119 protein-coding genes and 1 riboswitch (2 of these 120 cut by a window edge) are annotated in these 110,459 nt (G+C 74.1%); of the genes, 72 read left to right on the top strand and 47 right to left on the bottom strand.

What is annotated here, in order from left to right; translation table 11 throughout:
* Together ACR9E3_RS18805 and ACR9E3_RS18810 are read right to left on the bottom strand one after the other, a co-directional pair.
* Window positions 1-97 carry the 5' end (the start) of a cytochrome P450 gene (locus ACR9E3_RS18805; RefSeq protein WP_460382037.1) on the bottom strand. Its footprint begins 1,079 nt before the window's first position, so the window shows 97 of its 1,176 coding nt (coding positions 1-97); its start codon is at window positions 95-97; its stop codon lies off the left edge, out of view.
* Entirely contained in the window at window positions 97-1,314 is a 1,218-nt protein-coding gene (locus tag ACR9E3_RS18810) for a PucR family transcriptional regulator (protein ID WP_460382038.1), read from the bottom strand. Before ACR9E3_RS18810 ends, ACR9E3_RS18805 begins: the two co-directional genes overlap by 1 nt.
* Window positions 1,315-1,413: 99 nt before the next feature.
* On the opposite strand from ACR9E3_RS18810, the gene ACR9E3_RS18815 reads away from it, so the two are divergent.
* Window positions 1,414-2,751, top strand: a complete 1,338-nt coding sequence (locus ACR9E3_RS18815; protein ID WP_460382039.1) for an MFS transporter — start codon at window positions 1,414-1,416, stop codon at window positions 2,749-2,751.
* Here the strand turns inward: ACR9E3_RS18815 and ACR9E3_RS18820 are convergent.
* On the bottom strand, window positions 2,748-3,062 hold the full coding sequence (locus tag ACR9E3_RS18820; protein WP_460382040.1) for a hypothetical protein: 315 nt from the start codon (window positions 3,060-3,062) through the stop codon (window positions 2,748-2,750). The two genes, ACR9E3_RS18815 and ACR9E3_RS18820, sit on opposite strands and share 4 nt — an antisense overlap.
* A 144-nt stretch (window positions 3,063-3,206) precedes the next feature.
* Between ACR9E3_RS18820 and ACR9E3_RS18825 the strand changes: the two genes are divergently transcribed.
* Window positions 3,207-3,494: a hypothetical protein gene (locus ACR9E3_RS18825; RefSeq protein ID WP_460382041.1), complete on the top strand. Its 288-nt coding sequence runs from the start codon at window positions 3,207-3,209 to the stop codon at window positions 3,492-3,494.
* A 75-nt stretch (window positions 3,495-3,569) separates the two neighbouring features.
* On the opposite strand, the gene ACR9E3_RS18830 is transcribed toward ACR9E3_RS18825, so the two are convergent.
* The 6 genes from ACR9E3_RS18830 to ACR9E3_RS18855 all read right to left on the bottom strand — a co-directional run bounded on the left by ACR9E3_RS18830 (window position 3,570) and on the right by ACR9E3_RS18855 (window position 9,430).
* Complete coding sequence (locus ACR9E3_RS18830; protein WP_460382042.1) at window positions 3,570-4,523, bottom strand: type IV toxin-antitoxin system AbiEi family antitoxin domain-containing protein; 954 nt, start codon at window positions 4,521-4,523, stop codon at window positions 3,570-3,572.
* Window positions 4,524-4,652: 129 nt separating this feature from the next.
* Window positions 4,653-5,714: a uroporphyrinogen decarboxylase family protein gene (locus ACR9E3_RS18835; protein WP_460382043.1), complete on the bottom strand. Its 1,062-nt coding sequence runs from the start codon at window positions 5,712-5,714 to the stop codon at window positions 4,653-4,655.
* Complete coding sequence (locus tag ACR9E3_RS18840; protein ID WP_460382044.1) at window positions 5,711-6,586, bottom strand: dioxygenase family protein; 876 nt, start codon at window positions 6,584-6,586, stop codon at window positions 5,711-5,713. Before ACR9E3_RS18840 ends, ACR9E3_RS18835 begins: the two co-directional genes overlap by 4 nt.
* A gap of 11 nt (window positions 6,587-6,597) precedes the next feature.
* Window positions 6,598-7,398, bottom strand: coding sequence for a citryl-CoA lyase (locus ACR9E3_RS18845; protein ID WP_460382045.1), 801 nt, complete (start codon window positions 7,396-7,398; stop codon window positions 6,598-6,600).
* Window positions 7,391-8,545 carry a CaiB/BaiF CoA transferase family protein gene (locus ACR9E3_RS18850; protein WP_460382046.1) on the bottom strand — a complete coding sequence of 385 codons (1,155 nt, stop codon included), beginning with the start codon at window positions 8,543-8,545 and terminating at the stop codon, window positions 7,391-7,393. The genes ACR9E3_RS18845 and ACR9E3_RS18850 overlap by 8 nt, the downstream gene beginning before the upstream one ends.
* A 78-nt stretch (window positions 8,546-8,623) precedes the next feature.
* The gene (locus tag ACR9E3_RS18855; RefSeq protein WP_460382047.1) at window positions 8,624-9,430 is read right to left on the bottom strand and encodes an IclR family transcriptional regulator domain-containing protein; all 807 of its coding nucleotides are present in this window, start codon (window positions 9,428-9,430) and stop codon (window positions 8,624-8,626) included.
* A 221-nt stretch (window positions 9,431-9,651) separates the two neighbouring features.
* Between ACR9E3_RS18855 and ACR9E3_RS18860 the strand changes: the two genes are divergently transcribed.
* Window positions 9,652-11,079: an amidohydrolase family protein gene (locus ACR9E3_RS18860; protein WP_460382048.1), complete on the top strand. Its 1,428-nt coding sequence runs from the start codon at window positions 9,652-9,654 to the stop codon at window positions 11,077-11,079.
* 104 nt (window positions 11,080-11,183) lie between these two features.
* Here ACR9E3_RS18860 and ACR9E3_RS18865 read toward each other — a convergent pair whose 3' ends face one another.
* Window positions 11,184-12,356, bottom strand: coding sequence for an FAD-dependent monooxygenase (locus ACR9E3_RS18865; RefSeq protein ID WP_460382049.1), 1,173 nt, complete (start codon window positions 12,354-12,356; stop codon window positions 11,184-11,186).
* A 67-nt stretch (window positions 12,357-12,423) separates the two neighbouring features.
* Complete coding sequence (locus ACR9E3_RS18870) at window positions 12,424-13,422, bottom strand: AraC family transcriptional regulator (protein ID WP_460382050.1); 999 nt, start codon at window positions 13,420-13,422, stop codon at window positions 12,424-12,426.
* Between the two features lie 128 nt (window positions 13,423-13,550).
* On the opposite strand from ACR9E3_RS18870, the gene ACR9E3_RS18875 reads away from it, so the two are divergent.
* The 3 genes from ACR9E3_RS18875 (at window position 13,551) to ACR9E3_RS18885 (ending at window position 16,894) form a co-directional block, all read left to right on the top strand.
* The gene (locus ACR9E3_RS18875) at window positions 13,551-14,348 is read left to right on the top strand and encodes an alpha/beta fold hydrolase (RefSeq protein ID WP_460382052.1); all 798 of its coding nucleotides are present in this window, start codon (window positions 13,551-13,553) and stop codon (window positions 14,346-14,348) included.
* Between the two features lie 2 nt (window positions 14,349-14,350).
* Window positions 14,351-15,502 carry an LLM class flavin-dependent oxidoreductase gene (locus tag ACR9E3_RS18880; RefSeq protein ID WP_460382053.1) on the top strand — a complete coding sequence of 384 codons (1,152 nt, stop codon included), beginning with the start codon at window positions 14,351-14,353 and terminating at the stop codon, window positions 15,500-15,502.
* A gap of 99 nt (window positions 15,503-15,601) precedes the next feature.
* A complete protein-coding gene (locus ACR9E3_RS18885; protein WP_460382054.1) occupies window positions 15,602-16,894 on the top strand; it encodes an MSMEG_0569 family flavin-dependent oxidoreductase in 1,293 nt (430 codons plus the stop codon).
* A gap of 3 nt (window positions 16,895-16,897) precedes the next feature.
* Here ACR9E3_RS18885 and ACR9E3_RS18890 read toward each other — a convergent pair whose 3' ends face one another.
* Complete coding sequence (locus ACR9E3_RS18890) at window positions 16,898-17,296, bottom strand: VOC family protein (protein WP_460382055.1); 399 nt, start codon at window positions 17,294-17,296, stop codon at window positions 16,898-16,900.
* Between the two features lie 87 nt (window positions 17,297-17,383).
* Between ACR9E3_RS18890 and ACR9E3_RS18895 the strand changes: the two genes are divergently transcribed.
* Entirely contained in the window at window positions 17,384-18,088 is a 705-nt protein-coding gene (locus ACR9E3_RS18895) for a TetR/AcrR family transcriptional regulator (RefSeq protein WP_460382056.1), read from the top strand.
* A 79-nt stretch (window positions 18,089-18,167) separates the two neighbouring features.
* Here ACR9E3_RS18895 and ACR9E3_RS18900 read toward each other — a convergent pair whose 3' ends face one another.
* Window positions 18,168-19,403 carry a fatty acid desaturase family protein gene (locus tag ACR9E3_RS18900; RefSeq protein WP_460382057.1) on the bottom strand — a complete coding sequence of 412 codons (1,236 nt, stop codon included), beginning with the start codon at window positions 19,401-19,403 and terminating at the stop codon, window positions 18,168-18,170.
* A gap of 45 nt (window positions 19,404-19,448) precedes the next feature.
* The gene (locus ACR9E3_RS18905) at window positions 19,449-20,573 is read right to left on the bottom strand and encodes a ferredoxin reductase (protein ID WP_460382058.1); all 1,125 of its coding nucleotides are present in this window, start codon (window positions 20,571-20,573) and stop codon (window positions 19,449-19,451) included.
* A 169-nt stretch (window positions 20,574-20,742) separates the two neighbouring features.
* On the opposite strand from ACR9E3_RS18905, the gene ACR9E3_RS18910 reads away from it, so the two are divergent.
* The 4 genes from ACR9E3_RS18910 to ACR9E3_RS18925 all read left to right on the top strand — a co-directional run bounded on the left by ACR9E3_RS18910 (window position 20,743) and on the right by ACR9E3_RS18925 (window position 24,876).
* Window positions 20,743-21,519 (top strand): MerR family transcriptional regulator, encoded by a 777-nt coding sequence (locus tag ACR9E3_RS18910; RefSeq protein ID WP_460382059.1) that lies wholly within the window; start codon window positions 20,743-20,745, stop codon window positions 21,517-21,519.
* Entirely contained in the window at window positions 21,516-22,532 is a 1,017-nt protein-coding gene (locus ACR9E3_RS18915; RefSeq protein ID WP_460382060.1) for a sigma-70 family RNA polymerase sigma factor, read from the top strand. Before ACR9E3_RS18910 ends, ACR9E3_RS18915 begins: the two co-directional genes overlap by 4 nt.
* Window positions 22,529-23,350 (top strand): class I SAM-dependent methyltransferase, encoded by an 822-nt coding sequence (locus ACR9E3_RS18920; RefSeq protein ID WP_460382061.1) that lies wholly within the window; start codon window positions 22,529-22,531, stop codon window positions 23,348-23,350. The genes ACR9E3_RS18915 and ACR9E3_RS18920 overlap by 4 nt, the downstream gene beginning before the upstream one ends.
* A gap of 110 nt (window positions 23,351-23,460) precedes the next feature.
* Window positions 23,461-24,876, top strand: a complete 1,416-nt coding sequence (locus ACR9E3_RS18925) for a selenium-binding protein SBP56-related protein (protein ID WP_460382062.1) — start codon at window positions 23,461-23,463, stop codon at window positions 24,874-24,876.
* A gap of 1 nt (window position 24,877) precedes the next feature.
* Here the strand turns inward: ACR9E3_RS18925 and ACR9E3_RS18930 are convergent, their stop codons facing one another.
* Both ACR9E3_RS18930 and ACR9E3_RS18935 read right to left on the bottom strand, forming a co-directional pair.
* A complete protein-coding gene (locus ACR9E3_RS18930; RefSeq protein WP_460382063.1) occupies window positions 24,878-25,582 on the bottom strand; it encodes a mycothiol-dependent nitroreductase Rv2466c family protein in 705 nt (234 codons plus the stop codon).
* Window positions 25,583-25,590: 8 nt separating this feature from the next.
* On the bottom strand, window positions 25,591-25,878 hold the full coding sequence (locus ACR9E3_RS18935; RefSeq protein WP_460382064.1) for a hypothetical protein: 288 nt from the start codon (window positions 25,876-25,878) through the stop codon (window positions 25,591-25,593).
* A gap of 278 nt (window positions 25,879-26,156) precedes the next feature.
* On the opposite strand from ACR9E3_RS18935, the gene ACR9E3_RS18940 reads away from it, so the two are divergent.
* From ACR9E3_RS18940 to ACR9E3_RS18960, 5 genes are all read left to right on the top strand, one after another.
* Window positions 26,157-26,954: an N-acyl homoserine lactonase family protein gene (locus ACR9E3_RS18940; protein WP_460382065.1), complete on the top strand. Its 798-nt coding sequence runs from the start codon at window positions 26,157-26,159 to the stop codon at window positions 26,952-26,954.
* Between the two features lie 217 nt (window positions 26,955-27,171).
* A complete protein-coding gene (locus ACR9E3_RS18945) occupies window positions 27,172-28,080 on the top strand; it encodes a VOC family protein (RefSeq protein WP_460382066.1) in 909 nt (302 codons plus the stop codon).
* Window positions 28,077-28,541 (top strand): SRPBCC family protein, encoded by a 465-nt coding sequence (locus ACR9E3_RS18950; protein WP_460382067.1) that lies wholly within the window; start codon window positions 28,077-28,079, stop codon window positions 28,539-28,541. Before ACR9E3_RS18945 ends, ACR9E3_RS18950 begins: the two co-directional genes overlap by 4 nt.
* Before the next feature lie 19 nt (window positions 28,542-28,560).
* Window positions 28,561-28,974: a nuclear transport factor 2 family protein gene (locus tag ACR9E3_RS18955; RefSeq protein WP_460382068.1), complete on the top strand. Its 414-nt coding sequence runs from the start codon at window positions 28,561-28,563 to the stop codon at window positions 28,972-28,974.
* A gap of 52 nt (window positions 28,975-29,026) precedes the next feature.
* Window positions 29,027-29,764, top strand: coding sequence for a GntR family transcriptional regulator (locus ACR9E3_RS18960; RefSeq protein WP_460382069.1), 738 nt, complete (start codon window positions 29,027-29,029; stop codon window positions 29,762-29,764).
* A 3-nt stretch (window positions 29,765-29,767) separates the two neighbouring features.
* Here the strand turns inward: ACR9E3_RS18960 and ACR9E3_RS18965 are convergent, their stop codons facing one another.
* From ACR9E3_RS18965 to ACR9E3_RS18975, 3 genes are read right to left on the bottom strand one after another with little or no spacing between them, the layout of a single operon-like run.
* Window positions 29,768-30,658, bottom strand: a complete 891-nt coding sequence (locus ACR9E3_RS18965; RefSeq protein ID WP_460382070.1) for a VOC family protein — start codon at window positions 30,656-30,658, stop codon at window positions 29,768-29,770.
* Window positions 30,655-31,563, bottom strand: coding sequence for a fumarylacetoacetate hydrolase family protein (locus ACR9E3_RS18970; RefSeq protein WP_460382071.1), 909 nt, complete (start codon window positions 31,561-31,563; stop codon window positions 30,655-30,657). The genes ACR9E3_RS18965 and ACR9E3_RS18970 overlap by 4 nt, the downstream gene beginning before the upstream one ends.
* A 13-nt stretch (window positions 31,564-31,576) precedes the next feature.
* Complete coding sequence (locus ACR9E3_RS18975; RefSeq protein WP_460382072.1) at window positions 31,577-33,367, bottom strand: alcohol dehydrogenase catalytic domain-containing protein; 1,791 nt, start codon at window positions 33,365-33,367, stop codon at window positions 31,577-31,579.
* Window positions 33,368-33,518: 151 nt separating this feature from the next.
* Here ACR9E3_RS18975 and ACR9E3_RS18980 point away from each other — a divergent pair, with 151 nt between their 5' ends.
* Both ACR9E3_RS18980 and ACR9E3_RS18985 read left to right on the top strand, forming a co-directional pair.
* On the top strand, window positions 33,519-34,730 hold the full coding sequence (locus ACR9E3_RS18980) for a pyridoxal phosphate-dependent aminotransferase (protein WP_460382073.1): 1,212 nt from the start codon (window positions 33,519-33,521) through the stop codon (window positions 34,728-34,730).
* A gap of 93 nt (window positions 34,731-34,823) precedes the next feature.
* Window positions 34,824-35,408 carry a GNAT family N-acetyltransferase gene (locus ACR9E3_RS18985; RefSeq protein WP_460382074.1) on the top strand — a complete coding sequence of 195 codons (585 nt, stop codon included), beginning with the start codon at window positions 34,824-34,826 and terminating at the stop codon, window positions 35,406-35,408.
* A 295-nt stretch (window positions 35,409-35,703) separates the two neighbouring features.
* Here ACR9E3_RS18985 and ACR9E3_RS18990 read toward each other — a convergent pair whose 3' ends face one another.
* Together ACR9E3_RS18990 and ACR9E3_RS18995 are read right to left on the bottom strand one after the other, a co-directional pair.
* Window positions 35,704-36,477: an ABC transporter permease gene (locus tag ACR9E3_RS18990; RefSeq protein ID WP_460382075.1), complete on the bottom strand. Its 774-nt coding sequence runs from the start codon at window positions 36,475-36,477 to the stop codon at window positions 35,704-35,706.
* Entirely contained in the window at window positions 36,474-37,136 is a 663-nt protein-coding gene (locus ACR9E3_RS18995) for an ATP-binding cassette domain-containing protein (RefSeq protein ID WP_460382076.1), read from the bottom strand. The genes ACR9E3_RS18990 and ACR9E3_RS18995 overlap by 4 nt, the downstream gene beginning before the upstream one ends.
* A 117-nt stretch (window positions 37,137-37,253) precedes the next feature.
* Here ACR9E3_RS18995 and ACR9E3_RS19000 point away from each other — a divergent pair, with 117 nt between their 5' ends.
* The 11 genes from ACR9E3_RS19000 to ACR9E3_RS19050 all read left to right on the top strand — a co-directional run bounded on the left by ACR9E3_RS19000 (window position 37,254) and on the right by ACR9E3_RS19050 (window position 46,460).
* Window positions 37,254-37,697 (top strand): DUF6325 family protein, encoded by a 444-nt coding sequence (locus ACR9E3_RS19000; RefSeq protein WP_460382077.1) that lies wholly within the window; start codon window positions 37,254-37,256, stop codon window positions 37,695-37,697.
* Between the two features lie 12 nt (window positions 37,698-37,709).
* A complete protein-coding gene (locus ACR9E3_RS19005; protein ID WP_460382078.1) occupies window positions 37,710-38,006 on the top strand; it encodes an SHOCT domain-containing protein in 297 nt (98 codons plus the stop codon).
* 60 nt (window positions 38,007-38,066) lie between these two features.
* Window positions 38,067-38,240 carry a hypothetical protein gene (locus ACR9E3_RS19010; protein ID WP_285650320.1) on the top strand — a complete coding sequence of 58 codons (174 nt, stop codon included), beginning with the start codon at window positions 38,067-38,069 and terminating at the stop codon, window positions 38,238-38,240.
* 19 nt (window positions 38,241-38,259) lie between these two features.
* Window positions 38,260-38,910 (top strand): hypothetical protein, encoded by a 651-nt coding sequence (locus ACR9E3_RS19015; RefSeq protein ID WP_460382079.1) that lies wholly within the window; start codon window positions 38,260-38,262, stop codon window positions 38,908-38,910.
* 32 nt (window positions 38,911-38,942) lie between these two features.
* Window positions 38,943-39,380 carry a hypothetical protein gene (locus tag ACR9E3_RS19020; protein ID WP_460382080.1) on the top strand — a complete coding sequence of 146 codons (438 nt, stop codon included), beginning with the start codon at window positions 38,943-38,945 and terminating at the stop codon, window positions 39,378-39,380.
* A gap of 105 nt (window positions 39,381-39,485) precedes the next feature.
* Window positions 39,486-40,148, top strand: a complete 663-nt coding sequence (locus tag ACR9E3_RS19025) for an HAD-IA family hydrolase (RefSeq protein WP_460382081.1) — start codon at window positions 39,486-39,488, stop codon at window positions 40,146-40,148.
* 129 nt (window positions 40,149-40,277) lie between these two features.
* Window positions 40,278-41,477 carry a sedoheptulose 7-phosphate cyclase gene (locus ACR9E3_RS19030; protein WP_460382082.1) on the top strand — a complete coding sequence of 400 codons (1,200 nt, stop codon included), beginning with the start codon at window positions 40,278-40,280 and terminating at the stop codon, window positions 41,475-41,477.
* Window positions 41,474-42,289: an O-methyltransferase gene (locus ACR9E3_RS19035; protein WP_460382083.1), complete on the top strand. Its 816-nt coding sequence runs from the start codon at window positions 41,474-41,476 to the stop codon at window positions 42,287-42,289. The genes ACR9E3_RS19030 and ACR9E3_RS19035 overlap by 4 nt, the downstream gene beginning before the upstream one ends.
* Window positions 42,279-43,616: an ATP-grasp domain-containing protein gene (locus tag ACR9E3_RS19040; protein WP_460382084.1), complete on the top strand. Its 1,338-nt coding sequence runs from the start codon at window positions 42,279-42,281 to the stop codon at window positions 43,614-43,616. Before ACR9E3_RS19035 ends, ACR9E3_RS19040 begins: the two co-directional genes overlap by 11 nt.
* Window position 43,617: 1 nt before the next feature.
* Window positions 43,618-44,640, top strand: coding sequence for a D-alanine--D-alanine ligase family protein (locus ACR9E3_RS19045; RefSeq protein WP_460382085.1), 1,023 nt, complete (start codon window positions 43,618-43,620; stop codon window positions 44,638-44,640).
* A 41-nt stretch (window positions 44,641-44,681) separates the two neighbouring features.
* Window positions 44,682-46,460: a chorismate-binding protein gene (locus tag ACR9E3_RS19050; protein WP_460382086.1), complete on the top strand. Its 1,779-nt coding sequence runs from the start codon at window positions 44,682-44,684 to the stop codon at window positions 46,458-46,460.
* A 2-nt stretch (window positions 46,461-46,462) separates the two neighbouring features.
* Here ACR9E3_RS19050 and ACR9E3_RS19055 read toward each other — a convergent pair whose 3' ends face one another.
* Window positions 46,463-46,828, bottom strand: coding sequence for a hypothetical protein (locus ACR9E3_RS19055; protein ID WP_460382087.1), 366 nt, complete (start codon window positions 46,826-46,828; stop codon window positions 46,463-46,465).
* A gap of 108 nt (window positions 46,829-46,936) precedes the next feature.
* Between ACR9E3_RS19055 and ACR9E3_RS19060 the strand changes: the two genes are divergently transcribed.
* The gene (locus ACR9E3_RS19060) at window positions 46,937-47,551 is read left to right on the top strand and encodes a superoxide dismutase (RefSeq protein ID WP_460382088.1); all 615 of its coding nucleotides are present in this window, start codon (window positions 46,937-46,939) and stop codon (window positions 47,549-47,551) included.
* Window positions 47,552-47,692: 141 nt separating this feature from the next.
* Here ACR9E3_RS19060 and ACR9E3_RS19065 read toward each other — a convergent pair whose 3' ends face one another.
* The gene (locus ACR9E3_RS19065) at window positions 47,693-48,718 is read right to left on the bottom strand and encodes an acyl-CoA dehydrogenase family protein (protein WP_460382089.1); all 1,026 of its coding nucleotides are present in this window, start codon (window positions 48,716-48,718) and stop codon (window positions 47,693-47,695) included.
* 131 nt (window positions 48,719-48,849) lie between these two features.
* Between ACR9E3_RS19065 and ACR9E3_RS19070 the strand changes: the two genes are divergently transcribed.
* From ACR9E3_RS19070 to ACR9E3_RS19085, 4 genes are all read left to right on the top strand, one after another.
* Window positions 48,850-49,569: a metal-dependent transcriptional regulator gene (locus ACR9E3_RS19070; RefSeq protein ID WP_460382090.1), complete on the top strand. Its 720-nt coding sequence runs from the start codon at window positions 48,850-48,852 to the stop codon at window positions 49,567-49,569.
* A 71-nt stretch (window positions 49,570-49,640) separates the two neighbouring features.
* Entirely contained in the window at window positions 49,641-49,871 is a 231-nt protein-coding gene (locus tag ACR9E3_RS19075; protein ID WP_285650355.1) for a FeoA family protein, read from the top strand.
* A gap of 3 nt (window positions 49,872-49,874) precedes the next feature.
* Complete coding sequence (locus ACR9E3_RS19080; protein ID WP_460382091.1) at window positions 49,875-50,726, top strand: FeoB small GTPase domain-containing protein; 852 nt, start codon at window positions 49,875-49,877, stop codon at window positions 50,724-50,726.
* Window positions 50,723-52,129 (top strand): nucleoside recognition domain-containing protein, encoded by a 1,407-nt coding sequence (locus ACR9E3_RS19085; protein WP_460382092.1) that lies wholly within the window; start codon window positions 50,723-50,725, stop codon window positions 52,127-52,129. Before ACR9E3_RS19080 ends, ACR9E3_RS19085 begins: the two co-directional genes overlap by 4 nt.
* Window positions 52,130-52,184: 55 nt before the next feature.
* Here the strand turns inward: ACR9E3_RS19085 and ACR9E3_RS19090 are convergent, their stop codons facing one another.
* The gene (locus tag ACR9E3_RS19090) at window positions 52,185-53,042 is read right to left on the bottom strand and encodes a CbtA family protein (protein ID WP_460382093.1); all 858 of its coding nucleotides are present in this window, start codon (window positions 53,040-53,042) and stop codon (window positions 52,185-52,187) included.
* The gene (locus ACR9E3_RS19095; RefSeq protein WP_285650365.1) at window positions 53,042-53,254 is read right to left on the bottom strand and encodes a CbtB domain-containing protein; all 213 of its coding nucleotides are present in this window, start codon (window positions 53,252-53,254) and stop codon (window positions 53,042-53,044) included. The genes ACR9E3_RS19090 and ACR9E3_RS19095 overlap by 1 nt, the downstream gene beginning before the upstream one ends.
* A gap of 175 nt (window positions 53,255-53,429) precedes the next feature.
* On the opposite strand from ACR9E3_RS19095, the gene ACR9E3_RS19100 reads away from it, so the two are divergent.
* Entirely contained in the window at window positions 53,430-53,999 is a 570-nt protein-coding gene (locus tag ACR9E3_RS19100) for a histidine phosphatase family protein (protein ID WP_460382094.1), read from the top strand.
* Here the strand turns inward: ACR9E3_RS19100 and ACR9E3_RS19105 are convergent.
* From ACR9E3_RS19105 to cobF, 3 genes are read right to left on the bottom strand one after another with little or no spacing between them, the layout of a single operon-like run.
* Window positions 53,984-54,559, bottom strand: a complete 576-nt coding sequence (locus ACR9E3_RS19105; protein WP_460382095.1) for a TetR/AcrR family transcriptional regulator — start codon at window positions 54,557-54,559, stop codon at window positions 53,984-53,986. The two genes, ACR9E3_RS19100 and ACR9E3_RS19105, sit on opposite strands and share 16 nt — an antisense overlap.
* A gap of 53 nt (window positions 54,560-54,612) precedes the next feature.
* Window positions 54,613-54,996, bottom strand: a complete 384-nt coding sequence (locus ACR9E3_RS19110) for an ester cyclase (RefSeq protein WP_460382096.1) — start codon at window positions 54,994-54,996, stop codon at window positions 54,613-54,615.
* On the bottom strand, window positions 54,993-55,751 hold the full coding sequence (gene cobF, locus ACR9E3_RS19115; protein WP_460382097.1) for a precorrin-6A synthase (deacetylating): 759 nt from the start codon (window positions 55,749-55,751) through the stop codon (window positions 54,993-54,995). The genes ACR9E3_RS19110 and cobF overlap by 4 nt, the downstream gene beginning before the upstream one ends.
* A 111-nt stretch (window positions 55,752-55,862) precedes the next feature.
* On the opposite strand from cobF, the gene ACR9E3_RS19120 reads away from it, so the two are divergent.
* Complete coding sequence (locus tag ACR9E3_RS19120) at window positions 55,863-56,705, top strand: amidohydrolase family protein (protein ID WP_460382098.1); 843 nt, start codon at window positions 55,863-55,865, stop codon at window positions 56,703-56,705.
* Between the two features lie 3 nt (window positions 56,706-56,708).
* Here the strand turns inward: ACR9E3_RS19120 and ACR9E3_RS19125 are convergent, their stop codons facing one another.
* Window positions 56,709-58,157 carry a hypothetical protein gene (locus ACR9E3_RS19125; protein ID WP_460382099.1) on the bottom strand — a complete coding sequence of 483 codons (1,449 nt, stop codon included), beginning with the start codon at window positions 58,155-58,157 and terminating at the stop codon, window positions 56,709-56,711.
* Between the two features lie 176 nt (window positions 58,158-58,333).
* Here ACR9E3_RS19125 and ACR9E3_RS19130 point away from each other — a divergent pair, with 176 nt between their 5' ends.
* The 6 genes from ACR9E3_RS19130 to ACR9E3_RS19155 all read left to right on the top strand — a co-directional run bounded on the left by ACR9E3_RS19130 (window position 58,334) and on the right by ACR9E3_RS19155 (window position 63,621).
* Window positions 58,334-58,966 (top strand): hypothetical protein, encoded by a 633-nt coding sequence (locus ACR9E3_RS19130; protein WP_460382100.1) that lies wholly within the window; start codon window positions 58,334-58,336, stop codon window positions 58,964-58,966.
* Window positions 58,963-59,892, top strand: a complete 930-nt coding sequence (locus ACR9E3_RS19135) for an HTTM domain-containing protein (RefSeq protein WP_460382101.1) — start codon at window positions 58,963-58,965, stop codon at window positions 59,890-59,892. Before ACR9E3_RS19130 ends, ACR9E3_RS19135 begins: the two co-directional genes overlap by 4 nt.
* Entirely contained in the window at window positions 59,889-61,613 is a 1,725-nt protein-coding gene (locus ACR9E3_RS19140) for a hypothetical protein (RefSeq protein WP_460382102.1), read from the top strand. The genes ACR9E3_RS19135 and ACR9E3_RS19140 overlap by 4 nt, the downstream gene beginning before the upstream one ends.
* 186 nt (window positions 61,614-61,799) lie before the next feature.
* A complete protein-coding gene (locus ACR9E3_RS19145) occupies window positions 61,800-62,555 on the top strand; it encodes a hypothetical protein (RefSeq protein WP_460382103.1) in 756 nt (251 codons plus the stop codon).
* 2 nt (window positions 62,556-62,557) lie between these two features.
* Window positions 62,558-63,190 (top strand): class F sortase, encoded by a 633-nt coding sequence (locus ACR9E3_RS19150; protein ID WP_460382104.1) that lies wholly within the window; start codon window positions 62,558-62,560, stop codon window positions 63,188-63,190.
* A 74-nt stretch (window positions 63,191-63,264) separates the two neighbouring features.
* Window positions 63,265-63,621: a hypothetical protein gene (locus tag ACR9E3_RS19155; RefSeq protein WP_460382105.1), complete on the top strand. Its 357-nt coding sequence runs from the start codon at window positions 63,265-63,267 to the stop codon at window positions 63,619-63,621.
* Between the two features lie 64 nt (window positions 63,622-63,685).
* Here ACR9E3_RS19155 and metE read toward each other — a convergent pair whose 3' ends face one another.
* On the bottom strand, window positions 63,686-65,962 hold the full coding sequence (gene metE / locus ACR9E3_RS19160; RefSeq protein WP_460382212.1) for a 5-methyltetrahydropteroyltriglutamate--homocysteine S-methyltransferase: 2,277 nt from the start codon (window positions 65,960-65,962) through the stop codon (window positions 63,686-63,688).
* Window positions 65,963-66,105: 143 nt separating this feature from the next.
* A riboswitch (cobalamin riboswitch) is annotated at window positions 66,106-66,322 on the bottom strand.
* Window positions 66,323-66,382: 60 nt separating this feature from the next.
* Here metE and ACR9E3_RS19165 point away from each other — a divergent pair.
* Window positions 66,383-66,808 carry an ACT domain-containing protein gene (locus ACR9E3_RS19165; protein ID WP_460382106.1) on the top strand — a complete coding sequence of 142 codons (426 nt, stop codon included), beginning with the start codon at window positions 66,383-66,385 and terminating at the stop codon, window positions 66,806-66,808.
* Here ACR9E3_RS19165 and ACR9E3_RS19170 read toward each other — a convergent pair.
* A complete protein-coding gene (locus ACR9E3_RS19170; protein WP_460382107.1) occupies window positions 66,763-67,365 on the bottom strand; it encodes a DJ-1/PfpI family protein in 603 nt (200 codons plus the stop codon). The genes ACR9E3_RS19165 and ACR9E3_RS19170 overlap by 46 nt on opposite strands.
* Window positions 67,366-67,603: 238 nt before the next feature.
* Here ACR9E3_RS19170 and kdpF point away from each other — a divergent pair, with 238 nt between their 5' ends.
* From kdpF to ACR9E3_RS19200, 6 genes are read left to right on the top strand one after another with little or no spacing between them, the layout of a single operon-like run.
* Entirely contained in the window at window positions 67,604-67,702 is a 99-nt protein-coding gene (gene kdpF / locus ACR9E3_RS19175) for a K(+)-transporting ATPase subunit F (protein ID WP_460382108.1), read from the top strand.
* Window positions 67,702-69,339 (top strand): potassium-transporting ATPase subunit KdpA, encoded by a 1,638-nt coding sequence (gene kdpA / locus ACR9E3_RS19180; RefSeq protein ID WP_460382109.1) that lies wholly within the window; start codon window positions 67,702-67,704, stop codon window positions 69,337-69,339. Before kdpF ends, kdpA begins: the two co-directional genes overlap by 1 nt.
* Complete coding sequence (gene kdpB, locus ACR9E3_RS19185; protein WP_460382110.1) at window positions 69,336-71,423, top strand: potassium-transporting ATPase subunit KdpB; 2,088 nt, start codon at window positions 69,336-69,338, stop codon at window positions 71,421-71,423. Before kdpA ends, kdpB begins: the two co-directional genes overlap by 4 nt.
* 2 nt (window positions 71,424-71,425) lie before the next feature.
* The gene (locus tag ACR9E3_RS19190) at window positions 71,426-72,097 is read left to right on the top strand and encodes a potassium-transporting ATPase subunit C (protein WP_460382111.1); all 672 of its coding nucleotides are present in this window, start codon (window positions 71,426-71,428) and stop codon (window positions 72,095-72,097) included.
* A gap of 24 nt (window positions 72,098-72,121) precedes the next feature.
* Window positions 72,122-74,701 (top strand): sensor histidine kinase, encoded by a 2,580-nt coding sequence (locus tag ACR9E3_RS19195; RefSeq protein ID WP_460382112.1) that lies wholly within the window; start codon window positions 72,122-72,124, stop codon window positions 74,699-74,701.
* 4 nt (window positions 74,702-74,705) lie between these two features.
* Window positions 74,706-75,389, top strand: a complete 684-nt coding sequence (locus tag ACR9E3_RS19200) for a response regulator (RefSeq protein WP_460382113.1) — start codon at window positions 74,706-74,708, stop codon at window positions 75,387-75,389.
* A gap of 26 nt (window positions 75,390-75,415) precedes the next feature.
* Here the strand turns inward: ACR9E3_RS19200 and ACR9E3_RS19205 are convergent, their stop codons facing one another.
* Window positions 75,416-76,552, bottom strand: a complete 1,137-nt coding sequence (locus ACR9E3_RS19205) for an MFS transporter (protein ID WP_460382114.1) — start codon at window positions 76,550-76,552, stop codon at window positions 75,416-75,418.
* A 76-nt stretch (window positions 76,553-76,628) separates the two neighbouring features.
* Here ACR9E3_RS19205 and ACR9E3_RS19210 point away from each other — a divergent pair, with 76 nt between their 5' ends.
* From ACR9E3_RS19210 to ACR9E3_RS19220, 3 genes are all read left to right on the top strand, one after another.
* A complete protein-coding gene (locus ACR9E3_RS19210; RefSeq protein ID WP_460382116.1) occupies window positions 76,629-76,967 on the top strand; it encodes a hypothetical protein in 339 nt (112 codons plus the stop codon).
* Between the two features lie 256 nt (window positions 76,968-77,223).
* Window positions 77,224-78,537, top strand: coding sequence for a hemolysin family protein (locus tag ACR9E3_RS19215; RefSeq protein ID WP_460382117.1), 1,314 nt, complete (start codon window positions 77,224-77,226; stop codon window positions 78,535-78,537).
* A complete protein-coding gene (locus tag ACR9E3_RS19220) occupies window positions 78,534-79,547 on the top strand; it encodes a hemolysin family protein (RefSeq protein ID WP_460382118.1) in 1,014 nt (337 codons plus the stop codon). Before ACR9E3_RS19215 ends, ACR9E3_RS19220 begins: the two co-directional genes overlap by 4 nt.
* Here the strand turns inward: ACR9E3_RS19220 and ACR9E3_RS19225 are convergent.
* Window positions 79,544-79,888, bottom strand: coding sequence for a universal stress protein (locus tag ACR9E3_RS19225; protein WP_460382119.1), 345 nt, complete (start codon window positions 79,886-79,888; stop codon window positions 79,544-79,546). The genes ACR9E3_RS19220 and ACR9E3_RS19225 overlap by 4 nt on opposite strands.
* 195 nt (window positions 79,889-80,083) lie before the next feature.
* On the opposite strand from ACR9E3_RS19225, the gene ACR9E3_RS19230 reads away from it, so the two are divergent.
* Together ACR9E3_RS19230 and ACR9E3_RS19235 are read left to right on the top strand one after the other, a co-directional pair.
* On the top strand, window positions 80,084-81,391 hold the full coding sequence (locus tag ACR9E3_RS19230; RefSeq protein WP_460382120.1) for an MFS transporter: 1,308 nt from the start codon (window positions 80,084-80,086) through the stop codon (window positions 81,389-81,391).
* A gap of 79 nt (window positions 81,392-81,470) precedes the next feature.
* Window positions 81,471-82,172: a Crp/Fnr family transcriptional regulator gene (locus tag ACR9E3_RS19235; RefSeq protein WP_460382121.1), complete on the top strand. Its 702-nt coding sequence runs from the start codon at window positions 81,471-81,473 to the stop codon at window positions 82,170-82,172.
* Between the two features lie 15 nt (window positions 82,173-82,187).
* On the opposite strand, the gene ACR9E3_RS19240 is transcribed toward ACR9E3_RS19235, so the two are convergent.
* Window positions 82,188-82,532, bottom strand: coding sequence for a DUF3040 domain-containing protein (locus tag ACR9E3_RS19240; protein ID WP_460382122.1), 345 nt, complete (start codon window positions 82,530-82,532; stop codon window positions 82,188-82,190).
* Between the two features lie 155 nt (window positions 82,533-82,687).
* On the bottom strand, window positions 82,688-83,224 hold the full coding sequence (locus ACR9E3_RS19245) for a TetR/AcrR family transcriptional regulator (protein ID WP_460382123.1): 537 nt from the start codon (window positions 83,222-83,224) through the stop codon (window positions 82,688-82,690).
* Window positions 83,225-83,305: 81 nt separating this feature from the next.
* Between ACR9E3_RS19245 and ACR9E3_RS19250 the strand changes: the two genes are divergently transcribed.
* Window positions 83,306-84,769, top strand: a complete 1,464-nt coding sequence (locus tag ACR9E3_RS19250) for an MFS transporter (RefSeq protein ID WP_460382124.1) — start codon at window positions 83,306-83,308, stop codon at window positions 84,767-84,769.
* A 111-nt stretch (window positions 84,770-84,880) separates the two neighbouring features.
* Here ACR9E3_RS19250 and ACR9E3_RS19255 read toward each other — a convergent pair whose 3' ends face one another.
* Entirely contained in the window at window positions 84,881-85,204 is a 324-nt protein-coding gene (locus tag ACR9E3_RS19255; RefSeq protein WP_460382125.1) for a putative quinol monooxygenase, read from the bottom strand.
* A 92-nt stretch (window positions 85,205-85,296) separates the two neighbouring features.
* Between ACR9E3_RS19255 and ACR9E3_RS19260 the strand changes: the two genes are divergently transcribed.
* The 3 genes from ACR9E3_RS19260 to ACR9E3_RS19270 all read left to right on the top strand — a co-directional run bounded on the left by ACR9E3_RS19260 (window position 85,297) and on the right by ACR9E3_RS19270 (window position 87,392).
* Window positions 85,297-86,154 (top strand): AraC family transcriptional regulator, encoded by an 858-nt coding sequence (locus ACR9E3_RS19260; protein ID WP_460382126.1) that lies wholly within the window; start codon window positions 85,297-85,299, stop codon window positions 86,152-86,154.
* A 5-nt stretch (window positions 86,155-86,159) separates the two neighbouring features.
* Window positions 86,160-86,585: a VOC family protein gene (locus ACR9E3_RS19265; protein WP_460382127.1), complete on the top strand. Its 426-nt coding sequence runs from the start codon at window positions 86,160-86,162 to the stop codon at window positions 86,583-86,585.
* A gap of 87 nt (window positions 86,586-86,672) precedes the next feature.
* The gene (locus tag ACR9E3_RS19270) at window positions 86,673-87,392 is read left to right on the top strand and encodes an L-2-amino-thiazoline-4-carboxylic acid hydrolase (RefSeq protein WP_460382128.1); all 720 of its coding nucleotides are present in this window, start codon (window positions 86,673-86,675) and stop codon (window positions 87,390-87,392) included.
* On the opposite strand, the gene ACR9E3_RS19275 is transcribed toward ACR9E3_RS19270, so the two are convergent.
* From ACR9E3_RS19275 to ACR9E3_RS19285, 3 genes are all read right to left on the bottom strand, one after another.
* The gene (locus tag ACR9E3_RS19275) at window positions 87,359-88,153 is read right to left on the bottom strand and encodes a YybH family protein (RefSeq protein WP_460382129.1); all 795 of its coding nucleotides are present in this window, start codon (window positions 88,151-88,153) and stop codon (window positions 87,359-87,361) included. The two genes, ACR9E3_RS19270 and ACR9E3_RS19275, sit on opposite strands and share 34 nt — an antisense overlap.
* A 57-nt stretch (window positions 88,154-88,210) precedes the next feature.
* Window positions 88,211-88,810 (bottom strand): isopentenyl-diphosphate Delta-isomerase, encoded by a 600-nt coding sequence (gene idi, locus ACR9E3_RS19280; protein WP_460382213.1) that lies wholly within the window; start codon window positions 88,808-88,810, stop codon window positions 88,211-88,213.
* Between the two features lie 346 nt (window positions 88,811-89,156).
* Window positions 89,157-89,669, bottom strand: a complete 513-nt coding sequence (locus ACR9E3_RS19285; RefSeq protein WP_460382130.1) for a DUF1707 SHOCT-like domain-containing protein — start codon at window positions 89,667-89,669, stop codon at window positions 89,157-89,159.
* 199 nt (window positions 89,670-89,868) lie between these two features.
* On the opposite strand from ACR9E3_RS19285, the gene ACR9E3_RS19290 reads away from it, so the two are divergent.
* Window positions 89,869-90,609, top strand: a complete 741-nt coding sequence (locus tag ACR9E3_RS19290; protein WP_460382131.1) for a VIT1/CCC1 transporter family protein — start codon at window positions 89,869-89,871, stop codon at window positions 90,607-90,609.
* Here ACR9E3_RS19290 and ACR9E3_RS19295 read toward each other — a convergent pair.
* Complete coding sequence (locus ACR9E3_RS19295; protein ID WP_460382132.1) at window positions 90,570-91,580, bottom strand: helix-turn-helix transcriptional regulator; 1,011 nt, start codon at window positions 91,578-91,580, stop codon at window positions 90,570-90,572. The two genes, ACR9E3_RS19290 and ACR9E3_RS19295, sit on opposite strands and share 40 nt — an antisense overlap.
* 55 nt (window positions 91,581-91,635) lie before the next feature.
* Window positions 91,636-92,412 (bottom strand): HpcH/HpaI aldolase family protein, encoded by a 777-nt coding sequence (locus ACR9E3_RS19300; RefSeq protein WP_460382133.1) that lies wholly within the window; start codon window positions 92,410-92,412, stop codon window positions 91,636-91,638.
* Between the two features lie 107 nt (window positions 92,413-92,519).
* Between ACR9E3_RS19300 and ACR9E3_RS19305 the strand changes: the two genes are divergently transcribed.
* The gene (locus tag ACR9E3_RS19305; protein WP_460382134.1) at window positions 92,520-92,747 is read left to right on the top strand and encodes a hypothetical protein; all 228 of its coding nucleotides are present in this window, start codon (window positions 92,520-92,522) and stop codon (window positions 92,745-92,747) included.
* Between the two features lie 140 nt (window positions 92,748-92,887).
* On the opposite strand, the gene ACR9E3_RS19310 is transcribed toward ACR9E3_RS19305, so the two are convergent.
* Window positions 92,888-93,496 (bottom strand): response regulator transcription factor, encoded by a 609-nt coding sequence (locus ACR9E3_RS19310; protein ID WP_460382135.1) that lies wholly within the window; start codon window positions 93,494-93,496, stop codon window positions 92,888-92,890.
* A 121-nt stretch (window positions 93,497-93,617) separates the two neighbouring features.
* Here ACR9E3_RS19310 and aroQ point away from each other — a divergent pair, with 121 nt between their 5' ends.
* Complete coding sequence (gene aroQ / locus ACR9E3_RS19315) at window positions 93,618-94,079, top strand: type II 3-dehydroquinate dehydratase (protein WP_460382136.1); 462 nt, start codon at window positions 93,618-93,620, stop codon at window positions 94,077-94,079.
* 4 nt (window positions 94,080-94,083) lie between these two features.
* Here aroQ and ACR9E3_RS19320 read toward each other — a convergent pair whose 3' ends face one another.
* Together ACR9E3_RS19320 and ACR9E3_RS19325 are read right to left on the bottom strand one after the other, a co-directional pair.
* Entirely contained in the window at window positions 94,084-95,028 is a 945-nt protein-coding gene (locus ACR9E3_RS19320) for an alpha/beta fold hydrolase (RefSeq protein WP_460382137.1), read from the bottom strand.
* A 17-nt stretch (window positions 95,029-95,045) separates the two neighbouring features.
* Window positions 95,046-96,413, bottom strand: coding sequence for an NAD(P)/FAD-dependent oxidoreductase (locus tag ACR9E3_RS19325; RefSeq protein ID WP_460382138.1), 1,368 nt, complete (start codon window positions 96,411-96,413; stop codon window positions 95,046-95,048).
* Between the two features lie 185 nt (window positions 96,414-96,598).
* On the opposite strand from ACR9E3_RS19325, the gene ACR9E3_RS19330 reads away from it, so the two are divergent.
* From ACR9E3_RS19330 to ACR9E3_RS19340, 3 genes are read left to right on the top strand one after another with little or no spacing between them, the layout of a single operon-like run.
* Entirely contained in the window at window positions 96,599-97,696 is a 1,098-nt protein-coding gene (locus ACR9E3_RS19330) for an SDR family oxidoreductase (protein ID WP_460382139.1), read from the top strand.
* A gap of 52 nt (window positions 97,697-97,748) precedes the next feature.
* Entirely contained in the window at window positions 97,749-98,594 is an 846-nt protein-coding gene (locus ACR9E3_RS19335; RefSeq protein ID WP_460382140.1) for a glutamate racemase, read from the top strand.
* A gap of 26 nt (window positions 98,595-98,620) precedes the next feature.
* Window positions 98,621-98,983 carry a PRC-barrel domain-containing protein gene (locus tag ACR9E3_RS19340; protein ID WP_460382141.1) on the top strand — a complete coding sequence of 121 codons (363 nt, stop codon included), beginning with the start codon at window positions 98,621-98,623 and terminating at the stop codon, window positions 98,981-98,983.
* A 117-nt stretch (window positions 98,984-99,100) separates the two neighbouring features.
* Here the strand turns inward: ACR9E3_RS19340 and ACR9E3_RS19345 are convergent, their stop codons facing one another.
* A complete protein-coding gene (locus ACR9E3_RS19345; RefSeq protein WP_460382142.1) occupies window positions 99,101-99,847 on the bottom strand; it encodes a lytic transglycosylase domain-containing protein in 747 nt (248 codons plus the stop codon).
* 330 nt (window positions 99,848-100,177) lie between these two features.
* On the opposite strand from ACR9E3_RS19345, the gene ACR9E3_RS19350 reads away from it, so the two are divergent.
* The gene (locus tag ACR9E3_RS19350; RefSeq protein ID WP_460382143.1) at window positions 100,178-101,125 is read left to right on the top strand and encodes an alpha/beta hydrolase; all 948 of its coding nucleotides are present in this window, start codon (window positions 100,178-100,180) and stop codon (window positions 101,123-101,125) included.
* Between the two features lie 9 nt (window positions 101,126-101,134).
* Here ACR9E3_RS19350 and ACR9E3_RS19355 read toward each other — a convergent pair whose 3' ends face one another.
* On the bottom strand, window positions 101,135-101,869 hold the full coding sequence (locus tag ACR9E3_RS19355; RefSeq protein ID WP_460382144.1) for a beta-ketoacyl-ACP reductase: 735 nt from the start codon (window positions 101,867-101,869) through the stop codon (window positions 101,135-101,137).
* A gap of 241 nt (window positions 101,870-102,110) precedes the next feature.
* On the opposite strand from ACR9E3_RS19355, the gene ACR9E3_RS19360 reads away from it, so the two are divergent.
* From ACR9E3_RS19360 to ACR9E3_RS19380, 5 genes are all read left to right on the top strand, one after another.
* Window positions 102,111-103,337, top strand: a complete 1,227-nt coding sequence (locus ACR9E3_RS19360) for an alpha/beta fold hydrolase (RefSeq protein ID WP_460382145.1) — start codon at window positions 102,111-102,113, stop codon at window positions 103,335-103,337.
* A gap of 183 nt (window positions 103,338-103,520) precedes the next feature.
* Complete coding sequence (locus ACR9E3_RS19365) at window positions 103,521-104,699, top strand: acetyl-CoA C-acetyltransferase (RefSeq protein WP_460382146.1); 1,179 nt, start codon at window positions 103,521-103,523, stop codon at window positions 104,697-104,699.
* Between the two features lie 363 nt (window positions 104,700-105,062).
* Window positions 105,063-106,151: an S-(hydroxymethyl)mycothiol dehydrogenase gene (locus ACR9E3_RS19370; RefSeq protein WP_460382147.1), complete on the top strand. Its 1,089-nt coding sequence runs from the start codon at window positions 105,063-105,065 to the stop codon at window positions 106,149-106,151.
* On the top strand, window positions 106,148-106,792 hold the full coding sequence (locus ACR9E3_RS19375) for an MBL fold metallo-hydrolase (RefSeq protein ID WP_460382148.1): 645 nt from the start codon (window positions 106,148-106,150) through the stop codon (window positions 106,790-106,792). Before ACR9E3_RS19370 ends, ACR9E3_RS19375 begins: the two co-directional genes overlap by 4 nt.
* 104 nt (window positions 106,793-106,896) lie before the next feature.
* On the top strand, window positions 106,897-107,880 hold the full coding sequence (locus ACR9E3_RS19380; protein WP_460382149.1) for a gamma-glutamylcyclotransferase: 984 nt from the start codon (window positions 106,897-106,899) through the stop codon (window positions 107,878-107,880).
* On the opposite strand, the gene ACR9E3_RS19385 is transcribed toward ACR9E3_RS19380, so the two are convergent.
* Window positions 107,877-108,191, bottom strand: coding sequence for a hypothetical protein (locus ACR9E3_RS19385; RefSeq protein ID WP_460382150.1), 315 nt, complete (start codon window positions 108,189-108,191; stop codon window positions 107,877-107,879). The genes ACR9E3_RS19380 and ACR9E3_RS19385 overlap by 4 nt on opposite strands.
* Window positions 108,192-108,385: 194 nt before the next feature.
* Here ACR9E3_RS19385 and ACR9E3_RS19390 point away from each other — a divergent pair, with 194 nt between their 5' ends.
* Together ACR9E3_RS19390 and ACR9E3_RS19395 are read left to right on the top strand one after the other, a co-directional pair.
* Window positions 108,386-109,300: an ABC transporter ATP-binding protein gene (locus ACR9E3_RS19390; RefSeq protein ID WP_460382151.1), complete on the top strand. Its 915-nt coding sequence runs from the start codon at window positions 108,386-108,388 to the stop codon at window positions 109,298-109,300.
* A protein-coding gene (locus ACR9E3_RS19395) for an ABC transporter permease (protein ID WP_460382152.1) crosses the window boundary here: on the top strand, window positions 109,297-110,459 show its 5' portion. It continues 31 nt past the right edge of the window; the window shows 1,163 of its 1,194 coding nt (coding positions 1-1,163); the start codon lies at window positions 109,297-109,299; its stop codon lies beyond the right edge, outside the window. Before ACR9E3_RS19390 ends, ACR9E3_RS19395 begins: the two co-directional genes overlap by 4 nt.

Raw genomic sequence — 110,459 nt, forward strand, 5'->3', positions numbered from 1 at the left:
GCAGCCACACGACCGGCGCGGCCTCACGGATCGCCGTGTCGGTCGGCACCGGGTCGGCGAGGACGTCGAGGGCGAACGGGTCCACGTCGAGCTCCACTACTCCTCCTCGTCCTCCGGGGCCACGAGGGCGAGGGCCAGGAGCAGGCGGTCGCGGGCGTCGGACAGGCAGCGGCCGGTGAGCGACTCGAGACGCGCGAGGCGGTACATCACGGTGTTGCGGTGGCAGTAGAGGACGCCGGCCGCGCGGGAGGGCGAGCCGTCGGCGTCGAGGACCGCGCGCAGGGTGCCGAGCAGGGTGTGGCGCTCGCGGGGCGGGAGGTCGAGCAGGCCGCCGAGCGCGGCGCGGCGCAGCCGGGGCGCGAGGTCCGGCGACTCGGCGAGGAGCGCCTCGGGCAGGCGGTCGTCGAGGCTCACCGCGGCGCCCGTCCCCGCCGGCAGCGTGCGGGCCGCGAGCCGCGCCCAGCGGTGGGCGAGGTCGAGCCGGCCCAGGCCGCGCACCGGGGGTGAGACGCCGACCGGCCCCGCCGCCCGCCGGGCCAGCGCGTCGACCACCGCGGGCAGCGCGGCGAGCGCGTCGTCGGTGGGCAGGACGATGCCGACGACCTCCGCGGAGCGCGCGTGCCAGAGCGACGTCGCGACGCCGGCGAGGGCCTCGGCGGGCGCCGGGAGCGGGTCGTCGTCCCCGTCCGCTCCGTCGGGGGTCGGGGCGACCACGCACAGCACCTCGGCGTCCTCGGGCACGTCGAGCAGGCGGGCGGCGTCGCGGGCCACCGCGGGCTCGCGGCCCCGCCCGGCGAGCAGCCCCTCGAGCACCGCCCAGCGCCGACCGAGCTCGAGCCCGCGCAGCCGGGACTCCTCGCGGCGGTAGGCGTCGACGAGCCGGTCGGAGCTCGCGTCGAGGATCCGCCACACGTCGTCGGCGACCACCAGCAGCTCGGCGTCGTGGGCCCCGGCGAACCGGGTGCGCGAGACCGCGCGCATCCGCTCCCACACCAGCCGCCCGCACTGCCGGTAGGCGCGCAGCACCACCTCGAGCGGCACGCCCTGGCGCGCACGGCGTCGCCCGGTGTCGACGGTCAAGGCGCCGGCGTCGACGTCGGGCGGCAGGTCGCCGGCGAGCTGGGTGAGCAGCCGCTCGAGGCTGGCCCGGCACGTCGCCCGCAGGTCGTCGCGGACCGGCACGCCGAGGGCGCCGTAGACGTCCTCCCGCTCGAGGATCCGGGCCGTCAGGCGGTCGGCGAGGTCGTCGACCTCCTCCAGCAGCGCCCGGCAGAGCACCGTGAGGGTGCTGCCGGTGGTGAGGGGGACGGCCACCGCAGCAGCATGCCGTGCCACGCGCTGTGCGGTCCATGTCACATCTTGTGCTCGGCGCCCATAGGAGATCCGGGGATCGCACGACGAAGCTTCCGGGTCATGACGGCCACGGGAGCAGGCGCGCCGGTCGACAGGAGCGCGGTGCGCAAGACCTCGCTGGTGAGCCTGCTCGGCTCGACCATCGAGTGGTACGACTTCTTCATCTACGGGACCGCCGCGGCGCTGGTCCTCAACACCGCCTTCTTCCCGAGCGTCGACCCGTTCATCGGCACGCTCGCCGCCTTCAGCTCGTTCGCCGTCGGGTTCATCGCCCGCCCGGTGGGCGGCATCATCTGGGGCCACTTCGGCGACCGGATCGGGCGGAAGAAGGCGCTGGTGTCGGCGCTGTTCCTCATGGGGGCGTCGACGACGCTCGTGGGCCTGCTGCCGAGCTACGCGACGATCGGTGTCGCGGCGCCGATCCTGCTGTTCGTGCTGCGCATCCTGCAGGGCCTCGCCGTCGGCGGGCAGTGGGGCGGCGCGGTGCTCATCGCCACCGAGTACGCCCCGCCGGACCGGCGCGGGTACTACGGCAGCTTCCCCCAGCTCGGCGTCCCGATCGCGGTCATCGTCTCGAACGGCCTGTTCCTCGCCCTCGAGGCGGGGCTCGGCGAAGAGGCCTTCGAGTCCTGGGGCTGGCGGGTGCCGTTCCTGCTCTCGGTGCTGCTCATCGGCGTCGCCCTCTACGCGCAGCTGCGCCTGGAGGACACGCCGGCCTTCAAGGAGATCCAGGCGCAGGACGCCGGGAAGAAGCGCTCGCCGATCATCGAGGTGCTGCGCTCGCACCCGAAGCAGGTGTTCCTCGCGGCGGGCTCGTTCATCGCGGTCAACGGCGGCTTCTACGTCTTCATCGTCTACGCGCTCTCGTACGGCACGAAGGTGCTCAAGCTGCCCGAGACGACGATGCTCGTCGGGATCCTGGGCTCGAGCGCGGTGAACCTCGCGCTCATCCCGCTGTTCGCGCTGCTCTCCGACCGCATCGGCCGGCGCCCGGTGTACCTCGCCGGCGCGATCGGCACGGTGCTCGCCGCGTTCCCCGTGTTCTGGCTGATCGACACGCGCTCGACGTTCCTGATCTTCCTCGGACTGCTGATCGGCGGGATCGCGAACTCGGCGATGTACGGGCCGCAGGCCGCGCTGTTCGCGGAGCTGTTCAGCGCCGAGGTGCGCTACTCGGGCGCGTCGCTGGGCTACCAGATCGGCGCGGTCCTCGGCGGCGGGCTCGCCCCGCTGATCGCCGCCTCGCTGTACGAGGCGACGGGCACCTCGGCGTCGGTCTCGGCGTACCTGCTGGTCATGGGCGTGATCACGGCCGTCTGCGCGTACCTGCTGCACGAGACGCACAAGCCCCGCGACCGGGCCGCCGTCCACGAGCGTTCGGCGACCGCCGGCGACTAGCGCTTCGGGGGCTTGCCGCGCCAGGCGAGCGACCGCGCGTCGAGCTCCCGCAGCAGCGTGTCGCCCTCGGCCAGGAGCCGCTCCCCCCGCGCCACGGCGTGGGCGAGGCGGTCGTCGTCGAGCCGGCGGTACGCCGCACCCCGGCCGCGCCCGAGGACGTCGTACCAGCATCCGCCGACGGCATCGTCGAGGAGCACCCGGCCGAAGCAGTGGTCGAGGCGCAGGCTCCACCGCTCCCGCGCGGCCGTGGCCGGGAGTTCTTCGTCGACGAGCTCGCGGTAGCGCGCGAGCAGCGCGTCGCGGTCGGCCATGGTCACGGGCTACCCCGGCGTGGACCGGGTTACTGGCTGGTATCTCTCGCCGAGCGAGCGATACCAGCCAGTAACACCTCGACACAAACCCCGGCCGGGGCACGGCGCACGGGTCGAGCGACGTCGCAACGGGCACGCTCGGAGATGACCGCGACGACGACGGTGCCCGCCCTCCCTCCCCCTGAGCCCTCGCCGGACCCGGAGCGCGTGCGGCAGAGCGGGCCGGACGGCGTCACGCTGCCGATCCCGTGGCTCGGCACCATCGAGATCTCGAAGCCCGAGCTGGCCTACGTCGGCGGCATCGCCGGCCTCGCCGCGCTCGGCGTCCTCGAGTGGCCCATCGCGCTCGTCATCGCGGGCGGGCACGTGCTCGCCGCCGACCGCTCCAGCAAGACCGTGCGGGACCTCGGCGACGCGATGACGGCGGCGTGACGAGGCTACTGGCTGGTATCCCTCGCCAGCTGAGGGATACCAGCCAGTAGGCCGAGATCGTCGCCGGTCGCAGGCTCACGCAGCCGTGACGGCGTCGGCGGCGAGCATGCGGCGCACCACGTTCACCAGGTAGTCGGGCGTCTCCTGCAGGTCGTACCAGGACACGCGGATCACCCGCCAACCCCCGATGACGACCTCGTTCTGGCGCAGCCCGTCGCGCCGGAAGCGGTCGACGTCGCGGTGGAAGGCCCAGCCGTCGATCTCGATCGCGACGCGGTGCTCCGGGAACGCGATGTCGAGGACGACGCGACCGAAGCCCGGGAGGACCACCGGGAGGTTCGCCGTCCACCCGGTGACGCGGGCCCGGGTCAGGCGGCGGGCGGCATCGCGTTCCGCCTCCGACCGTGCCTCACCCTCGGCGAGCGCGACCAGCCGGCGCGCGAGCACGACGCCGTGCCGCCGGCCCATCTCCTCGAGCGCCTTGCGCAGCGCCTCCACCGCCACGCGATCCTGCTGGAGGGCCCGGTCGAGCAGACGGGCGCCTTCGACCAGCCCGAGCGACGTCGCCGCTTCGAGCGCGGCGGCGGCGCGGTGCGCGACCCACACGCCGTCGACCCTGACCCGGCCCGAGAGACCGATCGCCCGGCGCACCGCGCGGATCCCGGGAGGCGGGCAGTGCCCTCCGGCCGGGCCCACCGCGATCGCGATCGTCTCCACCGGGCGGTCAGTGAGGTTCCACCAGACGGCCGCGGCATGGCCGATGAGGGTGGCCGCGTCGCCGGCCCAGAGCGCGGCGGCACGCAGGGTGGCGCGAGGGGTCAGGACGTGCGTGGCGGTGAGGTAGACGCGGGGACGGACGGCGAGCCACTCCCCGGACGCGACCCGCCTGTCGATGGCGGCGGGTGACATGCCGAGGTCGCGGGCCTGGTCGTGACGGATCAAGCCGTCCTGGGTGCGAACGAGGTCGAGGAGCTCCATACCGGGTTCGACGCAGCAGTCCGGCCCGGGCTCCATCGAACGCGCGAGCACCGTGCCGGTCCGTCGTTACTGGCTGGTATCCCTCTCCTGGCGAGGGATACCAGCCAGTAACCGCACCACGCCGGCCGCGGCACGCGTCGCGAGCCGTCACACCGCGGTCGGGTTGCCCTCGTGAACCCCTCACGCCGGCGTCGGGACGCCCTCGCCACCCGAGCGGAGCTCCGCCCGCAGGCGCTTCGCCGCGTCCGCCAGGGACCGCATCTTCCCGTACGCCGACTCCCGCGGCAGGTACTTCAGGCCGCAGTCGGGGGCGAGGACGAGGTTCTCGGGCGCCATGACGTCGAGCGCCCGCCGCGCCCGGGACGCGACGACGCCCGGGCTCTCGACGGCCGGGTCCGAGAGGTCGAGCACGCCCAGGATGATCGTCTTGTCGGTGAGGTCGCTCAGCACGCCGAGGTCGAGGCCGGACTGCGCGGTCTCGATGGAGATCTGCTTGACCGGGGTGCCGGCGAGCTCGGGCAGGAACGAGTAGCCCTCGGGCCGCTCGTGGATGATCGCGGCGTAGCCGAAGCAGATGTGCACCGCGGTGGTGCCCGTGATGCCGTCGAGCGCGGCGTTCAGCGCCTCGAGTCCGTACGCGCGGGCGGCGTCGGGGCGGGCCTGCATGTACGGCTCGTCGATCTGCACGACGTCGGCGCCCGCGGCGAACAGGTCGCGCACCTCGGCGTTGACCGCCGCGGCGTAGGCCATCGCCGCCGCGCCCGGGTCGCCGTAGTGGTCGTCCTGGGCCTGCTGGGACATCGTGAACGGCCCCGGCACGGTCATCTTGATCGTGCGGTCGGTCGCCGAGCGCAGGAAGTGCAGGTCGTCGAGCTGGATCGGCACGGACCGCTCGATCGGCCCGGTGATCCGCGGGACCGGGTTGGGGTGCCCGCTGCGGTCGAGGGCGGTGCCCGGGTTGTCGACGTCGACGCCGCCGAGGGCCGTCGCGAAGTGGTTCGAGTAGCTCTCGCGCCGGATCTCGCCGTCGGTGACGATGTCGAGCCCCGCGCGCTCCTGCGCCCGGATCGCGAGCACGGTCGCGTCGTCCTGGGCCTGCTCGAGGAACTCCGGCGCCGGGCGCCACAGCTCCTTCGCGCGCACCCGCGGCGGGAACCGGTCGGCGAGCCGGGCCCGGTCGATGAGCCAGTCGGGCTGGGCGTAGCTGCCGACGAGCGAGGTCGGCAGGATCTCCGCGGTCATGCGGGCTGCAGCACGAAGTCGTAGGCGGCCTCGCACCACGGGACGTCGCTGTGACCCCCGTCGGGTGTGGGGCCCGGATCCCGCTCGACGAAGGACACGACGAGCTCGCGCTTCACGCCGAACACGACGTCGCTGTCGAGGTACTGCGCGCCCTCCCGGAACAGGTGGGTGATCAGCGGCTCGAAGCCGGGCACGTTGAGCAGGAAGTGCACGTGCGCGGGCCGGTAGTGGCTGATGTCGGTCTGGTGGATGAGGTTCCCGACCGGCCCGTCCATGGGGATCGCGTAGCCGAGCGGGGCGATCGTGCGCACGCAGTACGTGCCGTCCTCGCGCGAGGTGTACTTGGCGCGCAGGCGCGCCTCGTCGACCGGGAGCTGCGACTCGTACGCGCCGTCGTCGTCGGCCTGCCACACGTCGAGCACCGCGCCGGGCACGGACGTGCCGTCGAGCGAGCGCACGGTGCCGTGGACGTAGAGCGGCGTGCCGCTGATGCCCTCGGACATGTCGGCGCCGTACCCCAGCTCCGGCGAGCCCTCGATGTGGAACGGTCCGAGCACCGTCGCGGGCGTCGCGCCCTCGGCGAAGCGGTGGTTCTGCTGCACGACGAGCATGGAGAGCCCCAGCACGTCGGAGGCGAGGATGAACTCCTCGCGCTTGTCGTCGCTGATCTGGCCGGTGTCGGTGAGCCAGCGGATGGCCGCCATCCACTCGGCCTCGGTCAGCTGCGTCTCGCGCGCGAACGCGTGCAGGTGGCGGACGAGCGCGCTCATCAGCTCGGCGACCCGCGGGTCGTGCGCCGTGGCCCATCGTTCGGCCGCGACGTCGGTGATCGTGTCCTCGGTGACGACGGTGGGGGTGACCGGGTGCGCCATCGCGCCCTCCTCTAGAGGCTTTCCGGGACGTACGGATCAGGATCGACCGGCCGGTTGTTCAGGTCCACCGACAGGAAGATGTCGTTCGCGACGGGGTGGCGCAGCTCCTCGGCGAGCTGGCCGATGAGCCCGGCGGTGCGGGCGAGCAGGGCGAACGCCCGCAGCAGCTCGAGCGGCAGCCCGAGATCGGCGAGCGCCGCCCCGCACACCCCGGCGCCGTTGAGCGGCAGGGTCTTCCCGAGCACCTCCGGGTGCACCCGCCCGATCGCGGCGAACAGCGCCAGGTGCGGGCCGGTGACCCCCTCCTCGGCGGCGATCGCCATGAGCCGCGGCGTGCGGGGGTCGCCGTCCTTGTGGACGTGGTGCCCGAGGCCGGGGACGAACTTCTTGGCCTCGCGCTGCGTACGGACCGTCTCGAGCGCGAGCGCGTCCCACCCGGCGTCGTCGGTCGGCAGCGTCTCCTGGGCCGTCAGCACGTCGTGCAGGAACCGCCCGCAGTCCTCGGTGACGCCGAGGAACCGCGAGCCGCCGGCGAGCAGGCCCGCGGCGAGCGCGCCCTGCACCGAGTCGGGCGCGGACAGGTGGGCGAGGCGGCTGATGATCGCGGTGGGCGTGTAGCCGTGGTCGGCCAGCGCCGCGAGCACGGCCTCGAACACGCGGGTCTCGCCGGGCGACGGACGCCGCTGCGTGGCCAGCCAGAACGCCAGCTCGCCGAACCCGACCTCGCCCATGACGTCGTTCGCGAGGTCGTGCCCGAGCAGGGTGATCGCGTCCTTGGACGAGGCGCCGAGCGCGGTGGGGTACTCAGTCATGGCTGCTCAGCCACTTCCGCAGCTCGGCGCCGTGCTCGTCGAGCTCCGGCGGCGGCAGCTCGTAGGTCACCGGGGTGGCCGAGAAGCGGATCGGGTGGCGCGTCGTCGGCACCGCGCGGTCGCCCTCGCCCACCTCCACCACCGGCTCGAGCCCGAAGCGCTCGGCGATGGCGAAGCCGCCCGCGACGGAGTTGATCGGCCCGCACGGCACCCCGGCCGCGACGAGGAGGTCGAACCATTCCTCGGCGCCCTTGGCCGACAGGGCCTCGACGAGGATCGGCTTGAGCTCCTCGCGGTGCTCGGTGCGGTCGGCGTTGCGCACGAAGCGCGGGTCGTCGGCGAGCTCGGGACGACCCAGCACCTGCACGAGCTTGCGGAACAGCCCGTCGTTGGCGGCCGCGATGACCATGGGGTTGTCCGCGGTGGGCAGCGGCTCGTAGGGCACCACGCTGGGGTGCGCGTTGCCCATGCGCGTCGGGACGACGCCGCCGGCGGCGTAGGCCGAGCTCTGGTTGACCATCCCCGACATCGCCGAGGCGAGCAGGGAGAGCTCGACGTGCTGCCCCCGGCCGGTCGCGTCGCGGTGGCGCAGCGCGGCGAGGATGCCGATCAGCGCGTCCTTGCCCGCCATCACGTCGAAGATCGAGATGCCGGCGCGGTAGGGCGGGCCGTCGGCGTCGCCGGTGAGGCTCATCAGGCCGGAGACGGCCTGGACCATGAGGTCGTAGCCCGGGACGTGCGCGCCCTTGGTCGAGCCGAAGCCGGAGATCGAGGCGTAGACGAGGCCGGGGTTGTCGGCGGCGACCGAGGCGTAGTCGAGGCCGTACTTCGCCATCCCGCCCGGACGGAGGTTCTCGATGAGGACGTCGGCCCGGCGCGCGAGCTCCCTGGCCACGGCGACGTCGTCCTCGTCGCGCAGGTCGAGCGCGATCGAGCGCTTCCCGCGGTTGATCCCGAGGTAGTAGGTCGACGTCTCGTCGCGGGTCGGCGGCATCCACGTGCGGGTCTCGTCGCCCTGCGGCGACTCGACCTTCACGACCTCGGCGCCCAGGTCCGCCAGCAGCATCGTCGCGTACGGCCCCGCGAGGACCCGCGAGAAGTCGGCGACCAGCAACCCGGTCAGCGGCCCGCCTCCGGCCTCGGCCATGCACCCTCCTGTTCCGTCATGCGGACGACTGTCCGTCATCCGATCGAAGCCCTCCGTGCCCGCGGGTGTCAACCCGGGTCACGAGGCGGGCACGGTGACCTTCGGCAGCGTCGCTCGCCGGGCGAAGTCGGCGCTGATGTCCCCCGCCGCCTGGAGCAGCAGGGGCAGGTGGTGCTCGAGGAGGTAGCCGACGGACGTCTCGGCGGCGTGGCAGTTGACGTTCACGCCGGCGATCACCCGGCCCTCGCCGTCGCGCAGCGGCGCGGCGACCGACCGGATGCCCGGCGCGAGCTGCTCGTCGGTGAGCGCCCAGCCGCGGGCGCGGACCTCGCGCAGGGCGGCGTCACGCTCGTCGCGGGCGGGCTGCCAGCGCGGCGTCAGCCCGGAACGCGTCGGCTCGGCGAGGACGCGCTCGAGCTCGTCGGGCGGCAGCGCCGCGAGCTGGACCTTGCCGAGCGACGTGGGCAGCGCCGGGAACCGCGTCCCGATCTGCACGGTCAGCGCGACGATCTTCGGCACGGCGACGCGGGCGACGTAGACGATGTCGGAGCCGTCGAGCTGGGCGACCGAGCACGACTCCCCCGTGCGGGCCACGAGCCGCTCGAGGTGCGGGCGCGCGATCTCCCACAGGCCGAGCGCGTCGACGTACGCCACGCCGAGCTCGAGCACGCGGGGCGTCAGCGTGAAGCCCCGCTCGCCGGCGCGGACGTAGCCGAGCTCGGTGAGCGTGAGCAGGATGCGCCGCGCGGTCGGGCGGGCGAGCCCGGTCGCCGCGGCGACCTCGGCCAGGGCCATCTCGGGACGGGTGGCGCCGAAGGCGGTGATGACGTCCAGGCCGCGGGCCAGGGACTCGATGAAGTCCGGTCCCGCACCGTCGCGCGGCATCGGCCACCACCCTCCTGCACCCGCCCGGCATCGACAGCGTCCGGATCGCCGGGAGCGTAACCGCCGTGACCGCCTGGCGGACAGCTCCGTTCCCACCCGGTCGGGCGGACGGCACCGAGGGTTTCGTTGACAGCTACACCATCGCTGCACGACAGTGACCGGCATCATCTGACCGTCAGCCGGACGGTCGTCCGTTCTCTGCGAGGACGAGGAGCGTCTCCATGAGCCAGTCCCCGGGCCCCGTCGTCCTGCGCGGCGGCACCGTGCTCACCGTCGACGGCGACCACTCCCTGCTCGAGGGCCACGACGTCCTGGTCGTCGACGGGCGGATCGCCGCCGTCGGCGTCGGCCTCGAGGTCCCGGAGGGCACCGAGGAGATCGACGCCACGGGTGGCGTCGTCATGCCCGGCATGATCGACACCCACCGCCACATGTGGCAGACCGCGCTGCGCGGCTACGGCGCCGACTGGACGCTGACCCAGTACTTCGTCTGGAACTACCTCGAGCACGGGCGGAAGTTCCGGCCCGAGGACATCCACGCCGGCGACCTGCTCGCGGCCCTCGAGGCGGTCGAGGCGGGCGTGACCACCTGCGTCGACTGGTCCCACAACCTGCAGACCGCCGACCACGCGAACGCGGCGATCGACGCCCTCGCCGCCGTGCCCGGGCGTTTCGTGCTGGCCTACGGCAACATCCAGGACGCGCCCGCGAACTGGACCGCCGACCGGGGGTTCCGCGACGTCCTCGAGCGGCGCCGCGGCGACGTCGACGGGTTCCAGCTCGCGTTCGACGTCACCGGTGACCCGACGTTCCCGGAGAAGCCGGCCTTCGAGGTGGCCCGCGAGCTCGGCCTGCCCGTGACCACCCACGCCGGCGTGTGGGGCGCGACCAACGACGACGGCATCCGCCTCATGCACGAGCACGGGTTCATGGGCCCGGAGACGGTCTACGTCCACGCCGCGACGCTGTCCGCCGACTCCTACCACCGGATGGCGGCCACCGGCGGCTCGGTGTCGGTGTCGACCGAGAGCGAGCAGAGCGCGGGCCAGGGCTACCCGCCCTCCTGGGTGCTGCGCACCCACGCCATCCCGATGTCCCTGTCGATGGACACCTCGATGTGGTGGAGCGGTGACCTCTTCTCCGCCATGCGCTCCACCCTGTCCGCCGACCGCTCCCGCGAGCACCTCGAGGCCCACGCCAAGGGCGAGACCGTCACCCACCACGCCCTGCGCGCCGAGCACGTCGTCGACATGGCCACGATGGGCGGCGCCCGCGCGCTGGGCCGCGAGGCCGACCTCGGCAGCATCGAGGTGGGCAAGCAGGCCGACCTGGTGCTGATCCGCAACGAGCACTCGCCCGTCGGGTTCCCGATCCTCAACCCGTACGGCCACGTCGTGTTCCAGGCCCAGCGCGGCGACGTCGAGGCCGTGCTGGTGGGCGGCCGCGTCGTCAAGCGCGACCACCGCCTGGTCGACGTCGACCTCGCCGCCGCCCGCCGGGCCGTCGAGCAGACCGTCGAGCACCTGCGCGGCGAGCTCGGCGAGGAGGCCTGGCAGCAGGGCATGAACCCCGACGTCCCCGAGACCAAGGTCCTCGACAACCCGTACACCTACACCGACTACCGCTCCGCCACGACGCACGGCGCCTGACCCCCCCTCGGGGCGCCGTGGCCCCGGAGCGGGGGTCACCCTCGCTGCGTCGGACGCAGCGGAGGTGACCCTCGCTCCCTCGGGGCACCCGGCCGGTGCGCGTCTCAGTCCGGGTCGACGCCGGCGTAGGCGTGCGCGAACCAGCGCCGCAGCAGCGGGTCGCGCTGCAGCGACGACACCCAGCCCTCACGCAGGCCGAGACCGAAGCCGTCGCGCTCGTCGCCGGCGCCCGGGGGTGCGGAGATGACGCGCAGGAACCAGTCCGAGAACGCCTCGGTCCGCCAGATCACCGGCAGGCGGGTCGCGCTGTACGCCGCGGCGCGCGTCCCGTCGCCGCGGTGGCGCTCGATCAGTCCGTGGGCGAGCTCGACGGCGTCGCCGATCGCGAGGTTCATGCCCTTCCCGCCGGCCGGGGTGATCAGGTGCGCGGCGTCGCCGACGAGGAAGACGCGCCCGTGCTGCATCGGCGTCGTCACCCGCACGCGGAGATCCAGCGCGTCGACCTCGGGCAGCTCGACGTCCTCGAGGGCATCGCCGACCCCGAGCCGGAGTCCCAGCTCCTCGCGCAGGCGCGGCACCGGCCAGTCGGCGGGCGACTGGTCGCCCGGCACCTCGAGGTAGAGCCGCGTGACGTCGGGCAGGCGGCGCATGTGGGCCGCGTAGCCGCGGGGGTGGGCGGCGTAGATCGTGTGGTCGACCAGCGGCGGCGTCGCGGCGCTGATGACGAGCCAGCGCATCGGGTGCCGCCGGTCGTGCCGGGTGACGTGCCCGGTCAGGGACCGCGCGACCGCGCTGCCGGCACCGTCGCTGCCGACGACCACCTCGGCGTCGATCTCCTGCTCGCCGTCGGGCCCCGTCGTGATCACGCGCGCGCCGGACGCATCCTGGTCGATCTTCTCGACGCGCTGGGAGAACAGCACCGTCCCCCCGCGCTCGAGGAACGACCCGGCCGCCCGGGCCACGAGGTCGTGCTGGGGGAAGACCCGGTGCGGGCGGTCGCCGGTGATCTCGGCGTAGTCGACGAGCACGGACTCCTCGGCGGTGCGGAACTCGCAGCGCCGGTTGACGTCGGAGAACGCGAGCACCTCCGGCGCCAGCCCCTCGGCGGTGAGCAGCTCGACCGTGCGGTGCTCCACGATCCCGGCCTTCGGCTGCTTCCCCAGCTGGTCCGGCGGCTGCTGCTCGACCACGACCGTGTCGATCCCGGCCCGCTGCAGCAACCACGCCAGCACCAGCCCCGCCGGCCCCGCGCCCACCACGACGATCTCCGTCCGCACGGCACCAGCTTCACCCGGCGCGGGTCGGGCGCGCAGCGCGGCTCCCGGTCGTCGGGAGACCGCTCGGCTACCGGCGCAGCGTCGCCGACGGCGCCTCGAAGAACCGCTCCCGGTAGGCGGCGGCGAAGCGCCCGAGGTGCGAGAACCCGTGCCGCATGGCGATCGCCGCGACGCCGTCGCCCGGGGCGGCGGCGAGCAGGTCCTCGCGGGCGGCCTCGAGGCGCCGGTCCCGCAGGTAGGCCATGGGCGTCGTCCCGAGCTCGCGGCGGAACGCGGCGTGCAGGGCGCGCTCGCTCGTGCCGGCGCACGCCGCCAGGTCCGCCACGGTGAGCGTCCGGTCGTGGGCCGACGCCACGAGGTCGAGCACCCGGCGCAGCACCCGCCGCGGGGCGGGGGCGGACTGCCGGAAGATCCGGTCGCGGTGGTTGTGGCGCGTGCCGAGCAGCAGCGCGGTCACCACGGCGTGCTCCACCTCGGCGGTCAGCACCGCCGGGACCTGGTCCGACGCGTGCGCGAGCAGCTGGCGCAGGCTCGCCACGGCCCCGACGACGGCGCGCCCCGTGCCGTCGACCTCCAGGCCCGGCTCGAACACCAGGGGCGCGTCGGGCGCGTCGTCGACGAGGGCCCGCAGCCCGCGTTCGAGCCGGTCGCGGTCGATCGCGACCATGAACTGCTCGGTGCCCGCCGCCCAGCGCATGTCGACGCGCCCGGCGTAGTCGAGGACGACGGCGCGGCCGCGGTCGCCGGTGGTGCTCCGTCCCCCGGTGGCGAAGGAGACCGCGCCACGCGGGACGAAGCTGATCGTCACCCACGGGATCGGCGGGGTGCAGGTGACCGTTACGGGCGAGCGGTAGCGGGAGCGCAGCACCCCGACCCCGCCGACGCGCCGCCACGAGACGGCGGCGTCGAAGTCCTCCGGGTCGTCGTCGACGGTCATCGCGTGGCCGCAGCCGAGGAACTCGATCGTCCGCGAGCGGGCCAGGGCGGGGTGCGAGGTGCGGATGTCGACGGTGTCCGCGTCACCGAGCTCGGGGCGCGCCAGGTCCTCGGTGAAGGCGAGCGACATCTCCTGTCCTCCTCCCGGACCCCGGGGCGGGAGCCCCTGCAGGAAGCGGCCGAGGGCGGCGGTCAGCGGATCGTGCCCGGCCCGGCGCGCTTCGTAGTGTCCGCTGTCACATCCTGACAGGAGGACCCATGACCGTCACCGACGTCGACCCCTCCACCCCGGCGGTCCGGCAGTGGGACGCGGGCGACGGCGCGATCGCCTACCGGCGCGCCGGGCAGGGCCGGCCGGTGCTCCTGCTGCACTCGGCGGGCGGCGCGAACGAGTGGGGCCCGCTGCAGCTCGGGCTCGCCGGCGTCGGCGACCTGGTCGCGCCCGACCACCCCGGCTTCGGCCTGTCCGACGACCTGCCGGAGCTGCGCACGGTCGACGACCTCGTCTACCACTACCTCGACCTGCTCGACGCCCTCGGACTGGACCAGGTCGACGTCGTGGGCATGTCCTTCGGCGGCTGGGTGGCCGCGGAGCTGGCCGTGCACTCGCCGGAGAAGGTGCGGCGTCTCGTGCTCGGCGCGGCGGCCGGGCTGCGGATCCCCGAGGACCCGATCGCCGACCTGTTCCTCATGAACCCGCCGCAGCTGCTGCGCGCGCTGTTCCACGACGACTCGCTGGTGGACGCGGCGCTGTCGGTGACGCCCACGACCGACCAGATCCTCGCGACCTACCGCGACCTCGGCGCGACGGCCCGCTTCGCCTGGCACCCGTTCATGAACAACCCGAAGCTCGAGCGCCGGTTGCACCGCATCACCGCGCCGACCCGCGTCATCGCCGCCGGCGAGGACCGCCTGGTCCCGATGGCCCACGCGCGCCGCTACGCCGAGCGGATCCCGGACGCCGAGCTGGTCGTCGTCGAGGACTGCGGCCACGCCCTGCACGGCGAGAGACCGACCGAGGTCACCGCCGCCGTCGTCACGCACCTGGGGAGCTGAGAATGAAGGTCAACTTCTTCCACCTGATGCCCTACCCGTACCTGCCCGACGACTTCGACGACGTCGAGAAGTACCCGTCGCCGTCCCTGACCTTCTCGAACGCCCACTTCGACCCGGCGATCGGCGTCGACCTCTACCACCGCTACCTCGACGAGCTCGAGTACGCGGAGACGGTCGGGTTCGACGGCGTCGTCGTCAACGAGCACCACCAGTCGGCCTACGGGACGATGCCCTCGCCCAACATCATGGCCGCGGCGCTGGCGCGACGCACGAGCCGCGCGACGATCATGGTGCTGGGCAACGCGATCCCGCTGCGTGGCAACCCGCTGCGGGTGGCCGAGGAGATCGCGATGCTCGACCACCTCACGAAGGGCCGGCTGCTCTCGGGCTTCGTGCGCGGGATCGGCTGGGAGCACTTCGGGCACAGCGTCAACCCCGCCGACTCGCGGACCCGCTTCAACGAGGCCCACGACCTGATCAAGAAGGCGTGGACGGAGCCCGGGCCGTTCAGCTGGTACGGCGAGCACTACGAGTACCGCTACGTCAACATCTGGCCCCGTCCGCTGCAGCAGCCGCACCCGCCGATCGCGGTGCCCGGCGCCGGGAGCCCGGAGACGATGCGGTGGGTCGCCGAGAACCACTACACCTACGTCTCGGTGTACGCCCCGACCCGCGTCGTGAAGACGTGGTTCGACGGCTACCGCGGCGCGGCCGCGGACCTCGGCTACGTCCCGGAGCCCGAGAAGATCGGGATGGCGCTGCCGATCTTCGTCGGGGAGGACGACGCGTCGGCGCACCGCGAAGCCCGCCCGTACGTCGAGTGGCTGTTCCACCGCGGGCTGCGCCAGGGCCTCGAGATCGTCTTCCCGCCCGGTTACATGAGCCCGGCGGCGATGAAGGGGCTGCTCAAGGCAGGCCTCAAGCCCTATCCGGAGCTCTCCTACGAGGAGCTCCTGGAGCACGGGTACGTCGTCGTCGGCGGGCCGGAGCAGGTGCGCAACAAGCTCGGCGAGCTGCGCGACGAGCTCGGTTTCGGCCAGCTCATGGCCATGCTGACCATCGGAGCGATGCCCGCCGAGATGGTCCGGCGCAACACCGAGATCTTCGCGCGGGAGGTGATCCCGGAACTGACGAAGGTCCCCGTCACGTCCTGAGGAGTTACACGCGGCAACCGGCGCGCAGTCCGGAGGCAATCACCCCGCAACGCACCCCGCCCATCGTGGGATCACAGCCGAGCGACGCGGGGAGCGATCATGGAGTTGTCGGGCGGGCACTGGCCGGTCGTCGTCGTGGGCGGCGGTCAGGCGGGGCTGTCGATGAGCCGGTGTCTGGGCCGACGCGGGATCGAGCACGTCGTCCTGGAACGCTCCGAGGTCGCGCACTCGTGGAAGACCTACCGGTGGGACACCTTCTGCCTGGTCACGCCCAACTGGCAGTGCCAGCTGCCGGACTTCCCCTACGCCGGCGACGACCCGCACGGGTTCATGGTCCGCGACCAGATCGTCGACTACCTCGAGGCGTACCGGGCGTTCGTCGACCCGCCGATCGTCGAGGGCGTCGAGGTCACCCGGCTCACGCGCGACGACCGCGGCACCTACCACCTGCAGACGAGCGCCGGTGACCTCACCGCCGACCAGGTCGTCGTCGCGACCGGCGGGTACCACACGCCGATCACGCCCCCGATGTCCGAGCCGCTGCCCGGCGGGATCACGCAGGTGCAGTCGCAGGACTACAAGTCCGGCGCGCAGCTGCCGCCCGGCGAGGTGCTCGTGGTCGGGTCGGGGCAGTCCGGCGCCCAGATCGCCGAGGACCTGCACCTCGAGGGCCGCCGGGTCCACCTCGTCGTCGGCGACGCGCCCCGCGTGGCCCGGTTCTACCGGGGGCGCGACGTCACCGACTGGCTCGCCGAGATGGGCTACTACGACATGCCCGTCACCGAGCACCCGCGTCGCGAGGCGGTCCGCGCCCAGGCCAACCACTACGTCACCGGCCGCGACGGCGGGCGTGACATCGACCTCCGGAAGCACGCCGCCGACGGGATGGCGCTCTACGGCCTCATGACCGACCACCGCGACGGCGTGCTGTCGTTCGAGCCCGACCTCACCGAGCGGCTCGACCACGCCGACGAGGTGTCGGAGTCGATCAAGGACACGATCGACAAGTACATCGCCCGAGAGCAGGTCGACGCGCCGGTCGAGGAGCGCTACACGCCCGTGTGGACCCCCGGCGAGGAGACCACCGAACTGCGCCTGGCCGACACGGGCATCACCTCGGTGGTCTGGTGCATCGGGTTCCGGCAGGACTTCCGCTGGGTCGAGGTCCCGGTGTTCACCGGGCGCGGCGCCCCGACCCACGCCCGCGGCGTCACCAGCGCGCCGGGCCTCTACTTCCTCGGCCTGCCGTGGCTGTGGACCTGGGGCTCCGGGCGCTTCTCCGGGGTCGGCCGCGACGCGGAGTACCTCGCCGAGCGCATCCGATCCCAGCGCGGCCTGACGGGCACCGGCCCGCGCGGCGACGTCTGCAACGTCCTGGCGCTGGGGTCGTAGGGGTCAGCCCATCGCCGACGGGTCCATCCAGACGACCTCCCAGACGTGGCCGTCCGGGTCGGCGAAGCTGCCGCCGTACATGAAGCCGTGGTCCTGGGCGGGCTTCCACTCGCGCCCGCCGTTCGACAGCGCCGTCGACACCATCTGGTCGACCTCCTCGCGGCTGTCGGCCGAGAGCGCGAGCAGCACCTCGGTGGTCTTCTGCGCGTCGGCGACGTCGCCGACGACGAACTCCGCGAAGTGGTCGGGCGTCGCCAGTAGGACGGAGACGTTGTCGGCGATCGTCACCGCGAGGCTCTGCTCCCCGCTGAACGCCTCGTTGAACGAGAAGCCGAGCTTGCCGAAGAAGTCGCGGGAGACGGCGACGTCGGCGACCTGCAGGTTCACGAACAGACTGCGCATGGCGGGGTTCCCCTCTGGAGTGGCGCTTTCTGCGTCCGACGGATACTGTTTACAGCAGACACAGTAAAGCGGACAAGAGGAAAAGTGATGACCCAGGACGGCACCGCCGGCGTCCTCCTCTGGCACCCGGCGCCGCCTCCCGCGCGCGGTCCGCGGCGGGGCGTCAGCCTCGCCGACATCGCGCGGGCGGCGATGGAGGTCGCCGACGCCGAGGGCTTCGACGCGGTGTCGATGCAGCGGGTCGCGTCGCGGCTGCACCTCACCAAGATGGCGCTCTACCGGTACGTGTCGGGCAAGCCCGAGCTCACCGCGGTGATGCTCGACGAGGCGGTCGAGGAGCCGCCGGTGCTCACGGGCCCCTGGCGGGCCAGGGCCGAGGAGTTCGCCCGGCTGCTGTCGGCCGTGTGGACCCGTCATCCCTGGATCCCGCAGAACACCGTCGGCGACCGGCTGATGGGGCCGCGGGAGGTGGGCTGGGTCGAGGCGGCCGTCGACATCTTCACCGGCACGGGCCTCGAGCCCGCCGAGCGTCTCGACGCCGCCTCGATGCTGTTCGGGCAGATGCGCGTCGTGCACTCCGCCGCCGCGTCCGGCACGCGGCCCTGGACCGTCGACGACGAGCACGACCCCTTGATGCGGCGCCTGCTCGGCGAGCGGGCCGACCGCTACCCCGCGATGCTCGCCGCGATGGAGGCGACACCCGGCCGCCCCACGGGTGACGTGACGACGACCTTCGGCCTGACCTGCCTGCTCGACGGCCTGGAACGCGTCATCGACGCCCGCGCGGGGTGACCACGTGCGTGTGTCAGCGAAGTGCCGTTACGGACACTCAGCGTCTGTGACGGCACTTCGCTGACACACCGGGGAGCCTCTAGGCCGACGGTGCGCCGGACGGATCCGGGTGGCCCGGGGTGTTCGCCGGCGCCGGCGGGGTCTGGGGCGTCTGCGGCGTCTGGTCGCCCGTCGACGGCACGGCGCCGCGGTGGCGCGGGAGCCCGAGCGACTGGCGCCTCTGCGAGGCCTCGCGCATCTTCTTGGCGGGCAGCGAGAGCCGCCAGATCGAGCGCGTGGCCTGCCAGAACTGCCGCGGGAACGAGCCCGTGGTGTAGGGCAGCTCGTACTTCTCGCACAGCGCGCGGACGCGCTCCTGGATCTCCGGGTACCGGTTCGCCGGCAGGTCCGGGTACAGGTGGTGCTCGATCTGGTAGCCCAGGCTGCCGGACATCACGTGCATGAGCCGGTTGCCGGTGAAGTTCGCCGAGCCGAGCAGCTGGCGCAGGTACCACTCGCCCTGCGTCTCGTTTTCCAGCTCCTCCTCGGTGAACACCTCGGCGCCGTCCGGGAAGTGCCCGCAGAAGATGATCGCGTACGACCACACGTTGCGGATGAGGTTCGCGGTGAGGTTCGCGGTGGCCGTCGGCGCGAAGTTCTTGCCGGTCAGTGCCGGGAAGAGGATGTAGTCCTTGCCGACCTGGCGGGCCTGCTTGACCAGGATCCCCCGGAACTTCCGCTTGAACTCCTCCGGGTCCTCGAGCTGCCACTTGACGAGGCCGTCGATGTCGAGGTCGTGGAGCGAGACGCCGTACTCGAACGCCAGCATGAGCATGGCGTTCACGACCGGCTGGGTCAGGTAGTACGGGTGCCACGGCTGGTCGGACCGGACGCGCAGGATCTCGTACCCGACGTCCTTGTCCTTGCCGATCACGTTCGTATACGTGTGGTGCAGGTAGTTGTGGGAGTGCTTCCACTGGTCGGCGGGGCAGACGTTGTCCCACTCCCACGTGGCCGAGTGGACCTCCGGATCGTTCATCCAGTCCCACTGGCCGTGCATGACGTTGTGGCCGATCTCCATGTTCTCGAGGATCTTGGCCACGGAGAGCGTCAGGGCGCCGGCCCACCACAGCTCGCGCCGGTGGCTGCCGAACAGCATCGCCCGGGCGGCCACGTTCAGCCGTCGCTGGATGGTGATGAGGCGCCGGATGTAGGCGGCGTCCTCGTCACCGAGCTTCTCCTCGAAGTCGGCGCGGATCTGGTCGAACTCGCGTCCGAGGGCCTCCACGTCGGCTTCGCTGAGGTGGGCGAACTCCTTGACGTCCGCGATGGCCATGGGCGTTCCTCCGTTGTCGGATCCGGGTCGGGAGCTGGACGTCGGCTAGATGTCGAGGACGACGTCGCCGGCGGCGGCGCCGATGCATGTCTGGATCTTGATGGCGTCCCAGTCGGCGCCACCGCTGCCGTCGGCCTTGTGCTCGGTGCCGTCGCGCAGGTCGCGCACGACGCCCTCGCGCAGCGGGACGACGCAGGTGTGGCAGATGCCCATCCGGCAGCCGAACGGGAGCTGCAGGCCGGCCTGCTCGCCGGCCTCCAGCAGCGTGGTCGCGCCGTCGATCTCGACCTCGACGTCGGACTGCGCGAAGCGGACCGTGCCGCCCTCGGTCTCGCCGCCGGCCAGGTCGACCGAGAAGCGCTCCAGGTGCAGCTGCTCCTCGAGACCGGCGTCGGTCCAGACGCGCTCGGCCTCGTCGAGCAGGGTGTTCGGCCCGCACACCCAGGCCTGGCGCTCGCGCCAGTCGGGGCAGAGGTCGGTGAGGTTGTCGAGGTCGAGGTGACCGTCGCTGCGGGTGTACTGCTTGTGCAGCCGCAGGTTCTCGTGCTTCTCCGCGAGCTGGTCGAGCTCCTCGCGGAAGATCAGGCTCTCCTCGTCGGGGGCCGAGTGCGCGACGAGGACGTCGGGCATCGTGCCGCGGCGGTCGAGCGTGCGCAGCATCGCCATGATGGGCGTGACGCCGCTGCCGCCCGTGAGGAAAAGGATCTTCTTGGGGGGCGGGTCGGGCAGGACGAACTCGCCGCGGGGCGGGGCCAGCCGGACGATGGTTCCGGGCTCGAGGCCCTCGACGAGGTGCTTCGACAGGAAGCCCTCGGGCATCGCCTTGACCGTCACCGACAGGTGGCCCTGGTCCTTCCGGGGCGGCGAGGTCAGCGAGTAGGACCGCCAGTGGAAGCGGCCGTCCACCGACACGGCGATGCCCACGTACTGCCCGGCCTGGTGGTCGAACGACCAGCCCCAGCCCGGCTTGATGACGAGGGTGACCGCGTCGTCGGTCTCGGGCACGACCTTGACGACCTTGCCTCGCAGCTCGCGCGCCGACCAGAGCGGGTTGATCAGCGACAGGTAGTCGTCGGGCAGCAGGGGTGTGGTGAATCGGGAGGCGACCTTGCGCAGGCGACGGACCCCTCGGGGCAGTCGTCCAGGAGTGGTGCCCTCGGCATCGCTCACGGTGCTCACCTCCACGACACTACACGGAACCGGCGGTACCGGGAACCGAGAGTCACAGCAACGGTGCTGTCCGGCTCCGGATTGACCCGATGCGGACGTCACGAAACACCGCCAGGTGTCATATGTCGTCCGGGGCTGTCACGAGCGTCGGACACTACGGTGGCGGCCCGTGGACACCGGGCACGCGATGACCATCGGGGTGCTCGCGCGCCGGGCGGGCATGACGGTGCGCAACGTCAGGGCGCACGCCGCCCGCGGCCTGCTCCCGCCCCCGCACCTGCAGGGGCGCACCGGGTACTACGGGCCCGAGCACCTCGCCCGCCTCGACCTGATCACCCAGCTGCAGGACCAGGGCTTCGCGCTCTCGGCGATCGAGCGGCTGGTCGCCTCCACCCCGCGCCAGTCGGCGGAAGAGGCGCTCTCGCAGTACCTGCACATGCTCGCGCCCTGGGCGCCGGAGCCGGCGCTCGAGATGGGCGCGGGCGAGGTGCCGGGGTGGCTCGGCGTGGAGGTCACCGCACCGACGTGGGACGCCCTGGTCGCGGCGGGCCTGCTCCAGCGGCTCGGCCCCGACCGCGTGCGCATCCCGAACCCCGGTCTCGTGCGCGCCGGCGCCGAGGCCGTGCGCCTCGGGATGCCCGTCGAGGCGCTCGTGGTGATGCGCGAGGAGCTGACCACGCACGTCGGTGCGATCACGGCGCGGTTCGTCGACCTGTTCCGCCGCACGGTCTGGGCCGAGTACGCCGGCAACGGGTTCCCCGCCGACGGTCACGGCCAGGTCCGCGACGTCGTCGGCGCCCTGCAGCCCGTCGCCGCGCAGGCCCTGCTCGCCACGTTCCGGGAGTCCATGCCGGCGGCGATCTCGCTGTTCCTCGACGAGGTGTCGGACGCGTTCGAGAAGGAGGGACCCGGCCGGGGCGAGGGTCGGGCAGACTCGGGCCGGTGAGCGAGACCACGGTCGGCCCCGACGTCACGGATCTCGCGCGGGCCCGCGACGGCGACGACGCGGCGTTCGGCCGCCTCGTCGCGCCGCTGCGCCGGGAGCTGCACGCCCACTGCTACCGCATGCTCGGATCGGCCCACGACGCCGACGACGCGTTGCAGGAGACGCTCGTGCGGGCCTGGCGCAAGCTCGCCGGCTTCGAGGGACGCAGCACGCTGCGCACCTGGCTCTACACGGTCGCCACCCGCACGTGCCTCGACCAGGTCGACGCCCGCGGCCGCCGCGCCCTGCCGATGGACCTCGGGCCCGCGAGCGAGCGGCCGGTGACCGGCGACCTCCCGCTCACCGAGGTCGCGTGGCTCGGCCCCTACCCCGACGAGCCCGGCGCGCGGGCCGAGGAGCGCGAGGCCGTCGAGCTCGCGTTCGTCGCGGCGCTGCAGCACCTGCCCGGCAACCAGCGCGCGGCGCTCGTGCTGTTCGAGGTGCTCGGCTTCTCGGCCGCCGAGATCGCCACGACCATGGACACCTCGACGGCCTCGGTGAACTCGGCGCTCCAACGGGCGCGGCGGCTGGTCGCGGAGAAGGTGCCCGACCCCACCCAGCAGCGCACCCTGCGCGAGATCGACGACGCGCGGCTGCGCGAGGTCGTCGCCGGGTACTCCGCGGCCCTGGAACGGGGGGACGCCGACGCGCTGGTCGCCCTGCTGACCGAGGACGTCACCTGGTCCATGCCGCCGATGGGTCACTGGTACGCCGGGATCGAGCGCGTCGCGGCGTTCGCGCGGGCGGTGCCGCTGTCCGGCGACTGCGGCACGTGGCGCCACCTCGCCGTCACCGCCAACGGCCAGCCCGCCGTCGCGTCCTACCGGCGCCCGCCCGAGGACCCCGACGACGCCCCGTGCCGGCCGTGGTCGATCGACGTGCTCACGCTGCGCGGCGAGCAGATCGCGGCCGTCACGTCGTTCATCGGCGCCGAGCACCACGCGGCGTTCGGCCTGCCGGACTCCCTGCCGTGACCGCGAACGCCGCGCAGCACGAGGCCTGGAACGGCGCGACCGGCGCGATCTGGACCTCGTGGGCCGACCGCTTCGACGCGGGCGTCGCCGAGCACCACACCGTCTTCCTGGACGCCGCCGAGATCGCACCGGCCGAGGCCGTCCTCGACGTCGGCTGCGGGGCCGGGCGCACCTCCCTCGACGCGGCCCGCGCCGCGGTCAACGGCCCGGTGACCGGCGTCGACATCGCCACGGGCCTGCTCACGATCGCGCGGCACCGCGCCGTCGAGGCCGGCGTGCCCAACGTCGTGTTCCGCGAGGCCGACGCCCAGACCCACCCGTTCCCGCCGGGCGACCTCGACGTCGTCGTGAGCCGCCACGGGAGCATGTTCTTCGCCGATCCCGTGGCCGCGTTCGCGAACCTCGCCACCGGCCTGCGCCACGGCGGGCGGCTCTGCCTGCTGACCTGGCAGGGCATCGAGCACCAGGAGTGGATGCGCTCGTTCCTCGCCGCCGCCGGGGTGCGGAACTCCCCGCCGACCGACGCCCCGAGCCCGCTGTCGCTGTCCGACCCCGCCCGCGTGCACCGGATCCTCGGGGCCGCGGGCTTCGCCGACGTCACGCTCACGGCTCACCGGGCGCCGATGTGGTACGGCGCCGACGCCGACGATGCGTTCGCGTTCGTCGCGGACCTGCAGGCGGGCCTGCTGGGCGACCTGCGCCCGGAGGCCCGCGAGCGCATCCTCGCCGCGCTGCGTGCCGACGTCGCCGCCCACGAGGGTCCCGACGGCGTCACCTACGACTCCGCGACGTGGATCGTGCGGGCCCGCCGACCCTGAGGCCGCCTGACGCCGGACGGGCCTGGCCACTACGGCGGACGACGCCTTACGCCGGGTCCGCCCCGCTGTGAGGCTGGACTGTTCCACCGTCGACCTCCGGGGGACGTCCGATGAGCTCACCGACCACCGACCCGACCTTCTACCGCTCGCCCGCCGAGGCCGCGGCCGCGCCGCCGGAGGAGCTCGCGTACGTCGCCGCGTTCGACCGGGCCGGCGTGCAGCCCGACGCGATGGCCGTGGTCGACGTGAACGCGCGCTCCGAGCGCTACGGGAGCGTCGTCGGGTGGGCCGAGCTGCCGGCCGGTGCCGAGCTGCACCACTTCGGCTGGAACGCCTGCAGCAGCGCGCTGCAGCACGAGGGTCACGACATGAACGGGCTGTCGCGCCGGTACCTGCTGGTCCCGGGCCTGCGGTCCTCGGACGTGCACGTCCTCGACACCCACCCCGACCCGCGCGCGCCCACGCTCGTGAAGACGATCAGCGCGGCGGAGCTCTCGTCGAAGGCCGGCTACTCGCGCCCGCACACGCTGCACTGCGGACCCGACGGCGTGTTCCTGACCTGCGTCGGCGGCCCGCTCGACGACCCCGACGGCCCCGGCGGGATCGCGCTGCTCGACCACGGCACGTTCGACGTCGTCGGCCCGTGGGAGACCGACCGCGGACCCCAGCACCTCCACTACGACGCCTGGTGGCACCTCAACCAGAACGTGCTCGTCTCCAGCGAGTGGGGCAGCCCGTCGATGATCGAGGACGGGCTGGTGCCCGAGGCCCTCCTCGGCGGGCGGTACGGGCACTGCCTGCACTTCTGGGACCTCGCGAAGGGCGTCCACCAGCAGAGCGTCGACCTCGGCGCCGAGCAGCAGATGGTGCTCGAGATCCGCCCCTCGCACGACCCCGAGGCGACCTGGGGCTACGTCGGGGTGGTCATCTCGACGGCCGACCTCTCCGCGTCCGTGTGGCGGTGGCACCGCGCGGACCCCGCCGGTCCGTGGCAGGTCGACAAGGTCATCACGATCCCCGCCGAGCCTGCGGACGCCTCGCTGCTCCCGCCCGCACTGCAGCCCTTCGGCGCGGTCCCGCCGCTGGTCACCGACATCGACCTCTCGGTCGACGACCGCTTCCTCTACGTGTCGTGCTGGGGCACCGGGGAGCTCAAGCAGTTCGACGTCAGCGACCCGGCACAGCCGCGCGAGGTCGGCTCGGTGCGCCTCGGCGGGATCGTCGCGCGCCGTCCGCACCCGGCCCGTCCCGACGAACCCCTGGCCGGCGGCCCGCAGATGGTCGAGGTGAGCCGCGACGGCCGCCGCGTCTTCGTCACGAACTCGCTCTACGGCGCGTGGGACGACCAGTTCTACCCCGACGGCGTGGGCGCCTGGATGGCGAAGCTCGACGTCGGCCCGGACGGCGGCCTCACCCCGGACCCCCGGTTCTTCCCGCACGGCGACGAGTTCCGCGGCCGGCGCGTGCACCAGGTGCGGCTCCAGGGCGGGGACGCCTCGTCGGACTCGTACTGCTACCGGTCCTGAGTCACCGGACCGTCGTCTCCGTCCGTGCGAGCTTCGCCGACATCGGGGTGTCGGGGAACGAGCGCACGGTGCGCTTGAGCTCGGCGAACCCGCCCCACTGCGCGAGCGTCTCGACCGCGTCCCACAGCCGCAGCGCGTCGTCGCCCGTCGGCGGGGCGTCGATCACCGGCCCGAAGAGCGCCGGGCCGTCGGGCGGGCTGAACGAGAGGATCGGGGTGCCGACCCCGCCGCCGCAGCGCGCCGCGGCCTCCTCGGTCTCGGCCCGCAGGTCGTCGTCGCGGGAGGTGTCGTCGGCGGCGGCCGCGAGGTCGGCGGGCAGCCCGGCGCGCTCGAGCGCGGGGCGCAGGTCGCGGCGTCGGGCCATCTCGTGCATGACCGCGTCGAAATCGTCGCCCTCGGGCGGCTCGGCGTCCCAGACGAGCTCGCCGAGCGCCGTGTAGAGGTTGCCGACCACGTCGGGACCGTGCGCCTCGCGCGCGGCGTGCACGACGCGCAGCATCTCGAGGCCGCGGACGTGGCTGTCGGGGTACGCCGGCGACGCCTTCTTCCGCTCCTCGTAGCTGATCTCCTCGTTGAGGATCGCCAGCGACAGCGGCCGCCACGTCACCGCGAGCGGGCGCTTCTCGGCCACCTCCACGACCCACCGGGACGTCACCCAGCAGAACGGGCAGATCGGGTCGAAGAAGAACTCGAGTCGGTCGGACATGCGTGGGGCTACCCGGTCGTGCCGCCCGCACCGACGCGCGGGCCGCCGGCCTGCTCGTAGAGGTTCCAGATGAGGCCGCCGGTCGTGTCGTACCCGCGCATCACCGGGGCCGGCGCGGCGGGCGCGGCCGGTGCCGGCGGAGCGACGGTGACGGCGGCCGACGGGGCGAGGAGCACCCCGAGGAGCACAAGGGCACCACCCACGACGAGGTACGTCACGGTGGTGAGCAGGGTGCGCACCTCGGGCCACACCGGCCGCGCGGCAGGCACCTCGAAGGGCTGGGAAACCGAGGTCATCGCAGTCATCTCCCCCGACGTCGTTGCTGTCGATCACACATCGACCTGATGCCGGCCGCTGTTAGCCCGTTCGCCGTAGTGCTCGTTGTCGTCCGGGGCACACACGGACCGCCGCCCCCCAATCCCCGACCGAGAACGCTTCGGTTTTCGAAGCGTTCGCTCCGGAGTCGGCCTCCTCTCCCGACCGAGAGCGCCACCCATCAGTCCCCGACAACGCTTCGGTTTTCGAAGCGTCCGCACCGGAGTCGGCCTCCTCCCCCACGGGGTACGCCCGGCCCGTGACTCCCGGAACCGCCCGGCGGCTGTGGGCCCTCGACGGGGCGCGGCTGACGCTCGACCGGGCCGACATGCTCGACGGCGCCGCGCCCGAGCCGGTCGAGCTGGTGGTGCCCAGCTTCCTGGTCGAGCACGACGACGGGTTGGTGCTGATCGACACCGGGCTCGCGCCCGAGGCCGCCGACGACCCGGTCGCGACCTACGGCGCCGAGCTCGGGGAGAAGGTGCGGATGGCGCCGGCGCAGCGGCTCGACCGCCAGCTCGCTGGGATCGGCGTCGACCCCGGCGACGTCACCCACGTCGTGGTCTCGCACGTGCACTTCGACCACACCGGCGGGTTGCGCCACGTCCCGCACGCCCGGTTCGTGCTGGGCGCCGGTGACCGCGGCGCGGTCGACGGCAGCGACGCGGACGTGGCCGCGCTCGCCCGGGCCGAGGACCTCGACCCGGTCCGGGACGCCGACTGGACCTTCCCCGACGGGGACCTCGACCTGTTCGGCGACGGCGCGGTGACCGTGCTCGCGATGCGAGGGCACACCCCCGGGAACACGAGCGTGCTGGTGCGGTCGGACGGCGGTCCGCTCCTGCTCTCCTGCGACACCGCGCACCTGCACGAGGCCCTCCACCGTCCGGCGCCCATGGCCGCCGACACCGTGCGGGCCGACGCGCTCGCGTCGCTGCACCGCCTCATCGGCCTCGCCGCGACCCACGACGCCCCGGTCTGGGTCACCCACGACCCCCAGGACTGGGCGCGCTCCGGCGCGCCCGGCGAGATCAGCGGAAGCCCGCCGTGCCCGTGATCAGCACCCGTTTCCCGGCCAGGCGGCCGGCGCGGGGAGTGGTCGTGGACGCGGTGGGCGCGATGCCGGTGCTCGTGCCCGGAGTGTGCGCACTTTGACGCGGGGCCGTCAATCGGCCGAACCCTGACGCCGCCGGTGGACGGGCCATTGACACCGGCGCAAACTGTATCCACTGTGGGTACGAACCCACGGACACCGACGACCCGGGAGCCGCGGCGTGATCGAGCTGACCGACATCGCCTACGTGCGCTCCGGCGCGCGCGACCTCGCGGGCGCGGTGCGCTTCGCCACCGACGTCGTCGGCCTGGAACTGGTCGACGGGGGCGAGCCGGGTGTCGCCCACCTGCGCGCCGACGCCCGGCACCACTGCCTGGCCCTCGTCGACGGCGCGTCCGGCGTCATCGCCTCGGCGTTCACCGTCGCCGACCCGGGCGCGCTCGCCCTCGCCGAGACGGAGCTGGAGACGCGGGGCTTCCGGGTGTGGCGCGGGTCCGCGGCCGACGCGCGGTCGCGGCGGGTGAGCGAGGTCGTCGGGTTCGACGACCCGTTCGGCAACCGCATCGAGCTGGTGTGCGGCCAGCAGGTCCTCGGACGACCGGTGACCTACGGGCGGGGCGCGGGGATCACCGAGTTCGGCCACCTCTGCCTCGACGCCCCCGACGTCGCCGAGGCCCACCGCTTCTGGTCGACGACGTTCAACGCCCGCGCCTCGGACTGGATCGGCGACGCGGCGTGCCTCATGCGCATCGACGAGGTCCACCACAAGCTCGCGGTGTTCCGGGGCGACGAGCCCGGCCTCTGCCACATGAACTTCCAGGTCGCCGAGCTCGACGACGTCTTCCGGAGCTGGCACTTCCTGCAGGCCCGCGACGTCGTCATCGAGATGGGCCCGGGCCGGCACCCGCAGTCCGGCGCGGTCTTCCTGTACTTCCTCGGCCCAGAGGGCCTGACCTACGAGTACTCGTACGGCGTCCGGCGCATCACCGACGAGGCGGCGTGGCGGCCGCGGTTCTTCGATCCCGCCGAGCCCGGCTCGATCGACATGTGGCTCGGCCCGACCCAGAAGCCGCTGACACAACCCCAGGGCCCCCAGCCACAGCTCCTTCCGGAGGGTGTCCGCCCATGATCTTCGTGACGCACGCGCTGCCCGTGAACTCCCCGGGCGAGCCGCTGATCACCCGCGACGCCCTGTGGGAGGGGCTCGTGCGCAAGGCCGAGAACGCGCTGCCGTTCGTCCCCGCGATCACCGACTGCACGGTGACCGCGCGGTACAGCGACACGGTCTTCGACCGCGACATCGTGCTCCAGGGCGAGCGGTTCACCGAGCGCATCACCCTCGAGCACCCGCACCGGGTCGTGTTCACCCGCCTCGCCGGGCCGGTGCTCGGCACGATCGCCAACGAGATCGAGGGGGACACTTCGGACGCGCTCACCCTGCGCTTCAGCTTCGCCCTGGTCGTCGCCGGCGAGGCCGGCGGGTCGGCAGGCGAGCAGGCCCACGCCGACCGGATGACCGGCATGTACCGCGCCGCGGTCGCGGCCACGCTCGACGCCGTGCGCAAGATCGCCGCCGGCGCTTCCGTCTGACCGATCAGAGGAGCCTCCCGTGTCCGACTGGATCACCGACTACTACGCCGACGTCGACGCGCTGCGCCTGGAGCCGTTCGTCGCCCGCCACGCCGAGGACGCCGTGGTGGTCTTCGGCAACCAGCCGCCCACCCGGGGCATCGCCGCGATCCACGACGCCTTCGAGGGCTTCTTCGGGATGATCGGGGGGATGCGCCACGAGGTGCACCACCGGTGGGACGAGAACGAGGGCAACACCGTCATCCTCGAGGTGACGACGCACTACACCACGAAGGGCGGCGCCCACGTCCCGCTGCCGTGCGTGTCGATCCTCGACCGCGACGCCGCGGGCAAGGTGACGTCGCTGCGCATCCACATCGACCTCGCGCCGCTGTTCGCGGCCATGGCGAGCGAGGCACCGGCAGCCTCCGCCGGGGAGCCCGTCACCACGTGACACGGGCCCTCGCCGAGTGCGCAGCGTGACCGGCGTGCATACACTTCCGGGCGTGTCGATCGGCGAGCTCCTCGGTGGCCGTGAGGGGCTGCGCATCGCCGACCCCCGCCAGACCAGCGTCAGCGTCCACGCCTACCTGCGCGACCTGATCATCTCGGGCGACCTCCCGCCCGACACGCAGCTCAAGCAGGCCGAGCTCGCCCGCGTGCTGGCGGTCTCCCGCACGCCGCTGCGCGAGGCGTTCCGCATGCTCCAGGAGGAGGGGCTCATCTCGGCCGAGCCCAACCAGCGCAGCCGCGTGCTCGGGCTCGACGCCGAGGCGCTCGACTCGCTCTACGCCGCGCGCGTCACGCTCGAGTCGCTCGGGGCGCGGATCACCGCCGGCGGGCTGAGCCGCGAGGAGATGCGCAGCGCGACCGCCGCCTTCCGCGAGATGGAGCGCACCTACCGGGCCGGCGACATGGCCAGCTGGACGGTCGCGCACCGCGGCTTCCACCGGCTGATGGTCGGCCACTGCGGCGCCACCGTGCTGCGGACGATCAACTCCTACGCCGAGCAGAGCGAGCGCTACGTGCGCATCGACCAGGCGCAGCACCGCCACGACTTCGCCGCCCGCCAGCGCGAGCACCAGGCGATCTTCGACGCCGTGCGCGACGGCGACGCGCGGGCCGCCGTCGCCGAGATGTCGGCCCACCTCGCCGGCACGGCCCGGCGGGTGGTGGAGGGGCACGCCCCGGGCCACGGGACGCCGTGCGTCGACGCGGCCCTGGCCCTGCTGAACGGCGCGTAGCGATCAGTGGTCCAGTGACGGCGGGTCGATCGGGCCCCACTGGTTCACGGTCGCCATGTCGACCTCCCAGGTCCGCGGGCCCATCGGGTACTCCTCGTGCCACGGGCGGGGCTCCCAGTAGCCCTTCGCCTCGTCGTGCACGACGTCGATCTGCGTGAACAGCTCGATGACGTTCCCGTCCGGGTCGCGGTGGTAGGTGAACAGGTTGTGCCCCGGCCCGTGGCGACCCGGGCCCCAGTGCAGCCGGTAGTCGTGCTGGGCGAGGTGGTCGAGCATCGAGATCAGGTGGTTCGGGTCGCGCATCTCGTAGGCGATGTGGTGCATGCCCGAGTACTTCTGGCTCGCCATGAAGTTGGCGGCGTGGTGGTCGGCGTTGCAGCGCAGGAACACGAAGAAGTCGCCGACGGTGTCCGACCACTTGAAGCCGAGCAGGTCCTGGTAGAAGGACTGCATCGGGGCCAGCTCGGGGGTGTAGGCCGCGACGTGGCCCAGCTTGGTCGGGCGCAGCGGGGTGAAGCCGGCGACGCCGCTCGCGTCCTGGGCGGTGATCAGGTGCAGCGGCACCCCGGTGCCCGGCTCCTCGAGCACGAGCACGTCCGGGGTGCCCGGCCCGATGTCGCTGCGCCGCTGCGTGACGTACCCGGACTCCTTGAGGCGCTCCGCCGCGGTGTCCAGGTCGTCGGAGATCTCGTACCCGACGACCTGCCGCGCCCGCGTCCCGCCCTTCGTCACGACGACGCAGTGGTGGTCGACCCCGGTGGTGAGGAACGCCCCGCGGTCGTCGCCCTCGACGAGCACGAAGTCCAGCACCCGGGTGTAGTACTCCACGAGCCGCTGGACGTCCGGGGTCTCGAAGCCGACGTAGCCGAGCTTCGAGACGTTCACCGCACTCATGACCGGTCCTCTCGTTCGGTGACGGGGTTGCGCAGCGCGCCGACCCCGTCGATCTCGGCGACGACCTCGTCGCCCGGGGCCAGGAAGTCGCCGCGCGGGAAGCCGACCCCCGCGGGCGTCCCGGTGGCGATGACGTCACCGGGTTCGAGGGTGACCGCGCGGCTCGCGCCGGCGATCAGCTCGGCGATCGGGGTGACCATGTCCGCCGCGGTGGAGTCCTGCTTGACGACGCCGTTGACGGTCAGTCGCAGGGCCACCGCCTGCGGGTCGTCGACGAGCCAGGAGGGCACGATCCCCGGGCCCAGGGGACAGAAGGTGTCGCCCGCCTTGGCGCCGACCCAGTCGTGCCCGAACGGCGGCGCGACCGGGTCGGCGCGGTCGAGCAGGTCGCGGGCGGACACGTCGTTGACCACCGTCCACCCGGCGACGACGTCGAGCGCGCGCTCCACCGGGACGTCGACGCACCGACGCCCGATCACCGCGCCCAGCTCGACCTCCCAGTCGATCTTCCGGCCGGCCCGCCGGGGCAGCACGATCGCCTCGTCCGGCCCGATCACCGAGGTCGTCGGCGGCTTGAAGAAGAAGTACGGCGCCACCGGCCCCGACGGCCGCGGGACCCCCATCTCGGCGAGGTGCGCGAAGTAGTTCGCGCCCGCGCAGAGCACCTTCGGCGGGTACCGCAGCGGCGCGAGCACCACGGCCCCCTCGACGGGCGCCAGCCCGCCGGGGTCGAGCCCGCGCAGCAGCGGCGCGAGCGTCTCCCACTCCCCCAGCACCTCGAGCATCGAGCGCCCGGCCAGCTCGTCGGGTGCTCGCCGGACCACGCCGCCGGCGAGTACCCCGACCTCCGCCTTCGCCACGTCACCCTGGTGGTGGGTGACCAGCGCCCACTGCGCGTCGCGCACGTCGTCCCCCGTCTCAGTCCGTGGGGACGGTCAGCACGATCCGCCCCATGTTCTCGTCGGCCTCGAGGAACCGGTGCGCCGCGGCCGCCTCGGTGAGCGGGAAGGACCGGTCGACCACCGGCCGGAACCCTCGCGCGACCTCCTCCCACAGCGCGCGGGCGCTGGCCGCATTGCCCGTGCGGACGCCCAGGACGCGCTGGTTGAGTGTGTACAGCCGTGCGAGGTCCAGCGGCACCCGTCCGCCCAGGAAGGCACCCGAGGAGACGAGCGCGCCGCACGGCGCGAGGACGTCGGTGGTGCGGGCGAAGATGTCCGGCTCGCCGAGGTCGTCGACGGCCACCGCGATCCCCGCGCCGCCGGTCAGGGCGCGGACCTCGTCGACGAAGCCCGCATCGGTCGGGTCCAGCACCGCGTCGAGGCCCCGTGCGGTCAGGCGCTCGCGCTTCCACGCCGCGCGGGAGGTGCCGATGACGCGGGCGCCGAGGTGGCGCGCGAGCTCCGCGGTCGTGGCGCCGAGCGCCGACGCGGCGCCCTGCACCAGCACCCAGTCGCCCGGGCGCAGGCCGGCCTGGCGCAGCTGGTTCATCGCGACCGGCCCGGCGAGGGCCACGCCGGCGGCGGTCGCGGGGTCGAGGTCGCTGCCCGCGGGGATCGGCCAGACCGCGGCCGTGGGCACGACGGTGTACTCGGCGTAGGCGCCGTGGGCGTGCACGCCGGCGATCCGCAGGCGCGCGCAGGCCTCCGACCGACCGGCCGCGCAGTGCTCGCACTCCCCGCAGCCGAGCACGGGCCAGACCGCGACGTGCTGGCCGACCTCGATCCCGCTCACGCCCTCGCCGACGGCCGCGACGGTGCCCGCGTGCTCGACGCCGGGCACGTGGGGCAGCGCCGGCTTGACCGGGTGGCGCCCGGCGCGCAGCGCGACGTCGAGGAAGCGCCCGACGCACACGGCGGCGACCCGGACGAGGACCTCACCCGGGCCGGGCGCCGGGGTGTCCACGGGCGCCGGGTGCAGCACCTCGGGCGGACCGAACTCGTCGAACACGATCGCGGTCATCGTCCGGGGTGGCGCCGCCGGCACGTCCGGCCACGCGAGGGGGGTGAGGGTCCGCATCGGCGCGCTCCTTCGCAGGTGCCCGGATCCGCATGGGCACTGGCCCGCATAGTGCACACACTTTGGGGCGGGACGCAATGCGCGCCGCGGTGTCGGGCCGCAGCGCCGGACGCGGTACCGGAAGTGCGTGACGCGCCGGCCGGGCACGACGAGATGGGGGTCCTCCAGCACGGTCTCCGGCGCGTCCTCGCCGAAGAAGCGCTTGCCGCGCCCGAGCACCACGGGAGCGAGGTCGATCTCGACCTCGTCGATCAACCCCACGGCCAGGGCCTGCCCCCCGATGTCGCCCGCGGTCACCGTGACGTCGCCGTCCCCGGCCTGGTCCTTCGCCGTCGCGACCGCCCGCTCGATGCCCTCGGTGACGAACGTGAAGGGCGCGGTGCCGTAGTGCGCCCAGTCGGTGGGCACGGTGTGGGTCAGGACGACGACGTGGTCCCCGGCCGGTGGGCGGCCCTCCCAGCCGTTCGTGTGGTCGAAGAGGTGGCGCCCGATGACGCCGGACCGGACGCGCCCCCAGTGCTGGCGCATCCAGTCCGCGCTCTCCTTCCCCGTGCGAAAGGGGCGCTGCTCGTCGCCCGCGTGGACGTCGGTGTCGCCGGCCGAGAACCAGTCGAAGATCGGGCCCACCGAGTCGTCGGGGCGGGCGATGAAGCCGTCGAGCGACATGGTCGCCACCAGGATCACTGTCATGGGAGTGGACGGTATCCCTCTAGGACTCGTTATTCAACCATAGAGTTGAACAACCGGAGGGACCGGTCACACGTCCTCGTTTGGTAGACCGGGACGCGGCACGGTGTCGTGTCAGGGCTCAACGGATGAGCGTGTGTGAGAGGTAGTGCCAGTGGAGTTCCGGCAGTCGAACAAGCTCCGCGACGTCTGTTACGAGATCCGCGGTCCGGTGGTCGAGCAGGCGAACCTGCTGGAGGAGGCGGGACACAGCGTTCTGCGGCTCAACACCGGCAACCCCGCGCTCTTCGACTTCGAGGCGCCCGAGGAGATCGTCCAGGACATGATCCGGATGCTCCCCCAGGCGCACGGCTACACCGACTCGCGCGGCGTGCTGCCCGCCCGCCGTGCCGTCGCGCAGCGCTACCAGGCGCGGGGGCTCGAGGTCGACGTCGACGACGTCTTCCTCGGCAACGGGGTCTCCGAGCTGATCTCGATGGCCGTGCAGGCGCTGGTCGAGGACGGCGACGAGGTGCTCGTCCCGGCGCCGGACTACCCGCTCTGGACCGCGGTCGCGACGCTCGCCGGCGGGCGCGCCGTGCACTACCGCTGCGACGAGTCGGCCGACTGGTTCCCCGACCTCGACGACGTCGCCGCGAAGATCACCGACCGCACCAAGGCACTCGTCATCATCAACCCCAACAACCCGACCGGGGCGGTGTACTCGGAGGAGGTCCTCACCGGCCTGCTCGACCTCGCCCGGCGCCACGGGCTGATGGTGATGGCCGACGAGATCTACGACCAGGTCCTCTACGACGACGCCGTGCACCACGACATCGCGTCGCTCGCGCCGGACCTCGTGGTCCTGACCTTCTCGGGGCTCTCGAAGACCCACCGCGTCGCCGGCTTCCGCTCCGGCTGGCTCGTCGTCACCGGCCCGCGCCAGCACGCGCGCGACTACCTCGAGGGCCTCGCGATGCTGGCCTCGATGCGCCTGTGCGCGAACACCCCGGCGCAGTACGCCATCCAGGCCGCGCTCGGCGGGCGCCAGACGATCGGCGACCTCACCGCCCCCGGCGGGCGCCTCTACGAGCAGCGCGACCGCGCCTGGAAGGGACTGAACGCGATCCCCGGGGTGTCGTGCGTGAAGCCCCGCGGCGCGCTCTACGCCTTCCCGCGCCTCGACCCGGACATGTACCCGATCAAGGACGACGAGCAGTTCGTGCTCGACCTCCTGCGCGAGGAGAAGATCCAGGTCGTCCAGGGCACCGGCTTCAACTGGCCGACCCCCGACCACTTCCGCATCCTCACCCTCCCCCATGCCGACACCCTCGACGACGCCATCACCCGCATCGGCACCTTCCTGGAGACCTACCGCCAGGGCTGAGGCCCGCCGGGTGTTCGAGCAATGCGGCTTTCCTGGCGGCTGAGGCCAGGATCGCCACATGCTCGCCGGGACGACACGCCGCGGGGTGTCAGCGTGGCGGCCACGCTGGCGTCAGACATCAGGAAAGCAACCACGATCATGGGCGACGAGCTGCCGACACTCCACGGGCTGCGGACGCGGTTGCGGCCGTGGCGCGCCGAGGACGCGCCGGCGATCGAGGCGGCGTGCCAGGACCCCGAGATCCAGCGCTGGACGACGGTCCCGACGCCCTACGGCCCGGCGGACGCCGAGGAGTTCCTGGCCCGGCGCGTCCCCGAGGCCCGGGCGCGGGGTGGCGCCGCCTTCGCCGTCGACGACCTCACCACCGGCGAGCTCGTGGGCAGCACGACCCTGCTGCACGTCGAGCGCGGCGTCGGCGAGGTCGGGTACTGGGTCGCGCCGGGGGCCCGGCGGCGCGGCCTCGGCGCCGACGCGCTCGACACCCTCGCGAGCTGGGCGTTCTCCCAGCAGCTCGCCCACCGCCTCGAGCTCCAGATCGAGCCGGACAACGTCGGCAGCCGCGCCCTCGCCGTGCGCGCGGACTTCCTCCCCGAGGGGCTCCTGCGCGGCCGCCTGCTGATCGACGGCGAGCCGCGCGACGCGATGATGCACGCGCGCCTCGCGCCGCCGGGGGTCTGATCGTCCCCGGCGTCGTGGGGGGCACGAGCCCCGAACCGGGTGGTCGCCGCCGTCACCGGCGGGTCGTCGGGAGCGTGTGCGTGGAGATCACGAGCGCGCTGTGCACCTCCGCGCGCCGACGCGGGTGCACAGCGCTCCCGTGATCACGCGACAGGGCGCCCGCGCGCCGCTCCGGATGCTCCTCCTGGCTGGTATCCCTCGCCTGGCGAGGGATACCAGCCACTAACCGCGGGAACCGGTCCGGGCGCAGCCGCCGGCCGCTCGACGCCCCGCTCGCGCCCCCGCTCACGCCCCGCTAACCCCCCGACCGCGTCGGCACGACCAGCCGGTGGTCCGGGGTGAAGAGCCGCCGCACGACGCCGAGGGAGACGACGGTCGTGGTGGTCGCGGCGGCCGCCAGGACGAGGAACATCACCACCGCCTGCACCAGCACCGCCGAGACGGGGTCGACGCCGGCGAGGATCAGCCCGGTCATGGCGCCGGGCAGGAACACCAGCCCCGTGGCCTTCGTCGTCTCGATCTGCGGGGTCAGGGCCGAGCGCAGGGCCGCCCGCAGGTAGGGCCGCGACGCCTCCGACGACGGCTGACCCAGCGCGAGCCGCGCCTCGACCTCGTCGCGCTTGTCCTGCAGCTCGGAGACGAGGCGCCGCCCGACGAGCACGGTCGCGGTCATCGCGTTCCCGATGATCAGCCCGGCGATCGGGACGAGCGTGCGCGCCGACAGCTCGAGCACCCCGAGCCCGAAGATCACCGCCATCGTCACCGCGCTCGCGGCGAGGAACGACAGCGCCGCGACGGGCAGCAGGCGGGGCACCTCGGGGGCGCGCTGGCGGGCCGTCCAGCCCGCGTAGGCGATCATCGCGGCCACCCACAGCCACGACCACCACAGCGATCGGCCCGGCGCCAGGAGCAGCACCAGCACCCCGCCGACGAGCAGGAGCTGGACGAGCGCGCGCAGCGCGGCCCAGAGGATCGAGAGCTCGAGGCCCAGCCGCCAGGCCAGGGAGACGCCGGCGGCGACGCCGACGAGCAGCAGGGAGACGGCGAGGCCGGGCAGGCTGACGGTCACCGCGGATCACCACCCGGGACGGTCCCCGGCGTCACGGCGCCGCCGGAGACGTCCAGCACACGGTCGGCGACCCGCCCCACCTGGGCCTCGTCGTGGCCCACCCACACCACGGTGATCCCGTCGCGGGCGAGGTCGGTGACCGAGCGCTCGAACACCCGCCGCGGCCCCTCGTCCAGCGCCGAGGTCGGCTCGTCGAGCAGCAGGGCCTCGGGCTCGACGATCAGCGTGCGCGCCAGGCACATCCGCTGCAGCTCGCCGCCCGAGAGCGTCTCGGCGTCCCGGTCGAGCAGGTCGGCGTCGAGGGACACGCGCCCGAGCACCGCACGGACCGCGTCCTCGCCGGCGTCGGGTGCCGCCACCGCGAGGTTGTCGCGCACGGTGCCGGCGAACGGCGTCGCGCGCTGGAAGACCATGCCGACGCGACGGCGCAGGCGCAGCGGGTCGAGGTCGTCGAGCGGGGTCCCGCCGTAGGCGACGGTGCCCTCGTCGGGGACGTCGAGGCGGTTGAGCAGGCGCAGCAGCGTCGTCTTCCCCGCCCCGGACGGCCCCCACAGCGCCGTGACGCCGTCGGGCGGGATGTCGACGTCCACGCCGTCGAGCACCGCGCGCCCGCCGCGGCGGACCACGACCCCGCGCAGGGTGAAGCTCCGGTCGGTCACGGCGGACCGGATTCCCGGGCGGTCCCCCGCTCACCCTCGCCGGGCGAAGCCGCGGGGTCCGCCCCGGGAAACGATGCGCGACGCGCCACCCCCACGACGGCGCGGAAGGCGGCCGACATGAGCGAGCCAGGACCCGACACGGGGCCGATCGACTACCTGATCATCGAGTTCCCGCCCGGCACGGCGACCGGCGAGGGGATGCCCCTGCTGATCGACCTGGTGGACCGCGGCCTGATCCGCATCCTCGACCTGGTCTTCGTCGGCAAGGGCGAGGACGGCTCGGTGTCCGGCCTCGAGCTGGCCGACCTCGACGGCGACGGCGCCCTCGACCTCACCGTCTTCCACGGCGCCTCCTCGGGCCTCCTGGGCGACGAGGACGTCGCGGAGGCCGGCGCGGTGATCGAGCCGGGCACCACGGCCGCGGTCCTGGTCTACGAGAACGTGTGGGCCGCTCCCCTGGCCGGCGCCCTGCGCCGCAGCGGCGCGCAGCTCGTCGCGGGCGGGCGCATCCCCGTCGACGACGTGGTGGCCTCGCTCGAGAACACGGTCCAGCACACCTGACGGAGGACTGACATGCCCGGACTGCTGCGCGGCCTCGCCCGCACCGCCCTGGTGGCCGGCACGGCGACCGCCGTGTCGAACCGCGTCTCCCGCCGGCAGGCGGGCCGCTGGGCGGCGGAAGAGGCGCAGGACGCGCCCCAGTACGCCCCACCACCCCAGTACGCACCACCCCAGTACGCACCGCCGCCGCAGGCCCCGCCCGCGGACGACGTGATCGAGCAGCTCCGACAGCTCGGCGAGCTCAAGAGCCAGGGCGTGCTGACCCAGGAGGAGTTCGACGCGCAGAAGCGGCGCATCCTCGGCGGCTGAGCTGCCCACCTCCGCAGTATCAGGTACGGTCGGTACCTAGTACATCGGAGGAGGTACCCCATGCTCGGCGACATCGCCGGCACCGCGCCCCTGCGCGAGGCCCTGGAGACCACCAACACCCTGCTCGAGCAGGTGCTCGACGAGCTGCGGCGCGTGAACGCCGACGGGCTCGTGACGGTCGCGCAGGAGCTGCGCACCATCCAGCAGGCCCTGCCCGCTCCCGAGACGGCCTGACGGGCCCCACCATGGGCCGGTGCCCGCCACGGAGACCGCGCCGCAGCGCGGCCCCGTCGCGCCGGAGCTGCTCACCGAGTACGGCGACCTCGGCCTGTGGTGGGTCGCCGTCGAGGTCGGCCGCCGTGCCGCCCAGGAGGGCCGCGCCCGCCTGCACCGGCTCTCGGACGACTACCGGCCCCGCGAGGCCCTGACCCCGGGCGGGCGTCCCGCCACGCACGACGCGGCGCGGGCGTTCGCCCGCCAGGTCGGCCTCGACCCCGACGTCACGCTGCTGCGCCCCGACGCCGCCGCCCGCGGGGCCGCCATGGCCGGGCGCCTGGTCCCGGCCGGCGCCGTGGCGGACGCGCTGCTCGCCGTCGCCGTGAGCAGCGGTGTGACGGTGACCGCGGTCGACGCGGCCGGCGTCGACGGGCCGCCCGGGCTGCGGACCGCGGTCGAGGGAGAGCTCCTCGGCCGGCGGCGACGGGCGCGCGCCGTGAGCCCGGGCACCGTCGTCGTCGCCGACCGCGACCGCGTCCTCGCGCCCCTGTTCGCCGACCCGCCCCGCGATCTCGACCCGGGCCGCGCCCGGCGCGTCCTGCTCTGGGCCGTCGAGGTGCCCGGGGCGCCGCCGCTCGAGACCGAGGAGGCGGTGTGGCACGCGGGGCGGTTCCTCTCCGGCCGCTGAGCTCCTACCGTCGCGGGTCAGGAGGTGCCGCCATGACGATCGCCCCACAGGACACGGCGCCGACCCTCGCCGTCACGGTCGACGAGCACGCCGCCCGCACCCAGCTGCGCGCGCAGATCGCCCGCCTCGAGCACCGTCTGGCGACCGCCGGGCCTGCGGTCGGGGGTCCCGTGCCGGTCCGCGGCCCCCGCGTCCTCGACCTCGGCGAGCTCGAGCGCGTGCGCGACGACCTCGTCGAGCGCGTCGGCGCCGTCGACCGGGCCGCCGCCGCCCGCACCCGTGCCGTCGCCGCCGCGCACGCGTGCCTCGCCGGGATGCTGGCCGATCCGGCCGCCCACCGCGGTGCGGTCGTCACCTCCGCGGACCTCGGCGAGCGGGGCTGCGTCCGCTGGGCCGTCCGCCCGGTGCTCGGTCCCGTCGGGCGACTGGCGGGCTGGTGGCGGGTGCGGATGTCGTCCGGCTGCCCTTGACCGTTCCACGTCACAGCCGAGCAGGAGGGCGTTTCGGGCGTCCGCCCGCGGGGACCCGCTTCCCGGCGCGGCACCTCGCGCCCCGAGACGAAGGGACCCTCCCCGGTGACCGCACTCCTGTTCGGCTCGATCAGCAGCGTCGCTGACACGTCCGAGATCCAGCGCGAGGCCTTCAACATCGCCTTCGCCGAGCACGGGCTGGACTGGCACTGGGACCGCGACGACTACCGGTCCCGTCTGGACAGCGCCGGCGGCGAAGCGCGCATCGCCGAGGAGGCCCGCCGCCGCGGCGAGGACGTCGACGCCGCCGCGGTGCACGCCACGAAGTCGCAGCGGTTCCGCGAGCAGCTGCGCTCGGGCGGGGTGGCGCCCCGTCCCGGCTTCCTGGACGCCCTGCAGACCGCCAAGACGAACGGCTGGAAGACGGGCTTCGTCACCACGACCTCGCGCGACAACGTGCTCGCGGTGATCGACGCCCTCGGTCCGACCGTCAGCGCCGACGACTTCGACGTCGTCGTGGCCGCCGACCAGGTCGCGACGCCCAAGCCCGACCCCGCCGCCTACACCTTCGCGCTGCAGGCCCTCGGCGAGGACCCCGCGAAGGCCGTCGCCGTCGAGGACAACCGTGACGGGGTCCGCGCGGCCGCCGCCGCGGGCGTCACCGTCCTGGCCTTCCCGAACGAGAACACCGCGGGCTCCGAGTTCCCCGGCGCCGCCCGCCGCGTCGACGCGCTGACCGCCGACGAGGTCACGGCCCTGGCCGCCTGACCAGGCCGCCCCACCCCTACCTCCACCAGCCGTCCAGGACCCGGCGGCCGGATCCCGCACGCCCGTTCGCGGCGCGTGCTGCTCGCACGCGCCCGGGATGCGGGCGTCCAGCCCTGAGACGGGAGATCCATGACCGCCGAGCCGACCCTCACGACGACCGACCACGCGTTCCACGTCGAGGGCTACCAGAAGATCGACTACTCGCTCGTCGTCACCGACGGGGTGTTCTCCCCGGAGAACACGGGCCTGGCCGACGCCTACCGCCCGTACGGGCGGTGCCTCGCGGTGGTCGACGCGACCGTCGCCGAGCTCCACGGCGACGCGATGCGGGCGTACTTCGACCACCACGGACTCGACCTCACGGTCTTCCCGATCGCCATCGACGAGGCCGACAAGACCATGCGCACCGCGGAGCGCATCATCGACGCCTTCGGTGACTTCGGGCTGGTCCGCACCGAGCCCGTGCTCGTCGTCGGCGGCGGCCTGACCACCGACGTCGCCGGCTTCGCCTGCTCGATCTTCCGGCGCGCGACCAACTACATCCGCATCCCGACCACGCTGATCGGCCTGGTCGACGCCAGTGTCGCGATCAAGGTGGCGGTCAACCACGGGAAGGCGAAGAACCGCCTCGGCGCGTTCCACGCCTCGCAGCAGGTGTTCCTCGACTTCTCCTTCCTCGCGACGCTGCCGACCGAGCAGGTCCGCAACGGGATGGCCGAGCTGATCAAGATCGCGGTCGTCGGCAACGAGGGCATCTTCGAGCTGCTCGAGAAGTACGGCGAGGACCTCCTGGAGACGCGGTTCGGGCACCGCGAGGGCTCCCCGGAGCTGCGCGAGGTCACCGACCGCCTCACGTGGGACGCGATCGAGACGATGCTGCGCCTCGAGGTGCCCAACCTCCAGGAGCTCGACCTCGACCGCGTCATCGCCTTCGGCCACACGTGGAGCCCGACGCTCGAGCTCTCCGGCGACGAGCCGTTCTTCCACGGCCACGCGATCAGCGTGGACATGGCGCTCTCGACCACCCTCGCGCAGCGCCGCGGCTACATCACCGAGGCCGCCCGCGACCGCGTCCTCGGGCTGATGAACCGGCTCGGCCTCTCGCTCGACAGCCCGCTGCTCACCCCCGAGCTGCTGGCGAAGGCCACCGACTCCATCCTGCAGACGCGCGACGGGAAGCTCCGCGCCGCGGTCCCCCGGCCGATCGGGACGACCCACTTCGTCAACGACCTCGACGCCAGCGAGCTCTCCGAGACGCTCGATGCCCACCGCGAGCTGTGCCGGGGCTTCGCGCGCGAGGGCGCCGGCGTGGACACGTTCCGGCGATGAACGCGCCACCCACCCCCCGGCCCGTCACGCCGGTCGGCCTCATCGCCCAGGCCCTGGACCGGGTCGCGGACGGGCTCGACGGCGTCGCCGGCGTGCCCGAGGACGTGCGCGAGGACCTGCGCCGGGCCCGCGAGCTCGCGGGCGGTCTCGACCCGTACCTCGAGGACGTCACGACCCCCGAGTCCGCCGCGCTGGCCGCGCTCGCCGCGGACACCCGCGCCCACGACTGGTCCGCCCGCGACCCGGACGACGTGTTCCTCGAGCAGGAGATGCTCTCCGGGCACGTCGAGGGCCAGGCGCTGAAGATGCTGGTCGGGGCCACCGGGGCCCGCCGGGTGCTCGAGATCGGGCTGTTCACCGGCTACTCGGCGCTGGCGATGGCCGAGGCGCTGCCCGCCGACGGCCGGCTCGTCGCGTGCGAGCTCGACCGCGAGGTGGCCGAACGCGCCCTGCGGTCCTTCGCCGGCTCGCCCGCGGGCGGGCGCATCACCGTCGAGATCGGCCCCGCCCAACGCTCCCTGGCCACGCTCGCCGCGGCCGGGGAGGCGTTCGACCTCGTCTTCGTCGACGCCGACAAGGCCGGCTACGCGGGCTACGTCGCGACCCTGCTCGACGACGGCCTCCTCGCACCCGGCGGCCTCATCTGCGTCGACAACACCCTGATGCAGGGCGAGCCGTGGCGCACCGACGAGCCGGGGGCGAACGGCCGGGCCATCGCGGACTTCAACGCGACGGTGGCCGCCGACCCGCGCGTCGAGCAGGTGGTCCTCCCGCTGCGTGACGGCCTGACCCTGATCCGCCGTGCTGCGTGACCGCCTGCGGCGCGTGGCCGTCCACGCGCCCCGGACGCTGGGAGCGCTGGCGCTGCTCACCGTCCCGCTGCCGGTGACCGCGGCGGCGACGGCGGCCGCGCTGGTGCGCTCGCTGATCGTCCCGCCACGCCGTGGCACGGCCGCCCACCCGCGCACCGTCCTGCTCACCGGCGGGAAGATGACCAAGGCGCTCGCGCTGGCACGCGCGTTCCACGCCGCCGGGCACCGCGTGGTGATGGTGGAGTCCGCGAAGTACCGGTTCACCGGCCACCGGTTCTCCCGCGCCGTCGACGCGTTCCACGTCGTCCCCGCACCGGGCGCGCCGGGCTACGTCACGGCGCTGCGCGACGTCGTCGTCGCGGAGGGGGTCGACGTCTGGGTCCCGGTGTGCAGCCCGGCGGCGAGCTGGCACGACGCGCAGGCCAAGCCGGTGCTCGCCGAGTTCTGCGAGGTGCTGCATCCCGACCCGCAGGTGCTGCGCATCCTCGACGACAAGGACCGGTTCGCCGAGGCCGCCGACACCCTCGGGCTGCCCGTGCCCGAGACCTACCGGGTCACCGAGCCCACCCAGGTCGAGGACTTCGACTTCGACGCCCACCCGGGCCCGTGGATCCTCAAGAGCGTCCCGTACGACCCGGTCGCGCGCCTCGACCTCACGACGCTGCCGCGCCCCACCGCCACGGCGACGGCCGAGATCGCCCGGGCGAAGCCGATGTCGGACGACGCCCCGTGGATCCTCCAGGAGCTGGTGCCCGGCCGGGAGTACTGCACGCACGCGACGGTGCGCGAGGGCCGGGTGCAGGTGTGGGCGTGCTGCGAGTCGTCGGCGTTCCAGCTCAACTACGCGATGGTCGACAAGCCGGAGATCGAGGAGTGGGTGCGCCGGTTCGTCGCCGCGCTGCGCGTCACCGGGCAGGTGTCGTTCGACTTCATCGAGACCGCCGACGGGCGCCTCGTCGCGCTCGAGTGCAACCCGCGGACCCACTCCGCGATCACGATGTTCCACCGCGACGCCGAGGCGCTCGCCCGGGCGTACCTGTCCGACGTCGAGGGACCGCCGCTGACGCCGCACCCCGACAGCCGCCCCACGTACTGGCTCTACCACGAGCTGTGGCGGATGGTCTCCCGTCCGTCGTCGATCCCGGAGCGGTGGCGGGTGCTCCGGGAGGGCACCGACGCGGTGTTCGACCGCGACGACCCGCTGCCGTTCCTCCTGCTGCACCACCTGCAGATCCCGTCGCTGCTGCTGCGCAACCTCGTCACCGGGCGGCCGTGGATCCGCCTCGACGTCAACATCGGCAAGCTCGTCGAACCGGCGGGTGACTGACGTGGCACTGCGGGTGCTCCACCTCGCGGGCTCGGCGGTGAGCGACTTCCACGCCGATCTCTCGCTGACCTACGCCCGCGGCTGTCTCGCCGCCGCCGGCGACCGGTACGAGCACCACCCCGCCTACGTCTCCCCCGACGGGCACTGGCGCTTCCCCGCGTCGTTCGAGGCCGACGCGATCGCCGCCGCCGTCGCCGTCGAGCCCGCCGACGCGCTGGCGTACCTCGGCCGGCTCGGCCTCGACGCCGTGCTCCCGCAGATGTTCTGTCTGCCCGGGATGACGTCCTACCGCGCGCTGTTCGACGTGCTCGGCGTGCGCGTGGTCGGGAACCCCGCCGAGGTCATGGCGATCGGCGCCCGCAAGGCCGCGGCGAAGGCCATGGTCGCCGCGGCCGGCGTCGACGTCCCCGCCGGCGAGGTCCTCCACCGCGGGCAGCGCCCGACGGTCGCGCCGCCCGCGGTGGTCAAGCCCGAGGACGCCGACAACTCCCTCGGCGTGACGCTCGTGCGCGCCGCCGAGGAGTTCGACGCCGCGCTCGACGCGGCGTTCGCGCACGCCGACCGCGTGCTCGTCGAGGAGTTCGTGCCGCTCGGGCGCGAGGTCCGCTGCGGGATCCTCGAACGCGACGGCGAGCTCGTCGGGCTGCCGCTCGAGGAGTACCTCCTCTCCGGGGAACGCCCCGTGCGCGGGTACGCCGACAAGCTGGCGCCGTCCTCCGACGGCGGGCTGCGCCTGGTCGCGAAGGGCAACCCGGACGTCGTGATGGTCGACCCGGACGACCCGCTGACCGCCCGCGTCTGGGACGTCGCGAAGCGGTGCCACGTCGCGCTGGGCTGCCGGGACTACTCGCTGTTCGACCTGCGCATCGACCCCGCCGGACGTCCGGTGTTCCTCGAGGCGAGCCTCTACTGCTCGTTCTCGCCGGCCAGCGTCCTCGCGGTGATGGCGCAGGCCGGCGGGATCGAGCTGGACGAGCTCCTGGCGGGTGCCCTGCGGGCACGTGAGCAGAAACAAGTGCTCTAGCACTCCTTTCTGCTCACATGCCGCAGGCACCATGGCTGCTCGTGAGCACCCCGTCCGCCCGCTTCGACGACCTGCCGTCGGGATCGGCGCTGGCCTTCCCGGCGCCGTCCGAGGTGCTGGTGGCGACGGCGCACGACGAGGTGCCCGGCGTGCTCGCGACCCTGGACGAGCACCGGGCCGCGGGGCGCTGGGTCTGGGGATTCCTGTCCTACGAGGCCGGGGCCGGTCTCGATCCGTCGCTGCCCCGTCGCGACCCACCGCCGGGCGTCCCGCTCGCCTGGTTCGGGGTCGGCGGACCGCCCGCGTCCGTCCCGGCCGTGACCGCCCCGTCGACGTGGCCGTCCACCGGCCCGTGGCGTCCCGACGCGGACGCCGACGCCCACCGCCGCGCCGTCGGAGCGGTGCGCGCGTACATCGCCGCCGGCGAGACCTATCAGGCGAACCTCACCACGACGCTGCGTGGCCCGGCGCCCGCCGACCCGGCCGCGGTCTACGCCGCGATGGCCACCGAGCAGGGCGGGTCCTTCAACGCCCACCTGGACCTCGGCGACCTGGTGATCGCGAGCGCCAGCCCCGAGCTGTTCGTCGAGGTCGCCGGAGCCGAGGTCCGCATGCGGCCGATGAAGGGCACGGCGGCCCGCGGCCCGTCGACGGAAGCCGACCGCGCCGTCCGCGACGGGCTGCGCGCCGATCCCAAGGAGCGCGCCGAGAACGTCATGATCGTCGACCTGGTCCGCAACGACCTCGGGCGCGTCGCTGTCCCGGGCAGCGTGCGGGTCACCGACCTGTGCACTCCCGAGCGCTACGGCACCGTGTGGCAGCTGACCTCCGGCGTCACGGCCCGGCTCGCCGACCACGTCGGCCTCCCGGAGCTGCTCGCCGCCCTCTTCCCGTGCGGCTCGATCACCGGCGCGCCCAAGCGGCGCAGCATGGAGATCCTGACCGAGCTCGAGCCCGTGCCGCGCGGCGTCTACTGCGGCGCGATCGGCTGGGTCGGACCCGGCGGACGCGCGCGGTTCTCCGTCGCGATCCGCACCCTCGTCGCCGACCGCCGCACCGCCACGGCGTCCTACGGCGTCGGCAGCGGCATCACCTGGAGCTCCGACCCCGCCGCCGAGCACGCCGAGCTCACCGCCAAGACCCGGGTGCTCGGACGACGGGTCCGCCCGGCGGGTCTGCTGGAGACGTTCGCGTTCGCCGACGGGGAGTGCCGGCACCTCGAGCGGCACCTGGCGCGGATGCTCGACTCGGCCGCGTACTTCGGGATCGCCACCACCGCGGCGGCGTTGCGCGACACCGTCGACGACGCGCTGTGGGGGACGACGGAGCCGGCCCGGGTCCGGCTGCGCCTCGACGCCGACGGGTCGCCCGCGGTGACGCTCGCGCCCCTCCCTCCCGGCGCCGGACCGGTGCGGTTGGCGGTCGACGACCACCCGGTCGACCCCGACGACCCCGCCCGCCACCACAAGACCGTGCACCGAGAGCCCTACGACGACGCCCGCGCCCGCCACCCCGACGCCGACGACGTCGTGCTGGTCAACGACCGCGGCGAGCTCGTCGAGACCACCGTCGCGTCGCTGGCCGTACGCCTCGACGGCGTCTGGTGCACCCCGCCCCTGTCCGCCGGCGCGCTGCCCGGAGTCGGACGGGCGGTGGCCGTCGAGCGCGGCGAGCTCGTCGAGCGCACCCTCCACCGGGCCGACCTCGACGGCGCCGAGGAGATCGCCGTGGTCAGCTCGCTGCGCGGGTGGCGTCCGGCGGTCGTCGCATCGTCCGGGCCCCGCCGCCGGGACGAGGCCCTCGCCGGACGTCCCGGCTGACCTCACGCCCCCCGTGCGCCCTGCAGCGCCTCGACGCAGGCGGTCGCGGAGCGGGAGTGGGTCGCGCAGTGCGGGTGGTGGTCGGCGTGGGCGCCGCAGGCCTGGGCGCTCTCACGACAGGCCGTCGTCGCGGCGTCGATCGCCGCGGAGACGGCGGGGTCGTCGAGGGCACCGTGCCGGGCCAGGACGCGCTCGGCCGCGCCGCACAGGTCGGCACAGTCGAGGGCGTGCCGGACCTCCTCCGCCATCCCCCCGATCTCGATCATCGACCCCGCGCAGGCGGTGCTGACGCGTCCGCACTCGGCGAGCGCGGCCAATGCCGCGTCCACGGGGGCGGACACCTGGGTGCGATCGGACGTGTCGGCCATGCCGAGGAGTGTCCCGCGGGTGTCAAAGTTGCAAGTTCCGGGCAACAACATCACGCTGGCCATTCAGCGTTGCCTGCACCTGCCGACCCTCGGACGGGAGAACACCCGATGGCGGAGTACACGCTCCCCGACCTGCCCTACGACTACGGCGCTCTCGAGCCTCACATCTCGGGCAAGATCATGGAGCTGCACCACGACAAGCACCACAACACCTACGTCACCGGGCTGAACACGGCCGTCGACGCCCTGGCGGAGGCCCGCGAGCAGGACACGATCGGCACGACGGCCCTGCTGTGGGAGAAGAACCTCGCCTTCAACTACGGCGGGCACATCAACCACTCGATCTTCTGGGTCAACCTCAGCCCGGACGGCGGCGACAAGCCGACCGGCGAGCTGTCGTCGGCCATCGACCGCGACTTCGGGTCGTTCGACCTGTTCCAGAAGCACTTCACCGCGGTCGCCACGACCATCCAGGGCTCGGGCTGGGCGATCCTCGGCGTCGACACCCTCACCGGGAAGCTGCGCATCTTCCAGCTCTACGACCAGCAGGCCAACGTGCCGCTGGGGATCGTCCCGGTGGTCATGCTCGACATGTGGGAGCACGCCTTCTACCTGGACTACCAGAACGTCAAGCCGGACTACGTCACGGCGTGGTGGAACGTCGTGAACTGGGCCGACGCCGCCCAGCGCTTCGAGCACGCCCAGGGGCTCCGCATCGCCTGAGCCCTCCCGATCTCGCGCGGTGATCGTTCCGACAAGCGCCCGCCGCGCGCCCGCGGCGACCCCTCGACCCTCCTCGGCCGGGGGGTCGTCGTGTGCCTACGGCATGTGAGCAGTTCGGAGTGCTGGGGCACTCCGAAGTGCTCACGAGCGCGACAGCGCACCCAGTAGCTCCGCGCGGATCTCGGGGCGGCCGGCGGCGACGAGGGTGAACGCCGCCTCGCGGGCCAGCCGCCGGGCCGGGTGCCGGCCGACGATGGCGCGGCTGCCGACGGCAACGGTCAGCGTCGCCGCGGCCCGCACGGCCAGCGCAGAGGCGGCGGCGCGGGCGGCGGGCATCGCGCCGGCGTCGGCGAGGCCGGCATCGAGGTCCTTGCGGGCGGCGTCGAGGGCCTCGGTCAGCGCCGCGGCCGCCGCCGGCTCCCCGGCGTCGGACACCAGTGCCGCGCACCGCCCGGCCACCCCGAGGGCCAGGCAGCCGTTGACGCGCGCGCTGACATGCTGGCCGGCCAGGAACGCGGCGCGGGAGCGCAGCGAGACGACCGCGTCGTCGGGCACCACCCAGCCGTCGACGTCGAGACGCACCGTGCGGCTGCCGTTCGCGGCCGCGAGGTCGAGCGGGTGCACGGTGACGCCGGTCGCCGCGTGCGCCGGCACCAGCAGCGCCACGACCTGCGCCTCCTCGTCGCCGGCGTCGACGGTCGCGGCGTCGCGGGCCGAGATCTGCAGCAGGTCGACGATCCCCCAGCCGGTGACCAGCGGGGCGACACCGTCGAGGCGCCAGCCCCCGTCGACGCGGGTGGCCAGGAGCTTCGGCGGCTGCGGGATCGCGCCGGCGAACGCGACACCGCAGCGGGTCTCGCCGCGCACCGCGGCGGCGAGGTGGCGGTCCCGCAGGTCGGCGCGGTCGGTCGACGCCAGCGCGCGGACGACGCCGTGGTGCTGCATCCACGTGAACGTGGTGGTCAGGCAGGCACCGGCCAGCGTCTCGACAGCGCCCAGGAAGTCGTCGAAGGGCACGTCGTCGTCGGCGGCGAGGCCGTAGAAGCCCGCGTCGGCGAGCGCCCGGAAGTGACTCTCGGGGATCGTCGCGGTGGCGTCCACCTCGTCCGCGGCCGGCGCGAGCACGTCGGCGGCCAGTTCGCGCGCCCGGTCCAGCACGTCACCCATGGCACAGGACGATAGCTTCCGGCGACCTCGAAGTAAGGCTGGCCTAACTCGTCCGGTCGACGTTCCGCATGTTTCCGGGGCCACGTCGCCGCGACACCGCCCGCCCCGCTCCCCCCGCTACCCTCACGAGCATGTCCGGACCCGCCGCGCAGCGCACGGCGGCCGTCGACGACTACATCAAGGCGATCTACGCGGTCGACGAGCGGGGCGAGGGTCCGGCGTCCACCACGGCGCTGGCCAAGCGGCTCGGCATCGGCGCGTCGTCGGTGTCGGGGATGCTGCGCAAGCTTGCCGACCAGGGCCTCGTCGAGCACCGGCCCTACGGCGGTGTCCGCCTCACGGACGCCGGCACGCGCGCCGCGCTCGACGTGGTGCGCCGTCACCGACTCCTCGAGACCTACCTCGTCCACGAGCTCGGCTACGGCTGGGACGAGGTGCACGTCGAGGCCGAGGTGCTGGAGCACGCGGTCTCCCCGACGCTCCTGGACCGGATGGACGCCCGCCTCGGCCACCCGCGCTACGACCCCCACGGCGACCCGATCCCGGCCGCCGACGGCACCGTCGCGGAGTTCACCGGCCGGCGCCTGGCGACCCTCGAGCCCGGCGACCGCGGACGTCTCGTCCGGGTGGACGACGACGAGCCCGAGATGCTCGCCTGGCTGCGCGACCAGGAGATCGAGCTCGGTGTGACGATCGGCCTCGTGGCCCGGCGCCCGTTCGGCGGACCGTTCCTCGTCGAGCTCGCGGCGTCGGACACGCCGCGTGAGCTCGACCTCGGACCGAAGCTGGCCGACGCACTCTGGCTCGGAGATGTGGTGGAAGGGGTGTTCCGTCGGGGCTCCGCATCGTAGAGTTCGGCCAGCCGAACTTTCACGCAGCGGTGCGGCCAACTCGCACCGCGGGACCGACCGGGTGGGCCGAGATGACGCTCGACGAGATGCCCCGCGACCGGCGCGGTGTCGTCACCGCGCTGGACACCCGGGGCGCCGAACGCCGCCGCCTGATGGACCTGGGCCTGCTGCCCGGCGCCGCCATCGCGCCCGAGCTCACCAGCCCGCTCGGCGACCCCGTCGCCTACGAGGTCCGGGGCACGCTCGTCGTCCTGCGCGCGCAGCAGGCGCGCACCGTCCACGTCGAGCTCGAGGAGCACTGAGCCGTGGCGGCCCCGCTGCCCTCGCCGGGGGTCGGGCCGCCGGAGGACACGACGCCCACACCGGCGGCCGGACCCTGCGGCTCGTGCGCCCAGGCGAGCCCCGGGCGTCTGCAGCGGCTCGGCCTCGCCCCCGGCCGCCACGACCACGTCGTCGCCCTGGCCGGCAACCCGAACACCGGCAAGAGCACCGTCTTCAACGCCCTGACCGGCCTGCGCCAGCACGTCGGCAACTGGTCGGGCAAGACCGTCTCCCGCGCCGAGGGGGGCTTCACCTACGGCGGCGCGAAGTACCGGATCGTCGATCTGCCCGGCACCTACTCGCTGCTCTCGACCAGCACCGACGAGGACGTCGCCCGCGACGCACTGCTGTTCGGGCGGCCCGACGTCACCGTCGTGGTCGTCGACGCGACGCGCCTCGAGCGCAACCTGCCGCTCGTGCTGCAGGTCCGGCAGATCACCGGCCGCGTGGTCGTCGCGCTCAACCTCGTCGACGAGGCCCGCCGCCACGGCATCACGGTCGACACGCGCCACCTGACCCGTGAGCTCGGGGTGCCGGTCGTCGCGACCGCCGCACGCCGCGGGGACGGCCTGCCCGAGCTGCTCGCCGCGATCGCCGAGACCGCGACCACCGGCGACCCGCCCGAACCCCTCGCGCTCGTGCACCACGACCCGCAGCTCGAGGAGGCCGTGGCCACCCTCGCGGCGCGCGTCGAGGCCCGCTTCCCCGGCGTGCCCAACGCCCGGTGGGTCGCGCTGCGCCTGCTCGAGGGCGACCCCGGGATCGAGGAGGCGGTGCGGGCCGGGACGCTCGGGGAGCTGGCCGGATCCCAGCCCCCGCTGGAGGCGGCCGGATGAGCTCCGATCTCCTCGACGACGCCACGCGGCTGCGCGACGGCCTGCCCGAGGACTTCCGCGACCGCGTCGTCGAGTCCCTCTACACCGACGCCGCGCGGATGGCCGCCACCAGCGTCGACCGCGACGGGGCGCGCGCCCGCCTGACCGTCGACCGGGCGCTCGACCGCGTGCTGACCCACCGCGTGTGGGGCTTCCTGGCGATGGGCGTGCTGTTCTTCGCGGTCTTCTGGTTCACGATCGCCGGCGCGGCCGTGCCGTCGGACCTGCTCTACACGCTGCTGGTCGACGACGGCCACGGCTGGCTGCTCGAGGTCTTCGCCGCCGTCGGCGCGCCCTGGTGGGTCACCGGGCTGCTCGTCGACGGCGTCTACCTCGCCACCGCGTGGGTCATCGCGGTGATGCTGCCGCCGATGGCGATCTTCTTCCCGCTGTTCACGCTGCTCGAGGACTTCGGCTACCTGCCGCGGGTCGCGTTCAACCTCGACCGGCTCTTCGCCCGCTCCGGCGCCCACGGCAAGCAGGCGCTGACGATGATGATGGGCTACGGCTGCAACGCCGCCGGCGTCACCGCCACGCGGATCATCGACAGCCGCCGCGAGCGCCTGATCGCGATCATCACGAACAACTTCAGCATCTGCAACGGCCGCTGGCCGACGCTGATCCTCATGGGGACGATCTTCGTCGGCGCCGTCGTTCCGCCCTGGCTCGCCGGGTTCGTCGCCGCGGGCAGCGTCATCGCCGTCGTCCTGATCGGGATCGGCGTCACGCTCGCGGTCTCGTGGCTGCTCTCCCGCACCGTCCTGCGTGGCGAGAGCTCGGTGTACTCGCTGGAGCTGCCGCCCTACCGGCCGCCGCAGGTCTGGCGCACGCTCTACACGAGCATCATCGACCGCACGCTCAAGGTGCTGCGCCGCGCCGTCGTCATGGCCGCCCCCGCGGGCGCCGTGATCTGGCTGATCGGCAACGTCCACCTCGGCGACGCGAGCGTGGCCGCGCACCTCGTCACGGCGCTGGACCCGATCGGCTGGGTGATCGGGCTGAACGGCGTCATCCTGCTCGCCTACCTCGTCGCGGTGCCGGCCAACGAGATCATCATCCCGACGATCGTCATGCTGACCCTGACCCTCGGCGCGAACACCCTGGGGGCCGCGCCGGGCGTGATGCTCGAGCTCGGTGACGACCAGCAGATCGGCTCCGTGCTGGTCACCGCCGGCGGCTGGACGCTGCTGACCGCCGTGAACCTCATGCTGTTCACGCTGCTGCACAACCCGTGCTCGACGACCGTGCTGACGATCTGGAACGAGACCCGCAGCGTGCGCTGGACGGCGGTGGCGACGCTGCTGCCGCTGGGTCTCGGGTTCGCCGTCTGCGCGCTGACCGCCCTGGTGGCTCGCGCCATGTGAGCACTTCGGAGTGCTCCAGCACTCCGAAGTGCTCACATGCGCGGAGCGCACCCGCTCAGGCGGCGGTGACCTCAGGGGTGCGGTCGGAGGACTCGCCGCGGGCGAGGCGGCGCTCGACCAGGCCGCCGAACACGAGGCCCAGCACTCCCCACAGCAGCAGCTGGGCGGTGAACGACGCGAGGCGGAAGTCGTAGAGCACATCCGCGTCGAACCCGGGATAGATGATCGTGCCGGCCGCGTCGCGCAGCGGCAGCGGCGTCTCGCTGGCCCGCGGGCCGTTCTCGACGACGTTGATCGTCAGCTCACCGAGCCCCGGCAGCACCGTCATGAGGATCGCCGACAGGGCGACGTAGACGACACCGCCGACCAGCACCGCGTTCCACAGCCCGAGACGCTCCCGGACGAGCCGGGTGACCGCGACCGCCGCCGCGAGGAACACCAGCGAGCCCACGACCATCACCAGGTACAGCGCGGTGCGGTCGCTGATGGTCTCGTCGGAGCCCACCGCCGGCGGGCTGGCCGGGTACTTCACGAACGGCGTCGCATAGATCGTCAGGAAACCGGCACCGGCCACGACGAGCGCCAGGACCCGCGGCCGCAGGGCGACCCGGCCGTGCAGCAGCGTGTAGGCGACGGCGAACAGCAGGCCCAGCGCGATGCCGATGCCCACCATGCCGACGCCGATGCCGAGCGTGGCCTGCACGCCGCGACTGACGATCTCCTCCTCGGCGCCGCCGGCCGGGGGCGAGCCGGCCGCCGTCGCCAGGGTGGCCTCGGCCTCACCGCGGCCCTCCTCGTACGCGATCGCCGCGGCGATCTGCGGCTCGGCGAAGACGAGGGAGAACAGCCACGCCACGAGGCCGGCGACCGCGCCGGCGAGCACCCCGCGCAGGACGAAGGAGCGGGCTTCCATCAGTGGCAGGGGAAGCCGAGGAAGTGGCGGGCGTCGTGCACGAACTCGTGGATGTAGCTCGTGTCGCCGAACACCGAGACCGCGCCCTCGTCGATGCCGATGAAGTAGTACAGCACCAGCCCGACGAACAGGGCGCTGATCAGCCACGGCAGGGTCTGCGAGGCGGGGATGGCAGTGGCCCTGGCGCGGGCGACGGCACCGGCTGTGGTCACGAGGTGTCTCCTGTCCGGAACGCACGACGACGTCACCGTCCACGACGGGCGGCGACCGAGGACAGACGCTAGGTCGGCGCCGAGATGACGTCAACGCCTCAGCACGTGATGAGGTGTCAGGTGTGAGGTGGACGATCTTCCCGCCCACCCCGCCGTCGGAGAGGAAGGTCGTCCCGTGCGCCTGCACCTGCTCGCCCACGCCGGCACCGCCGCGGCGCGCGCCGCGCGCTTCCCGGACGACGAGCCGCTCGACCCGGGTGGACAGCGTTCCGCGGCCGCCCTGGCGGGACGGCTGCCCGACCCCGACCGCCTGTGGTGCGCGGCGTCGGCGCGCTGCCGGGAGACCCTCGCCCTCGTCCTGCCGGGCCGCCCTCCCGACGGCGAGGCCCCGGCCGGGCCCGCCGCCGGGTCCTGGACGGGTCGCTCGCCCGCCGACCTCGCCGCCGAGGACCCCGCCGCGCTCCAGGCGTGGATCACCGATCCCGACGCGGCGCCGCCGGGGGGCGAGTCGCTGGGCTCCCTCCTCGCCCGCGTGGGTGCCTGGATGGACGGGCTCGAGGCCGGCGAGCGCGAGGTCGGGCTGGCCGTCGTCGACCCGCCGGTCCTCCGCGCCGCCGTCGCCCACGCCCTCGGCGCCGGCCCGGCGGGCGCCCGGCGCGTGGACGTCGCTCCCCTGGACCGCTGCGAGCTGACCGGCCGGTCCGGGCGGTGGAACCTGCGGGCGCTCGGTCAGCCCGCGCCGTAGCGCAGGCCGTCGACGAGCAGCGCGGTCATCCGCCGGGCGTGGTCCGGACCCACGTCCTGGGCCGGCCCGGAGAGGTTCGCGACGGCGCGCAGGAGATCGCTGGACGCGACGTCGGCCCGCACCTCGCCGGCGTCGACGGCCGCGGCGAGCAGCGTGTCGAGGGCGGGCCGGAAACGCTGGTCGAAGTAGGCGGGCAGCGCGTCGAACGCCGGGTCGCCGGAGTGCAGCGCGGCGGCGAGACCGCGCTTGGTGCCGATGAAGTCGGTGTAGCGCACCAGCCAGCGCTCCAGCGCCTCGCCCGGCGGGTGGGCGGCGGCCAGCGCGGGGGCCTCGTCCGCGCAGGCGTCGACGGCGTGCTTGAACACGGCCGCCACGAGGTCGGAGCGCTTCGGGAAGTGCCGGTAGACGGTGCCGACGCCGACGCCGGCCTTCGTCGCGATCTCGCGGACCGGGGCGTCGACGCCCGACGTCGCGAAGACCGCGGCGGCCGCCTCGAGCAGGGCGTCGGAGTTGCGGCGCGCGTCGGCGCGGACCCGGCGCGTCGGCGCGCTCTCGCTCATCGGGGTCACTCTTCCGGACAGACGTTCCGCTTCGGAGACGGTAGCACCCCGGATCAGCTCCCGAGCTGACGACGGACCGCGTCGGTGTCGATCAGCGACCACACCTGGGCGATCCGCCCGTCGGCGAAGCGGTAGAAGACGTGCTCGGCGAAGGACACCCGCCGCCCGTCGGGCTCGAGGCCGTGGAACGTGCCCGTGGGCGTGCAGTCGAACCAGAGCCGGCAGGCGACGTGGTCGCCGCGGACGACGAGCAGGTCGGCGACGAACGCGAGGTCGGGGATCGCCGCCACGTCGCCGACGAGCAGGTCGCGGTAGTCGGCGCGCGTCATCGGGGCGTCGTTGTAGAGCAGCGTGTCGTGGACGAAGGCGTCGAGCGCCTCGAACCGGCGCTCGTTGAGGCACGCCAGATAGGCGCGGTAGGTCTCGTCGAGCGTCACGGGTGACGCCGCACGAGATAGGTGTCCATGATCCAGCCCTTGCGCTCCCGCTCCTGCGCGCGCCGGTCGAGGATCTCCGCGCGCACGTCGGCCACCCGCCCGGCGAGGAGCACCTCGTCGGGCGTGCCGACGTACGCGCCCCAGTACACGGTGGCGTCGTCGGGCAGGTGCTCCAGGCCGTGGTGCTTCGCACCGTCGAGCATGACGCAGAGGTCGGCCCCGCCGGAGTCGACGCTGTCGTCCAGCACCCGGCGGGCCGGGGTGATCGTCGCGGCGCGCGCGGTGCGGGTCAGCGTCGTGCGGTGCGCCGCGGCCAGCACCGACGGCGCGCCGAGGCCGGGCACCACGCGCCAGTCGAGGGCGACGCGGCCGCGGGCGTCGAGGCGGTGGAGCATCTCCACGGTGCCGTCGTAGATCGCCGGGTCGCCCCACACGAGCAGGGCGCACGAGCCGCCCTCGGGCACCTCGTCGAGCAGGGTCTGCTCGTAGAGCGCGGCCCGCTCGTCGCGCCAGCGCTCGGTGGCGCCCTCGTAGTCGGCGGACGTCCGGTCGCGGACGGCGTCGTCGCGCTCGACGACCCGGGCCTGCGGCGCGAAACGCTCGACGATCGCCGCGCGGATCGCGGTCAGCTCGTCGGCCGGGCCCGGCTTGTGCAGCAGCACCACCACGTCCACCCTGCCGAGCGCCTCGACCGCGTCCAGCGTCAGCTGCCCTGGGTCGCCCAGACCGATCCCCACCACCTGCACCGTGCGCACGGGGACGCACGCTCTCACGACCCGCGCCCGCCACCGGCAGACCGCAGGCCACGTCACACGCCGTCGTCCGGACGCAACCACGCGGCAACACTCGGTTGCTGCACTCGGCACATGGCCGTTGCCGATCGAGCCGTCCCCGCCGTCCACGACGCCCACCGCCACCTCGGCGTCCTGCCCTCCTACCCCTTCTACGGCGGCCCGCCGGTCAACCCGGACATCACCGCGCGCGCCACGATCGACGAGCTGCGCGCCGACCTCGACGCCGAGGGCACCGAGCTGGCCGTCGCCATCCCGAACTACGGGGTCCCGGACGCGAGCGCCTCCTTCGCCCTCAACGAGCTGTGCCTCGAGGCGGCGCAGAAGGACCCCCGGATCCGCGCGGGCATCTGGGCCTCGCCGCGCCCCCAGGACGCCGAGATGACCGCACGGGCCGTGGCGCTCGCCGGGGAGCCCGAGGTCCGCGTCATCAAGATCAGCTTCCTGCTCGGGGGCCGGGCGAGCGACCCCGAGTGCCGCCCGCAGCTCGACGCGATCTTCTCGGCGGCGCGCGAGCACGGGCGCGTCGTGCACGTGCACACCTCGCCGGGCGCGGCGTCGGACATCGACGAGGTCGGCGAGCTGGTGGAGCGCTACGCCGACGACGTGAAGCTGCACCTCGTCCACCTCGGCGGCGGGATGAGCGGGCACATCAAGCTGATCGGCAGCCGGTTCTTCGACTGGATCGCGGCCGGCAAGCAGGTCTACACCGACACCAGCTGGGCCATCGGCTTCGCGCCGCGCTGGCTCGCCGCCGAGATCGAGCGGCGCGGCGTCGGCCACGACCGCGTGCTGTTCGCCAGCGACGAACCGTGGGGCGACCGCACCGGCGAGCTCGCCCGCATGGCCGAGGCGATGGGCGACGGCGAGCTGGGCCGGCTCACCCTCGCCGGCAACGCCGAGGCGCTGTACGCGTGACGGTCAGGGGCTCGGCGTCTCCGGGGCCACGTCGAGCGTCACCGGCACGGTGACGACCTGCCAGTCGCGCTGCACCTGCACCCACAGCTCGTGGCGACCGGCGCGGGCGAAGGTGTGCTCGAACGCGACCTCGGGGCCGTAGGTGCCGGCGGGGCCGGCGCGGCTCATGTCGTGGACGTGCCCGAACGCCGAGGCCGGGTCGCCCGGGTCGGGGACCGCCGTGGCGCCGGGGCCGAGCAGCATGAGGTGGCCCGCCATCCCGAGCCAGCCCTGCAGGTCGGAGACGGGCGCGCCGTTCTCGGTGAAGGTCACGCCGACACGGGTGGGACGGCCCGCGACGGCACCGGGGGCCGAGACCTCCGCGCGCATCCCGGCCACGTCCCGCCCGCCGGGTCCCGGTGCCGCGACGGCCGTGGACGGTGGACCGGCGACGTCGACGGCCGTGCGCGCCACCTGGTGACCCCCGTCGCCGGCGCGCTCCATCTCGGCGAACACCCCGTACCGGCCCCCGACCGACGGCGCGAGGCGGACCTCGTAGCGGCCGGGAGCCGTGCGGATCGGGTGCACGTGCGCCAGGCCGCCGTCCGGGCCGATCACCGCGAGGTGGACCAGGGCGTCGTCGTGGATCGCGAGGTCGTCGACGACCGCGCCGGTCGAGGAGTCGGTGAGGTCGAGCGCGAGGTCGAGCGGTGCGCCGGCCGTCGCCGGGCCCGCCGTCCGTGCGGTCAGGGTGACGGCGCCGGCCGCCGGCACGGTCATCGGCATCGGCATCGGCATCGGCACCGGATCGGACGGCGGCATCGCCATGCCGCCGTGTCCGGCGTGCCCGCCCGGCGCTGCGGCCGGCGTCGGAGCGGCAGCTGCGGTCGACGTCGCCGGCGGCGCCACCACCGTGGCCGTCACCGCGACCGTCACCCCGACGGCGGCGACCGCGCCCAGCGCCACCGCGACACGGGGCCGGTGCCGCATCGCCAACGCCGCGATCAGGGCGACGACGCCGAGCACCGCGCCGACCCGCACCGCCCAGACCCAGCCGGGCGTCGGGGCCGGGGCGGCGACCGTGACCGGGATGCGGGCGGCCTGCGCCCCGTCGGCGACCACCACCTCCCAGGCGCCCGGGGCCCCGGCGTCCAGCGCGACCTCGTGCGGCTGCCCCACCGGCGCGACGGGCACGGTGACGGGGCTCGTCGGGGTCCCGCCCACGGGCACCGCAGCGACCGTGACGGCGCCCGGCGGCGCGTCGCCGCGCGGCAGCACGACGACCGGCATCCGGCCGCCGCCCTCGGACGGCGCGGTGATCGTCAGGACGAGCTCGCGCACGCCGAGCGAGATCTCGATCCGCTGCACCCCGACCGGCGTCGACTCGTGCGCGATCGCGGCCGGGGCCAGGAACGCCCCGAGGACGGCGAGCAGCACGACCAGCCCTGTCCCCCGGAGTCGGCGCGCGGTCACGGGGACACCGTAGGGTCTGGCCGACGACACCTCATCAGTCGCTGAGATATGTGTGCTCCGTAACGCTCAGCGCGTTCGGCCGATCCTCTCCAGGACATCGAGTGGAGAGGTCGGGGGCCATCGTGACGATCCGGGACGCGGACACCGCGGCACCGCGGGTGGAGGACCCTGCCGGGGTGAGCACCGCCGAGGGTCCCGCGGACGACGTCCCGGCGGACGACGTCCCGGCCGAGGATCCGCCGGCCGAGGATCCGCCGGCCGAGGATCCGCCGGCCGAGGACGCCACGGCCGACGACGCCCCCGCGTACCGCCCGTGGCAGCGCTTCGGGATCTCGGTGCTGATCGTCGCGATCCTGCTGTCGGTGCTGGCGAGCGTCGCGCCCGACTCGGCGATCAAGACCGGTCTCGTCGGCCTGACCCGCCCCTTCATCCTCGTCACCGCGCTCGACCAGCGGTGGGGCGTGTTCGCCCCGAACCCGCGGCTCGAGACGAGCAACGTGGTCGCGCGCGTCGAGCGGACCGACGGGACCGTCGGCGAGTACCCGCTCGAGTCCGCCGCCGGGATCTCGGAGTACTGGAACTACCGCTGGCGCAAGTACGGCGAGCAGCTGTGGACCGACAAGACGGCCGAGGCGGAGCGGGCGACCTTCTCCCGCTGGGTCGCCGCCCAGGACCGCGCGGCCGGGCACCAGCCGGTGCAGGTGACGCTGCTGCGCCTGTCGCGCCCGAACCTGGCGCCGGGGCCGGGTCCCGACGAGGGACCGTGGACGGAGATCCCGTTCTCGACCATGCAGGTGAGCGGACGATGACCGCCCCCTGGACCCGCCTGCGGACGGGCTGGGAGCGCTTCTGGTTCACGCCGCAGTCGACGGCGCCGGTCGAGGTGATCCGGATCGTCTTCGGGGTCGTCGCGACGGCCTGGATGCTCTCGCTCGCCCCGGTGCTCATCCCGTTCTTCGGACCGGACGCCGCGATCCCGGACCGCCCGCTGCCCACGCTCGCGTGGACGCTCATGACCCTGGTCGGCGGCACCCCGCTGGTCTGGGTCCTGTGGCTCGTCGGGGTCGTCGGGGCCGCCGCGCTCACCGTCGGCTACCGCACGCGTCTCGCGGCGCTGCTCGTCTTCGTCGTCATGGTGTCGGTGAACCGGCAGGCGCCGCTCGCATTCAACGCCGGCGACGGGCTGATGCGCGTCATCTCCTTCTACGTCCTGCTGATGCCGGCGGGCTCGGCGGTCTCGGTCGACCGGTGGCTCGCCGACCGCCGGGGCGTCTGGTCCTTCCCCCTCCGTGCGCCGTGGGCGCTGCGGCTCGCGCAGATCCAGCTCAGCGTCATCTACCTGTCCACGGTGTGGGAGAAGTCCGGCGGCGCGCTGTGGCGCAACGGCACCGCGGTCTCCTACGCGATGCGGATCGGCGACCTCCAGCGTCTCCCGGTGCCGTCGTTCGTCACCGACTCGATCCTGCTCACGCAGATGGCGACGCTCGGAACCATCGCCGCGGAGCTCGCGATCGGCGTCCTCGTCTGGAACCGCGCGGCGCGGCCCTGGGTGCTCGCCCTCGGTGTGCTCCTGCACTTCTCGATCGAGGTCAGCCTGGCCGTCGGGTTCTTCGGGCTCGGGATGATGACGCTCTACCTCGCCTTCCTCCCGCCCGAGCGCGCCGAGCAGGTCCTGCGGTGGGCTCGCGACCACCGTCCCCGGCGGCGCCGGCCGGTCGACGCACCGGCGACATGAGCACCATCGAGGTGGTCGACGAGCAGACGCCCGCCGCCGAGACACCGACCGAGGTCCGGCGCGGCGCGGCCCGGGACCGGGGCTTCGCCGCCGCGGTCGGCATCCCGACCCTCGTGCTCGCGATCCACAGCGCCTTCTACGGGCCGTGGATCGAGGACGACGCCGGCATCACGTTCGCCTACGCCCGGTCGATCGCGACGGGCGCCGGCCCCGTGCTGCAGCCCGGCGCCGAGGCCGTCGAGGGGTTCTCGAACCCGCTCTGGCTCGCGATCCTCGTCGTCGGCCACGGGCTCGGGCTGTTCGACCACGGCGCCTGGTTCGGGCTCCCGGACCTCGTCCTCTTCCCGAAGCTCGTGGCGCTGGCCTGCGCCGCCGGGATGTTCGCGGTCCTCTACGGCCTGGCGCGCACCGTGTCCGCACGCCCCGTCGTGCTCACCGTCGTCGCCGGGACGGTGACGGCGCTCGTCCCGTCGTTCGCGATCTGGACGACGAGCGGTCTCGAGAACGGCCTCTACGCGCTCCTGGTGGTGGCGCTCGGCGCGACCGTCGCGCGCGCCGCGGTCGACGGCCGCCTGCTCTCCACACGCGTGGCGGTCGCGGCCGGGGCGCTGGCCGGCCTCGCAGCCCTGACCCGCCCCGACGGGCTGATCTATCTCGCCGTGTACCCGCTCGTCGCCGTCCTCCTCGCCGGGAGCGGGTGGCGCCGGGCCGTGACGCCGTGCCTCCGGTCGGTCGGCACCGCGCTGGTGCCGGTCGGGCTCTACCTCGCCTGGCGCCTGGTCACCTTCGGCGACTGGCTGCCGACGACCGCCCGCGCCAAGCGCCAGGAGCTCCCGGGGCCCGGCGATCTGGCGCGCCCCGGCGAGCTGATCAGCTACGCCGGCTGGCTCGCCGTCGTGCTGGCGGTCGCCGCCGTCGCCCTGGCCCTCACCCGTCGCTCTCGTGTCCGAACCGTGCTCGGCGTGCTGCTCGTGCCGCTGACCCTCTCCCTGGTCGTGTTCGCGGTCCTGCCACCCGACTGGATGGAGCAGTACCGCTTCGCGACACCGCTGTGGCCGCTGGGCGCGTTCGTGGGCGTCCTCGCGGCCGGCGACGTCTGGCGGCGGTGGTCGTCGCGACGCACCCGGCAGCTGGCCCTCGCCGCGGTCGCGCTCGCGGTCCTGGCCTCCGGCTCTGCCTGGCTCGACGACGCCGCCACCTACCGGAAGAACCCCACGGCGCCGCTGTGCTTCGTGGCGAGCAGCGTGGGCGAGCGGACGAACGCGTACGCCGACATCCTGGGTGTCCGGAACGGCTCGCTGCTCGCCGTCGACGGCGGCGGAACGGCCCTGACGAGCCGGCTGCGCTTCGTCGACCTCTCCGGGCTGACCGACACGCGCTTCGCCGACGTGTGGCAGCGCCGCGACTACCGGGGTGCGCGGGACCTGGTCTTCGACACCGTTCGGCCGACGTTCTTCAAGATCGACAGTGGGTGGTCCGGGCTGGCGGAGTCGGGACTGCTGAGCGACCCGCGCCTCGACCGCGACTACGTCCTCGTGATCTCCCAGCGGGCGAGCACCGGCACCTGGGTGCGGCGCGACGCCGTGCCCGACCCTGCGGCCCTCGCCGCGGTGCGGCGACACGCGAGTGCCGCGTGGGCGGGCGCGGACGCTCCGTTCCTCCGTGGCGACCGCACCGCGTGGGTCTGCGGTCCGACCCTGCGTCCGGGCACGGTCTCCTGACCTCGTTGCGCACACGACCGGGTGCGGGAACACCGCACCGTCACTCGGACGAGCGTGGCTTTACCGCCCGCGAGCTAACGCTTTGGTCACGACGCCACGATCGGGTAACGCCGGACGGGTGACTCGCGACACGTGATCGTCGACGGGGCGGCTGATCGGATTCGGACTGGGGTGGGACGGAGAGGCATGACCGCACAGACGTTGGGCCGCCGGGCGATGGTGCTCGGCGCGGGGGTACTCCTCATGGGCTCGCTCGGGGTCGGCAGCGCCTCGGCGTGGTCGTACACCGGCGACACGTGCGTGACCGTCGCCAGCACGGGCAACAGCTCCACCTACCTCGGCACGACCAGCAGCACGGACTCCTCGAGCACCCTGAGCACCGACCTGACCGACGCACTGAGCACCGACCTCACCGACGCGCTCAGCACCGACCTCACCGACGCACTGAGCACCGACCTCACCGACGCGCTCAGCACCGGCCTCACGACGACCACCGGCACACCCACCACGACGACGGGTACGCCGACCACGACCACCGGCACGCCCACCACCACGACGGGCACGCCCACCACCACCACCGGCACGCCCACCACGACCACGGGCACGCCGACGACCACCACCGGCGACAGCCTTGCGCCGCTGAGCGTGCCCGGGACGCAGGGCCTCCGTGCGGCGGACCCGACCGACACCACCGGCACGACGACGAGCACGACAAGCGACACCACGGGCACGACGACAGGGACGACGACCAGCACCACCAGCTCGACCACCGGCCAGTCGACCACCAGCGTCACGACCGGCACGGAGCCCCCGACGTACTCGACGGTCTGCTACTACCACCCGTCGACCGGGCACTACTACTACGACTACCGACCGGTCGGCACGATCTACGCGACGCAGGTCCGCCACGTGCCCTCGGGCGGCGTGGACACGGGTAACTGAGCATGACGATCACCGAGGAGAAGAACCGCGAGGAGAAGACCTCCTCCGGCCCGTCGATGACCAACATCTCGATCGCCCTCGTGGTGATCCTGGTGGGGCTCGCCGTGATCGTCGGGATGAACTCGTCGTCCGGGTCCTCGTCGTCGAGCGTGGACTCGCCGGCGCCGCTGGCCGCCGCGACGCCGACCCACGTGTCGGTGCCGTCGATCTCGGCGGACTCGAACCTGGTGGCGACCGGGCTGCAGTCCGACGGCAGCCTCGAGGTGCCGCCGGTGTCCCAGCCGATGCAGGCGTCGTGGTTCAACGGGAGCCCGACGCCCGGCGAGGTCGGGCCGGCCGTGATCCTCGGACACGTCAACGGCGGCGGTCAGCCGGGCATCTTCGCGAACCTGAGCAAGGTCGTCGCCGGGGAGCAGATCCTCGTCGACCGCGCCGACGGTCAGCGTGCGGTGTTCCAGGTGTCGCGGGTCGACACGATCCCGAAGGCGTCGTTCCCGACCGACCAGGTCTACAACGACACGCCCAACTCCCAGCTGCGGCTCATCACCTGCGGCGGGGACTACGACCGCGCCAACCGCAACTACCTGTCGAACGTGATCGTCTACGCCGACCTGGTGGACGTGCAGAAGATCTGATCGGGCCGGCACCGGCGGAACTGAGTAGTTCCGCCGGTGCCGGACCGCCCGTGCGGTCACGACCCTCGACGGTCATGTCCGACACCGATGTCACCGCCACGGACGATCCGTGGCTGTCCCTGCTCCGCGCCCACGCCGCGGTCGTGGCGATCCTGGCCGTCGTCTGGGCCGTGCTCTTCGCGCTCGGGCCGCCGGGCTCCGGCGGCGGCGTCAACTTCGGTGCCGCCTTCGCGTCGATGCCCGTCGAAGCCCTCGGCCAGCCCTGGTCGGCGCTCGGTCGCGCCGCCTTCGACCGGTGGGGGCCGACGCGGTCGTTCGCCCACGACCCCCTGCTCGTGACGCTCTACGAGCTGTCGTTCCTCGGTGGGGCGCCTCTCAACCTCGGCCTGCACGCCCTGCTGTTCCGGTGGCGGCGGGGTCGGTGGCCGTGATCCGTCCCGGTGCTCCTCTCACCCGATCTCATCGGGTGAGAGGAGCAGCGGGAACGATCTCCTGCTAGCGGGCGGCGCGGGCCGCCTCGACCATCGCCCGCAGGGTCGGCTCGACCTCCTCGTAGCCGCGGGTCTTCAGCCCGCAGTCGGGGTTGATCCAGAGACGGTCGTCGGGCACGACGCGCTGGGCCTCGGCGATCAGCGCGGCGATCTCGGAGCGCTCGGGCACGCGCGGCGAGTGGATGTCGTAGACGCCCGGCCCCACGCCGCGGGAGTACCCGACGGCGTCCAGGTCGGCGAGGACCTCCATGCGCGAGCGGGCCGCCTCGATCGTGGTGACGTCGGCGTCGAGGCCGTCGATCGCGTCGATGACGTCGCCGAACTCCGAGTAGCACAGGTGCGTGTGGATCTGCGTCTCCTCGGCGGCCCCGCCCGTGGCGAGGCGGAACGCCCCCACGGCCCAGGCGAGGTACTCCCCCCACGAGGACCGGCGCGGCGGCAGCAGCTCCCGCAGCGCGGCCTCGTCGACCTGGATGATCCCGATCCCGGCGGCCTCCAGGTCGGCGATCTCGTCGCGCAGTGCGAGCGCCACCTGGTCGGCGGTCTGTCCCAGCGGCTGGTCGTCGCGCACGAACGACCAGGCCAGGATCGTCACGGGGCCTGTGAGCATGCCCTTCATCGGCCGGTCGGTCAGCGACTGCGCGTACGTCGCCCACTCGACCGTGATCGGCTCCGGCCGGGAGACGTCGCCGTGCAGGATCGGCGGGCGCACGCAGCGCGAGCCGTACGACTGCACCCAGCCGAGCTCGGTGGTGGCGAAGCCGGGCAGGTCGTCGGCGAAGTACTGCACCATGTCGTTGCGCTCGGGCTCGCCGTGCACGAGCACGTCCAGCCCGATCTCCTCCTGCAGCCGGACCACGCGCTCGATCTCGGCCCGCATGCGGGCGCGGTAGGACGCGTCGTCGAGGCGTCCGTTCGCCCGGTCGGCGCGCGCCGTGCGGACGTCGGGGGTCTGGGGGAACGAGCCGATGGTCGTCGTCGCGAGCGGCGGCAGTCCCAGGCGCTCCTGCTGTGCCTTCGCGCGCACCGCGTACTCCGTGCGGGTGCGGTCGGCCGGCTCGATCGCCGCGACCCGCGTCCGGACCGCGGCATCGCCGCCGTCCGCCGCCCCGCCCGCCGCGTCCGCCACGGCGCGACGCACGCTCTCCTCGGGCTCGTCGCCCCGCAGGGCACGACCGAGCAGGACCACCTCGTCGAGCTTCTGCCGGGCGAACGCGAGGCGCGCGAGGACCGTCGGGTCGAGCGTCGTCTCGACGGCGACGTCGTAGGGCACGTGGAGCAGCGAGCAGGACGTCGACACGGCGATCTCGCCGACCGACCCGAGCAGCGTCGCCGCGCGCGACATCGCCCGCGCGACATCGGCGCGCCAGACGTTGCGGCCGTCGATCAGCCCCGCGACCACGGTCTTCTGCCGCAGGGCGGGCAGCGCGGGCACGCGATCCGCGAGCTGCGGCGCGGTGACCAGGTCGAGCCCGATCCCGTCGACGCGGCTCTCCGCCAGGACGTCCAGCGCCGGGCCGGGGTCGCCGTACGAGGTCGTGACGAGGATCCGCGGGCGATCGGACGTGCCCGCGAGGCGGTCGTAGGCACGGCGCAGCGCCTCGATCTCGCCGTCGTCGCGGTCGTTGACGAACGCCGACTCGTCGAGCTGGACCCACGCGGCGCCGGCGTCGGCGAGCTTCGCGAGAAGCTGTGCGTAGACCTCGACGACGTTGTCGAGACGCGCCAGCGGGGAGAAGCCCTCCGGCGCGCCGTCGGCGGCCTTGGCCAGCAGCAGGTAGGTCACCGGGCCGACCAGGGCGGGGCGCGGCGCCGCCACGCCCGCGGCCGCGGCCTCGCGGACGCGCTCGACCGGCGTCTCGTCGGCCAGGCGCAGCGGCATGTCGGGCCCGATCTCCGGGACGAGGTAGTGGTAGTTGGTGTCGAACCACTTCGTCATCTCGAGCGGCGCGGCCGAGCCGGTGCCCCGCGCCATCGCGAAGTACTCCTCGAGCGCGGTGCCCTCGCGCCGCCCGCGCGGGCGGAACCGCGGCGGGACGGCGTCGATCACGGCGGTCACGTCGAGGACGTGGTCGTAGTAGGAGAACGTCCCGGTGGGCTGGGAGTCGAGCCCGGCCTCGGCGAGCTCGCGGTGGGTCTGCGCCCGCAGGTCCGCGGCGACCTGCTCGAGGTCGGCGGCGGTCCCCGCGCCCTTCCAGTAGGCCTCGAGGGCCTTCTTCAGCTCGCGGCGCGGGCCGATGCGGGGATAGCCCAGGACGGTGGCCCCGATCGGGCCGGACAGGGATGTCGACACTGCTCTCTCTCCTCGTCGAGCGGTGGGGCTCGCGGAGATCGCGCAGGTCGGTCACGGCACACCGGGGCACCTCGTGCCACCGGGATGCGACGGGTCCACCCGCGAGACTCCGCAGCCGCACGCGCCGGCTCTCGGCGCGTGCACCGGTGGCAGGTCTTCGGACTCGCGGGCGTGGCGCCGGAGCGCCTCCTACTGGCCGTCGCTTCCCGGGCCTCGTCGGCCCAGTGCTTGGTGACGGCGGTCGTTCCCACTCACCGCTGCGGGGCAGTCCCGGATTCCCACCGGGTTCCCTGTTGCCACCCGGGCCGCCGCGCAGGCGGACCGGGAACCATCGGCGGCAGGGACCCTAACCCGGCGGCGCCGGGTGTCCGCGTGGTCGTGTGCGCGCGGTCACGTCATGATCGGCGCATGTCCGGCGACACCGACCCGGCCCGGCTCGTGGCCGGGATGGACCCCGTGCTGCACGCCGAACGCCACGTCGTCGTCAGCGTCACGGCGCTCCCGGACGGGCTGGCGCCGGTCGCGACGATCGTCGAGGAGGAGGGCCTGTCGGCGATCGTGGCAGCCGACGACGCCGGTGCCCACGGCCTCGCCGGGGAGTTCCCCTGCGCGTGGATCACCCTGCGGGTGCACTCGGCGCTCGAGGCCGTCGGCTTCCTCGCGGTGGTCACCCGTGCCCTCGCCGACGCGGGGATCGGCACCAACCCCGTCGCGGGCTTCCACCACGACCACCTGTTCGTGCCGTGGGAGCGCCGCGACGACGCGATGGCGGTGCTGCGGGAGCTGGCTCAGACCGGCGGTTCGGGGTCGTACTGGATACCCCGGCGGACCTGACGGGCGCGCTCGACGCCGACGAGGCGCACGACGAGGTGGAACGCCATGTCGATGCCGGCCGAGACGCCGGCGCTCGAGATGACGTCGCCGGCGTCGACGAAGCGGTCGTCGCGCCGGACCTCGATCGTCGGGTCGAGCTGGGCGAGGGTGTCGAGCTGGTCCCGATAGCTGGTCGCGGGCTTCCCCGCGAGCAGTCCGGCCGCGGCGTAGACGAGCGAGCCGGTGCACACGCTGGTCATCAGGGGGACGTCGCGCCGCCACTGCCGGACCCGCTCCAGGTGCTCGGGGTCCACCATCTGCGGTCGCGTCCCCCGGCCGCCGGGGTGCAGGAGCACCTCGAGGGGCCCCACGTCGGCGGCGGAGTGGTCCGGGACGATCGTCATGCCCTTGGCGCAGCGCACCGGGGCGCCGTCGACGGAGAACGTCGTCGCCGCGTAGCCGTCCTCGGGGAAGTTCGCCGTCCACCAGGACAGGACCTCCCACGGACCGACGGCGTCGAGCTCCTCGACGCCGTCGAACAGCAGGATTCCCAGCCTCTTCGCCTCGGGTGCGCTCACGCCTCCAGCATGCCGCGTCACACCCGGCTGAGGAGCCGTGAAAACCGCGCGCCGCGGCGTCAACGACGCGTCAACGCGGGCCTCGCCGGGGCGTCCCGAGCGGAGTCTCGTGGTCGGCGCGCCGCCGAGGGGGCGGCGCCTGGACCGAAGGGGATCCGGTGCTCGACCTCCTCTACGCGGGCGTGGTGATCGCGGGCTTCGCGGTCCTGCTGCTCGCCGTGCGCGGGCTGGACCGGCTGTGAGCGCCGAGGCGCTCGCGAACGTCGTCGGTGGCCTCGTCGCGCTGGGCCTGCTGGTCTACCTGGTCGTCGCGCTGTTCCGTCCGGAGAAGTTCTGATGGCCGGCGTCCTGCAGGTCCTCGTCCTGCTCGTCCTGCTGGCGGCCGCCTGGCGCCCCCTCGGGGACTGGATGGCGCGCGTCTACACCGACGAGCGCGACTGGCCCATCGAGCGCGGCCTCTACCGGCTGGTGCGCGTCGACCCCCGCTCCGAGCAGCGGGCGAGCACCTACGCCGTCGCGATCCTGATGTTCTCGTTCGCGGGGATCGTGCTGCTCTACCTGCTCCAGCGGCTGCAGTCGTTCCTGCCGTTCGCCTTCGGGCGGGGTGCGGTCGACCCCGGGATCGCGTTCAACACCGCGGTCTCGTTCGTGACCAACACGAACTGGCAGTCGTACGTCCCCGAGACGACCATGGGTCACACCGTCCAGATGGTCGGCCTGACCGTGCAGAACTTCGTCTCGGCCGCCGTCGGCATGGCCGTCGCGGTCGCGCTGACCCGCGGCTTCGTGCGCAGCGGCACCGACCGGCTCGGCAACGCCTGGGTCGACATCGTCCGCGGGTGCACCCGCGTCCTGCTGCCGGTCGCGACCGTCGCCGCGGTGGCGCTGGTGGCGACCGGTGTCGTGATGAGCCTGCGCTCGGGTGTGGACGTGATCGGCCCCGACGGACGTCCGTCGACGATCGCCCTCGCCCCGGCAGCGTCCCAGGAGGCGATCAAGGAGCTGGGCACCAACGGCGGCGGCGTCCTCAACGCCAACTCGGCGCACCCGTTCGAGAACCCGAGCCCGGTGTCGAACATCCTCGAGAACTTCCTGCTGCTCGTGATCCCGGTGTCGCTGACGCGGACGTTCGGGCGTCTCGTGGGCTCGACGCGCCAGGGTGTCTCCCTGCTCGCCGTCATGGCGGGCCTGTGGGCGGCGATGCTCGCGGTGATCTGGACCGCCGAGGCCCGCAGCCCGTCGTTCGCCGGGGCGAACCTCGAGGGCAAGGAGGTCCGCTTCGGCATCCCGGCGTCGGCACTCTTCGCGACCTCGACCACGGGGACCTCGACCGGCGCGGTGAACTCGCTGCACGACAGCTTCTCGGCGTTCGGTGGCGGCGGCGCGATGCTCAGCATGCTGTTCTCGGAGATGACGCCCGGCGGGGTCGGGACCGGCCTCTACTCGATCCTGGTCGTCGCGGTCGTCGCGGTGTTCCTCGCCGGGCTGATGGTCGGGCGCACACCCGAGTACCTCGGCAAACGTCTCGGGCGCCGCGAGGTGACCTGTGCGGTGGTCGTGGTGCTGACGATGCCGGCGCTCGTGCTGCTCGGGACCGGGCTCGCGATCGCGCTGCCGTCGACAGCCGACGCGATGACCAACGCCGGGCCGCACGGTCTGAGCGAGGTGCTGTACGCCTACGCCTCGGCCGCCAACAACAACGGCTCGGCGTTCGGCGGACTCACGGTCACGAGCACCTTCTTCCAGACCACGCTGGGCATCGCGATGCTGCTCGGCCGCTTCCTGCCGATCGTCGCCGTCCTCGCCCTCGCCGGCCTCCTCGCCCGCCGGCCGCGCGTCGCACCGTCCTCGGGGACGCTCTCCACCGGCACACCGCTGTTCTCGGTCCTCGTCGCCGGGACGATCGTGCTCGTCGCGGCGATCACCTTCCTCCCCGCCCTCGCCCTGAGCCCCCTCGCGGAGGGACTGGCATGACCGCCGTCCTCGACCGGCCCCGGACCAGCGCCCACCCCGTCGGCGCCGGCGCGTTCCGGCCCGCGCAGCTGCTCGAGTCGCTGCCGACCGCGCTGCGCAAGCTCGACCCGCGCCACCAGGTCCGCAACCCCGTGATGTTCGTCGTCTGGGTCGGGTCGGTCGTCGTCACGGTCGCGGCGGTCGTCGACCCGAGCGTGTTCGCCTGGCTCATCGCGGTCTGGCTGTGGTTCACCGTCGTCTTCGCGAACCTCGCCGAGGCCGTCGCCGAGGGCCGCGGCCGCGCCCAGGCCGACGCGCTGCGGGCGACGCGGACGGACACGACGGCCCGCCGCGAGGACGGGTCGAGCGTCCCCGCCACCGACCTGGCGATCGACGACCGGGTCGTCGTCGAGGCCGGGGAGATCATCCCGGGTGACGGCGAGATCGTCGAGGGCATCGCGACCGTCGACGAGTCGGCGATCACCGGGGAGTCGGCGCCCGTGGTGCGCGAGTCGGGCGGGGACCTGTCCTCGGTCACCGGCGGCACGACGGTGCTCTCCGACCGGATCGTCGTGCGCATCACCGCGAGGCCCGGCGAGTCGTTCGTCGACCGCATGATCGCGCTGGTCGAGGGCGCGCAGCGGCAGAAGACGCCGAACGAGATCGCCCTGACGATCCTGCTCTCGGCGCTGACGATCGTGTTCCTGCTGGCCGTGGTGTCGCTGCAGCCGATGGCGGCGTACTCGGGCGGGCCGCAGTCGCTCGTCGTGCTCGTTGCCCTGCTCGTCTGCCTGATCCCCACCACGATCGGCGCGCTGCTCTCGGCGATCGGGATCGCGGGCATGGACCGGCTGGTGCAACGCAATGTCCTGGCGACGTCCGGTCGCGCGGTCGAGGCGGCGGGCGACGTGTCGACGCTGCTGCTCGACAAGACCGGAACGATCACCTACGGGAACCGGCGAGCCACGGCCCTGCACCCGCTGCCCGGGGTGACCGTCGACGAGCTGGCCCGGGTCGCCCGCGTCGCGAGCCTCGCCGACACCACGCCCGAGGGCCGGTCGATCGTCGCGCTGTGCGCCGACGAGCACGGGCTGCCGGCCGAGGCGAGCGCCCACGAGGCGGCCGCGGAGTTCGTGCCGTTCAGCGCGACCACCCGCATGTCGGGGGTCGACCTCGACGGCCGGGAGCTCCGCAAGGGCGCGACGTCGGCGGTGCTCGCGTGGCTCGGCTCCGAGGTCCCCGACACCGACCGCGCCCGCCTCGAGGAGATCAGCACCGAGATCGCTGAACGCGGCGCCACCCCGCTGGTGGTCGCCTCGTACGTGAGCGGACTTCCGGGCTATGGCACCAAAGTTCGCTCACGTAGGGCACTCGGGGTCGTCGAGCTCTCGGACGTCGTGAAGCCGGGGATCGCGGAGCGGTTCGGCGAGCTGCGGGCGATGGGCATCCGCACCGTCATGATCACGGGCGACAACCCCGTGACCGCGCGGGCCGTCGCCGCGGAGTCCGGCGTCGACGACGTCCTCGCCGAGGCGACGCCGGAGGACAAGCTCGCGCTCATCCGCCGCGAGCAGGCGGGCGGGCGGATGGTCGCCATGACCGGCGACGGCACCAACGACGCGCCCGCCCTCGCGCAGGCCGACGTCGGCGTCGCCATGAACTCGGGGACCGCGGCGGCCAAGGAGGCCGGCAACATGGTCGACCTCGACTCCGACCCCACCAAGCTCATCGGGGTCGTCGAGGTCGGCAAGCAGATGTTGATCACGCGCGGGGCGCTGACCACGTTCTCGCTGGCCAACGACCTCGCGAAGTACTTCGCGATCCTGCCGGCGATGTTCCTGGCGATCTTCCCGCAGCTCGGCGCGCTCAACGTCATGGCGTTGGCGACGCCGCGGTCCGCGATCCTCTCGGCGGTCGTCTTCAACGCGCTCGTGATCGTCGCGCTGATCCCGCTGGCGCTGCGCGGCGTGCGGTTCCGCCCGTCGTCGGCCGACCGGCTGCTGCGCCGCAACCTGCTCGTCTACGGGCTCGGCGGCATCGCCGTGCCCTTCGTCGGCATCGCCGCCATCGACCTCGTCGTCCGGCTCATCCCGGGGATCGGCTGATCATGACCACTGTGCTCGAGCAGGACCGGACCGTCCCCGAGGCCGTGACGGGCTCGCAGCTGCGTCGCCAGCTCGCCGCCGCGGTCCGCGTGCTGCTGGTGCTGACCCTCCTGTTCGGGGTCGTCTACCCCGCCGCCGTCTGGGGCGTCTCCCGCCTCCCGGGCCTGCACGCGAACGCCGAGGGCTCGGTGATGCCGGGGACCGGCGGCTCGAGCCTCATCGGCATCGACCCGGTGCCGGCGGACCCCGCCGCCGATCCGTGGTTCCACCTGCGGCCGAGCGCCTCGGCGCCGGACGACGCGGTCGCCGGCCTCGGGCCGGCCGACGCGACGACCTCGGGCGGCTCGAACCTGGGCCCGTCCTCGGAGGACCTCGCGACAGCTGTCGCGGACCGCCGCGCCGCGATCGCCGCCCGCGAGGGCGTCGACCCGGCCGCCGTCCCGCCCGACGCGCTCACGGCGTCCGCCTCCGGGCTCGACCCCGACATCAGCCCCGCGTACGCCGCGCTCCAGGTCCCCCGCGTCGCCCGCGTCACCGGGGTGGGCGAGGACCGGGTCCGGGCGCTCGTCGCCGACGCCACCGAGGGCCGCGTCCTCGGTGTTCTGGGCGAGCCGCGGGTGGACGTCCCGGAGCTCAACGCCTCCCTCACCACGGTCGTGCCCGGGATCCGGTGAGGCGTTCCGGTGCACGATGAGGACGTGACGGAACGACGGGGTGAGCTGCGCATCCACCTCGGCGCGGCGCCGGGCGTCGGGAAGACCTACGCCGCCCTGAACGAGGCGCACCGGCGCCTCGACCGGGGCACCGACGTCGTCGTCGGGCTGGTGGAGACGCACGGGCGCCCGCGGACCGCGGACCTCCTGGCGGGCCTCGAGGTGCTTCCTCGGGCGGTGTACGAGCACCGCGGCGCCGAGCTCAGCGAGCTCGACGTCGACGCGGTGCTCGCCCGCGCCCCGGAGGTGTGCGTGGTCGACGAGCTGGCCCACTCCTGCGCACCCGGCGCGCGCCACGCCAAGCGCTGGGAGGACGTCGAGGAGCTGCTCGCCGCGGGCATCGACGTGATCTCGACGGTGAACGTGCAGCACCTCGAGTCCTTGGGCGACGTCGTCGAGCGCATCACGGGCGTCCGCCAGCGCGAGACGATCCCGGACGCGGTGGTGCGGGCGGCCGACCAGATCGAGCTGGTCGACATCACCCCCGAGGCCCTGCGGCGACGCATGGCCCACGGCAACGTCTACGCGGCCGAGAAGATCGACGCCTCCTTGGCCAACTACTTCCGCACCGGCAACCTCATCGCGCTGCGCGAGCTGGCCCTGCTCTGGGTCGCCGACCAGGTCGACGTCGCCCTCCAGCGCTACCGCAGCGAGGAGGCCATCTCCGAGGTGTGGGAGGCGCGGGAACGCGTCGTCGTCGCCGTGACGGGTGGCCCCGAGAGCGCCACCGTGATCCGCCGGGCGGCCCGGATCGCCCGGCGCGCCGGGTCCGCCGACCTGCTGTGCGTGCACATCCTGCGCAGCGACGGCCTGGCCACCACCGGCCCGCGGGCCGACGGTCCGGGCCTGCGGCTCCTCGCCGAGGACGTCGGCGCCTCGTTCCACTCCGTGGTGGGCGACGACGTGCCCGCCGCGCTGCTGGAGTTCGCGCGCGCCGCCAACGCCACCCAGCTGGTGCTCGGGACGTCCCGGCGCTCGCGCTGGGCGCGGCTCGTCGACCCGGGGATCGGCGCCCGCACCATCGCCGAGTCCGGCACCATCGACGTGCACCTGGTCAGCCACGCCGAGGCGGCCGGGAGACGAAGCGCAGCGGAGCTCGACCGTGGAGAGGACGCCCCGGGTCGGCGGCGGTGGCCGCTGTCCGCGCGCCGGCACGCGTGGGGCTGGCCCGCGGCGATCCTGCTCCCGGTGCTCGCGACCGTGGTCGGGGTGCTGCTGCGCGAGTCGGTGGACCTGTCCACCGACGTCGTCCTCTTCTTCCTCGCCACGGTGGTCACGGCGATGATCGGCGGTCTGGCGCCGGCCCTGGTGGCGGCCGTCGGGGGCGGCCTGTTGCTCAACGTCTTCCTGACGCCGCCTCTGTACACGCTGACGGTCGCGCAGCCCGAGAACGCCTTCGCGATCGTCGCGATGGTGGTCGTGGCCGTCCTCGTCGCCGCCGTCGTCGACCGGGCCGACCGCCGCGCGGTGCAGGCGACCCAGGCGCGCACCGAGGCGACGCTGCTGACCTCGTTCGCCCGGGTCGTGCTCTCGCGGTCCGACCCCCTGCCCAAGCTGCTCGAGCGGGTGCGCGAGGCCTTCGGGCTCACGGCGGTGGCGCTGCTGGAGCGGCGGGGTGCCGCCTGGGACGTCACGGCCTGCACGGGCGGGACCCCCTGCACGAGGCCCGCCGACGCCGACGCCGACGTCGAGATCGACGAGGGCGTCCACCTCGTCGCCACCGGGCGCTCCCTCACCTCGAGCGAGAGCGCGCTGTTCGCCGCGGTCAGCGGGCAGGCGTTGCTCGCGCTGCGCAATCGGCGCATGGCCGCCGAGGCGACCGACGCCCAGCGCCGGGCCGACGCGGCCGGGCTGCGCACCGCCCTGCTCTCGGCCGTGGGGCACGACCTCCGGACGCCGCTCACGGCGATCAAGGCGGCCGCGGGGAGCCTGCGCGACCCGACGCTGCGCATGTCCACCGGCGACCGCCAGGAACTGCTCGCCACCGTCGAGGAGTCCACCGACCGCCTGACCGGCCTCGTCGACAACCTGCTCGACTCCTCGCGCCTGGCCACGGGTGCCGTGAGCCCGATCGTCGCGCCGGTGGGGCTCGACGAGGTCGTCGCCGCGACCCTCGCGGGCGGCCACGTCGACGCGGCGCGGGTGACCGTCGACGTCGCCGAGGATCTGCCCGACGTCCTCGCCGACACCGGGCTCGCGGAGCGGGTGGTCGCCAACCTGGTCGACAACGCCGTGCGCCACGGCGGCGCGGGACCGGTCGCGATCCGGGCGAGCGCCCACCGCGGCCGCGTGGAGCTGCGCGTCGTCGACACCGGCCCGGGCGTGCCCCGCAAGGAGCGCGACCGGTTGTTCACCCCGTTCCAGCAGCTCGGCGACCGGCGGGCGGCGACCGGCGTCGGGCTCGGCCTGCACGTCGCGCGCGGGTTCACCGAGGCGATGGGCGGCCGGCTGGACGCCGAGGACACCCCGGGCGGCGGGCTGACCATGGTCCTCTCGCTGCCGGCGGCCCCCGCCGGGGCGGAGGAGCACCGCGTCGCGCCCCCGCTGGGCTCGGCGGTGGGGTGAGGCCGTGAGCCGCGTCCTCGTCATCGACGACGACCCGCACCTGCGCCGCACCCTGCGGATCAACCTCACCGCGCACGGCCACCACGTCGTGCTCGCCGCCGACGGGGCCGCCGCCCTGCGCGCCGCCGCCGACCACCCGCCGCCCGACGTCGTCATCCTCGACCTCGGGCTGCCCGACATGCCGGGCCTCGAGGTCCTCGCGGGCCTGCGCGGGTGGACCGCGGTGCCCGTGATCGTGCTGTCGGCGCGCACCGACTCGGCGGACAAGATCGCCGCCCTCGACGCGGGCGCCGACGACTACGTCACCAAGCCCTTCGGCGTCCCCGAGCTGCTCGCCCGCCTGCGCGCCGCGGTCCGGCGGGCGGCGGTGGTCACCCCGGACGGCACGCCGGTCGTCGAGACCGCGAGCTTCACCGTCGACCTCGTCGCGAAGAAGGTGGTGCGCGACGGCGCCGAGGTGCACCTGTCGCCCACCGAGTGGGGCGTGCTCGAGCACCTCGCCCGCCATCCCGGGATGCTCGTCACCCAGCAGCAGATCCTCCGCGAGGTGTGGGGCCCGGCCTACGGCACCGAGGGCCACTACCTGCGCGTCTACCTCGCCCACCTGCGCCGCAAGCTCGAGCCCGACCCGGCGCGGCCGCGCCACCTGGTCACGGAGGCGGGCCGGGGGTACCGGTTCGAGGTGTGAGACGACGCGGAGCGAGAGCTCGAACATCAACTTCTGAGCAGGAACCCGGCCGTGAGCACCAGCAGCACCGCGAGCCCGACGAGGACCGCGGTCAGGCTCACGACGCCCAGGAGGACCCCCACCACCGCCGGCGCGACCACCGCGGCGGTCGCCCCCACGGCGACGACGACCGTCAGCGCCTCGCCGGAGCGGTCCGGGGCGATCTCGGCGGTCCACACCGCGAGGACCGCGGCCCCGCCCATGATCCCGGGCGCGTAGATCGCCGCGGCCACGAGGGCGACGACCCCCGAGCCCGCGCCCGTCCCCAGTACGACCAGCGACGCACCGAGGAAGAGCAGGCAGGCCGCCGCCACCCGGACGGTGCCGAAGCGCGCGCACCAGCCGCCGATCCCCAGCCCGACGAGACCGACGACCCCGACCAGCGCGTAGAGGACAGGCGCCCAGCCCGGCGCGAGGGCGGCGCGACGCAGCATGTCCGCCGCCCAGGTGAAGAAGGTCGTGACGCCGACGTGGAAGGCGATCGAGTACACGACCGGCACCGCGAGCCCGCGGAGCGCGAGACGTCCGGCCCGCCCGACCGGCTCAGGCGGCAGCCGGGGGGTCCAGCGCAGGTTGAGCAGGCCCGTCACGGCGGAGGCGAGCCCGATCGCCACCCACAGCAGGCGCCAGCCGGGGACGCCGATCGCCCACAGTCCGACGACCCCCGACACCACGAGACCCGCGCTGGTCCCGGTGCTGATGATCGCGAGCGTCCGGGGGCGCGCCGGCGCCTCGACGACGACGGCGGCGAGGTCGGAGTACGCCGCCCACACCCAGCCCGCGGCGCTGCCGGCGAGCACCACGCCGACCGCCAGCACGAGCGGCGACCACGCCCCGGCGGCGAGGGCCCCGCCGACCAGCCCGCACGCGCTCCCGACCGTCGTCGGGGCCCGCGGACCGAACCGGCGCCCGAGGACGGGGGCCAGGAGGAGGCCGGCGAGGTAGCCGGCGAACGACCCGGACGCGATCAGCCCGAGGACGGCGTCGTCGAGGCCGGTGGTCGACAGTGACGGGTCGGCGCGCAGCGAGGGCAGGGTCAGGCCGAACGCGTAGCGGCCCATCCCGTAGGCCACGCCCACCACCGCGGCGCCGGCGACGGTGAGGCGGAGAGCCGCGGTGCGCATCGCCCGATCGTGGATCACAGGGCGGCCACAGGTCGACCACACCGACCGGACAGCGCCGGGGCCGAGGCTTCACGTCATGACCGCAGCAACCGATCCCACCCCGACGCCGCGCCCGGCTCGCCAGGCTCCCCCGGCTCAGCCCGACGGCTACACCGTCCACCGCGACGCCGACGCCCCGACGACGCTGTCCGCGGCGCCGGCCCCGGCCGGTCCCGTCGCGACGGCCCGTCGCCAGGTGTCCCTGTGGCTCGCCTCGGTGATCGCGATCGTCGCGTTCCTCGTCGGCCTCGGCGTCTCGATGCTCGTCGGCCAGCTCGGCGGCCCGCCGGACGGCGGCGCCGGCGGCCCCGGAGGGACCCCGCCCGGCGCGTCCACGAGCCAGAGCACCGACACCGGTGCCGCGCAGGGCACCTGATCCCGGCGAGGGGCACCTCCCGCCGCCCGCGACCCCCCTCGGGCCTGCCGGACGTGCCCCTCGCCGACCCGGGCGGCCGATCGGGGTCGGCCGCCCGGTGATTACTGGCTGGTGTCGCTCGCGTGGCGAGCGATACCAGCCAGTAACCCATCCCGGCGAGCCCGGTCACCCCGGGGAACTCCGCCGACGGCGTGTCCGTTGTGCCGGATGTCCGCCTCGACCCTGGGGAGCCCATGACCCGCCGTCCGGTCCGCCCGTGACCGAACTGCTCCTGATCCTCGCGGCGGCGGTCCTCGTCGTCGCCTGCGGTGTCTTCGTCGCCGCCGAGTTCGCCTTCGTCGGCGTCGACCGCGCCGCGATCGAGCGGGAGGCCGAGCACGACCGCCGGTCGCGCGGCGTGCTGTCGGCGCTGCGCTCGCTCTCGACCCAGCTGTCCGCCGCCCAGCTCGGCATCACGGTCACGAACCTCGCGATCGGCTTCCTCGCCGAGCCCGCGATCGCGGCCCTGCTGGCCGGGCCGCTGACCTCGCTAGGGCTCTCGGAGAGTGGCGCGTCGGCGGTCTCGCTGATCGTCGCGCTCGTCCTCTCGACCGCCGTCACGATGATCTTCGGCGAGCTCGTGCCCAAGAACCTCGCCATCAGCGCGCCCCGCGGCACCTCCCGCGCCGTGGAGGGCGTGATGCGCGCGTTCACCACGGTCACGCGCCCGCTGGTGGCGCTGCTGAACTCGACGTCCAACGTGCTCGTGCGCGCCGTCGGCGTCGAGCCGACCGAGGAGCTCGCGTCGGCCCGGTCCGCGGAGGAGCTGTTCTCGCTGGTCCGCCGCTCGGCCGACCAGGGCACGCTGTCCGGGGAGACGGCGACGCTGGTCCAGCGCACGCTCGCGTTCACCGACCGCCACGCCGCGGACGTCATGACCCCCCGCGGCGCGATGGTCACCCTCGCGCCGACCGACACCGTCGCGACGCTGCTCGAGCGCTCCGCCGCCACGGGCCGATCCCGGTTCCCGGTGCTGGGCGACGGCGACACCGGCGTCGTCCAGGTGCGCGACGCGCTCGGCGTCGACCCCGCGACCCCCGTCGGCGACCTCGCCCGCCCCGTCGGGGCCGTCCCCGAGACCCTCGACCTCGACCGCCTGCTGACCCAGCTGCGCGCCGGGGAGGTCCAGCTCGCGCTCGTCGTCGACGAGTACGGCGACGTCGCGGGCCTCGTGACCCTCGAGGACCTCGTGGAGGAGCTCGTCGGCGAGGTCCGCGACGAGCACGACCCCGGCACCCCGCCCGGCCGGCGCCTCGACGACACCACGTGGCGCGCCGCCGGCCGCCTGCGCCCGGACGAGGCCTCGACGCTGATCGGCTGGACGCTGCCCACGTCGCCCGAGTACGACACGCTCGCCGGCCTGCTCGCCGAGCACCTCGGTCGCGTGCCGGCGCAGGGCGACGCCGTCAGCGTCACCGCGACGCGGCCGGGCGAGGATCTCGGCGAGGTCGAGCGCACCACGGTGCACATGACCGTCGAGACGGTCGACCGGTGGCGGGTCGTGGCCGTGCGCCTGGAGGTGACCGCGTGAGCATCGGAGCCGGCATCGCCACCGCCGTCGTCCTGCTGGCGGTCAACGCCTTCTTCGTCGGCGCCGAGTTCGCGCTGATCTCGGCGCGCCGCGCGTCCCTCGAGCCGCGGACCACGACCTCGTGGGCCGCGCGGGTCACCGTCCGCGCCATGGAGAACGTGTCGCTGATGATGGCCGGCGCGCAGCTCGGCATCACGATCTGCTCGCTGGGCCTCGGTGCCCTCGGCGAGCCCGCGGTCGCCGCGGCGATCGAGCCGGTCTTCGCCGCGCTCGGCCTGCCCGGGGCCGCCGTGCACCCCGTGGCGTTCGCGATCGCGCTGCTGATCGTCGTGTTCCTGCACGTCACGGTCGGCGAGATGGTCCCGAAGAACATCGCGCTCGCGGTGCCGGACCGCGCCGCGATGGTGCTCACCCCGCCGCTCGTGGCGGTCGTGACCGTGCTGCGGCCGTTCCTCTGGGTTCTCAACGGCGTCGCCAACCTGACGCTGCGGGCGGTCCGCGTCGAGCCCCGCGACGAGATGGCCAGCGCGTTCAGCCGCGACGAGGTCGCCGCACTGGTGGAGCAGTCCCGCGACCACGGGCTGCTCGACCGGGACGAGGCGGCGCTCGTGCACGGAGCGCTGGGGTTCTCCGACGCCGCCCTGGACGTCGTGGCGGTGGACGACGTCGTCTCCGCCCGGCCGGACGCGACCGTCGCCGAGCTGCAGGAGCTCGCGCGGGCGCGGGGGTTCTCGCGGCTGCCGCTGCGCGACGAGCACGGCTGGCACGGCTACGTCCACGTCAAGGACCTGCTCGGCCCGCCCGCCCCGCCCCGGGACGCGCCGCCGCCCGCGGGGATCGTGCGGCCGCTGGCCGCGTTCGCCGCCGACACCCCGCTCGCCGACGCGCTCACCCGGATGCGGCGCAGCGGGGCGCACCTGGCGCTGGTCGGCGCCGACAGGATCGTCACCCTCGACGACGTGCTGGCCGCGCTGGTCGGCGACATCCAGCACGCCGGGGCGCGTCCCTAGAGACCGTCCTTCACCGCGAGCACGGGCACCGGCGCCTCGAGCAGCAGCCGCTGCGCGACGTCGCCGAGGAACGCCTTGCCCACCGGGCTGCGGCGCCGCACGCCGATGACGAGCAGGTCGACGTCGGCGTCGGCCTCGAGGCGCTCCAGCACGGCGTCGCCGTCCTCCACGCCGACCACACGGTCGACGACGGTGGCCCGGGCGCCGTCGGGAACGGCGACGGGACCCGCCCGCAGGTTGAGGGCGACGACCTCGGTGCACCGGCGGTCGCCCTCGGCCAGCGCGACCTCGAGTGCCGCCGCACCCGGATCGTCGTCGGTGACCGCCACCAGGATCGTCATCTCGTCCCCGTCCCCGGGCGTCCCCCGGTGGACGCCGCGGCGAGCGTACGGCCGGCACCGTCCGTCCGCGCGAGCACGCTGCGCCACCCGGCACGGACAGCACGACAACGGTCATCCGTCTGTAGTGTGTGATACAGACCGCAAAGGTGATCGAACGGACACTGGGCGTACCCGTACGAACGTTCAGGAGGTCCCGTGAGCGGCTCGCCACCACCGATGCGCCGGATCGCGATCGCGAGCATGACCGGCACCGTGATCGAGTTCTACGACTTCTTCATCTACGGCACCGCGGCCGCCCTCGTGTTCAACAAGGTCTTCTTCCCGTCGCTCGGCGCCGCGGCGGGCACGGCACTGGCCCTGGCCACGTTCGGTGTCGCGTTCGTCGCCCGGCCCTTCGGCTCCGTGCTGTTCGGCCACTTCGGCGACCGCCTGGGACGCAAGCGCACGCTCGTGACGACGCTGCTGCTCATGGGCCTCTCGACGCTGGCCATCGGCCTGCTGCCCACCACCGGGGCCATCGGCGTCGCCGCCCCGATCATCCTCGTGCTCCTGCGCGTCCTGCAGGGCCTCGCCGTCGGCGGTGAGTGGGCGGGCGCCACCCTGCTGACCGCGGAGAACTCGCCGGCGAAGGCGCGGGGCAAGTTCGCGCTGTTCCCCCAGCTCGGTCCGTCGCTCGCGTTCGCCCTGGCCAGCGCGACGTTCCTGCTCACCGCGCTGACGATGTCCAACGAGGCGTTCCTCGCGTGGGGCTGGCGGGTGCCGTTCATCGCGAGCGTCGTGCTGGTCGCGGTCGGGCTCTACGTCCGCCTCGCGATCACCGAGACCGCCGCCTTCTCGTCGCACCGCAAGGCCAACGCGGTCGACACGAGGATGCCGGTCGCCGAGGTCCTGCGCACCCAGACCAAGGAGGTCCTGCTCGGCGCGGGCTCGACGATGGCGGTCTTCGCCTTCTTCTACATCGGCGTCACGTACCTGACGACCTACGGCACCCAGCAGCTCGAGCTCCCGCGCACCACCGTGCTCGCCATGGGGATCATCGGCGGGCTCGTCTTCGCGGGGACGACCATCGCCGGCGCGATCCTGTCCGACCGGGTCGGGCGCCGTCGGATGATCATCATCGGGAACTCGCTCGCCGTCGTGGGCGGCCTCGTCGCGTTCCCGATCCTCGACATCGGCACCGGGTGGTCGTTCGGGCTCGGCCTGGCGGTGGTCCTCGGCGTCGTCGGCTTCGCGTACGGACCGCAGGGCGCCCAGCTGCCCGAGCTGTTCCCGACGCGCTACCGCTACACCGGCGCCGGCATGGCCTACAACCTCGCCGGCGTCCTCGGCGGCGGCGTCGTCCCGCTGATCGCGACCGCCCTCGTGGCGACGTTCGCCTCGAGCTTCGCGATCGGGCTGCTGCTCGCCGGTCTCTCGGTCGTGAGCCTGCTCTGCACCCTCGCCCTGCCCGACACCGGCGCGGAGTCGATCCCCGACGCCGCCCCGGAGGCCGCCGTGGCCTGAGCATCCTGCTGATCGACCCCCGGACCGGCGCCCGCTTCATCCCTTTCGACGGGTGCCGGTCCGGCCTACGCTGCGCCCGGTGTCCGGTCCCACGGTCTCGCCGTTCCTCCTCGCCGAGCCCGGCGCGGTCAGCAGGCGGATCGAGGCGCTCGGGATTCCGCGGCGGCTGCGCGCCGGCGAGCACCTCTACCGCCAGGGCGAGGGGGCGTCGTCGTTCCACGTCGTGGCCTCGGGACGGGTCCGGATCCACATGCTGCGCCCGGACGGCACCGTCCGCGTCATCTCCTGGGCAGAGCCCGGGGCGAGCCTCGGCGAGGGCGTGTGCTTCGACGGCGGTCCGCACCCGGTCACCGCGACGGCGGCCGGCGCGTGCCGCGTGCTGTCCGTCGGCCGCGACGTGCTCGTCGAGGCGGCGCGCGACGACCCCGAGCTGCTCGTGGAGGTCGTGCGGCGGGCCGCCCACAAGCAGCGGGTGCTCCACCTGCACGTGTTCCTCGACGGCCTGCCCGCCCGCGAGCGCGTGACGGTGCTGCTCGGCCACCTCGTCGAGGCCTACGGCGAGGGCGCCCTCGGGACGGCGGGCACCGGCGGGGCCTCGGCCCGGCTGAGCGTCCGGCCCGCCGTGGACGAGCTCGCGCTGATGATCGGGCTGACGCGGGTGACGACGAGCCGCGAGCTCTCCCGGCTCGTCGCCGAGGGCGTCCTGGTCAAGGACGGGCGCAGCATCGTCGTGCGCGACCTCGCGGCCCTGCGCCGGCGGGTGGACGCGGTCGCGGTGTGACGGGTCGCGGTGCGCTCAGCGCCGCAGCGGGCGGACCCGGTAGAGCACCGTGCGCAGCAGCAGCGGCACGCCGACGGGCAGGAGCAGGCAGCCCACCGCCCCGACGACGCACAGCACGACGCTCCCGAGGTGCAGCCCGAGCACGAGCGGGACCGCGCCGAGCAGCACGGTGGCGACCAGCCCCAGCACGAGCGCGAGGTTGCCGGCGCCCATCCGTCCCGGGGCGGGCGCGCTGACCCGGCGAGCGAAGCGCGGGTCCTCCCGCGCCAGCGCGCTCACGATCGCGCCGAAGCGCTCGGCGACGGGGTCGGCGGGTCGGTCGGGGATCGCGGGCCGACCGTGCTCGTCGTGCGGGTCCACCCCACCAGGGTGCGGGACGTCCGGGCTCACCACACCGTGTCCTCGACCACCGGCGAAACGCGGCGACCAGCGGAAACGGTGACGTCACGCGGACGACACACCCTGCCGCCGACGGCGGTCACGGCACCGGTCGGCGATGCGGACGGCGACGGTGGTCACGCCGGCGGGCGAGGCGCCGCTCGGCGCAACAGCTCCTCGGCGGCCGCGCCGAGCTCGGCGCTGCTCTGCCCGACGATCGCCCGGAGGTAGATGCCGTCGCCCAGGGCCGCGACGAGGTCGGCCGCGAGGCCGTCGCCGAGCTCCTCGACGAGCGCCGTGCGCCAGCCCGTCATGCACCGGCGGGTGACCTCGGCGGCCCGCGGTTCGGTGGTCGACAGCTTGATCATCGCGACCGTGGTCCGATAGACCGCGCTGCCCGCCGCGGGGTCGTCGATCGACGTGCGCAGGTAGTAGCGCGCGATGCCCTCGGGCGCCGCGCGGGCCGCCGCGAGGTCGGCGTCGGTGAGGGTGCGGCAGCGGTCGAGCAGCCCCTCGAGCAGGGCCTCGCGCGACCCGAAGTGGTAGAGCAGCCCGCCCTTCGAGACGCCGGCCGCCGACGCGACCGCGTCGAGGGTCACCGTCTCGGGTCCGGACGTCACCACGAGGTCGGTGTACGCGTCGAGGATGCGGTCGCGCTGTGACGGGCGAGGCACGCCGTTGACAGTAGACCGTCCAGCCGGTGTAGTTTCGACTCTCGTAACTGTACCGTCCGGACGGTAAATCAGGAGGCTCCGATGTCCCGCCGGTCGCCCGGCCTCGCCCTGGCCGCGCTGACGCTGCCGGTGCTGCTGATCAGCATCGACATGACGGTGCTGGGCACCGCGCTGCCCGCCCTCGCCGAGGATCTCGACCCCGGCGCGGCCGAGCAGCTCTGGATCGTCGACGCGTACTCGTTCGTGCTCGCCGGGCTGCTGGTCACGATGGGCACGCTCGGCGACCGGATCGGGCGGCGGCGCCTGCTGCTGTGGGGGTCCGCGGCGTTCGGCCTGGCGTCCGTGGCCGCGGCGTTCGCCCCGACCGCGGGCGCGCTCGTCGCCGCCCGCGCGCTGCTGGGCCTGGGCGGGGCGACGCTGATGCCGTCCACGTTCTCGCTGATCAAGACGACGTTCCCGGAGCCACGTCGTCGTGCCGTCGCGGTGGCCGTCTGGTCGGCCGCGTTCTCGGGCGGCGCCGCCGCCGGACCGGTGCTGGCGGGCTTCCTGCTCGAGCACTTCTGGTGGGGCTCGGTGTTCCTGGTGAACGTGCCGGTGATCGTGCTGCTGCTCGTCGCCGGCCCCGTCGTCCTGCCCGAGAGCCGCGACCCGCACCCCGGCCCGTTCGACCTGGTCTCCGCGGTGCTCTCGCTCGCCGCGATGGTGCCGGTGGTCGCGGCGGTGAAGACGGTCGCCACCGAGGGCCCGACGCCCACGGCCGGGCTGGCCGCGGCGCTCGGGATCGGCGCGGGGGCCCTGTTCGTCCACCGCCAGCGGACCGCCGCCCACCCGCTGCTCGACCTGGGGCTGTTCACCCGGCGGTCGTTCTCGGTGTCGGTGGTGACCAACCTGCTCGGGGTGTTCGCCCTGGTCGGGCTGCTCCTGCTGCTGCCGCAGTACCTGCAGCTCGTGCTCGGCCTCGGCCCGCTGGAGGCGGCGCTGTGGATGCTGCCGGGCTCGGCGGCCGGGGTCGCCGGGGCGCTCGTCGCCGCCCGCCTCGCCCGGCGGCTGTCGCCGCCCGCCCTCGTCGGCCTGGGCCTCGCGGCCGCGGGGCTCGGGCTGGTGCTGGTCGCGGCGTTCGGCGGGCTCGCGGGTGTGGTCGTCGGGTTCGCCCTGCTCGGGGGCGGGGTGGCGCTCGCCGAGGCCCTGACCAACGACCTCATCCTCGCCGCCGCGCCCGCCGACCGGGCCGGGGCGGCGTCGGCGATCTCCGAGACGGGCTACGAGCTCGGCGGCGCGCTCGGCACGGCGGTGATCGGGAGCCTCGCCGCGGCCGTCTTCACCGCCCGGACCGGGCAGGAGACGCTCGGCGGCGCGATCACCCACGCCGCGGGACTCGACCCGGCCGCCCGTGACGCGCTCGCCGCGACCGCCCGGGACGCGCTCACCGTCGGGCTGCAGGGGGCGGCGGCCCTCGGCGCCGTGGTCCTGGTGCTCACCGCGGTGGGCGCCTGGCGGCTGCTGCGGGCCGGTGCCGCGGACGATCGGGAGCCGGTCGCGGTGTGACGCCGGCGCCGGGAGCGAGGGACGCCCTCGCTGCGTGGGCCCCGGGAGCGAGGGACGCCCTCGCTGCACAGGGCGCCGCGAAGGACGCCCTCGCTCCCCACGGCGCGCCGGTCAGCGGGGCTGGACCTCGCCCATCTCGCCCCACCCGTCCTGCGGCACGTCCTGCACGTTGATGATCTTCGGGGTCGCGGCCACCCAGTCCGGGGCCTGCGCCACGAACTTCTGGAAGTGGTCGGACTGCACGTGCGCCTCGCCGGCGTCGTCCTGGAACGCCTCGATCAGGACGTAGGTGTTCTCCTCGGAGAGGTGCCGGGCCCACTCGAAGAAGATGTTGCCGGGCTCGCGGCGCACCGCGTCGGTGAACTCCGCGACCAGTGACGGGAACTGCTCGGCGTACTCCGGCTTCACCGTCCACTTGACGTTGATCAGGATCACGCTCGTCCTCTCCTCTCGGCCGGCGCCCCGCGCCGGATCGACTCCGACGATCATCCTCGCGCGCGGGGGCGCGGGCAGGTCACACTGGCCGGGTGGAGGAGACGACGGACCCCCGCGTGGGGCGCCCGGCCGGCGCCCTGGCCGGCCACGTCACCTACCACGGCTACGAGATGCACGGCGAGCCCGGCGTGCACCGCGGCCTGCCCTCGCCGTACCTGACGTTCATCGTCACCTTCGGCACGCCGCTGACCATGCGGACCCGCGAGGGCGGGCTCGTGGCACGGCGCACCGCCATCGGCGGGCTCCACGCCACCCCGGAGACGATCGTCCACGACGGCCGCCAGTCCGGGGTGCACATCTCGCTCGACCCCCTCGCGGCCCGGGCACTGCTCGGAGCCCCGGCCGCGGAACTCGCGGGGGTCACGGTCGACGCCGACGACGTACTCGGCACCGTTGCCCTCGAGCTGGCCGACCGCGTGGAGGAGGCCGACGGCTGGACCGCCCGCTTCGCCGCGCTCGACGACGTCCTGCAGCGCTCCCTGCGCGGCGCCTCGCCGGCGAGCGCCGCCGGCCGCCCGGTCGCGCCCGAGGTGCGCCGCGCGTGGCGGCGGCTCGTCGCGTCCGGCGGCACCGTCCCGGTGCACGGGCTCGCCGACGAGGTCGGCTGGAGCGAGCGCCACCTCGGCCAGCGCTTCCGCGCCGAGCTCGGGGTCGCGCCGAAGGTCGCCGGGCGGATGGCGCGGTTCGACCGCACGCGACGCCGCCTGGCGGTCCGGGCGCTGGCCGGCGGGCCGCTCGGGCTCGCCGACCTCGCCGCGGACGCGGGCTACGCGGACCAGGCCCACCTCACGCGCGAGTTCGGCGCGCTGGCCGGCTGCTCGCCCACGCGCTGGCTCGCCGAGGAGATCGGGAACATCCAAGACGCGAGCCCGCCGCAGCCGTCACCGTGAACGGCATGAACACCGACGGCAAGACGCCCCCGCCCCAGGTCTGGCCCAGCCTCGCCGCGAACGACGCCCGGGGCCTCATGGCGTTCCTGACCGACGTGCTCGGCTTCGTCGAGACCGTCGCCTACGCCGACGACGCCGGCGTCGTGCAGCACGCCGAGCTCGCCTGGCCGGCCGGGGGCGGGATCATGATGGGCCAGCGGCGGCCCGGCACCGACGGCCGCGTGACGGCGTCCGGCGCGTTCAGCGCCTACGTCGTCGTCGCCGCGGCCGGCGACATCGACGCCCTCGCCGCCCGGGTGACCGCCGACGGGCGCGGCACGGTCGTCCGCGAGCCCTACGACACCGACTACGGCTCCCACGACGTGGCCGTGCGCGACCCCGAGGGCAACAACTGGCAGTTCGGCACCTACCCCGGCGCGCCCCGTCCCTGACCCCGTTCACCCGCCGCGGGTGAGGGGCCGGTGCGAGGGCCGGCGTCACCCTCGTCGCCCGACGAGGGTCGAGGGTGCGTGGTCGGCATGGAGGGTAGCCGGGCGGCGGCGAGGCTGTGGGAGCTCGAGAGCCGCTGGACGATGGGGCGGGTCATGCCACGGGACCTCCTCGCGGCGATCGAGGTCTACCTGCGGCGGGAGCACCCCGAGCGCTGCGACGACCTCCTCGGCGCCCTCCGCGGGCGCGCGGAGGAGCTGCGGGAGGCGGACGCCGACCTCCCCGTCGACGGCCAGTCCGAGGGGATGCTCGCGCTGACCGCGACGGTCCTGGCCGCCTACGAGACCTTGCTGCCGGTACTCGACGGCGACGCCGGCCGCACCGTCGCGTACCTGCGGCACGCCCTCGGCGGGGTGCTGCGGCGGCCGCTGGAGGTCGCGTTCGGGGCGCTCGGCCGGCGCGACGACGCCCTCGGCGCCATCGAGGCAGCGTGCCGGGAGGAGGCCCCGCTCTACGGGGACTACTTCGACATCCGGTACGACCGGACGAGCCCCGATGCGTTCGAGATGCGCGTCGAGCGCTGCTTCTTCCTCGACTTCTTCGCCCGCCACGGCCTGCCCGGGGTCACGACGGTCCTCTGCGCGTGGGACGCGAACTGGATGCGGGCCGTCGATCCCGCCGCGAGCGGGTTGCGGGCGGAGCGGACGTCGCTGAAGTCGCTCGGCGACGACGCGTGCCGGTTCCGCGTCGTGCGCACCGGCGACCCGACGTCCGGCTACTCCGACGTGCTCCCCGGGGACACCGGGTAGGACAGGTGCTGGTGGACCATCCGCCAGCCCCCGGGCGTGCGGCGGAAGACGCGCGTCCCGCGCGAACGGTCGGTCGCGCCGCCGGTCGGGGTGATCTCGTCGATGCCCCAGGACACGGCGAGGTCGCCGCCGGCGAGGACGCGCAGGTCGGGGATCGCCCAGTGCACGGGGTCGGGCGAGGCCTCCAGGCCCGCCCGGCAGACTTCGCGGACCTCGTCGATGCCGGCGTAGTCGCCGGCGTGCTCGTAGGACACGACGTCGTCGGCGATGGTGGCCATGAGGCCGTCGAGGTCGCCGGTCGCGGTGTCGTCGGCCCAGCGGCGGTGGACCTCGCGCACCGCCCGCTCGTCGTCCTCCCTGATCGGGGTCTCGTCGGCGAACGAGTGGTGCTCGTGGGCCACCACCCACCGCTCCCCCTCGCGGCGCAGCCCGAGCGTCAGGCGCAGGCGCCGCTCGGGGTGGGCGGCGAGCTCGTCCGGGGTGTCGCAGCGCAGCAGGGCGTGGGCGAAGGCGACGTCGTCGCCGGCGGTGACGTCGAGCTCGAGGATCTCGAAGCACGCCCCGCTCGCCTGGAAGTCGAAGAACGGCGGCCAGGTCGCCGCGTACGCCCCGATCCCCCGGACCCCGTCGTGGGGCGGCGGGACGTCGAACATGACGATGTCGCCGGCGTGGTCGGCGACCACCGTGTCCAGGTCGCCGGTGTGCACCGCGCGCGCCCACCGCTCGATCAGGGTGCGGATCGCGTCCTCGTGGTCGGCCATCGGGTTCCTCCTCGGGTCGGTCCTCCTACCCGGTGGAACTCCCGCGGGCCGCGGGAATCATCGGTCGGCGGCCGACGCGTCGAGGAACGCTGCCGGCGGCAGGGCGCGGGGGTCGCCGGTGGCCCACCCGACCGGGTCGGGGCCGAGGCGGGCCAGCGCGCGCACCTGGTCGGCGCACCACGGCGAGATCCCCGGGTACGTCCCGGCGAGGACGTCGTCCCGGAACGGCGCCCAGGGCACGATGCGGACCTCGTCGACCTCGCCCGGATCCGGGTCCCGCGGCGGATCGGCGCTGCGCGCGGTGAAGACCGGGCACATCTCGTTCTCGAGGACGCCGCCCTGCTCGGCGCGGTAGCGGAACCCGGGCAGCACGAGGCGCAGCCCGTCGATGGCGATCCCGAGCTCCTGGCGGGCGCGCCGCCGGACCGCGGCGTCCATCGCCTCACCGGGGGCGGGGTGGCCGCAGACGGTGTTGGTCCACACGCCCGGGAACGTCGCCTTGCTGCGGGCGCGGCGGGTGAGCACCAGGTCGCCGCGCCCGTCGAAGACGTAGCAGGAGAACGCGAGGTGCAGCGGTGTCGCGTCGTGGTGCACGTCCGCCTTGGCCGCCGTCCCCGCGGCCGCGCCGGACTCGTCGAGCAGCACGACCCGTTCGATGATCCCCACGGGACCCCAGCTTCCCCGGACCGGACGGAAGCGGCATCTCGGAGCGGAGGAGGTCACCCGGGGCGACGCTCGGGTGAGGCGAGGCTCGCCTCATCGAACACCGGCGGCGAGAACGTTCGGGAACCCGACGACCTCGCGGACACGGAGAATCACCGCAGGTCAGACACGGGAGGTCAGCGGATCACCACGAGACGTGGTATGCAGGAGAGATCGGTGGGCCCGGGCTCGTCCCTCGAGCCCGGGCCCACCTCTCGCCGCTGCCGCTGGGCGCCACCACAACACCCGCGCAGCGATGAGGCAAGCCTAACCTCATCCGACGGCGGAGCGCCAGCCCCCCTCACCACCGATCGTGCGGGCCCCGATGACCGCCCGGTCCGTGCCCGTGCCAGCGGCCGCGCCGAGCGTGCCCGAGCACGACGAAGAGCAGCGGGATGATCAGCAGGCCGGCGCCCGAGCCCGCCGTCGCCGCGCCGACCGCGAGGGCCGGCATCACGAGCACGAGCACCATCACCAGCGCGAAGACGGGCAGGGCCGCCGTGGGATGGGGTCGGTGCGGGCCCGGCGGCGTCGGACGCGCCCGGACGGCCGCCTCCTCCACCGGTGCGGGCGGGCGCGGCAGCGGCGGGTGCGGCGCGGGCAGATCGGTGAAGAGGGCCTCGAGATCCGAGCGGCGGACCGCGACCGCGGCGCGCTCGGACCGGTCGCCGAACTCGTCGACGTCGAGGCGGCCGGCGCCGAGGTGGACCCCGAGGGCGTCCAGGGCGGCCGTCCGCTCGTCGTCGGAGACCCGCAGGTCCGGCTCGGGACGCCCGCCCGCCGCGCTCGCGTCGTCACTGTGGTCGTGATCCACCGCGCCTCCTCCCGTCACACGGGCACCCCCACGCAGCGCCCGGCCGGTCACCCCATCGTGCGCCTCCCGGCGCGGAATCGCCGTGAATCCGCGGGATGACCTCCGGACGACCTCCCGACGACCTCCCGACGACCTCCCGACGACCAAGGACAGGCTCAGCTTTCTGGAATCGTTCCAGTCTCCGTGGGACCCTGGAGGCATGGCGGTGAACAGCTCCGACGCGGGCGCGACGGACGAACCCGTCCACCCCGAACCCCACGGCGGCGAGCTCTCGCAGCGCCTGAACTGGCTGCGCGCCGGGGTGCTCGGCGCCAACGACGGCATCGTCTCGACCGCCGGGATCGTCGTCGGCGTGGCCGGGGCGACGGTCGAGCGCGCCCCGATCGCCACGGCCGGCGTCGCCGGGCTCGTCGCCGGCGCCGTGTCGATGGCCCTCGGCGAGTACGTGTCGGTGTCCAGCCAGCGCGACTCGGAGAAGGCCCAGCTCGCGAAGGAGAAGCGCGAGCTGCGCGAGGCGCCGGGCGAGGAGCTCGAGGAGCTCACCGAGCTCTACGAGGACAAGGGCCTGAGCCGGGAGACCGCCCGTCGGGTGGCGGTCGAGCTGACGCAGCACGACGCGCTCGCCGCCCACCTCGACGCCGAGCTGCACCTCGACCCCGACGAGCTGACCAGCCCCTGGCGCGCGGCGGCGGCCTCGGCGGTGTCCTTCGTGTCCGGCGCGCTGCTCCCGCTGATCGCGATCCTCGTGACCCCGACGTCGTGGCGCGTCCCCGTCACCGTCGCGGTGGTGCTCCTGGCGCTCGGGATCGCGGGCTGGATCAGCGCCCGCCTCGGCGGCGCGGCCCCGCGTCGCGCGGTGCTGCGGGTGGTCGTCGGCGGCGCGCTGGGCCTGGCCGTCACCTACGGGATCGGCGTGCTCGTGGGCGGCGCGGTCGGCTGATCCGTCGTCTGTCCGGTGGCCTTGTCGTAGCGCGCGGCGATGCGGCGTAGCTCGTCGACCAGCGCGTCGGGCGACTCGACGACGAACTCGGCGTCGAGCCCGGTGAGGATCAGTGCCGCGGAGCGGGCGTCGTCGGCCGAGAGCCGCACCCGGCACGCATCCGGGCCCAGCTCCTCCACACGCACCTGGTCGGTCCAGATCGTCGCCCGGACCTGCGGCGCCGGGGCCTCGACGCGCACGACGCACGGGAAGGGCCGGATGTCGGCGACGCGGTCGGCGACGAAGGCGGCCGGGTCGCCGCCCGGGACCTCGCGCGGCGCGAAGCGCGGGCCGGTGGGCAGCCCGTCCGGGGCGAGGCGCGGCGTCATCCGGTCGACGCGCAGCGTGCGCCAGTCCTCGCGGTCGCGGTCCCACGCCACCAGGTACCAGCGCCGGCCCCACGCCACGAGGTGGATCGGCTCGATCCGCCGGCGGGTGGGCGTGCCGTCGCGCGCGGTGTAGTCGATCTCGAGGACGCGGCGGTCCCGACAGGCCCCGCCCACCGCCGCGAGCACCGAGGGGTCCACCGACGGCGCGACGCGGGGCGCGACGATCGCGACCGGCATCGCCGTGATCCGGTGCCGCAGGCGCGCCGGGAGGATGCGCTCGAGCTTCACCAGGGCGGCGAGCGCGGTCTCCCCCGTGCCCGCGACCCCGGAGCCGGCGGCGGTCCGCAGCGTCACCGCGACGGCGACCGCCTCGTCGTCGTCGAGCAGCAGCGGCGGCAGCGCGGCCCCGGACCCGAGCCGGTAGCCGCCACCGGGACCGAGGTCGACCTCGACGGGGTAGTCGAGGTTGCGCAGCTTGTCGACGTCGCGGCGCACGGTGCGGGTGGTGACGCCCATGCGCTCGGCGAGCTCGGGCCCGGTCCACTCCGGGCGCGCCTGCAGGAGCGAGAGGAGCCGGAGCAGGCGGGCGGAGGTCTCGAGCACCCCGTCAGTGTGCCCGCGGTGGCGGACGGGACCGGTCCGCCACTCGATCCGCCACTCAGCCCCGGGCGCGGCCGGCCGCGTCGAGGGTCGACAGCACCGCGGGGACGTCGGACCAGACGGTGGCCAGCGCGAAGCCGTCGGCGGCCCGGGCCGCGGCGTACTCGGCGCGCGTCGCGTGCACGGCCGCCCGCTTCCCGGCCCCGGAGCACGCCGCGAGCACCCGGCGGAAGGCGTCGTGGATCTCGGGTTCCTCGCGGTCCTGGGCCGGGCCGAGCCCGAGGGCGACGCCGAGGTCGCCGGGGCCGACGAACAGGCCGTCGAGCCCCGGCACGGCGGCGATCTCGCCGGCCCGCGCCAGCGCGTCCGACGTCTCGATCATCGCGAAGGCGAGCACGTCGTCCGCCGAGCCGATCGGGTCGTCGCCGGGACGCAGCGCCGTGCGGACCGGGCCGAAGGAGCGGCGCCCCCGCGGGGGGTAGCGGCAGGCGGCGACGAGCTCCGTCGCCGTGGCCGCGTCGGACACCATCGGGGCGATCACGCCGCGGACGCCGAGGTCCAGGACGAAGCCGGTGATCGACTCGTCGACGGCGGGCAGCCGCACGAGCGGGGCGAGACCGTGCGCGGCGATCGCCCGCACCGCGTCGGCGCTGCGGGCGCGGTCGAACAGGCCGTGCTGGAGATCGAGGGTCAGCGCGTCGAGCACGTCGTGGCCCGCGGCGTACGCCGCGACCACCTCGACGAGATGGGGATCGGGGACGGTCAACCAGCCGTTGCGCGCGGCACGCCCCGCGGCCCAGGCCGTGCGGACGGGGTCGGTCGCGGGTGCGCTCACCGGGTCAGTCACGGTGGCACCGTCGCACGAGACCTCGATCACCTTCCGGTGAGCTGCTCCGTTCGAGGGAGCCGCGACGGTGATCCGTCCCCGTACGATCGACGGTGATGTCCGCGCCGTCCCGTACGAAGCCCTCCCCGCGATTCACGTTCGACCGCGACACCGCGTACCGGATCACGGTGCGCGGCGACGCCGGCGACCGTCAGGAGCTCCTCCTCGACGCCTACCAGGGGTGGCTCAGCGGCCCCGACGGCATCCGTCACCGGTTCGGGGCGCACCGGCGCACCCGCACCGAGCTCCGCGACGACAGCATCCGGACCGTCGTCGGGCCGTGATCGCCGGTCACTGGCCGGTATCGCTCGCAGGGCGAGCGATACCGGCCAGTGACCGCCTCCGGCGCCCTCGTGGCCATCCTGCCGCCTCCGACCCGGCGGGACGTCCAGCGTGGGCGGGTGTCTCCTGACGAGCGGGGCGCTCAGGAGACGAGACCGCAGCGGAAGCCCTGGGCCACCGCCTGCGCGCGGTCGGCCGCCGAGAGCTTGCGGAACAGCCGGCGGGCGTGGGTCTTCACCGTGTCCTCGGACAGGTAGAGCTCGCGCCCGATCTGCCCGTTGCTCTTGCCCTGGCTCATGCCGCGCAGGACCTGCATCTCGCGCTCGGTGAGGTTGATGCCCGCGCCCGGCGAGGCGGTGCGCTGCATCGGCATCGCGCCGGCCTCGGCGCCGACGGCCGAGTGAGCGAGCGCGGCCACGAGCTCGGGGCGCGAGGCGTCCCAGCGCAGGTATCCGCGGGCCCCGCCGGCGATCGCGGCGGCGATGCTGCCGGCGTCGTCCGGGGCGCCGAAGACCATGACGTTGGCCTGCGGGTGCGCGGCCATGAGGCGACGGGTCGCCTCGGCGCCCGAGGCCACCGCGCGCTGGGTGCCGACGAACACGACGTCCGCGGTCTGGCGGGCGTAGCGGGTGAGCAGCTCGTCGGCCGTCGACACGCAGTCGATGCGCTGGACGCCGGGCACCGCGGACATGACGCGCGTCAGTCCCTCGCGGACACTGCGCCGGTCGTCGCAGATCAGAACAGTCCTCATACAGACTCCGTCCGGGTGGGGAGACCTCCCACCGTGTCCACGGTGGGCGTTGATCCCCTCATCGGCCGTCCCACCCGTCCGCTTGACCCCCGAATGACACCCACGTCGTTAGGAACCCCCGATGGAGTGGCGCGCGAACCCCCGCCGCGTACTGGTCGTCAACGGCCCGAACCTGGATCTCCTCGGCCGCCGCGAGCCCGAGGTCTACGGCACCGACACCCTCGACGAGCTGGTCGCACGGTGTCGCGCGACCGCCGGTGAGCTCGGGCTCGAGGTCGACGCGCGCCAGAGCAACCACGAGGGCGTGCTCATCGACGTCGTCCACGAGGCCATGACCGGGCACGGCGGAGTGATCATCAATCCGGGCGGCTACACCCACACGTCCGTGGCCCTCCGCGACGCTCTGGCCGCGCTGCCGGTCCCGGTGGTCGAGGTGCACCTGTCGAACGTCCATGCACGGGAGGCGTTCCGCTCCCACTCGTACGTGTCGCCGGTGGCCACGGCCGTGATCGCCGGCGCCGGGGTGACGGGGTACGACCTCGCGCTGCGTCTCCTCGCCGAGCGGATCCTGCGCCGGGCCTGAGGGGCTAGAAACCGGCCCGCCGCGCCAGCACCTCCAGCTCGCCGGCGAGCGCGTCGGGGAACTGCAGCGGCAGGAAGTGCGAGCCGGGCAGGCGGACGAGGCGCGCGTCGGGCAGGGCCGCGGCCAGGGCGGCCATGTCCCCGGGCGGGGCGAGGGTGTCGAAGTCGCCGGACACGACCGTCGTGGGCGCCGTGATCGCGGCGAGCGCGGTGTCGCCGGGAGCGGCGTGGTCCGCGGCGGCGAGCACCATCCGGGAGAACCACGTCCAGTCGTGCCGGGCGAACTGCCGCGCGACCTCGGCGAGCGTGACGAACGGGGCCGCGGTGCCGCTCGGATCGAGTTGCACGGGGTCCACCCCGGCGCGGTCGAGGGCGTCCCGGCTCGCGTCCATGCTGCGCGGCAGCAGGTCGATCAGCCCGGACACGGGCGGCCCGACGACGCGCAGCAGCCAGCCCCCGACCTTGGCCGCCCCGCGGTGGACGCCCTCGGGCACGCCGGGGGCGGGCAGCGGGAAGCGGGGCAGCACGCGGAAGGCGCCCGTCGCGGCACCTCCCAGCAGGAGCAGGCCCGCGACGCGCTCGGGGGCGCGCCGGGCCGCCGCGATCGCGACCGCCACACCCACCGACCAGCCGACGACGATCGCCCGCGACATCCCCGCCGCGTCCATGACCGTGAGCAGGTCGTCGACGTGGTCGTCGATCCGGATGTGCGTCTCGTCGTCGGGCCGGGCGGACCCGCCGAGACCGCGGTGGTGCCAGGTCGTGGCGTGGTAGCCGCAGTCCGCCCCGTGCAGGAACGGCCACGCCGTCGGACTCGCGCCGAGACCGTTCGACACGACGACGGGCACGCCGGCGGCGCCGTTGTCCCAGCGCCGCAGGCGCGTGCCGTCGCGGGCGGTCACGTCCTCGACGTGGCCGTCCCCGTCGCCGGTGCCGCCGTCGGCCGTCACGGTGCCTCCGAGGTCACTCAGGACGCCGAGACCGACCGCTGCTTCATCTCGTCGGAGGAGAGGTAGTCGCGGGTCTCCTCGAACGAGGACGTCTCGCTCTTGCGGCCGGCGAGGAACCCGATGCGGATGAAGTCGTCGCCGCCGAAGAGGTGGAGGATCCAGTTGAAGACCACCCGCGCCCGCGTCCGGGTCAGCGGCAGGGCGTAGAGGTGGTACGCCCGGGTCACGGCCTGGGCCACCATCCCCGTGAGGCGCAGCTTCAGCGGGTGGGCGACGGCCTGGGTGCCGCCGAGGTCGACGACGAGGCCGAGGTCGTGGTGCTTGTACTCGCGCAGCGCCTCGCCGCGCACCGACGCGACGACGTTGTCGGCCGCGACGACCGCCTGGCGGACGGCGTGCTGCGCGGTGGGCGGGCAGATCGACGACCCGGGCGGGCTCGCGGTCAGGTCGGGGATCGCGGCCGAGTCCCCGAGCACGAAGACGTCGTCGTAGCCGTCGAGCCGCAGGTCGGTGCCGGTCTTCACCCGGCCGCGGACCAGCTCGACCCCGAGCATCTTGACCAGCGGGCTCGCGGTGACCCCGGCGGTCCAGACGAGGGTGCGCGTCGGGATGACGCTGCCGTCGGTGAGGGTGACGCTGTCGTCGGTCACCCGCTCGACCCCGGTCTCGAGACGTACCCCGATCCCGCGGCGGCGCAGCAGGTCGAGGGCCTCCTCGCCGAGCCGCTGCCCCAGCTCGGGCATGAGCCGCGGGGCGATGTCGACCAGCGTCCACTTCACCAGCGTCGGGTCGAGGCGCGGGAAGCGCTTCATCGCGCTGTCGGTGAGCAGCTCGAGGCACGCCGCGGTCTCGGTGCCGGCGTAGCCGCCGCCGATGACCACGAAGCTGCAGCGGGCCGCGCGCTCCTCGGGATCGGTGGAGGCGTTGGCCAGCTCGAGCTGGGACAGGACGTGGTCGCGCAGGTAGGCGGCCTCGCCGAGGTTCTTCATGCCCAGGCCGTGCTCCTCGAGCCCGGGGATGTCGAACTGGCGGGTCACGCTGCCCGCGGCGATGACGAGCCGGTCGTACGGCAGGTCGACGACGTCCTCGCTGATCTTGCGGACGACGGCGACCTTGCGCTGCAGGTCGAGCCCGACGACCTGGCCGGGGAGCCGCTGGGCCGTCTTGATCGCCCGTGGCAGCGGCACCGTGACCGACTGGGCCGTGATCACCCCGGCCGCCACCTGCGGCAGCAGGGGCAGGTAGAGCATGTAGTCGTGGGGGTTGACCACCACGATCTCCACCTCGCCGCGCGACAGCTCGCCCTTGAGCTCACGTTCGAGGCGCTGGACGCACTTCAAGCCGGCGAACCCGGCGCCGACCACCACGATGCGCTGCGCACTCATGCCCGATGTCCTCCTGTGTTCGGTTCCGCGAAGTCTTCCCCGGGGCCCGCCGGAGCGACACCTCCCCGCGCCGAGGAGTCGGGGCCCATGACCGCCCTCACAGGTGGTCCGGGCGCGAATCACCGAGCACGAGCAGGACGCCCGTGGTCTCCTCCCCCCACCCGACGGGACCTTGAGGAGGCCGCATGTCGCGGACCGTGCTGTTCACCGGCTTCCCCGGATTCCTCGGCACCGCCCTGCTGCCGCGCACGCTGCGCCGCTCCCCCGACGCGACGGCGGTCGCGCTGGTCCAGGAGCGCTGGCGCGACCAGGCGCAGCGGACCCTGGCGCGGCTGGAGGAGGCCGAGCCGGCGATCGCGGGGCGGACCCGGCTCGTCGTCGGGGACATCACCCGGCCGGGTCTCGGGCTGGACCCCGGCGAGGCCGAGGCGCTGCGCCGCGGGCCGCTGGAGATCTTCCACCTCGCCGCGGTCTACGACCTGTCGGTGCCGCCGGAGCTCGCCTGGTCGGTGAACGTCGACGGCACCCGCCACGTCCTCGACCTCGCCCGCGCGGTCGGCGAGCTGGTGCGCCTGCAGTACGTGAGCACCTGCTACGTCTCCGGACGATACGACGGCATCTTCGCCGAGGACGACCTGGAGCTGGGCCAGCGGTTCTCCAACCACTACGAGCACACCAAGCACGAGGCCGAGCGCCTCGTCGCCAAGGCGCGCGACGCCGGCATGCCCGTCACGATCTACCGTCCATCGGTCGTGGTCGGCGACAGCCGCACCGGCGAGACCCAGAAGTACGACGGGCCGTACTACGCGCTGCAGCTCATCGCCCGCCAGGGCCGCACCGCGGTGATGCCGCTGCCCGGCGACCCGTCGCGCGTGCAGTTCAACCTGGTGCCGAGCGACTTCGTCGTCGACGCCATCGCCGCGCTCGCCCCGCACCCCGGCGCCGAGGGCCGGACGGTCGCGCTGGCCGCCCCGGCGCCCCCGACGGTGCTCGCGATGTGCGAGGCGTTCGCCGCGCACACCGGCAAGAAGCTGCGCGTGGTGCCGGTGCCGACCACCCTGTCGCGGTTCTCGATCGACCGCCTGCCCGGCGTCGGGCGGGTCTTCAAGCTGCCGTCGTCGACGCTGGACTACCTGACCCACCCGACCGTCTACGAGGTCACCGCCACCACGGCGCTGCTCGACGAGGTCGGCGTGCGCTGCCCACCGTTCGCCGAGCACGTCGGCGCGATGGTCGCCTTCCACCGCGAGCACCCCGACGTCGGCAGCGCGGCGATGGTGTGAGCGCCGGCCCGAGATCGCCCGGGTCCTAGACTCGGCGGTGATGGTCCGGCGCGTGGCACTCCTCGACTCGGGATGCGGCCTGCTGCCCACGGCTGGCTGGCTGCGCCACCTGCGGCCGGATCTCGCCCTCGACCTCTACCTCGACCCCGCGGGCATGCCGTGGGGCGCGAAGGCCTCGTCGTGGATCGTCGAGCGGGTGGTCGGCACCGGGCGGCTCGCCGTCGCCCGCGGCGCCGACGCGATCGTCGTGCCCTGCAACACGGCGTCGGTCACGGCGGTCGTCCCGCTGCGCGCGGCCGTGGAGCCTGAGCGCCCGGTGATCGCCACCGTCCCCGCGGTGAAGCCCGCCGGGGCCACCGGACGACCTTTCGCCGTGTGGGCCACCGAGCGCACCACCGTCAGCGACTACCAGCGCGACCTGCTCGCGCAGTTCGCCGCGCCAGGCCAGGCGGAGCCTGTCGCGTGCCCCGGCCTTGCCACGGCCGTCGAGCACGCCGACCCGGCCGCCGTCCGGGACGCCATCACGCTCGCGGCCGCCCGCACCCCGGCCCGCTGCCGCTCGGTGGTGCTCGGCTGCACGCACTACCCCCTGGTGGTCGAGGACATCCTCGCCGCGCTCCCGCCGGGCACCGGGCTGCACGACAGCTCGCGGGCCGTCGCCGGACAGGCCCTGCGGCGGCTCGGGGTGCCCGAGGATCCGTCCGCCGAGCCCGCCGAGGTCCGGGTGCACCTCGGCGGCGACGAGGGTCCGTTGCCGGCCTCGGCCCTCGCCTACCCGATCGGCCGCGCGCTGGCCCGGGGCGGGCGGATCGACCGGCACGAGCTGCCGGTCACCGACGAGTCGGCCCACCACACCCGCCCGGACACCGCGGAGCAGCCGGCGCTGCGCGGGGTGTGAGGGCTCCAGGCCCTAGGGTCCATCGCGTGATCCCCGCCGAGAACATCCGCGACTGGCGCGGCCGACCCGTCGTCGACCCGGACGAGGCGAAGATCGGGACGCTCGAGGCCGTCTACTACGACACCCTCGGCGACGAGCCGGTCTTCGCGACGGTCAAGGTGTCCGGGCTGCTGGGACGCAATACCCACCTGGTGTTCGCCCCGCTCGCGGGTGCGGTCGTCACGCCCGACCACCTCAAGGTCGCGGTCGCCCGCGACCTCGCCCGCGAGGCGCCCTCGATCGCGCCGGACGGCGAGCTCGCCGCCCACGACGAGCCGGCGGTGTTCGCCCACTACGGGATCGAGTACCGCACGGGGTCGCGCGGCGAGCGGCGGCTGGCGCGGCGCTGAGCCCCGGGCAACCCTGATCGCGATCCCGGTGACGAAGGCCGGCAGATCCGACAGGGATCGTCACCAGGACGGCGATCGCCGGCTCCCGGACGCCCCGCGGCCCCGTCGCGGTCGAGGTCAGGGGGCCGCCGTCGCCGCGCCCACCGCCTCGCGGCGCACGCGGTCGACGTAGGCGTTCGACCGGTTGTAGGCGAGCACCGCGGTGCGCCAGTCGTCGCCGCGGTGCATGTCCCGGTCGTCGGCGCAGAGGTAGCGGGCCGCGGCGAGCGCGGCGTCGTCGAGGTCGTCGGGGTCGCTGACCCCGTCGCCGTCGCCGTCGGCCCCGTACTCGGCCCACGTGCCGGGGATGAACTGCAGGGGCCCGACCGCCCGGTCGTAGGTGGTGTCGCCGTCGAGGCGCCCGCCGTCGGTGTCGCGGATCTCGCGGTTGCCGCCCGTCCCGTCGAGCTCCGGCCCGCGGATCGACTCGCCCGGGCGGCCCGCGTCGTCCAGCGCGGTCCCGCCGAAGCGGCCGTGGTTCGACTCCACCCGGCCCAGGCCCGCGAGCGTCGCCCACGACAGCCCGCAGTCGGGCAGCTCCTCGCGGGCCCCGGCCTCGGCGCCCGCGTAGGCGACGAGCGCCCGCGCGGGCACGCCGGTCGGCCCGGCCGCCGCGTCGGCCCACGCGGCCCGGGCCGCGGGGTCGGGCGACACCGGGGCCGTGAGCGGCTGGGCGAACTGCGGGGCGGCATCCGGACCGCGGCGGACCGCCACGGCGACGCCCGCGATCCCGGCGCCCAGCACCAGCACCAGCACCACGGCGGCGGCGAGCAGGTTCTCGAGCTGCCGGGCGTCCCGGGTCTCCTCGCGCTCCGGCGTGCTCACCGGTCCGACGCTACGGACCTCCCCGTGGCGCGCCGGTGGGGGTGGAGCCGGGCAGCCCCGGGCCCCGCGCGACCGCCGCACCACCCTCCCGCGTGCGGAGCAACCGCCCGTCGGGGCGACCGGGAGTGTCGTCGTTCCGACACGCCCGTCACCCGCTCGTCCTCGTGCACGAGTCGCCGGTCACCGACTGCCCCCGATCGATGGGCCGTTCGAGGGCGCGTCGGGGGCGGCGGGTCGGGCAATCTGTCGTCCTCCCGCCGAGGCAGCCCGGGGACACGCACCGGCCTGCCGGACGCCACCGGCGGGATCGGGTCGCGGGGAGGGGGCGCCATGGACATCGACGTCCGGCTGCGCATGTTCACGTGGTTCGCCGACTACTCCGGGGCCGTCGCGGTCAGCCGCATGGGCCCCGAGGAGATCACCCGCGCACGATCGCGGCGCCTCAGCCACAACGTCGTCACCTCGCGGGTCTTCGGCCCGATGCCCCGCGGTGTGTTCGTCACCGATCGCGTGGCGCGCACCGATGCGGGAGCCGTCCCGGTGCGGCTCTACCGCCCGCACACCGCCCGCGCGCTGCCCGTCGTCGTCAACTTCCACGGCGGCGGGGGCACCCTGGGCAACCTCGACCAGTCCGACTGGCTCTGCGCCCACGTCGCGTCGCGCGTCGGTGCCCTCGTGGTGTCGGTCGACTACCGCCTCGCGCCCGAGCACCCCTTTCCCGCCGGCCGCGACGACGGCTACGCCGCCGTGACCTGGGCGGCGCGCGAGGCCGCCGCCCTCGGCGCCCGTCCCGACCGGCTCGCGGTGATGGGCGACAGCGCCGGGGGCAACCTCGCCGCCGGCGTGTGCCTGCTGGCGCGCGAGGCCGGACCGGTGATCGACGCGCAGGTCCTGCTCTACCCCGCGCTGGACCTGACCTTCGAGCGGCCCTCGGTCGGCCGGTTCGCCGCCGGCCCGGTGCTCACCCGCACCGACATGGAGGTCTTCCGCGCGCACTACCTCGGGCCCGCCGGCGACCCGACCGACCCGATGGTCTCGCCGCTGCTCGCCCCGGACGTCGCGGACCTGCCGCCCGCACTCGTCGTCACCGCCGCCGTCGACCCGCTGCACGACGACGGCGCGGACTACGCCCGGCGCCTGGACGAGGCCGGTGTGCCCGTGCGGCACACCGACCACGCCCGGGCCGTGCACGGTTTCCTGACCTTCCCCGGCGTGTGCCGGGCGTCGGCGACCGCCCTCGACGACATCTGCGCCGAGCTCGGCGACCGCCTGCACTGACGTCCGGAGCTAGGCGTCCATGTGCAGGCCGCCGTTGACCGAGTAGACCTGCCCGGTGATGTAGCCGGACTCGGGGTCGGCGAGGAACTCGACCGCACGGGCGATCTCGTCGGGCTGACCCAGGCGCCGCATCGGGATCCCGGACACGATCTTCTCGAGTGCCTTCTCCGGCACCGCGGCGACCATGTCGGTCTCGACGTAGCCGGGCGCGACGCAGTTGACCGTGACGCCCTTGCGGGCGCCCTCCTGCGCCATCGACATCGTCATGCCGAAGAGTCCGGACTTGGTCGCGGCGTAGTTGACCTGGCCGGCGTTGCCCTTCTCCCCGATCACCGAGCTGATGTTCACGATGCGGCCCATGCCGCGCTCGGCCATGTGCAGGTAGGCGAGCTGGGACATGTAGAAGGTGCCCGAGAGGTTGACCTGGACCACGCGGTCCCAGTCGTCGACCTCCATCTTGGCCACCATCTTGTCCGCGGTGATGCCGGCGTTGTTGACCAGCACGTCGACCCGGCCGTGCGCCGAGATGACCTCGTCGAACACGCGCTCGCAGTCGCCCCGCTGGCCGATGTTGCCCTGGTGGATCGTGATCTGGTCGGGGTACTGCGACTGCAGATCCTCCGCGGACGTCGGGTCCGACGAGTAGCCGACCCCGACCTTCATGCCCCGCCTGGCCATCCGCTCGCTGATCGCCCGCCCGATGCCCCGGGCGCCGCCGGTCACCAGAGCCACCTGTCCGGTCATGTCTCCCATGCAAGCTCCCTCGCTCGTCGTCCGCGTGGTTCCCAGTACCCACGACGTGGCCCGCGCCACACGACACGATTCCCCAACGATGTCCGGACACGGATCGACCGGACGGGGTACGCCGTCGCCTACCGGAGGGTAGGGCGCGTTGCGAAACATCCCAAGCGCCCCGTACGGTCCACGCAGCACCCAGAGCCGGGTGCTCACGAGCGCCCGGTCGCCGGGCGCGAGGAGGTGCGCCATGACGGCTGCAGCCGACGAGCACGTGGCTGACGAGCAGGCACTCCCGACCGAGGCCCCCGTCCCGGACCCCGCCGCCTACCTGCGCGGTTACCACGTCACCGCCTACCTGCGGGGCGCGACCGAGATGACCAGGGGCGCCGGCTACGTCCTGGGCCGCGCGCTGAAGCAGACGGCGACGCCCGGACGCAACACCCACGACGCGCGCCGGTGGTGGCGCCACGTCCTCACCCGCCGCCGCCCGCAGTGGCACAACGAGCACGAGATCGTCTTCGAGACGCCGATCGCCCGGCTGCGGGACTTCTCGCAAGGGTCCACGGACGACGTCGTGCCCACGCTCGTGCTCCCGCCGCAGGCCGGCCACGACTCGTGCATCGTCGACTTCCAGCCGCGCCAGTCGCAGATGATGATGATCCGCGACGCCGGCCTGACCCGGGCGTTCACCCTCGACTGGGTCGGCGCCACCCGCGAGACCTCGGGTTCCACGATCTCCGACTACATCGCGGTGGTCGATCGCGCCGTGGAGCACTGCGGAGGGCACGTCAACCTGATCGGCGACTGCCAGGGCGGCTGGCTCGCGACGATCTACGCGGCGATCAACCCCGACAAGGTCAACACCCTGACCCTGGCCGGGGCGCCGATCGACTTCCACGCCGGCGAGACCCCGATCGGCGCCTCGTCGCGGGTGATGACGCAGCGCTTCGGGCAGCTGCCCTACCGCGCCATGGTCGCGGCCGGCGGCGGCAACATGCCGGGCTCCTTCGTCCTCGGCGGCTTCATCGCGATCCGTCCCGACGCCGAGATCGCCAAGCACGTCGACCTGCTGCGCAACCTCGACGACGCGGACGCCATCGCGCGCTACGAGGCGTTCGAGGACTGGTTCAAGCACACCCAGGACGTGCCCGGCGCCTTCTACCTGTGGCTCGTCGAGCACCTCTTCGCCGGCAACGAGCTGATCTCGGGCGAGCTCGAGGTCGACGGCAGGCGGGTGGACATGGGCGCGATCTCCTGCCCGCTGTTCCTGCTGGGCGGGGCGACCGACCACATCACCCCGCCGGTGCAGGTGTTCGCGGCCGCGGACCACGTCTCGACGCCGGCGGACCAGGTCACGCGGCGCACCGCTCCCGGCGGCCACCTGGGTCTGTTCATGGGCAACCAGGCGCTGCGCCACGAGTGGCCGCCGCTGATGGAGGCCGTCGCCGGGCACTCGCGCCCGGCTCGGTCCTGAGCTGCTTGACCGATCGAGCGGGGTGGTGACGGGGCGCGCGCGACCCTGGGTATCCCACCGGCCCCGCGGGTACCTTCAGACACCCGGCGGACCGCACGACGGCCGCCCCGTCGGCGGTCACCACCGTGGTGACCACGCCCCACAGCCCCTCTGACCGCCCATCCCTCGACCAGGAGGACCACCATGCCCGGCTCCGTCATCGTCTCCGGCAAGCGCACCCCGATCGGCAAGCTCTCCGGGGCCTTCGCGGGCCTGTCCGCGGGTGAGCTCGGCACGGTGGCCATCAAGGGCGCCCTCGAGGCCGCCGGCATCTCCGGCGACCAGGTCGAGTACGTGATCATGGGCCAGGTCATCCAGGCCGGCGCAGGCCAGAACCCCGCCCGCAAGGCGAGCACCGACGCCGGCATCCCGATGTCGACGCCGTCGTTCACCCTCAACAAGGTGTGCCTGTCGGGTCTCGACGCCATCGCCCTGGCCGACCAGATGATCCAGGCCGGCGAGTACGACGTCGTCGTGGCCGGCGGGATGGAGTCGATGACCCAGGGCCCGTACCTGCTCCCGAAGGCGCGCGGGGGCTACAAGTACGGCGGCGGGACGATCCTCGACGCCACCGAGTCGGACGGCCTCACCGACGCCTACGACCACGAGTCGATGGGCGCCTCGACCGAGCGCTTCTCGAAGTCGATCGGCCTCCGGCGCGAGGACATGGACGCCTTCGCCGCGTCCTCCCACCAGCGCGCGGCCGACGCCGCCAAGAACGGCCGCTTCGACGCCGAGATCGTCGGCGTGCCCGTGCCCCAGCGCAAGGGCGACCCGGTCGTCGTCACCGAGGACGAGGGCGTCCGCGGCGACACGACGGCCGAGGGCCTGGGCAAGCTGCGGCCCGCCTTCGACAAGGAGGGTGCCATCACCGCCGGCACCTCCTCCCAGATCTCCGACGGCGCCGCGGCCACCGTGGTCATGTCGGAGAAGAAGGCCAAGGAGCTCGGGCTCGAGATCCTCGCCCGCATCGGGCACCACGGCTGGGTCGCCGGCCCGGACAACTCGCTGCTCTCGCAGCCGTCCAACGCGATCCAGAAGGCGCTCAAGCGCGAGGGCCTCGACGCCAAGCAGCTCGAGATGCTCGAGCTCAACGAGGCGTTCGCCGCCGTCGCGCTGCAGTCGACCACCGAGCTCGGCGTCGACCCGGAGCGGGTGAACCCCGACGGCGGCGCGATCGCCCTCGGCCACCCGGTCGGCGCCTCGGGCGCGCGCATCGCGATCCACATCGCGCACGAGCTGAACCGCCGTGGCGGGGGCATCGGCGCCGCCGGCCTCTGCGGCGGCGGCGGCCAGGGCTCGGCGCTCGTCCTGCACGTCTGATCGGAGCAGCGCGGGGTTGTCAGCGAAGTGCCGTCGCTGACGCTCAGCGTCCGTAATCTTCCGTCGATCACCGGCGTTCTTCCGTCGATCACCGGCGTTCTTCCGTCGATCACGACGACGCGGCGGTCACCTCACGGTGACCGCCGCGTCGTCGTGCGCGGGCACGGAACCGGTCGGGCCCGGGCTGCGTCGAACCCTCGTGCGGGGCCGCGGCCGGTGGGAGGAGCCGGGCGCGGCTCCGCCCCGGCATCCCCCCGACAGGGGAGGCGCGCTCGGTCGTGACCATGCTCGGGTACGCATGCCAAGGTGGTCGTCCGGGCACAGGTGACCGGTAGCACATCCTCAGAACACGGAGGCGCACACATGCCGCAGGAGGTCCGGGGCGTCGTGTCCCGGGAGAAGGGCAAGCCGGTGACGGTCGAGACGATCGTCGTCCCCGATCCCGGTCCGGGCGAGGCCGTGGTGAAGGTCCAGGCGTGCGGGGTGTGCCACACCGACCTGCACTACCGCGAGGGCAACATCAACGACGAGTACCCCTTCCTGCTCGGCCACGAGGCCGCGGGCGTGGTCGAGTCGCTCGGCGAGGGCGTCGAGGGGCTCGAGGTCGGGGACTTCGTCATCCTCAACTGGCGCGCGGTGTGCGGGGTCTGTCGTGCCTGCCGCAAGGGGCACCACCACCTCTGCTTCGACACGCACAACGCCGCGCAGCCGATGACGCTCAAGGAGACCGGCGAGGCCCTCTCGCCCGCGCTGGGCATCGGGGCGTTCATCGAGAAGACGCTGGTGCACTCGGGCCAGTGCACGAAGGTCAACCCCGACGTCGACCCGGCGGAGGCCGGCCTCATCGGCTGCGGCGTCATGGCCGGCACCGGCGCGGCGATCAACACCGCGCAGGTCCAGCGCGGCGAGACCGTGGCGGTCATCGGCTGCGGCGGCGTCGGCGACGCCGCGATCGCGGGGGCGGCGCTGGCCGGCGCCACCACGATCATCGCGGTCGACACCGAGGACCGGAAGCTCGAGTGGGCCAAGGGCTTCGGCGCCACCCACACGATCAACGCGAAGAACACCGACCCGGTGCAGGGCATCCGCGACCTCACCGGCGGCTTCGGCGCCGACGTGGTCGTCGACGCGGTCGGCATCCCGGCCACCTGGAAGCAGGCGTTCGAGGCGCGCGACCTCGCCGGGCGTCTGGTGCTCGTCGGCGTGCCGTCGCCGGACATGAAGCTCGAGGCCGACTTCCAGCCGTTCTTCTCCCACGGCGGGTCGCTGCGGGCGTCCTGGTACGGCGACTGCCTGCCCAGCCGCGACTTCCCGATGCTGGTCGACCTCGCGCTGCAGGGTCGCTTCCCGCTCGGCAAGTTCGTCACCGAGCGGATCAACCTCGACGACGTGGAGCAGTCCTTCGAGAAGATGCACCACGGTGACGTGCTGCGTTCGGTGGTGATCCTGTGAGCGCCGAGAAGGTCGGCGAGGGCGTCGAGCACATCACGACGTCGGGCAAGTTCGAGATCGACGGCAACTCCTTCGACGTCGACAACAACGTCTGGATCATCGGGGACTCGTCCGAGGTCGTCCTCCTCGACGCCCCGCACGACCCGGAGGCGATCAAGAAGGCCGTCGGCGACCGCAACGTCGTGGCGATCCTGTGCACCCACTCGCACAACGACCACGTCAACGCCGCACCGGCGATCGCGGCCGCGTTCGACGCGCCGATCCTGCTCAACCCGGACGACCGGGTGATCTGGAACATGACCTACCCGGACCGCGAGCCGGACGGCGAGATCACCGACGGCGAGACGTTCACGATCGCCGGGATCGACCTGCGGGCGATCCACACGCCGGGGCACTCCCCCGGGTCGACGGTGTTCTACGCGCCCGACATCGGCACGCTGTTCTCGGGCGACACGCTGTTCAACGGCGGGCCCGGGGCGACGGGGCCGTCGTACTCCGATTTCGACGTGCTCATCGAGCAGCTGGCGGACAAGGTGTTCTCGCTGCCCGGCGACACCATCGTGCGCACCGGGCACGGTGACACCACGAAGGTCGGTGACGAGGCCGCGCGCCTCGAGGAGTACCGCGAGCGGGGCTACTGAGCCTGCGGGAGCCTCGGAGCGGAGGTCGACCCGTCGGCCCCGCCCATCCGGACGACGAGTACCCGGCCGACCCCTACCCGGGGGTCGCGCCGGGTTTCTCGTTCGTGCACCTCGATGCGGCCGCCCACCGGCTCGAGCCCGCGCCGGCGGCGGCCGCCGGGTGGACGGTCGGCGGACGGGACCTCGACGGGTGGCTCGCCGCCCGCGGCGCGGCGCCGATGACCTCCCGGGTGCCGGTGCTGGCCTTCGGTTCCAACCGCTGCCCGTCGAAGCTCACGTGGCTGCGCGAGCACCTCGGTCTGCGCGGGCCCGCGGTCGTGCTGCGGGCCCGAGTGGAGGGGCTCGCCGCGGTGTGGGCCGCCGGGCTGCGGGCACGCGACGGCGCACGGCCGGCGACGCTGGCCGTGGCGCCCGGCGCCGTCGAGACGCACGCGGTGTGGATGGCGACGCCGGACCAGGTGCGTGTGCTGGACCGGTGCGAGGGGCGCGGGGAGCGCTACGACCTCGTGCGTCTCCGAGCGGGGTCCGTCCGCACCGAGGACGGGGCTCGGCTCGACGGCGTCTGGACCTACTGGGCGGGCGATCCCGTGCGGGCGCCGCTGCTCGTGGACGGCGCCCCGGTGCCGGTGACCGCCGTCGGCCAGGAGGCCGCTCGTGACCTCGCCGGCGAGGCGGCGCCGCCGGCGCCGGAGGCGGTCACCGTCGTGCGCGGCGACCCCGATCCGGCGTCGTGGCCCGATCGCGTCTTCGTCTACGGGACGCTGCTGCCCGGGCGGCGGGCCTGGTCGCTGATGGCCCCGCACGTGACCGGGGACCCGGTCACGGCGTGGATGCCGGGTCGGGTGCACGACACCGGGCGCGGCTACCCGGCCCTGGTCCCCGGCGGACCGGGCCGGGCACGGGGGGCGTTGCTCACCCTCGCCGACCCGCCGGCCGCGCTGCCCGTGCTCGACCGCTACGAGGGCCCCGACTACCGACGCCGGCGGGCGGTCGTCCACGGCGAGCACGACGGCGCCCTCGCGTGGGTCTGGACGTGGGAGGGCCCGGTGCACGGCGCGCCGCTGACCACCGCGTGGCCCGCCGACTAGCGGCGCACGCGAACCGAGACGAAGCCGGGCGCCCCGGGAGCCGCCGGTGCCGGCGCGGGCCGCGGGGCCGGTGCGGGCTCCCGCGGCGGCGCGGCGACGGTCGCCGCGCGCGACTCCTCGGCCCGGCGCCGGACGCGGCCACCGCGGACGAGCAGCGCGACGCCGGCGAGCAGCGCGAGACCGGCGAGGACCAGGGCGCCCACGGCGACGGGGGCGGGCACGCCGTGGAGGCGCGGGATGCCGGGCACGGCGAGGGGCGCGCAGCCCAGGAAGAGCAGCAGCGTCACCCCGCACACCGTCAGCGTCCGCACGCGTGCCCTCCGGTCGGTGTGGAGCCGGGACGAGCACCGCTGCAGCACCGTCTCCCGTGGATCTCCACTCTGTCCCGTTCGTCGCACCGACCGCCAGCCCTCGTTACGACGTCCGGGATCACGATGTGGTCCCGTTCCGGTGGACGATCATCGTCGCGTCCGACATCCTGGCGCCGGCTCGGACAGGGGGACTCATGCTCGAGATCGACGGGATCTCCAAGCGCTTCGGCTCCACGGTGGCCCTCGACGGGATGACCTTCACGGTCCGCCCGGGCGAGCTCTACGGGTTCGTCGGCGCGAACGGCGCCGGCAAGACGACGACCATGCGCATCGCGCTGGGGGTCCTCGCCGCGGACGCCGGCGAGGTCCGGCTCGACGGCCGCGCGCTCGACGCCGCGTCCCGCCGGCGGATCGGCTACATGCCCGAGGAGCGCGGTCTCTACCCGCGCATGGCCGTCGGCACCCAGCTGCGCTACCTCGCCGAGCTGCGGGGGCGCTCGGCCGCCGACGCCCGCGAGGCCGCCGACCGCTGGACCGACCGCCTCGGCATCGCCGAGCGCCGCGGCGACGAGGTGCAGCGCCTCAGCCTGGGCAACCAGCAACGGGTCCAGCTCGCGGCCGCGCTGGTCGCCGAACCGGAGGTCCTGGTGCTCGACGAGCCGTTCTCGGGTCTCGACCCGATGGCCGTCGACGTCATGAGCGAGGTGCTGCGCGAGCGGTGCGACGCCGGCGCCCCCGTCGTGTTCTCCAGCCACCAGCTCGAGCTCGTCGAGCGCCTCTGCGACCGCGTCGGCATCGTGCGCGCCGGGCGCCTCGTCGCGGAGGGGACCGTCGACGACCTGCGTGCGGCGTCCGCCACCGAGCTCGTCGTCGCCGCCCCGCACGCCCCGGAAGGCTGGGCGGACGTCCTGCCCGGCGTGGCCGCGACCCGCTGCGCCGAGGGCGGGCTGGTGCTGACGCTCGCCGACGGGTCCGAGCAGACGATCACGGCCGTGCTGGACGCGGCCCGGCGCACCGGGCCGGTCCACGAGTTCCGGCGCCGGCGTCCGGCCCTCGCCGAGATCTACCGGGACACCGTGGCCGACCGGCCCGCGGACGTGGCCGCGTGATCGGCTCCCTGCGGCCCGTCGGCCTCATCGCGCGCCGCGAGTTCGTCGCGCGCGTCCGGGGGCGCGCCTTCCTGCTCAGCACCGTCGCCGTCCTCGTCCTGCTCGGTGTCTACGCCGCCGTGGTCGCCACGATCGCGTCGAGCGAGGACACCGCACGGGTCGGCGTGGTCGGGCCGGCGACGGCGCTCACGGGGCCGATCCAGCGTGCGGCGCCGACCGAGGGCCTCACGGTGGCGGTGGTGATGCAGCCCGACGTCGCCGCCGGGGAGGCCGCGGTCCGGGCGGGGGACCTCGACGCTGTGGTCAGCGGCGAGCCGACCCGTCCGCGGGTGTACGTGGAGTCCGAGCCCGAGGCGGACCTGGAACGGACGCTGGTCGACGCCACGTCGTCGCTGGCCCGGGACGCGTACCTGACCGGGAGGGGCGTGGACCCGGGGGCGCTCGACGCGGCGGTCGGCGAGTCGGGGCCCGTCGTCATCGCCGCCGAGCCACCGGACCCGCAGGCCGGGGTGCGCCTGGGCCTCGGCCTCGGCGGGGCGTTCCTGCTCTTCTTCTCCATCCAGACCTACGGCGCGATGGTGGCCCAGGGCGTGGTCGAGGAGAAGGCCAGCCGTGTCGTCGAGATCGTCCTGTCCTCGGTGCGGCCGTGGCAGCTCCTGCTCGGCAAGGTGCTCGGGCTCGGCGGGGTGGGGCTGCTGCAGCTGGTCGTGCTCGGCGGGGCGGGGCTCGCCGTCGCAGGCGTCGCGGGCGTGCTGACCGCCGGGGCGAGCCTGGTGTCGACGATCGTCTCGGTCGTCGTGTGGTACCTGCTGGGCTTCGCGCTCTACGCGACGGTCTTCGCGGCGGCGGGCTCGCTGGTCTCCCGTCAGGAGGACACGCAGAGCGTGCTGTCGCCGATCACGGTCACGGTGCTGCTCGGCTTCGTCGTCGGGTTCAACCTGCTGACCTCCGACCCGCGCGGCACCGCGATCACCGTCATCTCGCTGCTGCCGCCGTTCAGCCCGCTGTTCATGCCCGCCCGCGTCGCCCTGGGTGTCGCGCCGGTGGGCCAGGTGGTGCTGGCCTTCGCCCTCACGCTCGCCTTCACCGCCGCGGTGCTCGCGCTCGGCGGGAAGATCTACGCGAACTCGGTGCTGCGCACCGGGGCGCGGGTGAGCCT

The sequence above is a fragment of the Actinomycetospora sp. C-140 genome (assembly GCF_054796175.1).

Coding starts and splice junctions, on each gene's coding strand:
- ACR9E3_RS18815 (WP_460382039.1), top strand. CDS start 1,414: ATGACGGCCACGGGAGCAGGCGCGCCGGTCGACAGGAGCGCGGTGCGC.
- ACR9E3_RS18820 (WP_460382040.1), bottom strand. CDS start 3,062: ATGGCCGACCGCGACGCGCTGCTCGCGCGCTACCGCGAGCTCGTCGAC.
- ACR9E3_RS18825 (WP_460382041.1), top strand. CDS start 3,207: ATGACCGCGACGACGACGGTGCCCGCCCTCCCTCCCCCTGAGCCCTCG.
- ACR9E3_RS18835 (WP_460382043.1), bottom strand. CDS start 5,714: ATGACCGCGGAGATCCTGCCGACCTCGCTCGTCGGCAGCTACGCCCAG.
- ACR9E3_RS18840 (WP_460382044.1), bottom strand. CDS start 6,586: ATGGCGCACCCGGTCACCCCCACCGTCGTCACCGAGGACACGATCACC.
- ACR9E3_RS18845 (WP_460382045.1), bottom strand. CDS start 7,398: ATGACTGAGTACCCCACCGCGCTCGGCGCCTCGTCCAAGGACGCGATC.
- ACR9E3_RS18850 (WP_460382046.1), bottom strand. CDS start 8,545: ATGGCCGAGGCCGGAGGCGGGCCGCTGACCGGGTTGCTGGTCGCCGAC.
- ACR9E3_RS18855 (WP_460382047.1), bottom strand. CDS start 9,430: ATGCCGCGCGACGGTGCGGGACCGGACTTCATCGAGTCCCTGGCCCGC.
- ACR9E3_RS18860 (WP_460382048.1), top strand. CDS start 9,652: ATGAGCCAGTCCCCGGGCCCCGTCGTCCTGCGCGGCGGCACCGTGCTC.
- ACR9E3_RS18870 (WP_460382050.1), bottom strand. CDS start 13,422: ATGTCGCTCGCCTTCACCGAGGACCTGGCGCGCCCCGAGCTCGGTGAC.
- ACR9E3_RS18875 (WP_460382052.1), top strand. CDS start 13,551: ATGACCGTCACCGACGTCGACCCCTCCACCCCGGCGGTCCGGCAGTGG.
- ACR9E3_RS18880 (WP_460382053.1), top strand. CDS start 14,351: ATGAAGGTCAACTTCTTCCACCTGATGCCCTACCCGTACCTGCCCGAC.
- ACR9E3_RS18885 (WP_460382054.1), top strand. CDS start 15,602: ATGGAGTTGTCGGGCGGGCACTGGCCGGTCGTCGTCGTGGGCGGCGGT.
- ACR9E3_RS18890 (WP_460382055.1), bottom strand. CDS start 17,296: ATGCGCAGTCTGTTCGTGAACCTGCAGGTCGCCGACGTCGCCGTCTCC.
- ACR9E3_RS18895 (WP_460382056.1), top strand. CDS start 17,384: ATGACCCAGGACGGCACCGCCGGCGTCCTCCTCTGGCACCCGGCGCCG.
- ACR9E3_RS18900 (WP_460382057.1), bottom strand. CDS start 19,403: ATGGCCATCGCGGACGTCAAGGAGTTCGCCCACCTCAGCGAAGCCGAC.
- ACR9E3_RS18925 (WP_460382062.1), top strand. CDS start 23,461: ATGAGCTCACCGACCACCGACCCGACCTTCTACCGCTCGCCCGCCGAG.
- ACR9E3_RS18930 (WP_460382063.1), bottom strand. CDS start 25,582: ATGTCCGACCGACTCGAGTTCTTCTTCGACCCGATCTGCCCGTTCTGC.
- ACR9E3_RS18935 (WP_460382064.1), bottom strand. CDS start 25,878: ATGACCTCGGTTTCCCAGCCCTTCGAGGTGCCTGCCGCGCGGCCGGTG.
- ACR9E3_RS18950 (WP_460382067.1), top strand. CDS start 28,077: ATGATCTTCGTGACGCACGCGCTGCCCGTGAACTCCCCGGGCGAGCCG.
- ACR9E3_RS18965 (WP_460382070.1), bottom strand. CDS start 30,658: ATGAGTGCGGTGAACGTCTCGAAGCTCGGCTACGTCGGCTTCGAGACC.
- ACR9E3_RS18975 (WP_460382072.1), bottom strand. CDS start 33,367: ATGACAGTGATCCTGGTGGCGACCATGTCGCTCGACGGCTTCATCGCC.
- ACR9E3_RS19000 (WP_460382077.1), top strand. CDS start 37,254: ATGAGCGAGCCAGGACCCGACACGGGGCCGATCGACTACCTGATCATC.
- ACR9E3_RS19005 (WP_460382078.1), top strand. CDS start 37,710: ATGCCCGGACTGCTGCGCGGCCTCGCCCGCACCGCCCTGGTGGCCGGC.
- ACR9E3_RS19010 (WP_285650320.1), top strand. CDS start 38,067: ATGCTCGGCGACATCGCCGGCACCGCGCCCCTGCGCGAGGCCCTGGAG.
- ACR9E3_RS19020 (WP_460382080.1), top strand. CDS start 38,943: ATGACGATCGCCCCACAGGACACGGCGCCGACCCTCGCCGTCACGGTC.
- ACR9E3_RS19030 (WP_460382082.1), top strand. CDS start 40,278: ATGACCGCCGAGCCGACCCTCACGACGACCGACCACGCGTTCCACGTC.
- ACR9E3_RS19035 (WP_460382083.1), top strand. CDS start 41,474: ATGAACGCGCCACCCACCCCCCGGCCCGTCACGCCGGTCGGCCTCATC.
- ACR9E3_RS19055 (WP_460382087.1), bottom strand. CDS start 46,828: ATGGCCGACACGTCCGATCGCACCCAGGTGTCCGCCCCCGTGGACGCG.
- ACR9E3_RS19060 (WP_460382088.1), top strand. CDS start 46,937: ATGGCGGAGTACACGCTCCCCGACCTGCCCTACGACTACGGCGCTCTC.
- ACR9E3_RS19065 (WP_460382089.1), bottom strand. CDS start 48,718: ATGGGTGACGTGCTGGACCGGGCGCGCGAACTGGCCGCCGACGTGCTC.
- ACR9E3_RS19070 (WP_460382090.1), top strand. CDS start 48,850: ATGTCCGGACCCGCCGCGCAGCGCACGGCGGCCGTCGACGACTACATC.
- ACR9E3_RS19075 (WP_285650355.1), top strand. CDS start 49,641: ATGACGCTCGACGAGATGCCCCGCGACCGGCGCGGTGTCGTCACCGCG.
- ACR9E3_RS19085 (WP_460382092.1), top strand. CDS start 50,723: ATGAGCTCCGATCTCCTCGACGACGCCACGCGGCTGCGCGACGGCCTG.
- ACR9E3_RS19090 (WP_460382093.1), bottom strand. CDS start 53,042: ATGGAAGCCCGCTCCTTCGTCCTGCGCGGGGTGCTCGCCGGCGCGGTC.
- ACR9E3_RS19105 (WP_460382095.1), bottom strand. CDS start 54,559: ATGAGCGAGAGCGCGCCGACGCGCCGGGTCCGCGCCGACGCGCGCCGC.
- ACR9E3_RS19120 (WP_460382098.1), top strand. CDS start 55,863: ATGGCCGTTGCCGATCGAGCCGTCCCCGCCGTCCACGACGCCCACCGC.
- ACR9E3_RS19135 (WP_460382101.1), top strand. CDS start 58,963: ATGACCGCCCCCTGGACCCGCCTGCGGACGGGCTGGGAGCGCTTCTGG.
- ACR9E3_RS19140 (WP_460382102.1), top strand. CDS start 59,889: ATGAGCACCATCGAGGTGGTCGACGAGCAGACGCCCGCCGCCGAGACA.
- ACR9E3_RS19145 (WP_460382103.1), top strand. CDS start 61,800: ATGACCGCACAGACGTTGGGCCGCCGGGCGATGGTGCTCGGCGCGGGG.
- ACR9E3_RS19150 (WP_460382104.1), top strand. CDS start 62,558: ATGACGATCACCGAGGAGAAGAACCGCGAGGAGAAGACCTCCTCCGGC.
- ACR9E3_RS19155 (WP_460382105.1), top strand. CDS start 63,265: ATGTCCGACACCGATGTCACCGCCACGGACGATCCGTGGCTGTCCCTG.
- ACR9E3_RS19165 (WP_460382106.1), top strand. CDS start 66,383: ATGTCCGGCGACACCGACCCGGCCCGGCTCGTGGCCGGGATGGACCCC.
- kdpA (WP_460382109.1), top strand. CDS start 67,702: ATGGCCGGCGTCCTGCAGGTCCTCGTCCTGCTCGTCCTGCTGGCGGCC.
- kdpB (WP_460382110.1), top strand. CDS start 69,336: ATGACCGCCGTCCTCGACCGGCCCCGGACCAGCGCCCACCCCGTCGGC.
- ACR9E3_RS19190 (WP_460382111.1), top strand. CDS start 71,426: ATGACCACTGTGCTCGAGCAGGACCGGACCGTCCCCGAGGCCGTGACG.
- ACR9E3_RS19205 (WP_460382114.1), bottom strand. CDS start 76,552: ATGCGCACCGCGGCTCTCCGCCTCACCGTCGCCGGCGCCGCGGTGGTG.
- ACR9E3_RS19210 (WP_460382116.1), top strand. CDS start 76,629: ATGACCGCAGCAACCGATCCCACCCCGACGCCGCGCCCGGCTCGCCAG.
- ACR9E3_RS19225 (WP_460382119.1), bottom strand. CDS start 79,888: ATGACGATCCTGGTGGCGGTCACCGACGACGATCCGGGTGCGGCGGCA.
- ACR9E3_RS19250 (WP_460382124.1), top strand. CDS start 83,306: ATGTCCCGCCGGTCGCCCGGCCTCGCCCTGGCCGCGCTGACGCTGCCG.
- ACR9E3_RS19265 (WP_460382127.1), top strand. CDS start 86,160: ATGAACACCGACGGCAAGACGCCCCCGCCCCAGGTCTGGCCCAGCCTC.
- ACR9E3_RS19270 (WP_460382128.1), top strand. CDS start 86,673: ATGGAGGGTAGCCGGGCGGCGGCGAGGCTGTGGGAGCTCGAGAGCCGC.
- ACR9E3_RS19275 (WP_460382129.1), bottom strand. CDS start 88,153: ATGGCCGACCACGAGGACGCGATCCGCACCCTGATCGAGCGGTGGGCG.
- ACR9E3_RS19290 (WP_460382131.1), top strand. CDS start 89,869: ATGGCGGTGAACAGCTCCGACGCGGGCGCGACGGACGAACCCGTCCAC.
- ACR9E3_RS19305 (WP_460382134.1), top strand. CDS start 92,520: ATGTCCGCGCCGTCCCGTACGAAGCCCTCCCCGCGATTCACGTTCGAC.
- ACR9E3_RS19310 (WP_460382135.1), bottom strand. CDS start 93,496: ATGAGGACTGTTCTGATCTGCGACGACCGGCGCAGTGTCCGCGAGGGA.
- aroQ (WP_460382136.1), top strand. CDS start 93,618: ATGGAGTGGCGCGCGAACCCCCGCCGCGTACTGGTCGTCAACGGCCCG.
- ACR9E3_RS19325 (WP_460382138.1), bottom strand. CDS start 96,413: ATGAGTGCGCAGCGCATCGTGGTGGTCGGCGCCGGGTTCGCCGGCTTG.
- ACR9E3_RS19330 (WP_460382139.1), top strand. CDS start 96,599: ATGTCGCGGACCGTGCTGTTCACCGGCTTCCCCGGATTCCTCGGCACC.
- ACR9E3_RS19350 (WP_460382143.1), top strand. CDS start 100,178: ATGGACATCGACGTCCGGCTGCGCATGTTCACGTGGTTCGCCGACTAC.
- ACR9E3_RS19355 (WP_460382144.1), bottom strand. CDS start 101,869: ATGACCGGACAGGTGGCTCTGGTGACCGGCGGCGCCCGGGGCATCGGG.
- ACR9E3_RS19360 (WP_460382145.1), top strand. CDS start 102,111: ATGACGGCTGCAGCCGACGAGCACGTGGCTGACGAGCAGGCACTCCCG.
- ACR9E3_RS19365 (WP_460382146.1), top strand. CDS start 103,521: ATGCCCGGCTCCGTCATCGTCTCCGGCAAGCGCACCCCGATCGGCAAG.
- ACR9E3_RS19370 (WP_460382147.1), top strand. CDS start 105,063: ATGCCGCAGGAGGTCCGGGGCGTCGTGTCCCGGGAGAAGGGCAAGCCG.
- ACR9E3_RS19390 (WP_460382151.1), top strand. CDS start 108,386: ATGCTCGAGATCGACGGGATCTCCAAGCGCTTCGGCTCCACGGTGGCC.